The sequence below is a fragment of the Paenibacillus tundrae genome, assembly GCF_036884255.1.
In the GTDB taxonomy this organism is placed as follows: domain Bacteria; phylum Bacillota; class Bacilli; order Paenibacillales; family Paenibacillaceae; genus Paenibacillus.
Genome location: NZ_CP145605.1, coordinates 3,885,626 through 4,000,968 on the forward strand (window position 1 = coordinate 3,885,626; position 115,343 = coordinate 4,000,968).

The following is a 115,343-nucleotide window of genomic DNA, read 5'->3' on the forward strand; positions in this document are numbered from 1 at the left end:
CGCATCACGCCGATTGACCGCATCCAAAAACCCGGTTGTATAAGGAAGAATAGAAATTGAACCCTTGTATCGAAAACGTCTGCGGATGTTGCTTATTGATGCTTTAGCGTTTGGATCATATTTGTTCAACACCAGATGTATCTTCTGATCACTCAAGTGCTTCGGCAAAATATGTTCAAAAAACACTTCTAGCTCTCTCATATTCTGAGATAGGTTCACCACGATATAGTCGGATTGCTCCAGCAATAAGGATTCATTCACGGCTGAGCTACCCGCATCTAGGAGTACCAAATCATAATACTCGTTTGCAACCTGGAGTAAAGTCTTTAACGTTTCCTTGTGTTCCTTAGGAGATCTTTCGATCTGATTAATTCTGCCAGTCAACAGATCCAAACGCTCTTTAAGCAAAGGCTTCGTATAATCACGTAGATTATGCTTACTTAGACTTCCGCTGATGTACAATCGTTCAATTGCATCCCATCCCCCTTCCTCAAACCTAAACAGGGAATCGGCATCCTCAATCTCAGTTGGTGGAAGTGCAGCCTCAATACTGCTCCCCGTCGAACCTGTGTTAACCAACAATATTCTGGTTCTATAGTGGAGCGCCATAGCGTACGCACTTACTAATGCATTTGAAGTCGTGCCAGTCCCCGCAAAAGGGCTCCAAAATGAAATAATACTCATGCCCTCATCCTCTCCGCTTCCTTCATGGTCCGACGGCTATGGACACTTTCCCAACCCGTCAGCTGCTCTACCAGTCGGCATAATGATTTCTTATAGTTTCTAGACAAGGGAGCAAGTAACACGCGGCGATGATGTTCGTTCTCCAATTTCACTGCTGCCGTCAATTCGTCCCACGGAAGAAGCAGCGCATCCCCTGTCCACACAAATGGACTTCCGTCCAGATACGCCCATAAGTAACGTTCTTCAAGCTTACAGTCAACCGCATTGATTAAAATACGTTGAAATGAAAGCTCTACCGGCAAAGACTGCTCTTCTAGAAGCTGCTTCAACCACAACTTGCCCCGTTCCAGATTGTAACGTTCGTAATTGCTTACCCATACACGAATATCAGCAGCTAACCACAGATCTCTGGATGCAAAATGAGAGGTTTCAATATCATAAATAGTATAATCATACGATTCGACCTTCTCTCCATTCGCTTCAAGATGAGTCTCCACCACATTAGATGTCACAAAATGACTGGCGATATCGAACCCTTCAAACTCGGTAATTCGTAATGAATGCTGTACTTCGCCTGTCCAGTATCCATACTTTTGCTGCAATGTTCCGTCCACAAGCAGGACACGTTTACCTGAAGCAGCCAAAATTTTAGATAAATATAATAACAAGTCGTTTTTCTCACATAATCCAGCAAAAATCCATGTTTGCAAATGAACTCACGACCCCTTTCATCACTCTATAATTCGTTGTTAAGAGAAACTAATATTTGATATGGCTTTTGATTTCTACTTTTGATTTCAGATTCCACTACTTATTCTCCGCCTGTCAGAAGGCTCTTCTGCTCATCGTACTCTGTTACACCAGAAGTATAATTATTGTTTGTGGACGAGTTCGACGAATTGTCATTCCCTACACTACCTGATCCATCATTCCAGATGACATCATTAGCCGTACTGTTGGTTCCCGGTCTACTGTTATAAGAGACTGATGACTGAGCAACATCCTGCTCCACGCCTTGTGAAGGTGCTGTCATCGAAGCTGCTAGAGAGCTCTCTAGCGAATTCCTAACCTGTCTTGATAACTCCTGTTCGGCTCGACGAACAATATTCGGATCACTTTCTAATAACTTCAACACCTCACTATTGGCGGGATATGTTGGGATCGCTGCTGTCTGGAATTGAGGTTCAACATACGTCAGGGCGTATATTGAGGCTTTATGTAAATAGGCATCCACGATCGCACTGGACAAGGTCAATATCTCCTCTTCCGTCATCGTGATCCATAACGTTGCTGCATTCAGACGCTCTACTTTCTTCTTGGATAATAAGATATAGTCCTGGCCTGTCGGAAACTGAATCCGAATATCAATATTATCTCCTTTAGCAAGTGATGAAGGTAACAGAACAACTTGCAGTTCACGGTTTCTTAGATCGGGAGGTGCTGGCGTATCTTCATACACCATTTCCGTCGTAATGGCTGTTCCTTTCTTAAGCTCTATTTTGGCAATCTGACCATCCATCTGCTTCGTGCTAGACCATAGATTACGTGGAGCCTGTGCATCGGGAACGGCAACGAGCTTAATATCCTCAGACATAATCTTCTCGCCTGCCTCGACATCTCGGATTGTCACCCATCCCTGTGCTCCTGAATTCCATTGCTGTAATAATTCGGCTTCCTTTTGTTCATACGCGGATAAATAGTGGGACTCCATCTGAGTCCTCGTTTCACTCATCGTCTTTATGTTGTAGATCACGTATCCACCGAACAACAAACCTACCACACCGGCTCCAGTAAGACTGGCATAGATGAGTTGACGACTTTGCTTTCTTAATTTAGACAAAAAAGGGCTCTCCTCTCAAAATCTCCTCAAAATATCTAACTTCATATATCCTTCATATATCTATTCTCAGACCCCTGTTCTTCTTCGTGCAAAAAATGAACGCTTCTTCGGCAACTGCCCAATCATATGGGTGAACATGTGAGCAAATATTTTATCCATATGTGGTTCTCGGTCAAATGGATCAATGTTCAACGGCAAACTATACACACTGGACGTATCTAGTGATTTTCGAATACGCTGGACAGCATCCGACGATGCTAGTGGCAGACAGTATATCCATTTGTCTCTTGGAAAACGATGATTCGAACGAACAAACGCATGAATCTCCGCTTGTCTCCACTCGGCTCCTGAACCAATCACAACGGGTAGATCAGCTCTAAGAAATTCCTCAAGTCGATTCTGATCCTGTCCACTTCCGAGATCCATAATGATGAATTGATAACTTCCACCCAGTAACGACAAAATATCACCTCGTCCGGATTGTTTCCAATAGTGCACACCATCAACCTCAAACTGTCTTCCCGATGATAACGGCTTACCTGATTGTATAATCTGTTGAATCCGTGAAAATGATTGAGAGCGTGGAGACATCTCGATTACAGCAACTTTGAAATTTTGCCTTTCTAAGTAGTGACTAATCGCGATAGCTGTATGGGTAACTCCAACACCGGATGAAGCTCCGGTCAGAGCGATTACCCTTGTTCCTCCACTCATCGTCAGCGTTGTTTCTCCCCCCGAAGTTGCTATTCCGGGTCTACGAAGTAACTCTTTACGCACTTCCTCCGCAGATTGAAATCGCTCATCCGGGCTCAGCCTAAGCAACCGCCTCACGACAGGGATATACGTACGAGGAACATCGCTACGAATCGCGCCTTCAACGCCTTGAATCCACTCCGTATATGCACCAGAAGTCATTAAATATAGCATCAATGCTCCTAAGCCATACAAGTCTGAGCGCGCATCCGTCTGTCCAGAACCATATTGTTCAGGGGCAGCAAAACCAGCCGTCCCCAGCTTGACGGTGTCCTCAACGTGGTTAGACTTATAGCTCCGTGCAATGCCAAAGTCAATCAGCTTCACTTCATCATCCGAGATGATCATAATGTTTGACGGCTTCAGATCCCGATAAATCACAGCCGGATTCAGCCCGTGAAGATAACTCAACACATCCAGAAGCTGCAATATGAATTCAGTCAATTGTTCCATCGGGATCTTGCCTTTGCACTTCTTAAAGTACTCACTAAGTGTCTCGCCATCAATGTATTCCATGACCAAATAAGTATATCCCTCTTCATCCGGAACGAAAAAATCAACAATCTGTGGAAGCCGAGGATGTCTCAGTGACGTTAACAACGCCGCTTCAGCCTCCATACTTCCTTCATAAGAGACGGTTGTTATGCTCTCTTTGATCGCCCAGAACTTACCTGGCAACTTCAAGTCTTCAGCCTTATATACATGACTCATCCCGCCTATACCCAAAACAGATACGATTCGGTATCTTCCGCCCAGCAGGCTGCCATGCTCCAGTCTGGCCGGATGTCTCATATGCCACACTCCTCTCTGACACAACAAAAAAGGGAAAGCTTCACCGAAGCTATGAACCAAAATCATTGGTTCATTCACTCCGGGATGCTTTCCCTTCAATTCGTTATGGTTAATATTGGTATCATTATAGTACATGCAATAATAGATTGTAAAGCAATAAATTTCAATTCACTCTATAACGTTCGCGTTAATACTTAATCATGTAAAGTGTAATCTCTTCCCGATTGTGGAACAACTGTTTAGAGCGTTGAATCTGCATACGTGAGCGCTCAAACGTATCAATAACTTCCTTAATCAGAGCAAGTGGCTTCTTATGCAGCAACTTCACTGTAACAACAGCGGTTCCGCCTGATTGTAGACTATATAGAAGGTCGGATACAAGGCGGCTCATCAACTTAGGACTCCAACTCATATCACATACAAGCAGGTCAAATTCTCCGTCATGAAAACGAACATCCCCTGCATTCTTCTTCAAAAATGTCAATCGAGGTGACTGCAGCAGGGTTGCATCCATTTTGGCAGGGTCAACAGCTGTTACTTCTAACCCACGTTCCAGCAAGAAAGACGTCCAACCACCGGGTGCAGCTCCAATATCTAACGCTTTGCGGAACGATGTAAAGTCGATTCCAAACGTCTGCTCTGCTTCAAGTAGCTTGAACTTCGCACGAGAAATCTGTCCCTCTTCCTTCTGGAAGCGGATCGCTCCGCCACTCCAATCAGAGAGGTTCTGTTCAGGCTTCGAAATCCCAGCATATAACGTATCATTTGAGACAAATACCGAAATAACAAAATCAGCATCGCGGATAACCCATTCACAATTGAGTTCGTGCAACTTATCCGTTAACATTTGCTTCAACGAAGCAGCATTTTCCTCCCAGAAAGCTGACTCTGTTTTGCGAACCTGCAATACAACACGCTCTCCCGTCAATTCAGATCGATTCAGAACAAAAGCAACAAACTTATCCAACGCTTCCTCTGTATTCTCTGTACTTTCTTGGAATTGAACAGGTTGAATATGCCGCAAAAACGTAGGAGACTCATCTAAGAGCTTCTTCGATACTTCTTCTTCAGCGACAGGTAGACCCGCAAGCAAAATTTCACCTGGTACGACGACTGTGCTCTTAACTGCACCAAAAGCACGGCGCAGCTCCTCCTGAGCATATGGAGCAAATCCATGATTGGCAGTGCATATAAATCGGGAAAAGTTTCCTTCTCCCCAAGACGACTGTGTACTCAAATTGTGTTACCCTCCAGAACGTACGCGTATCCAAGGACGTCCATCATCCCACTGGATCTCGACCGGAATATCGTACGTAAGCTTAATTGTTTCTTCAGTTAATACATCGTGTTTAGGTCCTGCTGCAGCAACACGACCATCACGAATCAACGCCACATGTGTAAACAAGGGTACGATTTCTTCGACATGATGGGTTACATACACGACCGTTATATTACGCTTGCGTAGACGATCAATCTCAGCCAGCATTTTTTCTCGTTCGTAGAGATCCAAGCCTGCACAAGGCTCGTCCATAATTAGTAATTTGGGATCTGCCATTAAGGATCGCGCTAGCATGACTTTTTTCCGTTCTCCCTGTGAGAGTGTTCCAAGTGCATGATTGGCTAGTTTGGCAAATCCCATCTCATCAAGAAGTTTCAACGCTTTCTCTTTAACTTCGTCTGGAATGGTCTGATAAAAGCGTAAGAATGCATACGCACCTGTAGCCACGACTTCCCATACTGGATCTCGCGGCGTGAGCTTTTCAATCAAGGTTTGACTGATATAACCTATTTCCTTACGCACTTCTCTAACATCACATTGTCCGTATAAATTACCAAGCACTTCTATTCGTCCATGGCTAGGGAACATATATCCATTCATCATTTCAAGTAGTGTTGTCTTTCCAGAGCCGTTTCGCCCTAGAATGACCCAATGCTCACCTTCATGGATGTCTAGATCTACGTTATCAAGAATCTGAAGATCTTCACGTTTAAGTGAGACCTGCTCCATCTTAATTATACTCATTTTAGCACCGCCTTCCGAATCTCATTCAGCAAATGCTCTACTGAACTCATTCGATAGACCATCTTGGGCACATCCTGCTCTCCATCGAATATCATTACCGCAGGAACACTCGAAATCTGAAATTGTTGTACAAGTTCAGGAATGTCATGAATGTTCATTTCAAACAGAATATTAGCCGGTAGCAGATGCTCAGCAATCTCCAGCATACGACGCGCAGCAGCGCAGGTACCGCATAGAGGCGTATATATGAATACAGCCTGCGGCACACCTTCCCATACACTGCGCATTAACATTTTGGATGTAATTGGCTTCATACGACATTGTCCTCAGCAGCCACTCGAAGCATAACTTCTCCTGTCATTGGACCATTATGAATAGTTACAGCGTCCGGCTTATTGCTATACAACATTTCATACATCTGTCGTTTGCCATACATGCTCGATGTATGCAAATAGATCTCACGTGGATACAGCCCTTCTCTCACAATAGAAGCCGCCACTTCACCGCCGTTCGGCGAATCTGGCCCCAGCTCATAATCGAGAGATAGTATATCCACATCGCCCTCACGAAGAAGCATCAGACACTCTTCAGCATTTGTAGCTAATACAAACCCTTTCGGACAGGCTCTGTAATCATCCAAAAATACATGCATACAATCGCTCCTCTCCCCTGATTATAACCAGGAACGCATGAGCGAAAGATCATCACGGTGCGTTCCATCTTCGCCTGATTCCGTCTCGAGCACGACTACGGTTTGTTGAAATTCAGACGAGCTGAGCAGCTCCTGCATCCCTTGTCGACCTATATATCCTTGCCCTATTCTGGCATGTCTATCTTTACAAGATGCAGACGCATACTTCGAATCATTAAAATGTACTGCCGCAAGCCATTCCCAGTATCCGAGCTGTCTGCCTTTCTCCAGCATCGCACCTTCGTTTCCTCGATCCCACATGCCTGAAGCAAAAGCATGGCAGGTGTCAAAGCAAAAAGCAATATGTTCAGGAAACTGGCTAAGCTTACGAATTTGCACTAATTCCTCCATCGTGGTTCCCATGGGGCCATGATCGCCCGCTTGATTCTCAAGCAGTATTTTAGCCTGTCCCGTCCAACTTTGCAGAACTGTATCCAGGCATTGAATGAGATTTTGATAACCCTCAAGTGGGTTATTACTCTTCATGTGACCAAAATGAACGACCGTTCCAACTGATCCGCAAGCCTCGGCAATTTCCAAATCATTGCGGATCGATGAAACTATAGCATGAAACGCCGCCTCTCCACGGGTCATGCCTATTGCTGGATTCGTAGGATAAGGTGAATGCCCTATGGATGCTATCCCATGCTGCTCACACCATTCCCTGCACTGTTTCGCATCACTCTGGTCGAAATCCTTCAGTACAAGACTTCGAGGGTTTTTCGGAAAATATTGAAAAGCTGTCGCTCCAATTCCATGCGCCCTCTTGGCTGCTTGAAGAAAACCTCCCCGCGTGCTCACATGTGCACCGATTCCTTGTTTAGGCCTCATTCTGGCAATTCGGACAGAAAAATGCCTTCTTGCCCGTAATCTCTACTCGCTCAATTGTTCCCCCACAGCGCGGACAAGCTTCCCCTTCACGATCATATACCCGGCACTGTTCGTCATAACTACCTGTCTTCGTATCTCCGTTCATTAAGGGCATTTCCATATAACCACCCTCCGAAGCAGCTTCTCTTAGCACGGATTGCATCGCGCGATACAAACGCTCCATTAGTTCAGGCGAAGAAGCAATATTTTGCGTTTTGGAGCTTGGTCTGAGCCCAGCTGCAAATGCAATTTCATCAGAGTAACAATTACCGATGCCTGCGATAATATGCTGATTAACGAGGGTAGTTTTGAGTGTACCCCTTCTTCCTTTCAGCAAATTCGCAAAACGCTCTACGTTCATACGACGATCCAGTGGCTCTGGGCCAAGATCCGACATCGCTTCTTCTGTTTCTTTCGAAGTAAGCAGGTGCAGATAACCCAAACGAAGGCCGATAAAGAACAATGTATATTCTCCGAATTGAATCTCGACTTGTGTGGAGCGATCTGGACGCTCTGCTTCCGTGCCCCAGTAAATCATTCCGCCTAACATGAGATGAAGAACAAGCCGTTTCCCATTAGCTAAATGGAAAATAAGATGCTTCGCTCTACGCTCGACAAAAATAACTCGATTTCCTACAAGCTCTTGTGAGAAAGCCTGAACTTCTTTATTAATGGATTTATCCCGATTAACAATCACACCTGTGATCGGTAAATCCAATATTTTTTCAGATAGTAATACTCTGTAATTTTCCATTTCCGGCAGTTCTGGCATGATAACATCTACCCCTTCTTGGATGCTTGGCCTGTCGTCTGCGACAGCCACTCAATCAGTTTATGCAAATCTTCAAACACATGATCAGGACGCGCCTTCGCCGCTTGAATATGTCCATCCATATTATCACGTGTTGTAACACCAGTGAGTACCAGCAACGTTTCACACCCCGCTGCCACCCCTGCTGCAATATCGGTTCGCATGTTGTCTCCAATTACAGCAACATCTTCCGCTCTTAGATTGAGGCGGTGAATAGCAGATCTCATAATAATGCTGGATGGTTTTCCGATCACCGTTGGCTGAACTCCGGTTGCTGCTTCAATGGCAGCTCCAATTGTTCCCGCGCCTGGCGTTAATCCATCGTCAGAAGGAAGTTGAAGATCTGGGTTGGTCATAATAAATTGAGCCCCAGCGTTAATCCACCGTAAGGCTTTAGTTAATTTAGCATAGGTAAACTCACGATCAATTCCCTGAATGACGTATTGTGGATCAATTTCAGTAAGCTCAAGTCCTGCCCCATCAATAGCTTTCAACAATCCGTCTTCGCCAATACAGGCTACCTTAGCACCTGGAGATTCTTGAGCAACATACTCAGCTGCAGCTACTGCAGATGTACACACCTGAGAAGCTTTGGCAGGAATACCCATACCATTCAGATGCTCCGCTACTCCTTCGGGTGTACGTGAAGAGTTATTCGTCACATATAAATAAGGAATCCCCTGCTCGTCTAATGTTCGAATGAGCTTGTCAGCTCCTTCGATACGGTGCTTACCATGATAGAGTGTGCCGTCTAGGTCAATTAAATAGGCCTTAACCACACATAACACGCCCTTTCTTTAATTCCATTAACATTTCATGTCCTTAACTATAGAACCTAAAATCCAACGTGAAGCTATGTATGAAGTCTTAAACAGAGTGTTTTCCCACTAAGTCACAACACGTCGAACTGAATCGAACACGGACATATGACATTGCGCGCCTTCTGTACAAGCTTGTCAATTCCTGCGCTTTCCCGGAAAATAATTTGATTTATTTCCCTGCTTATACTGCACATCCTACACGCTTTCTCGACAGATTGCAAAAGGGACCTTGGGAGTAACTTTCCCGCAGTCCCGGCTCTTCATGAATTCCTCATTCACGCTTGATCAGATGGATCAATCTGCTACAGGATTATATTCCTTCCTTCCAAGATGCCAGGGGAATCAATTGATGCTCAATGGCAAGTAACGTATTCGGAAATAATTCCTGTGCCTCTTCCAAAAGTGGCCGTAGTTGCTCTTCATCTTTATAGCGAGAGCTAAAATGAGTCAAGATCAACTGCCCTACGTTTGATGCTCTTGCCGCTTCAGCTGCTTCTTGGGCTGTGCTGTGATAGTACTCGTGTGCAGTATCGGCCAAATCATGCATAAATGTAGCTTCATGAACAAGCACATCCGCATCTTGGGCAAGTGTACGCACATGATCACACGGACGTGTATCTCCCAGAATCGTAATGATTTTCCCACGTTTAGGTGCGCCAAGAACATCCTCAGGACGGACTAAGGTACCATCTTCCAACTTAATCGTTTCACCACGTTTAAGCCTTCCGAAGAGCGGACCTGGTTTCAATCCGTATTCCGCAAGCTTCGCAGAATCCAAGCTGCCAGGACGGTCTTTTTCTGTAATACGGTACCCGTAGCTATCAATTCGGTGCTCCAATAACTCGGATTCAACAATGAAGCTGTCATCTTCAAAAATTTTACCACCCGTATGCTCCACAATCGTAAGCTCATAGTTGATACGAGATTGGCTTAATTCCATAGCGGTCGATACCATACGCTCTGTTCCCGGTGGTCCGTATAACGTCAAAGGTGTTGTCCCACCCTGATATGCTCTGCTTGACAGTAAACCCGGAAGACCAAATACATGATCTCCATGCAGATGGGTAATAAAAATTTTCTCCAATTTGCTCAGTTTAAGCGGAGAGCTTAAGATCTGGTGTTGTGTTCCTTCCCCGCAGTCAAACAACCATAACGCTCTTCGTTCGTCTAACATTCGAAGTCCTATGGAAGTTACATTCCGCTGCAGCGTAGGTACACCAGCGTTAGTTCCCAGGAAATATAGTTCCACTCTGGATCGCACCTCTTTCTGCTGCCAGCAAAAAGCCTCCGACAATGCGGAGGGCTTTGCCCGACCATTTTATTATACTATGCCTTTTCTACATTAAAATACTTCGCTTGTGGATGACTGAAAACCATGGCTGATACGGATGCTTCTGGTTCCATCATGAATCCTTCTGTCAGCTCCACACCAATATCCTCAGGCTGCATTAGCTTAAACAGTGGCCCTTGATCTTCCAAGTCTGGGCACGCCGGATATCCGAACGAAACCCGAATGCCTTGATAGCGAGCACCGTGACGTTGTTTCATGGTCATGGTCGCCGGATCTGGGAAGCCCCAAATATCTCGCATCATATGGTGAACCCGCTCAGCTAAACCTTCAGCGACTTCGAGCGCTACAGATTGCAGAGCATGTGAACGGAGATATTCTCCTTCTTCCTTCCACTTCGTTGACAATTCACGCACGCCGTGTCCAGCAGTCACTACCAAGAAACCTACGTAATCCATTTGCCCAGAATCAACGGGCTTCAAGAAGTCTGCGAGACATAAGTAAGGTTCTACTTTTTGACGCGGGAACGTAAATGTATGCAAGATGTTACTTGTATCCTCAGGATCATAGATGATGACGCTGTTTCCACTGGATTGAGCAGGGAAGAATCGATACATCGCATGCGCCTGAATAATGCCGTCACGAACAGCTTCTTGCATAATTTCATCGACGACAGATTTCAGATCTGTTGCCTTCTGATCACCTGACGCAAGTAGCTGCTCTACCGAACCACGAAGGCCTAGATGGTGACCTAACAGCATCTGCATATTCACATAAGGCAGAATATGAGATAACGGATAGTTACGAAGCGTATGTCTTTCCAGGTCTGGAGGTACTAACACTGGATGATCAACCGAGATATCAGAACGCTCTACTCGGGTAAGCTCTGGCAGTTGCTGAGTATTCTCTGAATTCGCAGCATCAGCTTCTTTTTCAGCATCCATCTCCAGCTGCATTACTTCACGCGTCTGAGGATTCATCAGCTTGTTCGCCAGATCCAGACCATCCATCGCGTCCTTCGCATATACAACCATTCCATTATACTCTGGACGGATACGGTTCTTCGTGAATTTACGAGTTAACGCAGCTCCACCCACCATGATTGGTACATCGATGCCTGCTGTACGTAAATCCTGAGCCGTGACGATCATCTGCTGTGCTGACTTAACTAGTAGACCAGACAATCCAATTGCATCGACTTTTTCCTCACGATACGCCTCGATTATACGTTCAGGTGGTACTTTTATACCCAAATTAATGATCCGGTAACCGTTGTTGGATAGAATGATCTCTACCAGGTTTTTACCGATATCGTGAACATCACCTTTAACGGTTGCCAAAATAATTTTACCTTTGACTGATGTCTCATTCTTCTCCATGAACTGCTCTAGATAAGCTACAGAAGCTTTCATCACCTCGGCACTTTGGAGTACTTCAGCGACAATAAGCTCATTGTTGTTAAACAGTCGTCCTACTTCCTCCATACCACGCATAAGTGGACCATTGATAACTTCAAGTGCTGAATATTTGCCTAGAGCCTGTTCCAAGTCAGGAATCAGCCCTTCCTTACTTCCTTCAACAACGTAAGAGGCTAGTCGTTCCTCAAGGGAGAGATTAGATATTTTCTCTTTTTTCTCTACCTTCTTATTACGGAACGCTGCAACAAAAGCTGCCAACGTGTCATCATTCGTATTATATAGAAGCTCTTCGGAAAGTTTACGCTCATGCTCTGGAATCGACGCATACCGTTCGAGCTTCTCTGTATTTACAATCGCGTAATCAAGACCCGCCTTCGTACATTCATACAGGAATACGGAGTTCAATACTTCACGGCCAGCCTCCGGAAGTCCAAAGGAGATGTTACTAATCCCCAGAATCGTGTGAACCTCAGGCATGGCTTGCTTAATTACGCGAATCCCTTCAATTGTTTCCTTAGCCGACCCAATGTACTGCTCATCCCCCGTACCAACAGGGAACACCAGTGTATCGAAAATCAAGTCTTCTGGATTAAGACCATATTTGTTCACCAAAAGATCGTAGGAACGCTTGGCTACGTCAAGTTTATCTTCTCTGCTAATCGCTTGGCCGCGCTCATCTATGGTGCCGACAACAACTGCTCCGCCATACTTGTGAATGAGGGGGGTAACCAGTTCGAATTTTTCTTCGCCATCCTCAAGGTTAATGGAGTTAATTATCGCTTTACCCTGAGAGTACTGAAGCGCAAGATCAATGACTTGAGCATCCGTTGTATCAATCATCAGTGGAACTTTAACCTTCTTCACGACCAGCTCAAGGAATTTCTCCATATCTTCCGCTTCTTCGCGATCCGGATCTTGAACGCAGACATCGACAATGTGAGCGCCACTTTTCACTTGAGCACGGGCAATCTCGGAAGCTTCTTCATATTTCCCTTCAACGATCAGTCGCTTGAATTTCCGTGATCCAAGCACGTTTGTTCGTTCACCCACCATGTAAGGACGATTGTCTTGTTCAACATAGACAGGATCAATGCCTGAAAGTGCAGGCGGATGAGTTCCGTTCATTTGTCTTGGAGGATATTGGTCAAGCGTGTCACGCATTGCTCGAATATGGGCAGGGGTTGTCCCGCAACACCCACCAGCAATGTTCAACCAACCTTGTTCGGCAAAAGCACCGATTTTTTGCGCAAGCGATTCAGGTGATTCATGATAGTTACCATTCTCATCTGGAAGGCCAGCATTAGGATAACAACTCACAGCCACAGATGCCATACCAGATAGTGAACGAATGTGGTCACGCATGAATTCCGGCCCTGTTGCACAGTTTAGTCCAACCGAAATTGGGTTAAGGTGTTCTAAGGATATATAAAAGGCTTCAATGTTCTGACCAGCAAGAGTGGTTCCCATAGGCTCAATCGTTCCCGAGATCATAAGAGGCAGTTTCACACCGCTCTGGTCAAAAGCCAATTGAATCCCAATGCTGCCTGCTTTTACATTTAAGGTATCCTGGGAAGTTTCAAGCAGTAGCGCATCAACGCCTCCCTCAATTAAAGCGAGAGCTTGCTCGAAATAGCTATCGATAAGTTCCTGGAACGTAGTGCCGCCAGTAACAGATAGTGTTTTGGTTGTTGGTCCCATTGCTCCCACAACATACCGTGGAGACTCAGGCGTTGAGAATTTGTCCACTGCAGCTTTAGCAATTCTTGCCGCTTCCAAATTAATCTCGCGGGCACGATCCTGAATATCGTATTCAGCCAATACGACAGAGGTAGCTCCAAACGTATTGGTCTCGATCAAATCGGCTCCCGCCTCCAGATATTCTTCATGAATACGCTGGATAATGTCAGGTCTTGTAAGTACGAGCATCTCGTTACACCCGTCCAGATCTTCACCGCCAAAATCTGCGCCGGTAAGATCAACCTGTTGAATCATGGTCCCCATTGCACCGTCGAGGATTAATATTCGTTGTTTTATTGCATCGTGTAGACTAAGCTTATCCAATATCTTCACCCCCGCAAAACGTTAAATCTTAGTTTAACAGAAACTAACTTATTGTGAAAGATCGGTTTTAACCGTGCTCAAGCGGTTTTTAGGCACACTGTGACAAAATGTGAATCGACAAAATTCGTTGCAGCCGATATAATATCAATTAAACCAAGTGGAAAAGAGGGAAAGAACATGGCTGAAATTGTAATCCGAAATACGAACGAACGTATCACTGGAGACGAGAATGTTCGAAATTTCTTAGACAAATATGAAGTACTCTACGAAAAATGGGACGCGTCTAAATTAGACTCCGAGCTGCAAAACAACTTTGCACTTACGGATGATCAAAAAAGCGCCGTTCTCGAAACCTTCGACCATGAGATTAAAGACTTAGCTGCACGTCGCGGGTATCAGATTTGGGATGTAATCACTTTATCTGAACAAACCCCTGACATTGAGGAGAAACTCGCTAAGTTTGAAGAAATTCATACCCATGCGGAGGATGAGATCCGTGCAATCGTAGCGGGTAAAGGTATTTTTGTTATTAAAGCCACTGATGATGTAGGTTATTTTAATGTTGAGTTGTCTCCTGGAGACGTTATTTCTGTACCAGAAAGCACACCGCACTTCTTCACATTAATGGAGAACAAACAAATTATCGCTGTTCGACTCTTTATCGAGAAAAATGGCTGGATTGCTGATCCATATCCAGATCCTACATTCATTAAACAAGCTCAAAATTAATCACATACAGGATTGTGTGTGCTCAACAAACCCCCTGTTCCGCGGAACAGGGGGTTTTGTGTATGAAGTCATTATACACCAATTGTATTTTTATATGAAATAATGTGGATATTTACTTTTAATCGTTTCCTGCTCCACCACAACAAGACGAAGATGCTGCTCCATTACTTCAACTGCTTGATCTGTCTTGCGTTCCGTAATAAGTTGATAAATTTCCTTGTGTTGAGAAATGATATTGCTGGCGTTGGAAACCTCAGAGAGCCGCAATATCCGTAATCGATTAAAGGGAATATTAAGCTGTTGAAGCATTTTCCAAGTTCTCATTTTTCCTGTAGCTAGAAATAGAATCTGATGAAATTCCTCGTCCAATTCAAACAATCTGTAAAAATTGTTTTTATCCGCGCTCACTTCTTGCATCGCGATATTGGTTTCCATTTTGAACTTGTATTCATCATCAAACGAGGAACAAGCGAGCGTAACGATTTCTTTCTCAATCTTCTCTCTCATGAAGCGTCCTTCTTCAACATGCTCCAGATTAATCTTGGAAACAATGGTTCCGCTCTGAGGAATGATATCCAGCAGCTCCTCTTCGGCAAGCTTCATAAATGCTTCACGTACTGGGGTTCTACTAACCTGCAATTCATCAGCAATTTCTTTCTCCGAAATCTTGGTTCCAGGTTCAAGCTCTAGATGAAATATGCGTTCCTTGATGAGGTTGTATGAATAAGCTCGGGTCGAGCCTCTAATCTTCTGGTGAAGTGACATCGCTTAACCTCTTTCTATCAGCCGTATCCACCCATACTACCACAAATTGCCGTCCCACTAAAACTAGGTCAGTGAAACGGCAATAGGTACTAGGGTACATTACAGATTAGATACCATTACTGATTATTTTCTTTGTATTTCTTGTACGTATCATTTGAGATTTCAATATATTGTGACAAGCCTTGTTTTTCTAACTCTTCTACAAAAGCATCAAACTCCGAAATATCACGATCTCCTAAGATGAATTTAAGTGTATTCTGATCCGTGTAGTCCTTCAAGGGAGTGCTTAACAATGTAACCTGTTCACGATCAATGTCGGAGTATGGGATAGGCGGTTCAGCCGGAATGACTTCCTTGGTATCCTTCATAGCCTGTTGGAACTTTAACTCTTCCTCGCTAAACATCGAGTGAAGCAGATCTGTCGTTCCGCCATAGGCAAATACACCACCTGAAAAGCCATAATCAATACGTAAATCCTTCGTTCCTTTTGGATTCAATCCGTTGTAATTCACGTCATCCGCTAATTTGCGCACACCATCTTGTTTGGTATACGTCTCTCCTTCAACACCCCATTTGGCAAATTCCTGACCTTCGTCACTGTAATATAACCAGTCAATAAATTGCAGCGTTGCTTGGAAGTAATCGTTATCTTTAATTTTGCCTGAAATCATGACCCCGTTCTCAAGTCTAGAGCCAGACATCAGTTGACCTTTCGGTCCACCAGGTACAGTGATTTTGGCAATGGAGAAGTTCCCTTCACCTAATGTTTTGTTCATATCATTCCGGTGTAGTACAAGGGTTTGCGAGTTACCGTTAATCATAAAGGATTTACCAGAGACAAATTTTTGAGTAGCCTGATCATCATCTTGTGTAAAGCTTTCTTTGTCCAGAAGTCCCTCAGACACCAACTTGTTAAAGTACGTCAGCATCTCCTTGTACTCTGGTGTCGTTGCAGTATATACGAACTCATCCTGATCTTTCTTGTAAGTCAAACCGTTACCAAAACCCCACCCACCTTTTGTTCCAAAACCAGTGGCAGCAATGTTCAACGTGCTGTTGAATTCAAAGCGATCGGAGAACGGAATGGAATCCGGATAAATTTCTTTAAGCTTTTTAGCTGCATCATATAACTCTTCCCATGTCGTAGGGATCGCAATATTATTTTTCTCAAACAGATCCGTTCTGACAATCAGTGTGTAATCTGGCCAGACTTCTTCATGAAGACCTGGGAGCACATAATATTTTCCATCCTCTTGTCGCAGTCCTTCTAGCTCATCTTCCAGTCCCCACTTCTCCACCTTATCCTTGAAGTTAGGCATCATATCAACATAATCACTTACTGGCAGAATCGCACCTGAAGATACAAAGGCTGACTCTTCACCAGGGTATGTTTTTGGAATTACCAAAGGCGCGTCACCAGAACTGATCAAAAGGGATCTTTTCTGAGGATAATCACTCATGGGAACAATCGTTGGATCCAATGTTACGCCCGTTAGCTCCGTTATTTTCTTGATTAATAGCCAATCCTTATTGTAAGGATACGATGGATGATCACTATACAGAATTGGAAGTTTGAATGGTTCCGTGGCTTTAAACGTATCGCCGACATTATACGATTCCATTGCCCCTAACGTCTCAGCTTCTACTTTCCCTTCACTGCCACCTCCGCTACTACAGGCTGCCAGTACAACACTCATCATTGTTGCCAAAACCATCTTGCCTACAAGTTTACGTGGTCTGCGTTTCATTTCGTTACCCCCTGCATGTGGTTTAAGTTTGGCCTTAAAATTCAAATGAGAACTATATCGAATTGGGACTATTGTTTAACTGACCCCAACATGATACCGGTTACAAAGTATCTCTGAACAAATGGATAAATCGTGAGAATAGGTAAAATGGTAAGTACCATTGTAACGGATTTAATATTTGCGGCAATTTGAGTTAAGTTATCGGCCGAAGCACCTGCTGAAGCTCCACCGGTCGCGCCAGCGATCATATTACGCAAGTAAATCGTAACGGGAAAAAGTTCCTTTTTGTCGAGGTACAGGAATGCGGGAAACCAGGAATTCCAATGACCTACTGCATAAAATAGAACCATTGTTGCCATGACAGCTTTACTTAGTGGCAGTATAATTCTCAGCAAGATTCCATACGTATTCAGTCCATCAATAGCTGCGGCTTCCTCTAACTCCTCAGGCATATTTTCAAAGAATGATTTCATAATTAACATGTTATAGATACTAATTGCACCAGGAACTACAATTGCCCACATCGTATTGTTGAAACCAAGATAATTAATCAACACATAGTTTGGAATCAAACCTCCACTAAAGAACATCGTGAATACCGCAAACATGGTTAGAAATTTTCGTCCCATGAGTCTTTTCTTGGAGAGAGCATACGCAAAGATCGTTGTCATGAACATCGAAATCAACGTACCAACAACACTGTAGATAATTGTATTCTTATAATTGGTCCAGAACATGCTGTCCGCGGAGATCGTTTTGTACGTTTCTACATTAAAACCTCTTGGGAACAAGCTTACCTGACCTGAGTTAATGTAGGACTCGCTGCTGAATGATTGGGCTACAACATTAAGGAACGGATAAAGCGTAATGAATACAACAAGGATCAGAAAGATGGCGTTAAATACTTTGAACACTTTATAGGACTTAGATTCAATCATGCTGCCCCTCCTCTACCACAAGCTTCGCTGTGTCAGTCTGCGTGAGATTGCGTTAACCGAGAATACCAGAATCAATCCAATCACAGATTCAAATAACCCAATCGCGGTTGCATAACTAAAGTTACCTGTTCCCATACCGACGCGGTATAGATAGGTTGAAATCACGTCAGAAGTTTCATATATAAGCGGGTTGTATAAGAGCAAAATTTTCTCAAAACCAACAGCTAAGAAATTACCCATGTTCAATATAAGCAAGGTGACAATCGTTGGTAAAATACCTGGGATCGTAACATGAATTGTTTGTTTCCATCGGTTTGCTCCATCGATACGGGCTGCTTCATATAAGGAGTCATCGATCGTTGTCAGTGCCGCAAGATACAAAATGGCTCCCCATCCCATTCCCTGCCAAATTTCAGAGGTAATATAGATGGTTCTAAACCACTCTGCTCTTTGCATGAACGGAATGCTCTCACCCGTAAAAAAGGAGACTAGACTATTAATAGAACCATTTACTGAGGTCAATTGTAGAATCATGCCTGCTACGATTACGATAGACAGAAAATGTGGAAGGTACGAAGCAGTTTGCACGAATTTTTTGAAACGTTTGCTTTTCACTTCATTTAGCAAAAGGGCAAAAATGATTGGAACTGGAAAAGTAAATAGCAATGCGAGTCCACCTAACATTAACGTATTGCTAAACACTTTCCAGAAAGTTGGATCTTGGATGAACATTTGAAAGTATCTTAGTCCAACCCAGGTTTCTCCAAAGATGCTTCCCCCTGGTACAAAACGTCTAAATGCAATAATATTACCGATCATTGGTCCATATTTGAAAATAATAAGGTAAATAATGGGTAGAATTAACAATGAGTACAACTGCCAATCCTTGCGGAACATTGCTCCCATTGTTCTAAGCTTGCTCTCTTTACGTAAAGATGTCATCGTTAGTGTGGCTTTAGCTGTTTCAGACTCCATGTGTCACTCACTCCGATCCCTATCTTGATAATGTAACTGAGAAACAAAACTCCAATTACGACTCCACCTCTTCTTTGTGATGAAGACTATACCAACAGACCAATCTCACCCCCACTACGGAATAAACAAGCTGTAAATGTAAGCGATATCATTTTATTGGGTGATGTTGCATTCTCTAAGCGTTTTCCTCAGAGCAGCGTTGAATCTTTATCTTCTGTATTCCATTTAACTGAATCAAAGTTATGTAAAGCGCTTACAAAATAATTAAAAATAAATGTGGTATACTCAAACATCTCAATAAAACCAATATTTGAATTAACCACCCATCTCTTTTCCATATACTAGTCATACTAGTATGTTAGTTATATTCTAATCCAGGTAATACATTATTTCAATAACTTTTACAAAAAAATAATCGTTGGCTATGCTCTTAACAGTTGCTGATTTTTTTAAAAACAAAAAAACATCAATAACCGCGCTGGATGAACTTTCATCTCAAGACGAGTCATTGATGTTTGGTAATTAATCAACATCGTAAATCTCTTTAGAATGTAGAAATAATACGTTCCAATTCCGAAAGATGCTTAATCTCATGATCAGGTGTATACGTTTCGGCGTTCTCTTTGTTCTCGCGATTAATCCATACTGACTTAATCCCAGTTGATAAAGCACCGCGAATATCCGTCGTGAGCTTGTCTCCAACCATCATACTCTCTTCAGGTTGAACACCTAATTTGTCTAAAGCATACTGGAAGATAGATGGATCAGGTTTACCTTTACCAAAAGAACCAGAGATAATGATTTCATCAAAGAAAGGTACGATCTCAGGAACACCATCTAACTTCTCTTGTTGAAGAGCTGGACAACCATTCGTTAAAAGCAAAAGTTTGAACTTTCCTTGAAGATGACGTAACGTATCCATCGTTTCCTCATAGATATGAGGTCTCGATCTACGCTCTGCCCCAAACTGGGATGCCAATCTGTCCGCAAGATCTTTACGATCCACACCCAATTTCAAGAGACCACGATACCATGAATCCCTACGATACACTGGAGCAAGCTGCTCTAACTGGCGAAACTCCGGTTGATCACCACCTGTGAAGTTGGCCCACAGACCTTCAAATGGGTTGATTCCAATCATCTTGGTGAACGCAAATGTCTCGTAGGATTCATACAGATTCCGTGCTTCATTACGAACAGCTTCTTCAAGTTCCGCCGGATCAACGCCTGTCTCTTGCGCAGCTATAAGACAAGTTTCATGGAATGCTTCTCTAACACTGCGCTCATCCCATAACAATGTATCGTCTAGATCGAACAAAATCGCTTTTAACGTCATTACGGTCATCTTCCCCTTTATGCAGTAATTACTTTTGCTCGTAAGTTTCCACAGTAATCTGATGCGACTTAGCAAATCTCAAAAGACGCTCAGTAATCGCATCCGTATCGTAACGATTCAACAATTTGGTGAATACCCATCTCTTGCCACGACCGTTGTGTTCAATGACAACTGAGCCAGGCTCAATTCGGAACTTCACGATATCGTCAACGCCGATCGACCGTTCACGGTTACCTTTAATTGTCGCAATCGTACTGTTTCCAATCTTAAGGTAAGGACGACGAAGGAGAAAAATTACTGCCAAAAATACGTACAGCAGCATAGTAACCCAATCCCAGGTTGTCATTGGAGCTTTCACAAGAAATGTACTCATAAACAGATACAGAAATGCAAGTCCTATCAAGAATATAGGGAACAACAGGCTGCGACCTTTAAAAATATCGACTCCTGGTGTACCTGAAACTTGCTGACCACTCTTTTTGCGTTGTTGATTCAACTGCTTAGAATTTTTCCGAACCGTTCTCTCGAACGAACGAGCCATGAGAATCCCCCTTATTGTCTTTGTATCGGCTTACATGACTGTAAACCAAAAGTTCCCTCTTATAAGAAAAACGTCTATCGACGTACTTTCAAAGAAGACAGACCGCGCTTAACTGAAGTTTTTCTTGCGATAATCGAATTGTTCAGCTTCGCCTGAAAACTTATAAATTCAATTATCTAAAAAAAACAGCAATCTCAAATAACAGTAAGAAACCTAAATATCGTAATGATATCATTAGGTTTCTCTAGTGTTTGAGTTTGCCTTGGCGGCCTTGATCTTTCTCATCATCCACAATTTCAATGGAATCTAACTGTTGTCTGAAATTGCTACGGATGTTGTTCAAATAAATCTCTCTAAGTTTAGCACGCTCAGCAAGCTCTTCCTCGGATAAACCAGTAGATTTCTGTTTGCGAGCCAATTCGTTAATACGTGCTACTAGGCTATCTATATCCAATCTTGTCCCCTCCAAAATTACAAAGTCATATTAACTTTGACATGATCAGGACGGGTTGTCAAGGTCAGCGGCGGTTAGCTGGTTAGAATCTACTCTTTATTGGGAAATCTGGGGCAAAACCAGTACTTGTCCAGCTCGAATTGTAGTCGATTGAAGTTGGTTCACTTGCTTAATTGCTTCTATATATACACGCGTGTCCATGCTCTCCGGTTTGTAATCTACAGAAATACTCCATAAAGTATCACCTTCAGAAACTGCAATTTTTCCTCCGGGCAACAAATCGTTCTCATTCCCGGCAAATACAGTGAGCACTGTACTGCATCCAACGATTATAATGAAAGCCGCCAAAGACAGTTTCAAAATCCAGGTTGGCATCTTTAACTGTGCAAATGATTTTTGGAAATTACCTATGTTAGTCTTAACCGCTTCGGAATTTACTGGTTCATAAATACTTTGATAAGTTGAATATCTCATTAAAAATCGACCTCCAAACATTTGTTCCTATCTGTTGAAATCAATATAACACGAACATTTGTTTTGTTCAACAACTTTTTTAGAACAATTGTTCGCTTATTTTTCGCTTCATTTCCGACTTAATTCTTCCTCAAGTTGTTCCTTTAGTCGCAAGTTGTATTTTCAATGCTTAAAATTCCATCTTTTTGTAGCAATTTTCTTGATTTTATCCCATTTTATTTAGAACTTATGTTTGTACGAACGGAGGTTCTATGTTATAATTTTCCCAAACGTTACTAAATGGGGTTGATACGGTATGTCGAAGATATCCAGCAGGCAACAGGCTATTCTGGAGTTTATACGCAATGAAGTCCGGTTGAAGGGGTATCCTCCTTCCGTACGGGAAATTGGAGAAGCTGTTGGACTAGCTTCCAGCTCTACGGTTCACGGACATTTGGATCGTTTGGAGAAGAAAGGTCTTATTAGAAGAGACCCAACGAAACCAAGAGCTATCGAATTGTTAAGCCAAGAAGAATCAGAGCACTCCCACCAGTTCGCTCACAGCGTTGCTCGCATTCCTGTTGTGGGTAAAGTTACTGCCGGTGTTCCTATCACAGCAACCGAGAACATTGAGGACTACTTCCCTCTTCCTACTCATTATGTAGGCGAACAAAAGGTATTTATGCTTTCTGTCGTAGGAGATAGTATGATTGAAGCAGGTATTGTAAATGGAGACTATGTGATTGTACGTCAACAACAAACTGCTGATAACGGTGATATCGTTGTTGCCATGACTGAGGATGACGAAGCTACAGTGAAAACCTTCTATAAAGAAAAGGATCATATTCGTCTTCAGCCGGAGAATGCCACATTTGAACCGCTGCGCTTGAAGCATGTTAGCATCTTAGGTAAAGTTATTGGTCTTTTCCGCGATATTCATTAATAAGGTTTGATTTTCAGTCTTCAATTTCTACACATGAAGTGAAATACACAAAAGAGGCTGTCCTATTGTTTAGGACAACCTCTTTTTTTCGTTACTTTTAACTAATGAAATAGTTGACGATTATTCGCTACGTTTCATAATACTTTTGTGATGGGAGAACACATCAAAGCTTTGCTGTCCATGATACGAACCCATACCACTTTCCCCCACGCCCCCAAATGGCAGGTAATGCGAAGTCATATGAGATAGCGTATCATTAATACAGCCTCCACCAAAGGATACTTGATTCAGAACTTGCTCCTGTAATTGCTCATCTTGTGTGAATAGATATAACGCCAATGGTTTTGGACGACGAACAATCTCATCTAACACGGGGTTAAGATCTTGATAGGTCATGACCGGAAGAATCGGGCCAAAAATCTCTTCCTGCATTATTGCTGAACTCCAGTCAACATCCCCTAATACTGTCGGTTCAATAAGCAGTTGATCACGTTCAGAACGACCACCAATCAGCGCTTTACCATCTTCCAGGAATCTCGACACTCGATCAAAGTTACGGGCATTAACAATGTGTGGGAAATCAGAGTTCTTCATTACGTCATTTCCGAATTTGTCCTGAATCTCTTCTTGAATTAACGCAATCAATGCATCATGTACCTGTTCATGTACAAATAAATAATCTGGTGCTACGCAGGTTTGTCCAGCATTGAGGTATTTACCCCGTACAACACGCTGAGCCGTAAGCTTCAGATCCGCATCCTTGTGAACAATGACCGGGCTTTTGCCTCCCAGTTCCAACGTAACCGGAGTCAGATGTTCAGCAGCGGCTTTCATAACGACGCGTCCAACACCCGTGCTCCCTGTAAAGAAAATATAATCAAAATGTTCGTTTAATAGCTCCGTGCTTGTCTCAACTTCACCTTCCATAACTGCAATGTACTCTCTAGGAAATACATCCTGAATCAGATCGTTGATCAGATGAGAAACTGTCGGTGTTAATTCGGATGGCTTAATAACGGCACAGTTCCCCGCTGCAATTGCTCCAATGAGTGGCCCAAAAGCTAGTTGGAATGGATAGTTCCAAGGTGCAATAATTAGTGCAACTCCGTACGGTTCAGCGTATATGGTACTTACTCCATCAGGTATAGCTGCAGCTGTAGGTACAGATTTAGGCGTAGCCCATTCCTCTAAATGCTCCAATGCAAAATCTAATTCTCCCAGTACGATTCGAATCTCTGAGCCGTATCCCTCAGCCTCTGACTTATTCAGATCAGCACGTAATGCATCTAATATGCGTTGCTGATATTTCTCAATTCCTACTCGTAGTTGCTGAAGAGCATGGATACGGTATTCAACGTTTTTAGTTTGACCTGTATAGAAAAATGTCCGTTGTTCGGAAACAAGTTGCTTCGCTTGATTCATATTAACATCTCCAATTAATGAGTTTTTTAATTTTACAAAATTTAATTGTTAAAAATATAATTTATTATAACGCATCCATATGAAACTTTCAACATATTAATAACAATGAACTATTTTACACTAATCATTGCTAATCATCCAAGGCCACACCTTTAAACACAGGAGCGTAACTTAACATATATAAGGCTACTAACACACACAACTATGTATACAGGTAAAACTGAGCGATAAATAACGTTACTCCTTCCCCATACTTTATGATGCAATATTGACTGCTAATTTGAACATCTAATTGTGATATTTACACTCATATAAGCGAATGCTCACCAGCAGTACATACTATTTACCGTTCTTTGATATTTCACCATAAATATACGTAACCAATCTATTGAGTATTTATTATCTTATCCGCATTTACTTAATAAAAAAGAACCTATACGCCATTAGGACTATAGGTTGAGTTATTCTACACTGTGGCATATGTAGTTATTTCGATAGATCCACGTCAACAGCACCTGTCATCTTTTTCCGCAAATGAAACATTCAAATAACATTCCACTTCACTAGTAAACTATGGATCTACCTTGTACTGGAACCACGCCAGACATTGCTGCATTACCCACGATTGACCCTTGGTTTATTGTAAACGCGATCGGCTTAGAGCCTGACAGGCATGTTAATTAACACATAGTATAAACAATAACCCGCAAACCATTTAGGTTAGCGGGTTAACTCTTTTACCCCAGATCTTGTACAACAGTTCCTGAATAGTAGGCTCTCACATGTGATGGGCTAACTTGAACAATATTAGTTCTTCTTAGCATACCGTAATAACCATCTGCATCAGAATAAAATTTAGTCGCAGGAATGTCAGCAGACGAAGGAAAATCTTGATATATCGTCACATTCTTTTGTTTATTCATAATGGTAATATCAGAGGCTTGACTTGCCATTACTGGTACAGAGATTGCCAAGAGGGAAAGAGACAAAACAGAAGCAGTTAATATTTTTTTCAAAGCCACAAGATCATCTCCTAGTATTTTTTATGCATCACAAATACAATAATACTATTTTTTTACAATTATTTATGTGACATTTGATACACTAATTCTCTGAAATACATAATCACTGTACTTGATCTCTGTATTAAATCTAAGTTCTAACTTATCTCTAATCTATCGATTTTTAGTAGTCTATTGGAATTATTTTCACGGTTTGAATCACTATGATCCGCTCTAAGATCAGAAGTTGTGGGCATTCGAGGGGATATTCGGGGGGACAATTGCTTACACCGCACTAAAAAACCATTTGCCCACAAAAAGAAAAACCCCTCACGCCATGTGGCGCAAGGGATTCGGGGATTAGTACAGTGTGATATATTGATCGCGTTCCCATTGGTGGACTTGCGTACGGTACATATCCCACTCAATTTCTTTCAGCTCGTAGAAGTGAGCCAGGGCGTGGTCGCCAAGAGCATCACAGATGACTTCGCTACGGATCAATTCGTTCAATGCTTCTTTCAGGTCAGCTGGCAAGCTAGGAATGCCTTCTTCCACACGCTCTTCTTCTGACATGATGTAAATGTTACGGTCAATCGGAGCTGGTAAGGAAAGCTCACGTTTGATGCCGTCCAGACCTGCTTTCAATAAAACAGCCAAAGCTAGGTAAGGGTTAGCTGCCGGATCCGGGTTACGCACCTCAACACGTGTACTCAGACCACGTGAAGCTGGAATACGGATCATTGGACTACGGTTACTTGCAGACCATGCTACGTAACATGGTGCTTCGTAACCTGGTACAAGACGTTTGTAGGAGTTCACAGTCGGGTTAGTGATTGCTGCAAACGCACGAGCATGCTTCAGAGTTCCAGCCATGAAGTGACGTGCAGTTTTGCTCAAGCCCAGTTCGTCCGACTCGTCAACAAATGCGTTTTCATTGCCACGGAACAAGGATTGGTTACAGTGCATACCGGAACCGTTCATACCGAACAATGGTTTTGGCATAAATGTAGCATGCAATCCATGCTGACGCGCAATCGTTTTAACAACGAGTTTGAACGTTTGGATCTGGTCTGCCGCTTTCAATGCATCCGCATATTTGAAGTCGATCTCGTGTTGACCTGGAGCTACCTCGTGGTGAGATGCTTCGATCTCAAAGCCCATTTCTTCAAGTGTAATTACGATGTCGCGACGACAGTTTTCACCAAGATCTGTTGGCGCAAGGTCGAAATACCCACCTTGGTCATTCAGTTCGTTCGTTGGGTTTCCTTTTTCATCCGTTTTGAACAAGAAGAATTCTGGTTCAGGACCAACGTTGAAGGAAGTGAATCCCATTTCTTCGGCTTCCTTCAGGTTTCGTTTCAAGATGCCACGTGGGTCGCCTGGGAATGGGTTGCCATCTGGCAAGTATACGTCACAGATTAAACGCGCAACGCGATTGTCGGATACCCATGGGAAAATAAGCCAAGAGTCAAGATCCGGATAGAGGTACATGTCGGATTCTTCGATACGAACATAACCTTCGATGGAAGAACCATCAAACATCATTTTGTTATCCAAAGCCTTCGTCAACTGGCTTACAGGAATCTCAACGTTTTTGATCGCCCCCAGCAAGTCGGTGAATTGCAATCGAACGAATCGTACGTTTTCTTCTTTGGAGATGCGGAGAATGTCTTCTTTTGTATAACTCATGATTCCTCTCCCTTTCTTATCTGCGTATTTGGCTTGCTTGTTATATTTGTACATTAGAAAGTTCCACGGGTCAAGGCGTCATGCTTGCCAATTGAATGATTTACTCTCACCCTCCCGGTTATACAAGCTTACTATTTATTAAAAAAGCGGGAAAGCTCTCCCTGAATGAGAGATACTTGTCCAGGTCTCTTACCTGACACCAATTGTTGTTTTAACAAACGATGTAGTTGTGTATCCGATAACTCTCTGCGCTTCACTTCCGTATCGGCTGTAATCACAGTCGCTTCTTCGGATTCTTTAGATACTGGATTCATCACTTGCTTGATACCTGCAATGTTAACGCCTTTTTCAATCAGAGCCTTAATTTCGAGCAAACGCTCAACGTCATTGAATGAGAATAAACGCTGATTACCTGATGTTCTCGCAGGAACAATCAAGCTGTGTTGCTCATAATAACGAATCTGCCGTGCGGACAGATCCGTTAGTTTCATTACGATACCTATCGGGAATAAGGCCATATTTCTGCGAATTTCGTCACCCATGTTCATCAACCTTCCAGTCATCTATTCTTGACCTTATTGTACATTTAGATGTTACCAAGTGTCAATGACGTGTTAGATAAACTCACAATAATTTGCGATCTTTCATTGCTTGTAATGCCATCAAAACGCCATATTTGACGTGGGAGTATGTTAATCCACCTTGCATATAGCCAATAAAAGGCTCACGAATCGGTGCATCCGCCGATAATTCCAAGCTTCCGCCTTGAATAAATGTACCTGCCGCCATAATGACAGGATGTTCATATCCTGGCATATCCCATGGTTCCGGTACCACATGACTATCTACTGCTGCAGCGCGCTGAATCCCTTGTACAAAAGCAATTAAATGCTCTGCAGAGCTGAATTGTACTGCCTGAATCAGATCCGTACGTGGTTCATTCCATGCCGGCTTAGTCACGAAACCAGATGCTGCAAACATTGCTGCTGCAAAGGTACTTCCTTTAATGGCTTGTCCAACAATCGTAGGCGCCATGTAAAGTCCCTGATAGATTGCCCGAGTTGTTCCCAACATGGCACCGACTTCACCACCAATGCCAGGTGCGGTCAGACGATATGCAGCAAGCCTAACATATTCTTCTTTTCCACATATGTATCCACCGGTCTCAGCAATTCCTCCGCCAGGGTTTTTGATCAACGATCCTGCCATTAGGTCTGCACCCACTTGGGTTGGTTCAAGCTGCTCCGTGAATTCACCGTAACAGTTATCGACAAATACAATAACATCTGCCTTGATCGCTTTCACTCTTGATACCATCTCTGCGATCTCGTCAATGCAGAAGGAAGAGCGCCAGTCATAGCCACGCGAACGTTGGATGCCGATCACTTTTGTCGCTGGTGTAATGCACTTCTCTACTGCTTCCCAATCGACACGACCATCGTCAAGCAATGCCGTCTCTTGATAGCCAATTCCAAAATCTCGAAGAGAACCGGTGCCATCACCTGGCTTACCAATAACTTTATGCAATGTATCATAAGGCTTACCTGTAATGTACAACAGTTCGTCCCCTGGACGCAGTACTCCAAATAGAGCTGTCGCAATGGTGTGTGTACCTGACGCAAAATGAGGACGTACCAGCGCAGCTTCTGCGCCGAATACGTCCGCATATACCTCGTCCAACACTTCACGACCACGATCATTATAGGCATAGCCTGTAGAACCTGCGAAGTGAAAATCACTTACTTGTCTACGCTGAAAAGCATCAATCACTTTCCATTGATTGTGATCCGTAATTTGATCTATCTTTTTCAATTGTTGCTCAATCTGAATTTCTACTTGCTGTTGAAGTTCAACAATTGTTGAATCAAAACTTGCCATCGTACTTCATTCCCCTTCATTGCTCGAATCTGACTCTTAATCGCATATATTGTGTCAACTTATCACATGAATGTGTCACGAATATTACGATTCGATGAAATCTTCAAGTAAATATCCGTATTTCTCATACTCACCAGTCTGCAACTCCACCTGATAAATAACATCATTCTCTTCAAATGTAGTTTCTACTACATCTCCGACTTTATATAACACCGAGGTAAGATCCCCACGTTCCGCAGGAATACGGAATCTTTTGGTTTCGCCCGTTAATTCTTCTTGGATACGTTCACGTATTTTCAGAAGATCAGCTTCGTCCAGCGCACTCACTTTGATGTGATCCTTATCCAGAGGTAACATTTCGAGTTGCTCAGGTGTACATGCATCTTTTTTATTGTAGAGAACCAATTGAGGCTTGTCCCCTGAACCAAGCTGTTGTAAGATATCAGCTACTGTTCTCATCTGATCATCACGCATTGCCGAGGAAGCATCTACAACGTGAAGAATGAGATCTGCTTCATTCACCTCTTCCAACGTTGCACGGAATGCTGCAATCAGATCATGCGGAAGGTTTTGAATAAATCCAACAGTATCGGTAAGTACAATCTCTTTGCCGCTCGGCAGTTCCATTGTGCGAGATGTTGGATCTAGGGTAGCAAACAATTGATCTTGAATATATACATCAGCTGAAGTTAGTTGTTTAAGCAACGTAGATTTCCCCGCATTGGTATAGCCAACAAGAGCAACCTGCACGATACCTGTCTTCTTACGGCGCTCACGGTGCAATTTACGGTGCCTTGTTACTTCCTCCAGATGACGTTTGAGATCATCTATACGACCACGAATATGACGGCGATCCGTCTCGAGCTTGCTCTCCCCTGGTCCCCGTGTCCCGATTCCACCGCCAAGCCGTGATAAGTTTTTACCGTGACCCGATAAGCGAGGTAACAGATAACTTAACTGAGCCAATTCAACTTGAATGATACCTTCCCGTGTATTAGCACGTTGAGCGAATATGTCTAGAATCAATTGTGTACGGTCAATAATTTTGAGATCCAACGCTTCTTCCAGATTACGAACCTGAGCCCCAGACAACTCCTGGTCAAAAATTGCCGTGGTAGCTCCCAGCTCCTCTGCTGCTGCACGAAGCTCTTCAACTTTCCCTTTACCGATGAACCACTTTGTATCCCGCGTCTCCCGATTTTGAGAGAGCACACTTAATACTTCTACTCCAGCTGTCTCAGCGAGCTTTACAAGCTCTTCCAAGGAATACTCTGGATTAATTCCAGATCGTTTAACTTCATCCGTAATCAAACTAACCAATATAGCGCGGTCTTTTTTAACTTGATCTGTATCATGTGTTCCACTTGTCATTAGTCAACTCACTCCTTATATCCACATCAACTCGTCCCATTTTCACAGAACGTTTTGGTATCGCATACTTTAAGCCGAACCGGTTAAACCGGCCGGCTGATCCAAAATTATATTATCGCTTACTTTAGCAGAAACTTCAAATATTCCAGTCAGCATTATTGGAAAATAATATGATTGTTCAGGCTCGTTTCCATCGTTTTGGAGGAGATATCTCTCGCTAATAGATCCATCAGATTTTGTTTGGAAATGTTACCTGGCCTGCCCATGAGTCTGACCGCTTGATGCCTAATTGCCTTTTCAATCACATTCCTAACATATCTGGCATTGCTAAAATGATTACGAATGTCTTTTTCGTATTGAATCAGTTCTTTTAATTTGATCATGGCATCAGACGTAATATTGTAGTCCTTCTCCGTGGCCATCTTCATCGCAATCAGCATCAATTCATCTGTAGAATAATCATCAAAGCTAATTTGTATAGGGAATCTTGAAGGCAGACCTGTGTTAATCTCTAAAAAATCCCCCATTTCATTCGGATACCCCGCAAGAATAATAATTAGATCCTCACTTTTATCTTCCATCACCTTAACAAGACAATCAATGGCTTCTTTTCCAAAATCCTTCTCCCCACCACGGGCAAGACTGTATGCCTCATCTATAAATAAAATGCCACCCATCGCTTTTTTGACTAATTCTCTTGTTTTTAATGCAGTATGCCCAATATATTCACCGACTAAATCTGCTCGTTCCACCTCAACAAGATGCCCTTTACTTAAGACGCCCATCCGATTCAACATCTTAGAAATAATTCGCGCAACTGTAGTTTTACCCGTTCCTGGATTGCCTTTAAAAATCATATGATAAACCTGCTTGCTGCTTTTTAGTCCTTGCTCATCTCGAAATTTCTTCACCTGAATCAGCGCGTAGATTTCGTATATCAGATCTTTTACTTTTTCTAACCCAATCATTTCTCGCATATCACGAAATATATCTGCTGCCGATTCATAATGATTACTGATTAATGCCATGTCTTCCGCTTGCTCGGATGTGATCTCTAAGAGATCCTGGCTTTTGAAAACAATATTAATGCGAGAATCGTTTACAGTTATTTTTCTGGCGCTCTCGTCCACAGTAATCACCTCGTTAAGACAGTATATGCGATTACTCGATTACCTCATGCAACCAATTCCAAGTTATCTGACGGAAGATTGTACGCTTATTTTCATTTTTCAAAAGCATACGAAAGAGGCATGGCTTCATTAAAATGAAACCACGCCCTGATCTTTCATAGTATAAACTATTGTAAAACATTAAATCTGAACGTTCTTTTTGAACTCTCCACTTTCGAACAACGTTTGTCGGTGCTTCAATGACAATTGAAAATACGGAAATACATGCGCATCGATTGCGTGCAGCAGTTCCTTAGCTGTCTTGTTTGCCAAGTCGTAGTCTCCGGTTGTAATGTGCTTGCGAGACAATGCATCTTCAAGCTCATCCTCGTCCAGCAGAAACACCTCTCCATCTTTTAACACGACAACATCCAAGTAAAGATCATCAAACCATGGAACCCCTTGATCCGTTATGCCTTGACTGCGGCACGTGTCAATATACCATTCTACGATACGCTCCTGATCATCAAACATTGCTGTGACGACAAAATGCTCTCCTTTGGGATAATACTGTAACCAAGAGTAACCTTTGTCTGCGATACAGAATGTGCTTCCCCCATAGGTTTTCCATAGAGGTTCTTTCAGATCCTGTATCGTATACAATGTGATGTATCCAGTAAATATTTTGGATTGAACAAACCGGCATGTAAATTGTCGGTTCGTAATCCGGCGCCAGTTTGCGCGATCCCCGAATTTCCGTTTCATACGAACCCCTCTTTGCCGACCACAGGTCATGACCTGCTCTATTATTGGTGAACAATGCATACGCCCCTTTACCGAACTTCGAGCAACCAGCTCTTATTCGGCTTTGCGCAGGCGTATTACGAATAGTTACAGCTTACCATATTTGAGTTATACACTCAAAATTAAGCTTTCACCCATCTCAATCGTTACCTTTCATTTGAAAAAAATCCAAAAAAAAAGAACCTACCTCCCGAGTTGATCGGGAAGTAGGTTCTTATGCATCAAAGATTGGAATCAGCGTAACGAACTATCCATCAGTTCCTGATTGAGTACTAGCTGGCGCATCAGGCTGTTGGTTTGTACCGTCACTACCAGGATCAGGGCTCACTACTTCCCCTGGCGTCGTAACGGTTCCACCTGTAGAATCATCACCAGTGTTACCAGGGTCAGTTGTGCCTTGATCCGGAGGAGTACCTCCATCTCCTGGTTGACCGCCGCCTTGATCCGATCCACCATTTCCATTTCCATTGCCATTATTGCCGTTATTACCGTTGTTACCATTTCCATTGTTTCCATTGTTTCCGTTGTTACCATTCTGATTACCGTTACCATTGTTGTCCCCAGGATTGCCGTTACCATTTGATCCATCATCCGGATTATCTACTCCCGGTTGCTCTGTGCCTGGATCCAATCCTGGATCCGGATCTGGCTCAGTTTCATCTGGTATCGCTTCCTGCGCTTCAATCATGAGAGAAATGGTATTGGTAGGTGCAGTTTCAACACCAGTAGCCAAATCATATGCAGTCACATAGTACTCGTAGGTTAGTCCCGGAAGAGCACTTAGATCCTGCGTACTGGTTGCTCCAATAGAATCAATAAGATGTGTAAACTGTGCTTCAGATGTTTCCTTCCGGTAGATCCGGTACTGTGTATTCGAATCACCTGTTCCTGTCCAGTTGAGTGATACAATTTGCGATGTAGGATCATACGATCCGCTCAAACCACTCACCGACAGTTGCGGTTGTTCCGGTTCTGGCTCCGGAATAGGTGTCTGACCGCCTTCCGGCGCCTTGAACTCCTTCACCGGTACACCTTTTAACGCATCGCTCATAACTTTAGCGAAGAAAGCAGCTGAAAGTTTACTACTGTTCTTAAGCATGTGCGTCGCATCAGGGTTGTCATAACCCATCCACACGGCGGCTGTCCATTCTGGCGTATATCCAACAAACCATACGTCACGGTTCGCACTATTGCCGGCGATTCCACTTTGAACAGTCCCTGTTTTACCCGCCACCGGTCGATCTAAGCGTGCAGAACGTCCAGTACCATCATTAACTACATTTTGCAGCATTTGAGTTAATTGATACGCATTCTGTTCACTCATAACACGAGTTGTGTCTGATTTATCATGCTTATAGATCGGTTTATCCGTGCTGTCTACGACCTCTTTAATTGAATAAGCCTGTTGGTACTCACCCAGATTCGCAAAGGCGCTATATGCCTGAGCCATTTCCAGTGTATTCGTACCTTTGCTCAGACCACCTAGTGCGATCGCAAGGTTCTTATCCTCATCTGCCATTTGAATACCAACACTTTTGGCAAAGTTTATACCCGTGTTCACGCCGATTTTGTCCAATAACCATACAGCCGGAATATTCTCTGATTTAGTAATTGCATCAGTCATACTAATCGTCGATGAATATCCATGCAGGTTATTCGGACAGTAATTACCGAAACATTGCTTCGCATTACTTAGAGCAGAGTTAGCATTGTAATCGCCTGTCTCAAGCGCTGGTGCATATGAAACGATCGGTTTAAAAGCTGAACCCGGCTGCCTGCGGCTCTGTGTTACCCGGCTATACCCTTTAGTTTGATAGTCACGTCCACCCAGAAGTGCAACGAGACTGCCATTTTCATGGTTCATAATAACCATTGAGCCTTGAACCTTCTGATCGTCTTTACTTTCTTCAAACAAGCTATCATCTGCAAAGGCTGCTTCCATTGCGGTTTGAGCCTGAGCATCCATCGTTGTGTAAATTTTGTATCCACCAATATTGAGATCATCTTCTGTTTTGCCAGTTACTCGCTCTGCTTCACGAAGAACATAGTCGATGAATGGCTGATACTTCTTCTCTTTCTCTGGTGGTGTATAGTCGTAATCAACAGCCTTCGCTTTGTCCATCTCAGCTTTACTAATGTAACCTTGCTCATACATGAGTTGCAGAACAACAGCACGACGTGCTTTGGAATCATTAGGATTACTCAGTGGATTGTAAGCTGATGGCCCTTTAGGCATGGCAGCCAACGTTGCAATTTGCCACAATTCTAATTCATTCAAATCTTTTTTACCAAAATAAAATTCTGACGCTGCTTTGATGCCATAACGCTGATGACCGAAGAAAATTCGGTTCAGATACATCGTTAAAATTTCGTCTTTTGTATATTTGCGCTCTAGCGCCATTGCGATGGATACTTCCGTTGCTTTACGGAAGAATGTTTTGTCTCGCGACAAAAACATATTTTTGGCCAATTGTTGAGTTAATGTACTACCACCCTCAACCATTGAACGAGCCATGACGTCTTTTACCGCGGCACGTCCGATTGACCAGATATCTACACCCTGATGCTCATAGAAACGTTTATCCTCTGTCGCAACAAAGGCTTCTTTCAATAATTTCGGAATAGCATCACTATCCACCGGTTCTAATTTCTTGATGGACAATTCACCCATTAGTTGACCATTGCGGTCATACACCTTGGACGTTTCATTAATCGTAGTTTTGTCCATATTGGCGTCGAGCAGCTTCTGCCCACTCACCATAATAAACAAATACCCACCTAGTGCACAGAAAATGGCGATTGCCATTGTGAAAAACAGTGTCCATCCAACGCGTTTACCCGTAATTTTTTTCTTTTTAGAGGTCTTTGGTTTCGCTTTTTTGGTTGACTTATTATTGCTATTGCGATTATTAGACCTCGACAACGGATCGTTTGGCATGTTACCTCCTGACTCCCTTTCGGTTGCGTAATTTCTATTCGTCTGTTGGCTAAGCTTATATTAAACTTATTTTGCCCGGAATGAAAAGAACAACCCTTATTCAGGTTGCTCTGCTTCAATTCCTATACATGTAGACGAAATGGTTGATAAAAAGGTTTCGTAATTTTTTAAGCTTCGCCGTTGTTGTCTTGCTGCATCAGCGATACGCTGCGTTGCGGCGTGAACGTGGAGATGGCGTGCTTGTAGACCATTTGCTGGCGTCCGTCGCTGTCAATGACGATCGTAAAATTGTCAAATGCCTTGATCGTTCCGCGGATTTGGAAGCCGTTGGTCAGATAGACCGTAGCAGGAATGTTTTCTTTCCGCAGTTGGTTCAAGAACGTATCTTGGATGTTGATGGACTTGTTCATTAGCCGTACCCCCATTGGTTCATTTGAATTCGTGATTAAGTAATATTCAATATCGCTGAGTAGCTTTCGTGCTATTATATCATGAACAGTTTCATATAATCCACAAAAACCCCTTGTCTGCTATTTTGCACCTTGTTACAAGCAAATTAATAACTAGAAGACTTATCCATTATACACCGCTCACCAGTTTTGCAAAAGAGGGACAAATCCTCCGTTTGTTAACGCTTTTCTTCTCGATCCCTCTGTTCTTCTCTCGAATGGGTTGCATGCTGATTCTGCGAAAATAATAAACCTCCCTCTTTTTATTCAAAAGAGAGAGGTTCAAAAGTTGTAACACTGAGTATTCCGTTATAAATCAACTAAATCTCTGCTTAATTAATCCAGACACTTGCTCAAGATTACCTGCAAAATGTTCAGTATCTGTCACATCGACCCACTCGATATCTTTCATGTGACGGAACCAGGACAATTGACGTTTAGCGAATCGACGTGTGTCCCTTTTCAACCATTCCACCGCTGCTTCCCAGTTCACTTCCCCTTGCAGATATGCAGCAATTTCCTTATAACCAAGCCCTTGCATGGAAATATGCCCTCTGGCAACACCACGATCTAACAAGGATTTCACTTCATCGACTAAGCCCTGCTCGATCATCAGGTCGATTCGTTCCTCCACACGGCTGTACAGCTTCGCACGATCCATCGTGAGTCCAATGATGCTTAGGTCGTATGGAGACTCTTTCTTTTGAGCTGCAAGTTGATCTGACCATTTCTCACCCGTTAAATGATGGATTTCCAACGCCCGCACGATTCTTCGCTGGTCATTTATGTGCAAACGATCTGCACTCACAGGATCGACTGCTCTTAGTTTATCGTGAAGCGCCTGAGCTCCATGTTGCTCCGCATAACGAAATTGCTCTTCGCGAAACGCTTCGTCGGAGCCGCTATCCGAGAACTGAAAACCATAACATACCGATTCCACATATAGCCCGGTTCCGCCTACAATGAACGGAAGTTTACCACGTTCTTGAATTTCTCCAATTAAACGTGTAGCGCTCTCCTGAAACTCCGCCACGGAGTACGGATATTCCGGTTCATGTATATCAATCAAATGATGAGGGATACCCTCCATCTCATCTCGTGTAATTTTAGCCGTGCCAATATCCATTTCGCGATATACCTGCATGGAATCTCCCGAAATAATCTCACAATGAAACGCTTTGGCAAGCTCAATGCTCATTCTTGTTTTGCCTACTGCTGTTGGTCCAACCAATACAAGCAATTTCGGCTTAGTTTCCACTTTCAACATTAATCACTCCGTACAGTGTTTTTGCATTCGCTCGATCCAGCACCTCGAATCCAAGCCTCGTAAACTCCACGCTGCCGCGCTTTTCCTTCATAACGATCCGCTTACGTGCCACTCGCTTCGCTTCAACAATACTCTCTTCCGCTAAAGCATTTGCGTTTGCATACTCTCGAAGAGGCTGGATGGCACTGGAGTCCATCATTGGCTCACGAAACATCGGATCAAAGTAAATCGTATCACAGCTTCGGTCAGGCAGTGACCGCAGTAAATCCAGATGATTGGCATGATGGAGCTCAATACGTCTGAATGCTTCATCTACTGCAGGCTGGTTACTCTCATAATGAGACATCCCTTCCACTAACAATGCGTAAAGGGCTGGTGAGCTTTCGCATGCAATCACACGTCCACTTTTGCCAGCAGCAACAGAGAAAACCATCGCATCCGTACCTAAGCCTGCTGTGCAGTCTAGGATGGTATCTCCTTCACATACTAAACCAGCGTCTAGCATAGGATCAGGCTCTCCTCTAAGCACACGCTTCGCACGAACAAACCCCATACTTGGATGAAATTCCAGTTGGGGTGCGTCCTTGCGAAATAAACGCGCTCTACCTTTCAATACAACAAGAATCTCATTGACTCCGTACCGTTCTAGCATTCTTGTCAACGATGTTCTGTTGCGTGGCACGTAAGTTCCGCCTGTTGATTGTGCAAGCTTTCGTGCCCGTTCCACGAGAGAAGTGGCCTCCGTGTCACCGGTTGTAATATACATAACTTCCTCCTAAATGATTACATCACCCGTTTAAATAGCTTTTCCAGATCATAAGTTGAAAATGAAACTACAATCGGTCTACCATGTGGACAAGTGTAAGGTTGCCTGCACGAACCCAACCGCTGAATCAAGACTTCCGCTTCCTGATTGGTCAGCTTTTGATTCGCCTTAATGGAAGCCTTACACGAACACATAATTGAAGCAGCTTCTCTCATTTTCGCCACATCAATGCTTCGCTCACTAAGCACCCATTCAGACATTTCCTCAATGATGTCCTTCTCATCCCCTTTAGGAAACCAAAAAGGATGCGAGCGTACTCGAAAAGTCTGTCCGCCAAAGTGCTCTAAATAAACACCTGCCTGTTCAAACCAGGCTAATCTTGTTTTCAGCTTTTCCGTCTCCGATGGCGTAAACTCAAGTGTTATTGGTAACAACAACTCCTGTGAAGCTGTTGCTGGATTGCCAAATTTCTCATAATAATACTCGTAATTCACTCGTTCATGTGCAGCGTGTTGATCGATCAGATAGAGTCCATCTTCGTTCTGCGCAATGAGATACGTGCCATGATGCTGTCCAATCAGACTAAGATCGGGGAATGCAGGCATCGACGCATTGGATTGGATGGCAGACGCCAGTTTCGCCGTATCCGGCAGACTGGAGCCCTTCCAGCTCCGTTCTCCCTTTGCAGTGTTACTTGGACTGTAGGATGAACGTGATTCTCTAACAGAATAATCTGTAGAGCGATGTTGATTCACAGATGATTTATCATGTTGTAACGGTTGTGAATTAGCACGTTTCGGACTCAACGAAGCAAATGGATCATATGAAGCTTCATGTTCAGGTGGTGCCTCAGGCAATGGTGCCAACTGATTTACGAGTTCAGTAGCCTCGCCAGGTTGAACATCAGCAGGAGCATCTAGATCATCCTCCTCTGAAGGAAGGATTGACCCCGAGATATGCTTTGAACCGATCTCCGATCCTTTGCCTGATCCATGCTTCAATTCGTTTTCTGGTGCATCACCTGCGGTTGGTTGTCCTTTATGCCCTTCAGAATCTCCATATTCCTTAACCGGCCCTCTTGGAAAAAGGAACTGTTCCTGAATAAATGAGCTATCATCTCCACGTCTGATCTGTTGCTTCTTGACCTGGGGAATAAGAACTTCCTGTCGCAATATACCACGCACCGTCGCTTCCACAAATTCGTATAACTCAGCTTCTTTGCTGAAGCGTACCTCAAGCTTCGCTGGATGCACGTTCACATCCACTAGTGATGGATGCATCTCAAGTTGAATAACGACGAGTGGGAAACGATTAATGGGTAGTAAGGTATGGTAGGCCTTAAGAATCGCCTGATTGAGACCATAATTTCGAATAAAGCGACCATTCACTATCGTTGACATCCCACCACGATTAGCACGAGTCCACTCCGGCAGACTGATTAATCCACTCATGCGATAGTCTAGATTCTCACCTTCAATCGGTAACATCGCCTTGGCTGCACTCGTTCCATAGATGGCGGCAACGACCTGCAGCAGATCCCCATTACCTAACGTTTGCAACAACACGTTGGCATTATGCCGCAGTGTAAATGAGATATGAGGATGAGACATCGCCATACGATATAACACGTCTGAAATATGCCCCAATTCAGTCTGAATGGTTTTCATATATTTTAATCTCGCCGGTGTGTTATAAAATAACTCCTTCACAATAAACTCCGTGCCTTGTGGTGATGTCGCATCCTCATGTGAAGTAAGCTTACCACCCTCAATGATGATGCGCCGTCCTCGACCGTCATCCCCACTGGCTGTCAATACATCAACCTTAGAAACTGCCGCTATACTTGGTAAAGCCTCGCCGCGGAACCCTAGGCTGGTAATCTGAAATAGATCACGCCCATGGGTAATTTTGCTCGTAGCATGACGGTAAAAGGCAGTCTCTAGATCATCAGGTTCTATGCCTGACCCATTATCCTTGACGCGAATGCTAAGAAGTCCACCTTCCTCTACTGCAACCTCAATTTTGGTAGCTCCAGCATCCACCGCATTCTCTAGCAACTCTTTCACCACAGATGCAGGGCGCTCAACAACCTCACCTGCTGCTATCTGGTTGGCAATATGTTCGTCTAGTACATGTATTTTCGCCACAGGTTTCTCCCCTCCCGTATTCTCAGGATAACTGCTGCGCCTTTAATTTGAGTTCATTCAATACTTGCATTGCCTGAAGTGGTGTCATATTCATCACATCAATGTCTTTCATATGGTGAATGAATTCCTTCGTCGATTGATCCATCTCCTGGATAACTGGAGCCTGAGTTGCACTCGGTTCTTCGTCCCCGAAAATAGACAGTTGCACAACTTCAGGAGACTTATGACTAGATTGCCCCTTATTGCCTTTTCTGATCTCCTGCTCGGTTCGTTGATTAGACTGCTCGATAGGTTCGTTTGGCTCCAAAGATACGTTTTCCTCACGGATGATCGAAGAAGCATCGATCAGTGATGTGTCCTCCCTGGAGAAAACTTCACGCTCACTGAGCTTGACTACAGTCTCACTCCCTACGGCCACCTGGGCGGCAGCATGCTCGAACCCATGAAGCAATCCATTGGCTCGCTCGATAATGCTATCCGGCAATCCTGCCAAACGTGCGCAATAGATTCCGTAGCTGCTGCTTGCCGCACCAGCAATGAGCTTACGCAAGAAATTGACTTTGTCGCCACTTTCTTGAACAGCCATGGAGTAGTTCGCCAGCTTGCCTAAACTCTCCTCCAGATGAGCAAGTTCATGGAAGTGTGTTGACACAAGTGCCTTACATCCAATCACGTCATGTACATATTCAATAACGGATTGGGCAATGGCCATACCTTCGCTCGTGGATGTGCCTCGTCCCAACTCGTCAATAATAATCAAACTCCGTGGTGTAGCTTTTTCGGTCATAACCTGAATATCAGCCATTTCCACCATGAACGTACTCTGACCACCGATCAGATCATCGGCAGCACCAATTCGAGTGAAAATCCGATCCATAATCGGTACTTCTGCCTGTCCAGCAGGAACGAAGCAACCAATCTGCGCTAGAATCGATATGAGTGCCACCTGTCTCATATACGTACTCTTACCAGCCATATTAGGGCCAGTGATTAACAGAATCCGAGCTTCATCCTTCTTCATTGCAGTTTGATTGGCGATAAACGCCCCATCTCGCATAACAGCCTCAACCACAGGATGTCGCCCTTGCTCAACAACAAGATTGTATCCATCCGTGATTGTAGGCTTAACGAAACTACGTTCAGCACTGATCGCTGCAAACGATTGATACACATCAATCTCTGCGACCTGTTCAGCCAGCTTCTGCAATCTGGCAATTTCTAAGTTCAGCTTGTCTCGAAGTTCCGTAAATAGAGCATACTCAATATCAACCATTTTATCCTGTGCTTCAAGGATTAAGGTTTCTTTCTCTTTCAATTCTGGCGTGATATAACGCTCCGCATTAGCAAGAGTCTGTTTCCGCTCATAACGTCCCTCTGGAAGGGCAGCCAGATTCGATTTGGTAATTTCAATATAATAGCCAAATACCTTGTTATATCCGATTTTAAGTGAACGAATGCCGGTAGCCTCACGCTCTCTCGCTTCCAATTCCGCAATCCATTGCTTGCCATTCACAGAAGCTTCTCGTAGCTCGTCCAGCCGTTCATGATATCCTGCTCGAATTAATCCACCGTCTCGCACGGATACGGGTGGCTCATCCACAATTGCCTGCCCGATGATATCACGCAGATCCTCACAGTTGTCCATCACCTGCGCAATTTGTTGAAGGGTAGCAGACGATGAATCTGCACAGTGCTGGCGCAAGCGAGGTACTTTGTACAGCGATTGCTTCAGTGCATTCAGATCTCGTCCGTTGGCATTGCCAAATGCAATTCGCCCGACTAAACGCTCTAGATCATAGATATCCTTGAGCTCCGCACGAAGGTCTTCACGTAAAATAAACTGATTATATAGCGTATCAACCGCTTCAAGACGCTCATTAATTTTGCCTTTTTGCAGCAATGGCTTATCAACCCATCTACGTAACATACGTGCACCCATCGACGTTTCCGTTCGATCTAACAGCCACAGCAATGAACCTTTTTTGGATCGTTCCCGTACCGTTTCAACCAGCTCCAGATTACGTCTAGTGAACGGATCAAGGATCATGTAATGTTCTGGCTCATACGTCGAGATTTGAGTAAGCTGACCAAGAGAACGCTTCTGCGTTTCACTTAGATAAGAGAAGAGGCGTGCAATACATTCTTGGCGCTCTGGCTCCAGCCGAGCCCATACCGCTTCACCGAATTGCTGACGCACCAGATCTCCCTTGCTCTTCACCCATGGCGTATATACCACCGGTCGACCTATCGGTGACGATTGGGCTGCAACGACATCGAGCAAGGCAGCATCCCCCACAAATTCCGAGGGTTCGTAGATACCGATCTCGTCCTTAAGCCACTCTGCAGAATACGGAACGGATGTGACATACAACTCTCCTGTGGACAAGTCACACGCCGCCAAAGCCAGTGTATTGGCATTTCCCGTTAAACAAACCATATAGTTATTCGATTTGTCTCCGAGGGTTTTACCTTCCATAACTGTACCAGGAGTAATGACACGCACAATCTCACGGCGAACCATTCCTTTTGTTACCGTCGGATCTTCCATTTGTTCACAGATCGCTACTTTATATCCTTTTTCAATCAAACGCTGTATGTAATTGTCAGCCGAATGATAAGGTACGCCACACATCGGAATTTTATCTTCTGTACCGCCATTACGCGCGGTTAATGTTATTTCAAGCTCACGAGCTGCATTGATTGCATCATCGAAGAACATTTCATAGAAATCACCTAATCTAAAAAAAAGAAAAGCATCCTGTGCTTCAGCTTTAACTTGCAAGTATTGTTGAATCATTGGCGTATACTGAGCCATGAATATCCTCCATCCGTTTGCTTTTACTGTCAGGGTAGCATCAATCCTTACAGCGCGTTCTTTTGGCACATTTTTGAACGCCCCCTATAAGGAACAATAAGGCGGTAAAGCATCTAATCATGCCTCCGCCTCGTGTTATGGCTTGCGCCATTTCCCTGCAGGTTGCTTGCCTGCCTATCTTCCGTAGCTATATCCAAACCTGATCGAATCTTATTATAACAAAAAAGTATTCATTCTTCATGACTTGCTCGAATATTCCAGAGTTTGCGTATATCCCGACTCTCATCCCATGTGTTGCCCTCTCTCAACTGACGGATGAGAGGCGCTGCGTATCGTTCTACCTTGTCGTATCCGGATAGCCTTGTCAGGTCATCCAGAAGCGTAGGAATATACCTCTGCATCACATCCCGATCCCCCTCGTAAAAAGCCGTGTGAACAGGAGCTTGAGCCAAGGGGCGCTGACGTAGATACAAAAAGTTACCTGCGATGAGACGGGCTAGCGCAACGACCCCTTTGGCAACTAACGGAGACACCAAGAAGCTTGGAAGTGTGCGGTACTCGAATCCACCGTAGGACTTTACGCGAAAATCCCCAAGAACGCCGTAGCGCGGGCGTCTCCCATCTCCCCGAGGATCCTGTAGAAAGGCAAGCGGCAGCGCCAAGTAATTATCCAGAGCGCGTAACAAATGACCGCTTAGCGTAACCCCACTGAAGTGGATATGCCCGCCAAGTGGCAGACCTCGCTGTGGCATCCCTCCTGCCTGCCATATCAATGAGTGATCCGTTATGCTGCGTGAGGCTAGGTTAAAGGCTCGAAGCAAATGGGTGAGCAATTCACGTGGCTCGGCGCTTGGAGACGGACGCAACTCCGCGACAGGATAGATCCGTCGACCACCGATTGTCACCGAATCACACCCAGCAAGCCCTGAGCGCTCTAGAAACCGGGAGGCAGGAACGATTTTGGATTCAGGCATCTGTACAAGCAAGAATTCCGGATCCATCCCAAGCACCGGAATGACCTGATGACGACGTTCTTCATCCAGCGTTGTCTGAAGCTCGTTCCAACCTGCACGATACAGTGTTGTCAGATCCGTCATTCCTTTCCATGGCCGGGGATCAATTGAGATTACCGCACAGCCAGTCTTACCTGAGGCCTCGAGCCTTACAGAGCCATGATCTAATCCAAGCGTATACAATGTTTTGACCGCTAGTCTTTCAATCCGTTTGAACAGCGTTGATGCTGCGTCACGATCAAGCACACTTTCCTGCGAACTGTTCATACCACTTGTATCTCTTCGTTTGATTCTAATAGCCTGAAGACAGCATACCTCCACCTCATAACGAACGCGCAGTCCAGACTTAAGCCTCAGCTTTTCCTGTGATGAAGCCACTTCAATGCCTACTTGCTCCAGCCGCCTGATTCGTTCACCAGAGGGCATCCCTTGGTATCTCCTTACTGCCTCCTCCGCTTCCTCCATCACATTCATCCTTTCCCCTCCCTTCATCTGGTTTTACGAAAATTTTAATCGCATCAAATAGTACATTACATTCAACGTTTACCTCACATCGCCTAATCTCTTTCTGCCTTCCATAATAAAATAAAAAAAAGAGGGCTTACGCCCTCTTCGTTGCCGCTTCCGGCGCATATGATACCTTAAAGTTGAACAACAGGTACGATGAACTTACAGCTCATCGTCCAGCAGATCGGGATCGAGATCATCATAATCTCCATCGCTGCTGCCGTAGTCGTAGTCCTTATCCTCATAATCTCCACAACCATCCGTGCACACTTTCACACAAACCTTAGTTTCAGCTACCAGTTCAACAGCGAATTCCCGTTCCACCCGGATAATTACGCTGCCTCCACCTGCTGATACTGTGGCTTCCACACAACTTGGTTCCTGCGTTGATTCCGCAGATACCTCTACCGTGGAAGCCCGGTGCTTTGGATCCAGGTAAGACAGAGGCACATGTTCTACATACGACACCGTTTCTTTGGCTACATCCGTCTGCGAGTTTTTGTCATAGGAATACCAAATGTTGATATCGTAAGTACCAATAACTTCAATCCCATCTCCCGCTGATACGGCTTCATATTGGTGGTTGATAATCCAAGCCCCCAAAATACTGGTCGGACCATTTGGCGGAGTCACGGTATGTGTTACGGTAGAGAACTTACGACCTTTGCCGCAGATCGCCTTCGTGATGATCTCTCTACATTGATGTTTATGACTCAATGACATCTTTAAACCTCCTCCATACAATCATTCACTACAAGTGTATGCAGGGCATCCGTCTAGGGTGACAACTATTTTCTATTATTCATTTGTAGATTGAGAACGATCCGAAATCGGTGACGGCGCTTTGTCCTTCTTCGCGATCTTAAGATACAGCGCGAGTTCGCGGCATAGCTGGAGAATTGCAGAACGAATCTCGAATTCTTCCCTTGTATCTGGCAGCTCCATACGTCTGAATTCTTCTTGTACATCTGCAAGAAGTTTTTCGGTTCGTCCAGTGTATGACTCTGTCAGTACATCCTGACTAAGCTGATCGAACAGCTCTGAGACCATCTCGGCATGAGGCATCTTCTGATATATCTGAGATACAAGATGCATCATATGCTGAATCGAATCCAGCTGCGTTTTCCGCATGTAGAAATATACGCTCCATTCCTCATTAGGATGGATCACTTGATTTTCGAGTGAGCGCTTCGCTGCTTCAATACCACCGAGAACGGCTTTATCTGCTTCAATAAGCTCTTTACCTGCCCATACTTCATTCGGATTACGCAGTGTAGCTGCAAATTCTTTGAAAATGACTGAGAACAGTTCATCGATTCTTTTACGAATACGTAACATCTGCGGGTCTGCAGCAGGCATATAAGCCAGATTTACGATCATGGCAGAACCCAGACCAATTAATAGCAACGCGACTTGCACCAAGATAATGTGTACATCCATTTCTCCACCGCTGAATACACGGAACACCACGACAGACCCTGTCACAATGCCTTCTTTAAACCCGGCTCGAACAATGACCGGAAATGCAATTAATATGTATACCGCCAACACCCAATAATGAAAACCGAGAAAATGAAAAAGCACACTGGCAAACAGTAGCCCCACGACTGACGCGAAGAAACGCGCTGATATTGTACGGATACTTTTTTTTCTGGTTACATCCACACCTAGGATGGCAAGCAATCCTGCCGATGTCGGACCAGGTAGTCCGCACCAATCCGCAATCAGTACAGCCATTAGTGCTGCGATTGCGGTTTTTATTACCCTAAAGCCCATTTAACATTCCATCTCCTCTAAGCTGAAAAAAATTCATAGCCAGCTCGTCTCCCTCCGGAATTCAACGCTTTGCACGCTTGTCTGCTGGTACGCGTTCAATCCTCTGATACAACAGATCCCACCGATGGTATGCATAACGCTACAAACGATAATGCTAGTATTACACAACTTGCAGCAATCCATTGCTCTTCCATATCAAAAACAAGGAATGATGTATGGTAAGGTTATGATTGAAATGACAAACGACATCAACCGACATGCACAGGCATGCCGGTCATAACAATGCGCCCCCAAGAGGACGCTGGCTAATCCATGCGACGGAACCATCAGGCTCTCTATTTCAATCGTCATCTGTATTCCCGACTGCGCGGAATATCGTAATTGTATGGTACTTGATTTTGTCTGTTCGGGCAACGTGACACCTCTTGTGAAATTGTATACATATCATTTCATAGGCCAAAAATCCTTTTTTAGCGGCACTATAATGATCTGCGTCCTGCTATTAATTTACGTTCAACATATACCACCAGTTGGTACATGGCAGTGGCGACAACAGCAATAATTAATAAGCTGGAGAGTACCAACGTGAAATTAAACACCTGGAATCCATAGATAATTAGATAACCTAGACCCTGTTTTGCAACCAAAAATTCACCTACGATTACACCAACCCATGCCATACCAACATTTACTTTGAGCGTAGACACGATGGCAGGAAACGACGCAGGCAGAACAACTTTCTTGAAAACTTCAGTACGATCCCCACCAAATGTGCGAATTACTTTAATATAATTACGATCCACCTCATTAAAGCTGTTGTACACTACAAGCGTCGTAATAATGACTGTAATGGATAACGTCGTCATCACGATGGCTGTAAAGCCAGCACCAAACATCACAATAAAAATTGGACCCAGCGCTACCTTCGGCATACTGTTGAACACAACCATATACGGATCAAGCACCTTGCAGAGAAAAGGAGACCACCAGATCAGGACAGCAAGTAATGTTCCTACGAGTGTCCCCAGCAAAAAACCGACTGCCGTCTCCCCTACAGTAACCCCAACATGCACCCAGATTTCCCCACTCGCAACATCCTTGCCGATTTGACTGAATATTTTACTCGGATAACTAAACAGCAATACATCAATCCAACGCATCCTTCCAGCAAGTTCCCATAAAAGAAACATACCTACCAGCAGGGATAACTGTACCGCAAGCACCTGACGACGCCATCTCGCTACCTGCTGAATGTGGTTTTGATATAACTCTTTCATCCAGACCTCGCGGTTTTCCTGCTTTCGTTTTGCCTGATTCACTCGATATTCTCACCTCCTCCGGACTGTTCAAGCTCGCTCCATAAAGCTTGAAAAAGTTCGTTGAATCCTTCCTGCTCCCGAGCAAAAAAAGGCTGAGCCTCCCGTATCGCTGCTGGAACAACAAACTCCTTACGTATGCGACCCGGGTTACGATCAAGCACAATAATCCGATCACTTACAGCAATAGCTTCGGATAGATCATGGGTTACAAGCACTGCCGTTTTCCCTGACTCCTTCAAAATATCAGATACCAGATCTTCCAACTGCAGCTTGGTCTGGTAATCCAGCGCAGAGAACGGTTCATCCAACAGCAATAATCCTGGGTCAGTCGCAAGTGTGCGTATAAGAGCAACTCTCTGCCGCATGCCACCAGACAATTCGGATGGGTACTGATTCTCCGTTCCCGCAAGCCCCATATCTGCCAGTAGTTCACGTGTTCGAATTCGACTTCGGTCGTCCAGTCTGCCTGTAAGTTCAAGTCCAATCAGTGCATTGTCCAAAATAGTTCTCCAGGGGAATAGATAGTCCTGTTGCAGCATATAACCTACTTGGGAAGACGGGCCTTCAACCAGTCTTCCTTTGACGCTAACTTCACCTGCTGTCGGCGTAAGCAGCCCGGCGATGATCGACAATAAGGTCGTTTTGCCACATCCACTTGGGCCGACTAAGCTGACAAATTCTCCTTGATTCACACGAAGGCTTAGGTTCTCAATCACCAAGGAAGCTTCACGTTCACTGACATACACTTGCGAGATCCCTTCCAATCGGATTACCGTTTCGGATTCAGGCATTTACGATCACTTCCTTTCCTGAACACCTTCTTACTTCGACGCCGCGGCTTTTTCCGCAAACGCATTATCCACAATCACTTCTCCATCCACACGTTCCTTCAGTTCGCCTGCCGCACTCATCACATCCAGTAGATTGTTCCACTCATCCTCATCAATAATCGGATCCGTCGCATACGTACCTTGTTCCTTATACCGATTCACACTGCTGATCAGGATCGCTGGATCGATATCCTTGAAGAATGGAAGAATGACCTCAGCAATCTCTTCTGCGGTATGAGAATCCACCCATAGCTGCGCTTTGTGCAACCCATTGGTAAACTTCTGAACCACTTCTTGGTTATCGTTAATAAAGCTTTGTTTGGTCATGAACACGGTATAGGGCAGCTTCCCACTCTCCGTTCCGAATGATGCTACGACTTTCCCGCGTCCCTCTTGCTCAAAAATAGATGCCTGTGGTTCAAACAGCTGCACATAATCTCCCGTACCCGATGCAAAGGCGGACGCGATATTCGCAAAATCCACATTTTGAATCAGTTCGAGATCCTGATGTGCATTGATTCCATGTTTGCTTAATGCAAACTCTCCTGCCATTTGCGGCATACCGCCTTTTCGTTGTCCTAAGAACGTGCTCTCTCTTAATTGATCCCAGTCAAAGGTATCCTCTGTATTCCGGGCAAACAGAAACGTTCCGTCGGTCTGGGTAAGCTGTGCAAAGTTAATGACCCGATCCTCAGCACCCTGCTGGTACACATAGATGGACGTTTCTGCTCCCACCAAGGCGATGTCAACAGAGCCAGCAAGTAACGCCGCCATCGTTTTATCCCCGCCAGCCGTCGTTTGAATATCCACCTCAAGCCCTTGTTCTTCAAAAAAACCTTGAGCCACAGCAACATATTCTGGTGCATAGAAGACTGAGCGCGTAACCTCACCTATTGTAATTTTGGACTCATTTTTTTCTTGGTTACAGCTGGTGAGTGCAACGATGACAATGAGCAAAATAACGATCGCTCGGATGAACCAGGGCGTGTATTTCATCATATTCCCCTCCTTTTTGGGCTTCCATTGTTTCTCTACTAACAATATGCGGAAGCCCAGCAAAAGGTTAAGAAGTTGCACACAAAAGAAGAGCGAGGCTCGTTCGCCCCGCTCTTGCAAATTAAATATGGTTGTTGCCTGATTTACAGCTTATATATTTCAGCGTATTTCTCTTCCAAATAATCAGCCAAATAATCTGGATTCAATTCTTCTCCTGTTACTGCCATGATTAATTCAGAAGGTGTACGTGTTCTGCCATAACGATAAATTTTGTCCGTCAACCATTCCTTGATTGGAATGAGATTGCCTTCAGCGATATGGGCATCGAATTCGGGCATCTCTTTGCGCAACGTATGTAGAATCTGTGCCGCATACATGTTGCCGAGAGAATACGATGCAAAATAACCGAAATCTCCACCGGACCAGTGAACATCCTGAAGCACGCCTTCACCATCATTCGGCGGTGCAATACCAAGATACTCCTTGTACTTTTCATTCCACGTTTCCGGTAGATCCTTCACTTCAAGCCCTTCATTGAACAGCATTTTCTCAATCTCATACCGGATAATAATATGCAGGTTATACGTCAGCTCATCTGCATCAATCCGAATTAACGAACTCTCTACACGGTTAATTGCGCGGTAGAAATCCTCCAGCTCAACTTCGCTAAGCTGCGGGAAATGTTGCTGTAAATCCTTGTAATAGCGTGACCAGAACGGAAGACTGCGGCCAATCATATTCTCCCAAAGGCGGGACTGAGATTCGTGAATCCCCATCGACGTTCCTTCTGCAAGGAGTGTGCCTGCCAAGCTATCATCAATATTTTGTTCATACAAGGCATGTCCACCTTCATGCAATGAACTGAAGACCGCACTCGCCACATCATCCTGCAAATAGTTCGTAGTGATCCGCACATCACCTGGGTTAAGACCTGTAGCAAATGGATGAACACTCTCGTCCAAGCGACCCGCTTCAAAGTCATATCCCATTTGTTCCAAAATAAATAGACTGAACTTCTCTTGTTGTTCTGTATCAAACAACTGGTTCAAGAAGGATGTGTCAGGTTTGTGATCCGAAGCATTGATCTTCTCCTGTAAAGGAACTAAGCGGTCTTTAAGACGAGCGAATACCGCATCGACCTTCTCCACTGTAAGATCAGGCTCATACATATCCAGCAACGTATCATAACGCGTATCCTTGACACCCCAATAATCAATAAACTCCTGTTTGAGTTTAACAATGTCAGTGAGATACGGAGAAAATCCAGCAAAATCGCTGTTATGCTTGGCATCTTCCCATGCTGTTTCTGATTTAGCTGTCAGTACAGTGTAAGCTTGAACTTTCTCAGGAGGAACGGACTGACTACGATCGTATTCCTTTTTGCAATCTTCCACCTGGCGGCGATCAAGATCCTCAAGTTGTTGTAATACGTCAGGCTGAGTCAATGTATCGAGGTATGATTTCATTTCAGCAGAAGTTTGTAGCTTGAAAGCTTCGGTAGACAACATACCCAGAGTTTCGGATCGTGTGGGAACACCTTTCTTAGGCGCACCTGTGCGTAAATCCCAGTGAAGCAATCCAATGGCTTCATGATAACTTTTGATTTTGCGAACTAAAAGACGAAAAGATTCCAAATGTTCTAGTGTTTGTTGATCCATTGTTACGCTCACCTCTCCAAATTTAATAGTTTTCCCTATTGATGATACTTTTTGAAATGGCTATAATCAACTTTTAACAGAGGCAAATTGAATTAGGGTTCTAAAATGAAGCCATAATGATAGATGCTGACGGTAATGATTGAAGCAATACGGCTTACGCTAGGACAAGCTACACGTAATGTAATTGGCCGTGCTCATCGTATTTAATCACAGGAGGCAATGGATATGAACAACATTCAAGAGATTCTGGAACACAACAAAACATTTGTCGAGTCAAAAGAATACGAAAAGTATACGGCTGGTAAGTTCCCAACCAAAAAAATGGTTATCATCACATGTATGGATACCCGGTTGGTTGAATTGCTGCCCAAAGCCATGAACTTGAAAAATGGCGATGTAAAGATCATCAAAAATGCAGGCGCGATCATCTCCCAGCCTTTTGGTAGTGTTATGCGTAGTGTTCTTGTTGCTCTCTATGAGCTTGGAGCCGATGAAGTTGTTGTAGTTGGTCATAAGGAATGTGGTATGGCTTCCCTTCATGCGGAAACGATGATTGGTCATATGTTGGAGCGCGGCGTATCAGAGGAAGTACTGTCTACACTTGAAAACTCTGGCATCCGCCTGAACAAGTGGCTGCGCGGGTTTGACAGTGTTGAAGAAGGGGTAAAACATACTGTGGAAGTGATTAAGAAACATCCACTACTTCCACCTAACGCACCTGTCCACGGCTTGGTGATTGACCCACATACGGGTAAACTTGACCTTGTCGCTGATGGGTATAGCGTGTAGACATCTCTCTCATATGCTTTTGGGTGCGAACCTTCCGGGTTCGCACTCTTTTTTTGTCTAAATTAAGGCAGTTTAGCTGTCAGGTTGTCAAACCATACAGTTTCAGTGTACACTTTTATGAAAGCGGTCAAAGAATACAATTGTATTGTTTTCTCTGGCTCAGCCCTAATATTAAGGAGACATGTGCATGAACATACTTTCCTACGGATTGCTCGGGCTGCTTACCCGCGAGGAGTCGTCAGGTTATGATCTGATGCTGAAAATTCAGCCACACTGGCAGGCTAAGCATAGTCAGATCTATCCCCTCCTGTCCAAGATGGAAAACGATGAGTTATTATCTTCCCGCTGGGTGCAACAGTCTGACAAACCGGACAAGAAAATGTACGCAGTCACGGACAAAGGTATTGAAAAACTGCTTGGATGGATGATCACTCCGGTCACTGCGCCCGTTACACGCGATGAATTCAATCTTCGCATATTGTGTGTCGGTATTGCAGAGGACGGAAGCATGAGACGCATCCTCAATGAGCGTAAAAACTGGTTTAACGAGCGAATACGATATTTTGAAGATTTGAAATCTCGCATCCCGCAGGATAATTTACGTGTGGGAAGTCGAGAGTTCGGGAGCTATATTCTCGTGCAGAAGGGCTTAATGAACGCTCAAACCGGCCTCGAATGGTGTAATTGGGTCACCCAGTTATTAGATGGTCAAGCGGCGATTCAGGATCCAATCCCGGTCATTTCGGAAAATTAAACAAAATTTGAAACGTTTCCGCGAGTTAACCGTATTACTTAAGCAAGGCTGTATTTTATGGAGAAATCCAACAACATTAATCGGGGGGTTACGATCTTTACAATGAAGAAAAAATTCGGTATTAAACATCTTATGATGGTGTTCATGGCATTTACATTACTGTTCGCAACAGTTGGTGTGGTTAACCCAGATTCAGCCGATGCAAGACGTGGCGGCGGTTTCAAATCAGGTACGAAAAGTTATAGCAATACTCCTAAGAAATCGGATTCCAATAACAATGTAAGTCAATCGAACAGCAATAACAACTCAGGTACAGGCGCAGCTGCAACAAACCGTGGTGGATTCTTCGGCGGTGGCGGCGGATTCATGAAAGGTATGATGCTTGGTGGTTTGGCTGGATTGATGTTCGGTGGATTGTTCGGCGGCATGGGAGCTCTGGGTAACATCCTTGGATTGCTCGTAAACGTAGCTGCTATTATGTTGATTGTTATGCTTGCGATGACACTCTTCAGAAAGCTCACCAACCGTAAACCAGCGGCAGACGGACGTTATAATCGCCGTGATGATCGTGATGATGACCGTAACAGAAACGGACGGTACTAATTCCTATGGTTCTGAGCATGGATGAAATCGTGAATGCGATCTGCCTTCACATGGCAGAACGTAAAGGTGTACGACCAACTGATGTTAACGTTGAATTGAGCTGGGAGGAAGACACAGGATACTCCGCTGAAGTCTGGATTCAAGGCCGAAGTCAATTTTTGGTTGAATCCAACATGATTGAAGCGATTCTGCGTTATCTCCACAGTGAATATAATATTCGAGCTTATCGTGAAGATATACGACTGGATCTTGATGAAGAGATTACAGCGATTGTAAATCAACACTAATTAAGCTTGAAGCACTAGTAAAACCGCCCCCCTTTGATCTAATCAAAGGGGGGCGGTTTTGTATTGCTGTCTTTTTTACTTCAACTTCACCAGGCTGTAGTTCTTCTTCCCTTTACGGATAATGATGAACTTCCCACCGATGGCATGCTCTGCAGAAACGTTAAATTCCAGCTCTGTTACTTTCTCACCGTTCATGGAGATTGCACCTTTGGTAATATCCTCACGCGCTTGACGTTTTGATGGCTCTAAACCAAGATCCACCAACCAGTCAACGATATTTTTAGCTTCGCCTTCCGTTTCAAAGGTAGGCATTTCTTTGAAGCCCTGCTCGATCTCATCTGCCGTCAAGGAACGAATATCTCCACTGAACAAGGCTGCTGTAATCCGTTTAGCCTGCTCCAGCATGTCCTCACCATGCACGAATCTCGTCATTTCTTCAGCGAGTGCCTTTTGTGCTTCACGTTTATGCGGCTCTGTCTCCACCTTTTGTGCCAAGGCCTCGATCTCCTCTTTACTCAAGAACGTGAAGTATTTCAAGTATTTCACGACATCACGATCATCCGTGTTCGCCCAGAACTGGTAGAACTCAAATGGTGTCGTTTTGTTCGGATCCAGCCAGATTGAACCACCTGCTGATTTACCGAATTTAGTGCCATCTGCTTTGAGCATGAGCGGAATCGTCAGACCGTACGCTTTAGCCTCAGAGCCTTCTTTTTTACGAATGAGATCAAGACCACTCGTAATGTTTCCCCATTGATCAGAGCCGCCGATCTGCAATTGTACGTCTTCATTCTTGTACAGGTGCAGGTAATCAAGTGATTGGAGAATCTGGTAGGAGAATTCAGTGAACGAAATTCCGTCCTCAAGTCTGCTCGCCACGACGTCTTTAGCAAGCATCGTATTGAGGTTGAAGTTTTTGCCGTAGTCACGTAAAAATTCAATGACATTGATCTGGTGTGTCCAGTCATAGTTATTTACCATGCGTACCTGATTGTCGCCTTCGGTCACAAAAAGCTTTTTCAACTGAGCTGTCAATGCATTCACATTGTCTTGAACTTGCTCCAATGTCTGCAAAGAACGCTCAGACTGACGTCCACTTGGATCACCAATCGTACCTGTCGCTCCGCCAATCAAAATGACTGGACGATGTCCTGCCTGCTGGAAACGCTTGAGCATCATAAAAGGAATCAAATGCCCGATATGCATACTGTCTCCTGTAGGATCGACACCACAGTACAAGGAGACCGACTTCGACCCAATCAGCTCACGCAGTCCTTCCTCATCCGTCTGTTGGTTAATGGCTTCGCGCCATTCTAATTCATCAATAATATTCACGAATATACAACTCCTTCTCCAGTTTCATAATCCTCAGCTCATGAGATACGTGAGTCAGCAAGAAACACTTCTGGGCAGCTTTTTTTGGACACAAAAAAATCGCCTCCTTGTCATCTGTTGACATAGGGACGATTCATAACCGTGGTACCACCCAACTTGCACAGACATTGAAACCAACCTGTTGTCTGTACCGCTTTTGGCGAAATATCGTTCGCCATCCCGCTTGGCATTACCCAAGATACTCCAGAGTGTAATTCGCAGCCCTTGTATGTATCAGGTTCCATCAACCCCTGACTTTCTGTAACAGGGACAAAGCCGCTACTGCGCTCTATCATCGTAGTTCATGTATTAGATTATAGCCAGTATAGCGGAACCTTTGAGTCAATGCAAGACCAAGTAATCTCTACCTTATATGCTTTGCGAATCTATGGTTGGTCACCAATATTATTCTCAAGATACTTTTCAAAAAAAGATGCTTTGGAAACAGCGTTCGTCCATATTATACACCAACAGATAAAGACCTATGCTCTTCAGCTCTGTTCAAGTTCCCGCCTCTTGCCACTCTCGTGCCAATGTAGATATACTCCACCAATCTGTTGGAAAGCCTCCTTAACATCCGAGTTCAGTTCTGCATAGACAGCCTCCGTGTACTTCAAATGTGTATGTACATTGTCAACTCCATGCCGTTTCATAAGTTCAACATGCGCAATCGTAAAAATAATATCTTCCAGTAACCAGTATAGAACTTCGTCTGTTTGCTTCAATCGCTTCTTCAACATAGGCATTCCCCGCTCATAGATTGTAACTATATAGGCGGTTTTGCCCACTTCTACATAAGGCACACCCTCCCATTTAAACGCCTCAAATAAACGATTAATATTGCCCGCTAACTGATCCGGAGGTAAAGATGTATGCTTGAGTAGTTCAGCTAGTGCATCTGCAATTTCTTGTTTGTTCAGCAAATGTGACATATTCACACTCCTATAGCCTGCCGATTTAATACGGGATTTCCTCCCACTATTCAAGGCTTGTCCTCGACATTGATTCACTTTATATATCTTAACCTTCATCCTTACACTATTCCATTAAAAAAGCTGCCCTTAGGCAGCCTTAATTTATTTCATTTTACGAATAACACTAGATGTGGTGCGATAATTACATATTACCATGTTTTATTCTTAGGTTTAAGTACCGCAGAATGTTCGATAAGATGAGTCACATGTGGCAGGGACTTCGGTGTACTCTGAACGTTCAATCGAATGGTCGAATGGATTTGACAGCACCTCAACTAGTTTCTCTACCAAACTAAGATCCCCATGATTTTCCGCACGATCCAGCGCTTCCTCTACTCGATGATTCCGTGGAATGACCGCTGGATTATGATTGCTCATCAGTTGTCGTGCTTCTTCTCTGGATTGAGGCTGTCTCTCCAACCTTGTCTGCCAGTGTGTATGCCACTCCTTGAATGGATCAAGGTCAGCGAGATTAGAAGGATGAGTCTTATCGAAAGTTAGATCCAAGAAGGTATTGGTATAATCTGCTCCGGCCTTCTCCAGCGTTTCCAAGAGATCCTTCACCAATGTTTCGTCCTCAGGCTCCGCATTAAACAATCCAAGTTTGGCTCTCATGCCAGACAACCACGCTTGATGATACAAGTCAGAGTATTGGGAGATGGCATCCTGGGCAATTTGCACAGCTTGATCCTCATCCTCATGTAATAACGGCAATAGAGACTCTGCTAAGCGCGTTAGGTTCCATCCCGCAATGTAAGGCTGATTGCCATAAGCATACCGCCCCTGAGTATCTATTGAGCTGAACACAGTTCCTGGTTTGTATACATCCATAAAAGCACATGGCCCATAATCGATCGTCTCGCCGCTTAACGTCATATTATCCGTGTTCATGACCCCGTGTATAAAACCAACCAGTTGCCACTGAGCCACCAGCGATGCCTGGCGTTTGATTACTTCTTCAAGCAGAGAGCGGTAGCGGTGCTCATCCAGTTTGATGTCCGAATAGTGACGCTCCAGCGTGTAGTCCGCCAAAGCCCGCAATTCCTCTACCGTTCCCCACCTTGCTGCATACTGGAATGTACCTACACGCACATGACTGGAAGCCACACGGGTTAGTATAGCCCCTGGCCGCTCCGTTTCGCGAATGATGGCTTCTCCTGTTGAAACAACAGCGAGAATTCGCGTTGTAGGAATGCCTAAGGCGTGCATGGCTTCACTAATAATATATTCACGAACCATCGGCCCAACAGCCGCACGTCCATCCCCTCCGCGAGAATATGGCGTTCTCCCAGATCCTTTTAATTGAATATCTACGCGTTCCCCTTCTGGGGTAATCTGTTCACCTAGAAGTAATGCACGTCCATCCCCCAGCATATTGAAATTTCCAAATTGATGACCTGCATACGCTTGAGCCAAGGGCTCAGCCCCTTCGGGTGTGAGGTTGCCAGCAAAAATAGCCGCCCCTGCATCACTGTTCAGCTCTTCTGTATTTAAACCAAGTTCCCTTGCAACTGTATCATTAAAAATGATCAAGTGAGGGGACTGCACAGGCCCCGCTCCCTGCTTCGTATAAAACGTCTGTGGTAATTGTGCATAACTGTTATCAAAATTCCAGCCTGTCGCAAGCTTTGCTGTTGGCATGATATCACTACACTCCTTTTCCTTGAATACAAGGTTATTGTTGCCTACTCAAGCAATGCTCATTTATGTAGTCGCATGAAAAATTCATTGATAGCGAACATGACACTCATGTTCTTGTAGAAACTTTAGCATATTCAGCCCAAATTTGCATGCTTATTCCGTAAATACAGAGCTGTTAACTCTGATAAATAGTATAAAGATGAACCTGACTATCGTCCAATCACAATTATCAATCGGTGAACGATTCCAACTTTTCGAACGACAACACAAAAACAGCTAATCCATAGTCTAACCCATAAACTAGCTTTTGCTGTTGCTGATTCAATTCATTCTTCACTTTTACTTCTCGTCAATTATTTAAGGGGCAACGGATAGTCTGATACGATAACATTCTCAACCCATCCATTAAGAGAAGCTACGAATGCTTGATGAGCAGGATGTGGTCCGTAGGCGCGCAAAGCCTGCTGATCTTCAAAGGTTACTCTTAATCCAATCGTATAACCTTGAATTCGGTCTGTCTCTTCCGTTTGGTTAATACCTGCTGTCAATTCAAGAATGCCCGGAATCTTCTCCTTTAGTGCCAACAATTGATCTACAAACTCCTGCTGCTTAGCCAGTGTGGTCTGATCGTTAAACTTAAAAATAACTAAATGTTCGAACACGTTATTTTCCTCCTTTGTCTGCCTTGAAGCATAGCTTGTTAGTAGTTAATCGTTTACAATCTAAGATGCTCAAATTGTAATGCAAACCGCAATATCATTCAAGAAAATTCCTTCTTCTCCCTTTATACTATGTATAACTTACTAGAAAGAAGGTGCACCATATGACACGTGAAGTGCGAACCGTCGTTTATGATACAGATCTACAATTGGAAGCCTATCAATTCGAAGGTATTATGCAGAAATTCCCGAACCATTTTCATGACTATTACGTCATTGGTTTTATTGAGCAAGGTAAACGTTACCTCGCCTGCAATAACAAGGAATATATGCTGAACAGTGGTGATGTCATTATTTTCAATCCGCAGGATCCTCATGCCTGTGAAGGGATAGATGGTAGAACTTTGGACTATCGATGCATCAACATTCAACCTGAGGTGATGAGAAAATATGTGCAGGAAATTACCGGTCAAGACTACCTTCCCCGGTTTACAGAACCCGTGCTCTATCAGAGTGAACTCTGCACGTCATTACATGAATTACACTTGATGATCTTGGAAGGTCAATCCGATTTCCATAAGGAAGAAGCATTGTTAATGCTATTGGATCAATTGATCAGAGATCATGCGGATGCGCTGGCTCCAGTAGCATCACAGGATCTCACCACCGAAATCAGACGTGTCTGCGAGTACATAGAAGCCCATTATATGGAGCCGATTATGCTAGATCAGTTTGTCGAGATGACAGGTCTGAGCAAATATCACTTGCTACGCTTATTTACAACCCAAAAAGGCATTTCTCCCTATCGCTACCTGGAAACGATTCGCATTAGTCATGCCAAGAAGCTGCTTGAACAAGGTGCACTCCCTATTGAAGTTGCTACGCGGACAGGCTTCAGTGACCAGAGCCACTTTACGAATTTTTTCAAAAAACTGATCGGGCTCACCCCTCGGCAGTATAGACGCATTTTTAATCATGAAGCTAGCGCCAGCGCTGCGAAAGATAGCATATGATGACACATGAACGTCAGCTCTCAACTGGGCATATGCTTGCTCTATTTACAATACTCATCTGGGGAACAACATTTGTCTCTACCAAACTTCTGTTGATCGATTTCACACCTGTGGAGATATTGTTCTTTCGTTTCGTTATCGGATATGTTGTCTTGTTTCTGCTGTATTCCAAACGAATACCCCTGGTCTCATTTAGAGAAGAAATGCTCTTTGCAGCGGCAGGCTTGTGTGGGGTAACCCTTTATTTCCTCATTGAAAATATTGCTTTAACGTACACACTTGCATCGAATGTAGGGGTTATTGTCAGCATCGCGCCATTTTTCACTGCTGTACTTGCACACTTTTTCCTTCATGGAGAGCGTCTGAATCGCTCCTTTGTACTAGGATTCGCCTTTGCACTATCTGGCATCATACTTATTAGCTTGAACGGCAGTTTTTTATTGAAGCTGAACCCCATTGGAGATGTTCTCGCTTTTCTCGCACCTATGGTCTGGGCAGTCTACTCCGTTCTCATGCGCAAAATCGGCGCTTTAACCTATCATACGATCGGTGCAACACGTAAAGTATTCTTCTATGGCTTGGTTTTCATGCTGCCAACCTTGTTTATGTTTGAATTTGACCTTAGGCTGGTGCGGTTCGCCAACATGAACAATCTTGCCAATCTTCTGTTTCTGGGTATAGGAGCCTCTGCACTCTGCTTTGTCACTTGGAACCGAGCTGTACGGGTACTTGGTGCCGTGAAAACGAGCATCTATATTTATCTTGTACCTGTAATTACAGTCGTTGCATCTGCACTCATACTGGACGAAGCGATGACTTGGTTTACCATCCTGGGGGTTGCACTAACCTTGCTTGGATCTTACTTATCCGAAAAAAGAAGTACCGGTCATGTCGATACTTCAAGTAATGTAGCTGGAAAATCCACTAGTCGATCATTGTAATAGGGAAAGAAGCTTGTCCAATTCTATTGGCTCCAGATGTCTCCATTTGCCTCTTTCCAGATGATCCAGCGTAATATTCATAATACGTACCCGCTCCAGCTTCATCACTCTATATCCCAGTGCTTTGCACATGCGTCGGATCTGCAAGTTAAGCCCTTGTGTCAATATGATGCGAAAAACAAATTCACCCTCACGATACACCTCGCAAGGCTTGGTAACGACATTTAGAATCTCAACCCCCGCCGACATCGCATGGATAAACTCATCTGTTAGAGGTCTATCAACGGTTACGATATACTCCTTCTCGTGATTATGCTCAGAGCGCATCATTTTGTTAACGATATCTCCATCATTGGTTAATAAAATCAAGCCCTCTGAGGCTTTGTCGAGTCTACCAACCGCAAAAATTCGCGAGGGATAATTGACATATTCAATGATATTGCCCGCAACGCTCTCGGCAGCCGTACATACAATGCCAATAGGCTTATTCAGTGCTATGTATACACGTTCACGTTCTTCCCTAGGAATTTCTTGTCCATCGATAAGCACGATATCACCTGGCTCAACACCAGCCCCCCTTTCACACACTTCTCCATTGATCGTAATGCGCCCAGCAGCAATCAAGCGATCGGTTTCTCTGCGTGAGCAGTAACCCGTCTCACTGATGTATTTGTTAATTCTCATGTTCCACCATCCTTTATAATTGAAACGGACTTTTTGGGTAACCTCTTTTTTAGTACCTTGTACTGATTTCTATTCATGTCTTAGCCTTATATAATTTAGAGAAACAATACGATCTACCCTTATGTATAAAGAACGCTAACCTAATGTTCATTGAGAGGAGATTTTATGGACAAGAAGTTACTTAAGACTCTGAAGAAATTATATCATTACTCGAATGGCGTGTACGACCGCGAACGTCAAGTTACATTGTACCAGGTTGACACACTGACTGCTGCAGAACAAGAACTCTTGCAAGTTCACAATTGGAATGTGAATGACATCGTACAGATCGAACATGATGTAATCATAGACAAGCTGATTGCTCTACAACAAAATGAGAGCTTATCCTGGCGTACAATTACTGATGCTTTCATTGCAGGAGTAGGCGGCAGTTATCCGAGGGGCATTTCGACACTTGCAAGCTACCATATGATGATTCATACCACTCCGCATATATACGAACAAGCCGAGAGGTTTCTCATGTGCAAAATCTGCGGGTTTAGTCACAACGACAATGGCTGGGAGAATATTTCTTGGATTCGTTATGCCATCCACTTAGGGAATTATTATGGAGGCACTAGCCGTGGTGCTTATGTGGATCTGTATGAGATCGTACACCTGCTGGAGAAAACACCGATTACACCAACAGCAGACGATATCACTATTTTTAACCAACTGCTTATCAGTCTAGATGAGGCAACCGATGATGAATCTCCGGGCAAATATGAGAAGCGTCTCACCTCGAATAAGTTAATCAAAGGCACACCTGGAATCCGGCGTGGTATACTGCAATCTCTCGCCTTGGTTGGGGTTCTACCCAATCAGAAGCTGAGCCTCAGCCCAAATCATTGGACAAAAGTCGAGGATCTTCACCTTGCGGGGTTACAATTAAACAATACCAACGGCCGTTCAGATCTGGAGATGCCATGGGCAGGCTGGAGAGGGAATCATGGTGTCGATTGGACCCATGCGAAGCAGATTTTCGGATATGCCATCCAACATAAATCTTAAACCTACCGATATGTTCACTTTACGCTGGAAGCAGAACATTCGAAGTCAAAGCAATCACAACTAAGGAGCTTGATGATGAACCAAGTTACAAGAATGACATTTGAACCCAATCATGCCAATAAAGACTCAGGGATTTGGATCGGCGGTGACAAAGCATATGTACAAGAGTGGCCCCTTAATCCAGAGGGTGATCCTTTAATTCATCTCTTTTCAATCGATTGTAATCAACTTGCCAAGCATGTACCTTCTGCCTCTTTACCGGCAGATAGGTTCATCTCGGTATTCTCCACCTATTCGGCAGCAGATTATTTTCTGGATCAAGTAACATATACCGGGGATGAGCTGGAGTGGAATGAAAACATATTGGGAGGCTATACATATGTCTCAGTAACTCCTTCTTCTATAATGTCCGCCAGCCCTAGTTCATGCATACCGTTGTGTGGAATAACATTCTCGGAAGTTGAACTAAGGGAGCATGATTTTCCTGCATTCTCATTTCTCACCTCAAATTCACCTAATGGCATGCACGGAATCTCACATCTATTAGTTCATTACGATATCGTATGTCAGATTTATTCGGGTGATTTCCCGGCGCCATATCAAGATATATTAGGACTTTCCGATGCGAATGGATATTTAATGCTACGCAAAGATAACTCGTCAACTGAAGCGCCATTAGTAGGAATTTTCTTTGTGCAGACTGCTTGAATTTGGATTCTCAAATTACAGTTTAATCTTATTATGAACACGAAAAACAACCCAAACGGCCTCAATTCACACGAATTGGAGCTGTTTGGGCTTGCTTGCTGCGAGTTTGTTACATTGGAATACATCATACAGCGGAGTAACGTTTATACAGAGATATCCAATGTTCCTCCCAGATTGGGATGTGGAGCTGCCGACTTCAACATTTCAGTCATTTGTTGACCTTGCTGTTGCGCAAGATCTTTAGTCATAGACATGACTTGCAAGCCTGCGGATTGTTTAACCGATGCTTGACTCATGACTACAGACAATGCTGCGATATCCATAATCCACACTCCTTTCGTCTACAGGCTTTTGCACGTACATCATATATATCGGACAGTCGTGTCGAAATGATGAAGAAATGAATTGACTCTGTGCTTCTTTATTATGTTTTCTCTGTTCCTAGATCCGTTCTTCATGCTATAGTTTTAATAACTTAACTAAAATTCATCTCCAATGATCAAAATAAGTTAAATTCACAACAGGGAGAGATCTATATGAATGGCAAAAAATTCACGCTTATATTCACGGTAGTCAGTATTATCATTGTAGGAGCCATGGTTGGCGCATTGGTTGCAATCGTTCGGATGATGTCCAATTAATGAATTCACCCTAAATACTTCAATTCTCCATTCTCGCTTTTTACCCTTAGAACGACTTTGGCATTAACGTATTCTGGTGGCTGAATGAATTCCTGTCGGATCTCTGCCATCAGTTCCTTAATGACCTCTTCGACTTCCCCCAACGTGGTGTCTCTCGATACCAGTTTTGTGCGAACAATCTCATTTTGGCGATAGGCCTCGGAATACCCCTCGTGACCTTCTAATCCAAAGGCCTTAATTTCGAATTCCATTTTCATCAGATCCGACATTCATCAACCGTCCTTTCATCATATAAGAGTGCAGTTAGAATTCAATGGCCCATACTTCCTCCACACTCACCAAGCTGGAGTTACCCTTTAATTAAGCCATACTTCACAAAAGCATGGTATAATCCATCCTCTTGGACGGTACCCGTGACATCGTCTGCAATCGCTTTTAACCCAGGCTTCGCATTGCCCATCGCAACACCTACGTGACAGAATTCTAACATCTCCACATCATTCATCCCATCACCAATCGCAATGGTGTCTTCTCGGCTTATCCCTACATGTTCGATCAGATCGGCGATCGCTGAAGCCTTGTGCACACCCAATATCGTGAGTTCTCCGCTACCTTCACCAAAGATCGGCACGGTGCATTGAATGACTCCGAACTTTCCATTAAACTCCTGCTTAATGCGTTCAAACGGTACTATAGGATTCTCCAGAAAACAAACCTTATTGACGTCATGCTTGTACAGATCTGTTTCACCATAGGTGATCCCTGCAATAAATGGATGAGGCTGCTGTTCTTTTTTGGCTCGTGCTGATGGATCATTGTCTATATCGCCATATATGCGTCGCTCAAGGTGACCTTGCAGATTCCGGCTGCCATACAGTGCAGAGTTTGATTCCAGAAAGAAATCAATGTCATGTTCATTGAAAAAATCAACCATCTGGCGTACAGCTTCGACTGTAACCTTTTTGTGATATAACACCTGTTCGCCAAATTCCACATAGCCACCGCCTGCACCAATCAGGCCATCAAACCCCACTTCCCAGATCGCATCATAGACCTCAGCCTTGGAACGCCCCGTACAAAGATAGAGCAAATGCCCATTCTCGCGTGCTTGTTGACAAGCTTGTCGCGCTGATAACGGAAGGTTCCCTTCGTCATCTACCAACGTACCATCAATATCAATAAACACCATTTTAGGTTTCACTGTGTTCTGATTCGTTCTCTTCATCTCGTTATCCCTCATTGTGTAAGTCTATAGTCTGTTAATACGATAATGAGTTATCTTGGCGTGCGTTCGTCGATCAACCTCTCCAAAAATGCAGCAAAAGAATCAGCATATACTTCAGGTTCTCCATTTAAATAGTCAAGCCTAATTACCTTGTATTCCCCATTTTCATCTGCTGTTCGAATATCGAAATAATATATTTCATCCTCATCCGGGACAAAAAGCTCCACTTTCCCTTCCCGCTTCGCATCTTCATCAGCAAGACGATACATATACAAAATATCCGTATCCGCGTATTCTCGGTGTTCGGGAGGAGATATCGTAAGAATACCTGTCCCACTTAGGTGAGCTACACCATAATTCAGCAGCCACCAGCGATAGGAAGGTGGTAATGGAAAACCAAGCTCCTGTTCAATTTCAACAATCCAGCTCTCTTGAACCTGACGATTCGGAAACCAACGTAAGACTTGGGTATGCTCCAGTTTCTCAATTAGACTCGTATACATAAATAACTCCCCCAACTCGTGATATTAGGTAACAAAGAAATTACGTAAACGTTAAGGCCTTCAGATCTTGCCTGCTGGCTTATCCATATGTACAGTCTGCCAGTCATCGTTCTGTTCCGTAATAATGGTAAAACCTTGACGTTTCCAGAAATCTACAGCTCCAGGTAAAAAGTGATGTGTATGTAGGTACAGCGTTGTGTACCTCATGTCTCCCACCCTGTTTTCCAAGTCTTGCAACATCATCGATCCAATACCATATCTGCGATATGCAGGATCGACATAACATTTCACGATCTCGGCTGCGGACTCCTGTGGATATCGCCCTTGTATCACTTCAATTCGATCATCATATGGCAGAATTCCGATAGAACCAACGATCTGACCTTCACCCACCGTAGCTACCAAGAAAATTGCATCTTTGGACTCCATATAATGTGCACTGAATTGCTCAAAATCTAGAGGTAGTCTTGTGTGATCCAACATCGGAAACACTTCACGACGAACTCGCATGGCAAAATCAATGGCTTCCTGAATCTGGTGCACCTGAACGGGCGCTACTGTCGGTTTAATCAGAAATTGTGTCAAAACATTCCACGTTCCTTATCTCTGTATTTGGAGCTCATTGCTGGCACTTCTCAGAATGCTGTTCGTGCCGATCTGCTCTTCCATCCATCTTACCGAATTCCCGTCATCCTATCAATCTATCTGCACATCTAACCAAATTGGTAGAGCACCCACGCCATCTAATAGATTCTGCATACGATAAGTCGTATCATAATCCAAATTAGAGGGGGTATCTTCCATGTGGTTATGGATCAGCATCAGTGCAGTAACTGTCATGATGATAACCTGGTTCGTTTATCGTTATGTGGATTACGTGACGGAAAGTTCGTTTCATCCTCACGCTCCCAAGCAGCTTTTAGTCAAATTTAAAGAAGGGACAACCCCCGACGAGATGCACACGCTTCACCGGAAAGGTAGATGTAACGTTGCTGAGACGTATGAAGATATGGGCTGGTATCGTCTGGAATCTCGTAAAAACATGCATCGTATGCTCAAGCATTACAAGGATCATGAACTGATTGAGCATGCCGAACCCAATTATTACGTTAACACCTCTTTCACGCCTAACGACCCATTCTTCCCTTACCAGTACAATCTGCCAAAAATCAATGCTCCTGCTGCCTGGGATGTAAACCAGAGCAACAGCACGATCAAAATAGCCATCATCGATACAGGCGTGCAACTGAATCACCCCGAACTTGCCGCCAAGCTTCTCCCCGGTTACGACTATGTTGATTATGATAATATTCCCGAAGATGGGAACGGTCATGGTACCCATGTAGCCGGCATTGCTGCATCCATCACCAATAACGGTGTCGGGATTGCAGGTGTTGCACCACTAGCCTCCATCGTTCCAATTCGCGTACTGGATAACAACGGACAAGGAACGATGGGCAATGTCGGTAATGGGCTTGTCTTTGCAGCCAACAATGGTGTTCAAGTGATCAATCTAAGTTTGGGTGGTCCGATGGGCGAAGCATTCCTTCAAGCTGCCGTACAGTATGCTTGGGATCGAGGTGCCGTCATTATCGCTGCGGCAGGTAATGACAATACATCTTATCCAATCGTGCCTGCATCCTATCCCAACGTCATTGCGGTTGCTTCAACGAACCCTTCTGATCTAAAATCTAACTTCTCCAACTATGGCTCTTGGGTCGACATGGCTGCACCGGGCGACACCATCTTATCCACATATTTGGGTAGCTCTTATGCTTATCTTAGCGGAACATCAATGGCAGCTCCGCACGTAGCCGGAGTAGCTGCTTTGCTCGCTGCCAAAGGTAAAACAAACGCACAGATACGGGATGCCCTCTGCTTCGCTTCCGATCCAGTATCGGGTTCAGGCGTTTACTGGCAGTATGGACGGTTGAACGCCTACCAGAGCCTACAGGTACCTTAAACAGATCGAGTTTACTCAGGATCGCGTAAAGCATTCATATGTATCTTTGAGCGCCAACAAGTCAAAGTGTGACACCTAACTCATACATTCCATTCTACTATCAATCATAAAAAACCATAGGCCAACTGTTAAGATGTCTACCCTTTGGTTTGCTTATGCTCAATTCGATTTAAATTTTGGCCGCCTAAATCTCGATTCTATTTCAATCTCAGGTAGACCTAACTCCGGAAAAATCCATGTTGATTGACTACAAGTTGGCCTTAAAAATTAAATGGTAATTTCAAGTCATGCAAACAAAAAGCAATCCCGTTATAACGAGATTGCTCTTTGTTTTATTTAGTTATTGCTAGAAAAATGATTAGAAGTATTGTGCGCCATTATTAGCAATAACGTCTTTATACCAATGGAAGCTTTTCTTTCTCACTCTTCGCAGTGTACCTGTGCCGTCATTGTTCCGATCTACATAAATGTATCCGTAACGCTTCTTCATCTCACCAGTACCTGCGCTGACCAAGTCAATTGGCCCCCAGCTTGTGTAACCGAGAATCTCAACGCCATCCTGAATCGCTTCTGCCATCTCAGCGAAGTGGCTGTTCAGATATTCAATCCGGTAATCATCTTCTACGGTATCGTTGTCTAATAAGACATCCGTTGCACCAAGCCCATTCTCTACAATAAACAATGGCTTACCGTAACGGTCGTGTAGCTGATTACACGTAATGCGGAGCCCTTTGGGATCAATCGTCCATCCCCACTCTGAAGCTTGAAGATAAGGATTCTTCACGGAACCAAAGACGTTACCTTCGGTTGAATTCTTCAGCACTTCTGGATCAGCACTTGTACAACGGCTCGCGTAATAGCTGAACCCGATATAATCTACCGTGTTTTGTTGAAGAATATCTGCATCTTCCGGTTGCATATCAATATGAATGTTATGTTCTCTGAAGAATCGTTTCGTATACCCTGGGTATGCTCCCTTCGACTGCACATCGATGAAGAAGAAGGATTCTCGATCTAACTCCATCGCTTTCCATACATCATCCGGATTGGACGTGTAAGGATACACCATACCTGCCGCGAGCATACAGCCAATCTGTGCACCCGGAATAATCTCGTGACAAGCTTTAACTGCTAGTGCACTTGCCACCAATTCATGGTGTGCCGCTTGATATAATAGCTGTTCTTTGTCCTGCCCTTCCTTAAGTACAATTCCGGCACCGATATACGGCAGATGCAGCAACATATTGATTTCATTAAAAGTCATCCAGTACTTCACTTTACCCTTATACCGGTTGAATAACGTCTTCGCATATTTCTCAAAGAAACCGACCATTTTACGGTTTGTCCATCCACCATACGTTTCGACCAGATAAACCGGCACATCGAAATGGCAAATCGTCACTACCGGTTCGATGTTATATTTCAACAATTCATCAAAGACATTATCGTAGAATTGCAAACCTGCTTCGTTCGGCTCTGTCTCATCCCCATTCGGAAAAATTCGTGCCCAAGCGATGGAGAGTCTAAGACACTTGAATCCCATTTCGGCAAATAAGGCGATATCTTCCTTGTAACGATGATAAAAGTCAATCGCTTCATGTGAAGGATAAAACTCTCCCGCTTGAGGCACAAAAGAACTAAGATTACCGAGCGCAATGTTCATTCGATTGGCTCCCGTTGGAATCAAATCTACGGTCGTCAAGCCTTTGCCATCTGCTAGGTAAGCACCTTCCAATTGATTCGCTGCTGTTGCTCCTCCCCAGAGAAAATTCTCTGGGAAGGCTGTCAACTTCTCAAACATTGAGTAGCCCTCCCATATCATTGTGAATTCTGTTTATTTGATTGGACTTAATTTAGTACAGTGATCAATTTATCTTTTTCTTGAACAGATGCTTCTTTGGTTCCTACAACATCCAGATAGCTTGAAGTGTTTGTGATGATAATAGGTGTCACAATCTCATATCCTGCATCCTTAATCGCTTGCAGATCGAATTCCATAATCAGATCACCTACATTAACCCGGTCTCCATCTTTTACATGTGCGTTGAAATGCTGCCCTTTCAGTTGCACTGTATCCTGTCCGATATGGATGAGCATCTCTACACCATCATCAGTGACAAGACCAATCGCATGTTTAGTCCGATACACCGTTTGTACTGTGCCTGTAATTGGAGACACCACTCTGCCACTCGTTGGACGAATTGCAATCCCTTTACCCATGTGCTCTCCTGCAAACGTTACATCATTGATTTCTTTCAGTTGAACGATCTCACCAGCCATCGGGCTCATGATTTCATATCTGCTGTTTGGGTTTGGATCAAGTACTGGTGCTGGAGCAGGCGCTGCTTCTTCTTTGTCTTTGAAGCCAACTACATAAGTTAGAATGAAACCAAGGACAAAAGCAACCAGTGTTGCAACGATTACCATGTAGAATGAAGATTCAATTCCAACTTCTTTATTAATGAACGCTGGATATCCAAATACTCCGAGGCCACCAAACATATACAACTTGGAACCTGCAAATCCTAAAATACCACCACCGATACCACCAGCAATACAACTCATGATAAACGGTTTTTTCAGTGGAAGCGTAACGCCGTAAATCGCTGGCTCAGTTACGCCGAATATACCGGAAATAAATGCTGGAATACTGAGTGTTTTTAATTTTGTATTCTTAGTTTTGAGCAATACGGCAAGAACAGCACCAGTTTGAGCAAATGAAGCTGCGAATGACATCGCTACAATCGGATCGGCACCTGCTGTACTAAGGTTGAGCAACAGAACTGGAACGAGACCCCAGTGAAGTCCGAACAGTACAAACACTTGCCACAAACCACCGATAACCAAACCTGTAATAAGTGGACTCAAGTCATAAATATACGTAGCTCCCGCGCCGATGATTTGACCAGCCCATGTGGAGATTGGACCAATAACCAAGAATGTTGCAGGAACAATTACAAGCAAGGTGAAGAACGGAACAAGGAACGTGCTTACTACTTTTGGAATGACATTTTTGAAAAATCTTTCGATTTTTACAGCTATGAAAGTTGCAATGATGATTGGAATAACCGAAGAGGAATATTCCATCAGAATAACAGGCATACCTAGAAACGTAACGTGAATTGGTGATTCAAACAATGTACCTGTAAACAAGGTGTATAATGGATCCCCTGCTTTAAGACCAGCTAACGTCGGATACACGAGAGAGGCACCAATCGCCATCCCTAGGAACGGTGAACCACCAAATTTCTTGATTGCTGTATATCCCAGGAAGATAGGGAAGAAGTAGAACAAGCTGTCGCCCGTTGCTTTCAAGAGCTGATACGTTCCAGAATCCTGAGTGATCCATCCAAAGGCTACGAACATCTCATTGAAACCTTTGATCATCCCTGTCGCAGCAAGCAAACCGAGCAATGGTGTAAATACACCTGAGATCATATCGATAAAGCGACTGAACAAACCAACTTTCTTACCAGAGTTATCCTCTGCCTCTTCAAACTGTCCCTCGCTCGGGAAATTCCCCGCTTTGACTACAGCTTTATATACATCCGGCACTTCATTGCCGATGACCACTTGATATTGTCCACCACTCTGCATTACGGTAATAACACCTGGCAGATTTTTAAGTTCTTCCGTTTTGGCTACGCTTTCATTTTTCAGTTTAAACCGCAATCTTGTTACGCAATGGAATACGCTATTTACGTTCTCGCGACCCCCTACACGTGACAGAATATCCTTGGCCAATTGATCGTAGTTACTCATTGTATTTCCCCCTCTAAGTGTGTCTCATCCATGCCTTTGAAACAAAGAAAACCTGAACTACTGAACATACACAACGTACCGGATCATCCGGAAATAAGTCGTGTTATTCAGCAATTCAGGTTTTGCCCTTAACGGTTGCAACCCTGTAAGGCTGTACACATTGGTATTTAGTTATCTTAATAACTAAAGTAAGTTGCGATCAATCTTCACTGACCAAGGTTGGTCGGAATTGCCTGATTGAACAGTTACAATCCGATTGATGTATGCGCTTACTTCTTGAATTCATAATAGTACATCTGAACTACATTTGCAACAGTTATTTTTAAAGAATATAAATATATTATTTCCGGTATCTGGAATAGAAAAAAACAACTTCGAATAGTTCGAAGTTGTTTTTGAGTTAAATCCTATTTTCCAATAAATGATAGCACAATGAACTAGATTTAACCAATTACCGTGATCAATTTATCCTTTTCCTGCACGTTCTGAGCTGTCGTACCGACCACATCAAGATAATCCGCTGTGTTCGTTACAATAATAGGCGTGACAATCTCATAACCCGCTTCAACAATGGCTTGTAGATCGAACTCCACGATCAGATCACCCACACTCACACGGTCTCCATCCTTCACATGAGCTGTGAAATGCTGACCTTTGAGCTGTACCGTATCTTGCCCGATATGAATCAGAATCTCAACACCTTGATCATCTACAAGTCCGATTGCATGTTTAGTACGATAGATCGTCTGTACCACACCATTAATAGGTGATACTACTCTACCACTCGTTGGGCGAACTGCAATCCCTTTGCCCATATGCTCACCAGCAAAGGTAGCATCATTAATATCTTGCAACGGAACCACTTCACCCGTCATTGGGCTAGAAATTTCGTAACGATTGTTCGGATTAGGCTCAAGCGTAACCTTCTCTTCTTTTACTGGTTCTGGAGTCTGTTTAGCAGCTTCCGGATTAGCAGGATCATTGAATCCAATAGCATATACCAATACAAAGGCTAGTACAAAGGCAACTACAGTAGCGATCATAGCCATCCAGAATTCATAGTTAATTCCTTCTGTTGGGCTAATTAGAGCAGGAATACCGAAAATCCCTGAAGCGAATACAAATAATTTGGAGCCAGCGAAACCAACGATACCACCCGCTGCTGCTGAAGCAATACAGCTCATAATAAATGGTTTTTTCAGTGGTAACGTAAGACCATAAATTGCCGGCTCGGTCACACCGAAGATCCCTGATACAAAAGCAGGTACACCCAGTGATTTAAGTTTAGTATTTTTCGTTTTCAACATGACACCAAGAACTGCACCAATTTGTGCAAATGAAGCAGCAAACATCATAGCCAAAATAGGGTCTGCTTTTAATGTGGACAGATTAAGGAGCATGATCGGTACAATTCCCCAGTGAAGACCGAAGATAACCAACACTTGCCACAACCCACCAACAACAATACCTGTTACCAAAGGACTCAGGTCATAGATACCTGTTACACCTGCGCCGATTAACTGACTTGCCCAAGTAGCGATTGGACCAATCAATAGGAACGTTACGGGCACAACGATGAGAATCGTGAAGAATGGCGTAAGGAACGTTCTCACCACAGAAGGAATAATTTTCTTGAAGAACGCTTCTACTTTGGAACCAAAATAAGCAGCGATAATAACTGGAATAACGGATGTAGAATAGCTCATCAAAATAACCGGAATACCTAAGAACGTAATATGAATCGGTGATTCAAACAACGTGCCTGTAAACAACGTATACAATGGATCTCCAGTACTTAAACCGGATAACGTCGGATACACCAGTGATGCACCGAATGCCATACCAAGGAATGGTGACCCACCGAATTTTTTCATAGCTGTGTATCCCAAGAAGATTGGGAAGAAGTAGAACAGACAGTCACCTGCCGCGTTCAACAATTGATACGTACCGGAAGCAGGATCAATCCATTCAAGTGAAGTAAACATCGACAGGAAACCTTTGATCATCCCTGTTGCAGCAAGCAAACCTAGAATTGGCGTAAATACACCTGAGATCAAATCAATAAAACGACCAAGCAAGCTTTCCTTTTTGCCAGATGAGTCACCATTATCACTTGCACTCACGGGTTCATCAGCACTCATATTCCCAACTTGAAGCAGTGCTTTGTAGACATCAGATACTTCGTTACCTACGACGACCTGGTATTGTCCTCCGCTTTGCATAACAGTGATCACACCGTCGAGATTTTTGAGCTCGTCTGTTTGAGCATTGTTGTCATTTTTCAATTTGAATCTTAGTCTGGTCGCACAGTGTACAACACTATTAATGTTTTGTTTGCCACCAACGCCAGTTAGAATGTCTTTGGCTAGTTGCTCGTGTTTCATGTATTATGTTCTTCCTTTCTGATTAAACACGGATTCGAGGTATATTGGAGAGAATAAAAAAAACCTGAACATCTGAATGTCAAAACATTTCCCTTATAGGGGTAGTGTTCTGCATTCAATCGTTCAGGTTTTGCCCTTGTGGTTGCAACCCTGCAAGCTGATCTATGGGATTATTCAGAAGTTGCGTTCACAACTCTCTCAATATGAATTGTTAAGTACATCATTTCTTCGTCAGTCAGTTGATACGTGTAGTTGCTTTCAATGAATTTCTTAATCTTCTCGGAACACTTATGCGCTGCAGGATACTTTTTCTGAATCATCAGGAACAATTCATCATCATTGTTGCTCTTGTAATGTTTCCCCTTCACCAAACGTTGGGCGAAAAATTTCAAATGTGTCACAAAGCGATAAAATGTTAATGAGTTCTCATCAAAATCAATCTTGAAATGATACTTGATGATCGTCAAAATTTCTTGCATCACCTGCGTCATACTCTTGATATTCGGCATTTCTTCGTTCAACGCAGCATTTACAAAGTGCAGTGCCATAAAACCGGCTTCGTCCTCGGGCAGAATTACACCAAACTGATCACAGATCATATTGAGTGCTTCCAATCCAATTTCGTACTCTTCCTTGTACAACTGCTTTGTTTCCCAGATTAATCCGTTACGAATAGGCAGGTTCTTGCGATACCGCTCAATGGCAAAGTGGATATGATCTGTGAGATGAAGATAAATGCTCTCATTCAATTTCTTACCAAGTTTTAATTTGGCGTATGCGATGATCTCCTCCGACACTTTCATGTATTCCAGAGGAATGCTTGAGATTAATGCCTTAAAGTTTTCCTGAATATCTTCATTCTGTAAAGTAAATATCTTATCGATATGCTGCTCGGAAACAATATCACCCGCCCGCTTCTGGTAAGCAATCCCCCGGCCAATGATAATAACTTCCTGCTCGTCATTCATTGCAACTACAGCATTATTGTTCAGCACCTTCTCGATTTTCACTTTATCACTCCAATATACAGAAAAAGACAAACCAATCCCTTTTCTCAAGGTATACGGCTTTGCCTGATTCAACAGTTACAACCCGATATGTTGTACGCGCTTCCCTCATATTATTACAAAATTCTACATAGTGCAACAAAAAGTTAATATTCCTCTATTATCTCTTCTAGGGCTTACGCATCATTATTGTCATGATGGATGATCAGAACCCTCTCTTTAAATTAGAACGCATCGTGTCTGAGTGATCTTTAATCATAATATAGCCAGAACGAGCACGATCATGCTTACGGTGTTACATTTTTATTTTCACTGTTCGTATAGCTGCTTCATGTCCATCTTAAGCGCGATTTAGAACACCCTCTATAACAGCTAACGCTCATATGTTCTTTTTTCGATCCTGCTCCAGCTCTGCTTCAATCTCCTGATTGATACTTTTCATCTCATCAGGACTTAACTGACTTACATCTTTATTCTGACGTTCCATCTCATACTGTTCGGCTTCTTTTTTGTTCATCAGTCCCAGATGGTTCTTAATCGCCAGAATATCCTCTCGCATTTTCACCGTTTGACGGTAGTTCTCCGCCACTAATGCTACAGCTATGCCTATTAACAGAATTGGTCCAAACGGAACTAATACAGCAAGCACTGATGCTACAATAAGTACCAAAAGCATATACAAACTTCTCACTCCCTTTATTAATTTCCCTTAGCATAAGCCCTGAGTTCAACAAAATTTGCTCCGGAAGCAGATCTAGGTGGATCTGATTGAGCAACCTCTCACCAATTCCAAAATATTGAAATTACAATATTACCCCATCATACATGCTCCCAATGAAATAAAAAAGAGATTTCGAGCAATCCTCGTAAGAAAGGAAGCTTGAAACCTCTATCGTTCATCTATGCTTGCATGATATTTAATATCAAATATCTAGCGACCGATCAATATCCAGCCCCAGTTCACTTTGCGAATGCCAAGTGCAACCAACCATGATAGTCCTAGAGCTGCAAGGTATGACAATATAATGCCGATACTGAAATGTGAGACAAATATTGTAGTGAACTCACGTCTCCAGAATAACAATACCATTGGATGTATGAGAAACACACCAAAGGCGACAGTTCCCAGTGAATTCAAAACTGCTCTGACCTTGAGCGGGTTTGAATGTTTTATTTTACGAGTGCCTAATTGTTCACAGATCAGCATCAACACTAAGCATGCCGACAATGTAAACAGATTACGAAATACAAACAATAGTGCATATGTAACAAACGGCATGTCTTCAAGTATCATTTTCACATATGAACTGCCATAGATGGAAATAACGCCTCCGGCAATGAGTGCCGCCAGTACAACAAACCGAAACGAATGTAATATTCGAAGAGCTTTCTCGAAATTCAGACCGATCCAAGCTCCAAATCCAATGACGATGAAATAACTTGGCAACATACTGCCCAAACGTTCCAAATGAACTTGAAGATGAATCATATAAAATACCGCCTGTGCGGCAATGAAGAATAGTGGCATGTATTTGGTGAAGACAGCATGCTTCGTTAAGGACAACAATATAGGAAAGACCACATAAAATTGCAGAATAATTAGAAAAAAGTACAGATGTGTATGTGCCGTCCCCGTCAGCAATTGCTCGCCAAATCGCTCCAGATGATCGACAGGCTGTTTCCCTGCGATAACTTGCTTCACAACAAAGTAAATGAATGACCATACGAGATAAGGAACAAAAATATACAGCAAACGTTTCTTGTAAAAAGCTGGAACCCAGCGACGATCATTCGCCTTAGAATGATAATTGTAGAACAGAACAAGTGATGACAGAAATAGAAATGCCGGTACTGCAAATTGGAAAAATTGATTCCAAAAATAATAAAACTCTTGCTGGAACGTATTCTTCGCATAATGCGTAACTGCTGTAGAAGTAGCATGAATCGCAACTACTGCAATAATAGCAATAGCACGATAGAAATCCAGATAGCCAATATGCTTGGGCCGATTAACAGATTGATTCATACATCAAAAACCTCGCTTATGCCTGATATAAAAGAAGATAGGTTCCGGCCGCAATCCAGATTCCATGCTTCATTCTAATCAGCGAGCGAGGCTAATACAATGGTTATACATATCATTTTTCGACGATTTAAAACAATATAAAACAACTTTCGACATTTAATCTATGATGCTTGATCGTTATGCTTCCGTTAACTGCATTTTGTATTGAAATAGATAACTTCCTGATCCCAACATCACTTGGAGCTGACCTGCTTCTAATTGAATGTCATTTACGTCTGAAGCCTGATCCAGCGCTACGTCATCAAGCAGGACTGTATCAGATACCGCATTGGGAAGCACGACTGTTGCTGTCGTATTCGCTGGCACAACTACACGGAGCTGCATCTCACCTTGTTCTTGTCGTGTCCAGCCGGAAAGCACTTTTCCATACATCGTCTCTATACTAGCCTCCACCCAATCTAGTCCAGGCCCTGGTTGCGGTTCAATATGAATGGCTTGGAAACCGGGACGTTCTACGTCTGCACGTATGCCTGCCACATAACGATACAACCACTCGCCAATTGAACCATACGCATAATGATTGAACGAATTCATGTCAGCACTCCACATCCGGCCATCTTCCTTGATACCATCCCAATGCTCCCAGATCGTAGTGGCACCTTGAGTGACCTGATATAACCAGGATGGATAATCCTCATGAAATAGTAGGGTGTAAGCTAGCTCATGTTGCCCCGTCTCGCTAAGCACAGGGTTCAAATAAGGGGTGCCTACAAATCCTGTTGTCAGATGATTATTCGCTTCAGCAATCAGTTTGCTGAGTTGATCAATCGCTCGTTTCCGTCCAGACTCCTCTAATAGATCAAAGTGCAATGCCAGCACCACAGCTGTCTGAGTTGGTACCGCAATTCGACCCGATGGTGTCACGAACTCCTCTCGAAATGCTTTAACAATATGATCATGCAGTTCACCATAATGCGCTGCTTCTTCGTTTTTCTCCAATGCTAAGGCAGCTTTTCTCATTAAAGATACAGAATAGGCATAAAAGGCCGTTGCTACATAATCCGGATCGGTCGCTCCGATGTAGCTATCTGGTTTGGAATCCAGAGCCAGCCAATCTCCAAAGTGGAAACCCGTATTCCATAGATATGGCTTATCGCCTTGATGATAAATATAGTCAACCCAGCGTTTCATACTTCCATATTGCTCAGCTAGCAATCGTATGTCACCGTACATTTCATACAGTGTCCATGGACAGATCACCGCCGCGTCTCCCCAAGCTGCAGACGAGTGCCCTGTATCTTGCATCTCGTTGGAGAAGATTTCACTACTTGGGTTAGGCACGAAAAAGGGTATGCCGCCATCTGCACGCTGGTCTGCTCCTAGATCACGAAGCCACTTTGTGAAGAATGGTGCCGTGTTCATGAGGTAGGACGCTGTTCGGATAAACATCTGCGCATCTCCCGTCCATCCAAGACGTTCGTCACGCTGTGGACAATCTGTCGGTACATCGAGGAAATTCCCCTTTTGCCCCCACAAAATGTTGTGATGTAGTTGATTAACAAGTGGGCTAGAACACTTGAATTCACCCGTCTGCTCCATATTGGAATGAAGGACAGCCCCTGCAAAATCTTGCAGATTAATGTGCTCTGGAAAACCAATCAACTTCACATAACGGAATCCCTGAAATGTAAAGTGGGGCTCATACGTCTCGGCCTCGCCTCCCTTGAGGGTATATTGAATTCGCTGCTTGGCAGCTCTCAGATTATCCGTGTAGAAATTACCGTCATGATCCAATATTTCGGCATGTAACAGCTCAACCTCATGACCTGACTCACCTTGAATCGTGAATTTCATCCATCCCACCATGTTCTGACCCATATCAAGCACACGGTCACCCTGCGGTGTGGTAAGTATAGCTATAGGTTGAAGATACTCCACTTGCGTAACGGGTACATTCTCTTGAGCAACGATGATGTCTTTCGGATGATCCAGTATTTCTACCGGCGACCATGATGACGAATCAATATCTGTCCATGCTGTTTCCAGGCGGGCATCATATGTCTCACCCATATAAATATCAGACATGCGAATCGCACTTGAAGACGACTGCCAGTGTTCATTTGTCACGATATACTCCTCTGAGCCGTCTGAATACTCTATGTGAAGTTCAAGTAATAAGGCTGTCCGTTTGCCATAAAATTGTTGTTCATTCTTCCATCCCAAATATCCTTTATACCACCCATCACCTAAGTAGGCGCCGAGTGTATTCTCACCAATCTCTAAAGAGTCCGTAATATCGTACGTCTGATATTGTAAACGCTTACTATAACTCGTCCATCCAGGTGTGAAATACGCCTCTCCCACACGTTTATCATTCAAATGAAGCTCATATAACCCAAGAGCTGTGACATAAACTCTTGCTTTGGTTACAGCCTTATTTAGTTGAAATGATGTGCGGAGACGCGGGCATGATTCATCCTTCTCCTCTTCTGCTGATAATGGTGCCGAGATCCATTCTGCTCGCCAAGCATCCGCACTGTCCATTAGCCCCATTTCGAAGAACGCGGTAACCGACCAGTCTGATTCGTTCTCGTGGTTATCCCATACTTTAATCCGGTAATCATACCTTGTTCTTGCCGACGGGAGCCAGCCATCTAATTCAACATGTATGGATTGGTTGGAGATCACCTTACCGGAATCCCACACCATCTGCTCATGCGAATCTTGTAGAACTAATTGAATCTGGTAGGCGGTCTGAACACAGTTTCGCTGGTCTGACTGTAGATGCCAGCTTAATCTTGGCGACCTCACATCCAGACCGATTGGATTTATTTTATACTCACAGCGAAGATGATGAACCGTCAACATAAGAGAAACATCCCTTTCCATCGTGGTTTCATATTCTGTCTTACGCTATAATTATATCGATCCTATGGGAGATCATACCCGGTGATTCGGACGAATTCACCCGGTAATTCGGTCATGAATTGAGGTTGTTAAACATGCAATCAGCGATTGAGCTATTTAAAAGTGAAACCTTTTTAAACAACAATCTTAAATTATTTGTGAATCGATGCTCGGAAAATTTCGATGCCCCGTTCCATGCACATGACTTCGTAGAGTATTGTTATGTCGCGGAAGGAAAGGGCTTTCATCACATTGGAGAAGATGTCATTCCAGTGCACAAGGGTATGCTGTTTGTTATCCCAATTGGTATTCCTCATGTCTTTCGGCCTTCCACTCCAAACCTATCCGTGACACCACTTATTATTTATAACTGCCTGTTTAATGCTGAACTGACCTCAACGCTCAGTACAATCATTCAGGAGCAAGCGATATGCGATCACCTCAAGCAACTAGAACTCAATCAGATGCCTTATGTACATGTCGTTGATCATACTCAGCAGATCGAAGAAATTATGATTAGATTATATAAAGAATCGTCTCTACTAGACACCGGCTCTTCCACGATGTTATATACCTTGGTTAGCCAACTAGTTGTGACGACTTATCGACAATACCAACAGGATTATAAGCAAACGCATTCCAATACAGATGATTTTGAACACGTCCTCAGGTACCTGAATCACCATATTCATGAACGAATCCGTCTACGTGATCTCGTCCGTATATCCAGTTGGAGTGAGAAGCACCTTGGACGTATGTTTCTGAAGCATACAGGCCAGACTTTTGGTTCTTACCTTCAACATCTGCGTATACAAAAAAGTTGCGAACTCCTAAAGAGTTCACAACATAATGTCAGCCTGGTCGCCGAACTGGTCGGCTACCGGGATGTAGATACTTTTTACGCCGTCTTTAAAAGAATCACGGGTACAACACCTCATATGTATCGCAAAAGCTATACATCAGATTAACCGGCAGCTAGGACGCTCAGAAAGAGTTCATAATTCATGCGATCGTTGTTGCATATCCAAAAGATGAGATGCCGCCAAACATTCACCGCAATCAAAAGTGAACTTATTGAACAGCTTTTTATAGAACGGTTTATCAGGCGTTTACCGTTTCAAGTATTCTATCAATGTATTCTTTCGCTCCATGCCATGTAGACATCAACGGAAACCCATACCGCTCCCGTTCTTTCACATTCCATGGATGAGGAATACAGAGTACTTTTCTCCCTAAGTCATGTGCAGCTATTAAGTTATGAGCACCATCATCGATTAACAGATCGAAGCCAAGTAGGTATTTTCTTTTGCATGTAATAAATTGGTCTGCCGTAATAAAAGGCATATGCTTCTGAAGCCAGTTCCACTTCTCTACCACTGTTCTTGGTTCTGCCGCAGTCACGATAATTAGATCATACGCTTGGTTCAACTTCTCCATCTCTTCGACCACATATTCGTCATATAGTTCCAACTCTTCGAACAGACCCGGGCGACCATAGAAAACATCATGGGTACTCTCTGGGTGGCGCAAGTGAGAGGTGTCCCAATGAAGCATATCCTCATATCGCAGCGGATGTGTTGGGAAATTAATGTTGTTATGATATATGGCGCGTTTCACGAGCTGACATATGGTGTCGTCCATGTCGACTGCAATAATTGGTTTATTCATCTAGATCTCCCCCCGATACGAACACAGTATATCACCATACATGTTAGGAGGCTATTGTTTTTCAGCTCTAATTAAAAGGCGGCTCTTGCGCCGCAACATCGACATGCAAGAACTGCCCAGTATATTACGCTAAATCTTCACCATTTGAAGCAATCACTTTCTGATACCATGCAAAGCTTTTTTTCTTCAAACGATTCAGTGTACCCTTTCCATGATCATCCTGATCCACATAGATTACGCCATATCGTTTGGACATTTCTGACGTGGAAGCACTGATGATGTCAATGGCGCCCCAGTTGGTGTACCCCATAAGGTCTACCCCATCCATTACGGCCTCTTTCATCTGAGTAATATGTCTTCTCAGGTAATCGATCCGATAATCATCGTTAATGGAACCATCAGCTTCAAGCGTATCCTTAGCTCCGAGACCATTTTCAACAACGAATAACGGCAATTGGTAGCGATCATACAGTTCTTTCAATGCAATACGTAGTCCGATGGGATCAAGCTGCCAGCCCCACTCTGTACGTTCCAGATTCGGATTCTTGATCGTGCTATACAGATTGCCTCCAGTCACCCCATAATCTTCGGGATTCACTGCCGACACTAGCGATGTATAGTAGCTAAACGAGATAAAGTCAACGGTATGCGCACGTAGAATTTCCTTGTCTCCTGGTTCCATTACAACAGAAATTCCGTTCTCTGCCCAATAACGATCCATATACGCGGGATAACTACCACGAACCTGAACATCTGTATGAAGTAAATTCAACTGATTGTCCACCTGAGCTTGCAGAACATCTTCCGGCTTCGAGGTAGCTGGGTAGTGAATCATACGAGCTAGCATACAGCCAATTTGGAAATTCGAATTAATCTGACGTGCTTTCTCCGTAACCAGACTGCTGGCAACAAACTGATGATGGAGCGCTTGATATGAAGCCTGCATGGTGTTCTCCACACGATCCTCGATAATACCACCGCCAGTGAACGGCTCAATAATGGTTGTATTAATCTCATTAAACGTTAACCAGTATTTTACCTTGTCTTGATACCGTGTCATGACTGTCTCTGCATATCTCACAAAATGTTCGATCACCTCGCGGCCTGCCCAACCGTTGTACTTCAATACAAGCCCCATCGGCATCTCATAATGCGAGAGCGTCACGAGTGGTTCGATATCATATTTGCGCAGCTCATCAAAGACTTCATCATAGAAACGTAATCCCGCTTCATTCGGCTCAGTTTCATCACCATTAGGGAAGATACGCGGCCAGTTGATGGACAACCGGAATGTCTTGAAGCCAAGTTCAGCGAATAACGCGATATCCTCTCTAAAACGGTGGTAAAAATCGATTCCGTAACGCTTCGGATACCCTTCTGCGCTGTGGTAAGCCATGGCCTTTTCAACCGTTGCACTGGTTACATGCATAAGCTCTCTTAGGTTCGTATAATCTTTTTTTTCAAAATAAGGAACCATATCTGCCGTAGAGAACCCTTTGCCTCCTGCGTCGAATCCTCCTTCTGCTTGGTTAGCTGCTATAGCGCCACCCCACAAAAAACCTTCTGGAAAACCTTGTCGATTGCTCATCGTTATCCTCCTCTTCTCTTTTACAGTTCTGCTTTTAATACATCCTGACCGATCTGAATGTCGCCTAATTGCACAGGTTGAACTGTACGATAATCGGCTGTATTAGTAACTACCATTGCTGTAGTAATGTCATATTCCTTCGCAATTTCATCAAGTTCAAACGTAAGCATAAGATCTCCCGCTTGCACGCGTGTGCCTGATGTAACATGGGATTCAAAATACTGTCCACGTAGTTTCACGGTGTTGATTCCGACATGAATCAGTAGTTCCATACCATCATCACTGCGTACAACAATGGCATGTTTTGTTTTGAACACATTCATTACCGTTCCTGTGACTGGAGATACGAGTTCACCGATCGAAGGCACGAAAGCAACACCTTTGCCCATCAATTCGTCTCCAAAGGTAGGATCATTGACCTCTTGCAGGGGGATTGCTTTTCCTGTCATCGGTGCAACTGCTGTTGCATTACCTGTAGGAGCTGGAGCACCCATGTCGTCCACGTCTACAGATGCGTTATTGGCAGGTGTAGCTTTGGGTGACGCTGTAGCGCCTGGAGAGAATTGAGCCAACGCTTCAGCATCGCCTTCTTCCTCCTTAATTCCGAATACGACAGACATGATCGTTCCTACAATAAACGCTAGCGCCATACCACCTAGTGAATACCAGAAGGTTTGTCCGATCAACGAAGGAAGTCCTGGGAGACCGCCGTTACCTGCAAGGACATATGCTTTAGCACCAAATGCGAGGGCGAATCCACCACCCACTGCGCTACCAATCATAGCTGCAGCAAAAGGTTTTTTGTACTTCATGTTTACGCCGTACATTGCAGGCTCAGTTACACCCATGAGTGCCGTGAAACTTGTAGACAAGGCAACGGTTTTAAGTTTTTTGTCCTTCGCACGGAAGAATACACCTAATGTTGCACCTGCCTGACCCATGTTAGAGATGAACGTCAGTGGCAAGAACTTATCGAAGCCCAGTGTTGCAATGTTACTCAAGATGATTGGCACTAACGCGTAGTGCATTCCCGTCATGATGATCAACGCCATCGCGCCGCCTAGCACAATACCCGCGATCAGACCACCTTCATTCAGCAACCAGTTAATGCCGCCCGACAAACCGTTACCTACAAATGTTCCCAGAGGACCAATAGCAATTAACGTTACTGGAACCATCACAAGCAAGGTAATCAGAGGTACAAGCAACAATTTCAATGCTGCTGGAATGATGCGGTCAACCCACTTCTCTACAAAGGACATGAGCCATACTGCAAGTAAGATCGGAATAACCGATGAAGCATAACTTACAGCAGTTACTGGAATACCGAGAAACGCAACGGATTGACTTCCATCAAGCAATTTGCTCATGTCTGGATACATTAGTGCCGTACCCAGCGCTATCGCTACAAACGGGTTACTGCCGAATTTTCGAGCAGCACTTACTGCGATGAGTAGCGGTAAGTAGTGGAATACCCCATCACCAATAGCTGAGAGAATCCGATATACATCTGTTCCCGCTGTCATCCAGCCCACAGATACAAATAAGGCAAGCAATCCTTTGAGCATACCCGCCGCTGTAATGGCTGGCAGCATTGGTGCAAATACACCCGCAATGGTCTCGAAAATGTTAAGAATGATGTTTTTGTTTTTATCTGGCTTAGGTTGTTTCGTCTCTGTACTTTGCCCAATGGCTGGATGATCCTTGACCATTGCATCAAATACTTTAGATACATCGTTACCGATGATTACCTGGAACTGATCGCCAGAGATATTCGTGCCCATGACTTTATCTAGTTGCTTTAGGGAACCATTATCCACTTTGTCGTTATCTTTCAGATCAAAACGTAACCGTGTGACACAATGATATACCGAGTTAATATTGTCTGTACCCCCGACGGCTTTAATGATTCCCTGTGCCGTTTCCTGATGTTTCATATGGAGCTCCTCCTCATTTTTCCAATAAAAAATACCCGAACGAATACAACGCAGACTTCTGACGTCATTTCATTCGGGTATTGCCTGATTGAACAGTAACAAGCCCAGTCATATTCAATTGTTGTTACTACAATTGGTGTTTGGTGCAATAGATGTGAGTTATTTACCTATCTCGCTTGGTCTTCATCAACCGCTCCAAGTGGAGCGTCAGATATAACTGCTCCGAATGTGTCATGTCATACTGATAGTTCTTATGGATAAAAGCTTCAATCTTACCAATACATTCGAAGGTTTCCGGATAGTTTTTCCGAACGACCTCGTATAAATACTCTTCCGCGTCATCATGTGATGAATGTGTAATGACCCGCTGACAAAAATATTTCAAATGTGTGATGAACCGGAAATAGTTAACACTATCTTCATCCAATTCTACATTAAAGTGATATTTGATAATATTCATGATCTCCTGAAGCAGCTGCATCAGGTGGGTGACATCATTCATTGAATCATTGACTTCTGCATTAATGAAATGCAAAGCGATATTGCAAATTTCATCCTTGGGGAACTCGATATCCAGTCGTTCCTTGAGCAAGGTTAACGCTTCTCTAGCCACATCGTACTCTGCCTTATAGAAATGCTGTACTTCCCACGAGAGCGGATTACGCGTAATCATGCCGTTTTCCATCCGCTGAACGGCAAAATGAATATGATCTGACAGGGAGACGTAAATTCCGTCACTGATCGTTTTATTCAGCTGCGTCCGCGCAAGCGTAACAATATCATCCGTTGCCTGCAGAATTTCAATGGGCACTTCCGCCACGATCGATTTGAATCTCTCATAAATCGATGTATCCTGAAGGCGAAACACCTTTTCAATTCGCTCTTCGTCAATCTCATCGCCAGCTTTAAACTTAAATCCGATACCCCGGCCGAGGATCAGCAATTCCTGATTTTTATCATCCACTGTGCTGACGATATTGTTATTAAATATCTGTTTGATAATCATAATGGACCCACCTGCTTTATTTTGAGACATAAAAAAGGGCAAAACCAAAACAGAAATAATAAAATCATTTCCATAGTGGTTTTGCCCGCTTTACCGGTAACAAGCCTCGGATATAATTTATCACAAGCTGAAAACGGTGTCAACAGAAATTCCTGCCACTGTCTGTCTTCTATGTTTTTCATATTGAACATTTACTTTTCCTTTCACATGGAAGAGGCATGTACTTTTATAATATTTACATTTTAATGAAGGAACAAACAGGGGGAAATTCAAGGAGTACTCTCGATATTATTCGAGCCACAGAGCTAGAGGTATGCCAAGGGGATTACGTACATGTAACATATACAAAAAAGCCCTTCTAGCGAAGGGCTTTGGTTTTATTGTTTAAACGTTACATTAATCTCTACAATCTCAGAGCGACTGCTTGTCCGAATTGGAGGTCCCCAGAAACCATATCCAGAGGTCACAATGGAATGCATATCACCCTTTTGCAGATAACCCCAATCATTCTCGTAAATCGCTGCTGTGATGAACTGTGCCGGCGCAATCTGTCCTCGATGCGTGTGACCGGATACGACCAAGTCAACCTTATTCTGTTCGGCAATATCCAGATCATAAGGCTGATGATCCAACATGATCACCGGTTTACTCAGATCTGTATCCTGCATCAATGTCGCTACTTCAGCACGATCCTTCTCTGTTCGATCTTTACGCCCAATAAGGGTGATCTTATCATCTAACATAATCTTATCATCGTATAATACTTGCATATCACTCTTCTCTAACGCTGCGATGAGATCTTCAATCGGCCCATCAAACTTATCATGGTTACCCAAGGAAGCGTAGACCCCATAAGGTGCTTTGATGTCACGAATAATATCTGCAATCCCACTATTGAGGTACATGTCCAGATTGTCATCAATAATATCACCTGGATATAACACGAGATCCGGCTGGAGTGCATTAATTTCCTCTACCATACGCTTCGCATGAGCTGGGCCTGATAGAAGTCCAAAGTGCATGTCTGCTGCCATCACGATCTTGACCTTGTCCATGCCCTCAACCTTTTTATCCACCTGGATATTATACTGTCTAACGACTGGACTATACGCATTAAATATCCCGTATCCTAGTGTAGACAGCAGCAGAATCAGCGTAACCACACCACCCCATTTGTGTGCGTGATGTCTTGGAATACGAGTTAAGCGGAGTAACCAAAGTACTAAATGGGCAACAGGCAAAATGATTAATAACAATGAGAAGATGGCGAGCCAGTATGAACCGATAATGCTCAAAAATGAAATGTTACCAAACATTCTCGCCAAAATAAACGACAGTGACAGGAACACCAGTACAACGATGTACAGCAAACGGAATCTGGCTGCCACAACAGGCTTCATCCAGCTCCAACCGCTCCATCCTATGTAGAACACTAAAAGACCATATACAAGCAAAAACAATATACCTATAAGTACAAACATGCCAAGCTTAACCCCCACGTCAAATTAAGTATAAGTTGTTATTTGAATCCAATAGACAAATTTCACCTCTATACATGAGTATAACGTAGTTAAAGGGGTCGACGCATCTATTTACCTCAAGTAGTTGCGTACATTTTATTACAATTTGATGATACTTAAATTCAAACATTCTTTAATCACGCTTTTAACCATAAAAAAACACCCATGTTCCTTCATAAGTCTACACTCATGAGGAACAAGGGTGTCATATTGCTGTATAAATGGCGCTAAATAATTTCAAGTTCCATCTATACCATATAATTACTCGTTAGTGTCCATCCATTGGAAGTGGAATGAACCTTCTTTGTCCACGCGTTGGAACGTGTGTGCACCGAAGTAGTCGCGTTGTGCTTGCAACAGGTTTGCAGGCAAACGTTCTGTACGGTAGCTATCGTAGTAGGACAGTGCGCTGGAGAAGCCAGGAACCGGAATTCCTTGTTGTACAGCAGCTGCCACGACTTCACGCCATGCGCCTTGGTAAGATTCAACGATGTTTTGGAAGTATGGATCTAAGAGCAGGTTTTTGAGCGCTGCATCTTTATCGTATGCTTCTTTGATGTTTTGCAAGAACTGTGAACGGATGATGCAGCCACCACGGAAGATCATAGCGATGCTACCGTATTTCAGATCCCAGCCGTACTCATCGGATGCAGCACGCATCTGAGCAAAGCCTTGAGCATAGGATACGATTTTACTTGCGAACAGTGCTTTACGCACATTCTCAATGAATGCTTTTTTGTCGCCAGAGAACGTTTCTGTCGCAGGGCCATTCAGAATTTTGCTTGCTGCTACGCGCTCGTCTTTCATCGCCGACAAGAAACGGGAGAATACGGATTCGGTAATCATGGACAGTGGAACGCCGAGATCAAGCGCACTTTGGCTTGTCCATTTACCTGTTCCTTTTTGTCCAGCTGCATCCAAGATTACGTCTACCATTGGTTTGCCGGTTTCTGGATCGTATTTGGAGAAGATGTCTGCTGTAATCTCAATCAAGTAGCTATCCAGCTCACCTTGATTCCATTCTGTGAAGATCTCGTGCAACTCTTCTACAGAGACATTCAATACGGATTTGAGCAGGTGGTATGCTTCACCAATCAACTGCATATCCCCGTATTCGATACCATTATGCACCATTTTGACATAGTGTCCTGCACCGTCTGGTCCGATATATGTGCTGCAAGCATCATCGCCAACTTTAGCCGAGATTGCTGTCAGGATAGGCTCAACTAAGGCATAAGCACTCTCTTGTCCACCAGGCATAATTGCTGGACCTTTCAATGCGCCTTCTTCACCACCGGATACACCTGCGCCAATAAAGCGGAATCCTTTTTCCTCCAGCTCTTTGCTGCGGCGTTGCGTATCAGGGAAGTACGCATTACCACCATCAATGATAATGTCTCCTTGGTCTAAGTAAGGAAGCAATTGTTCAATCGTTGCATCTGTTGCTTTACCTGCTTGAACCATGATCAAGATTTTGCGCGGAGATTCCAAAGAAGCTACAAACTCTTCAATTGAAAACGTACCGATTAGGTTTTTCCCCTCAGCTTCTTTCAAAAGGTCATGCGTTTTCTCAGGTGAACGGTTAAATACCGATACGGAAAACCCTTTGCTCTCAATATTAAAAGCCAAGTTTTTACCCATTACTGCCAATCCAATAACACCAATCTGTTGTTTACTCATTATGTCCTCCCAAAGTCCATGTTTTATATTTTTATCTTTTCGTCAGACCTTATTGAACTGTTTTTTTCCAGTCTGCTGCGAATTTCTCCATACCTTGATCTGTCAGTGGGTGTTTGGAAATCTGCTCAATGACAGAGAAAGGAACTGTAGCAATATGAGCACCAGCCATAGCTACACGCGTAACGTGATCCGGATGTCTTACGGATGCCGCAATGATCTGTGCATCCAAGTTATGTGTACGGAACAACTCAGCAACTTTGGCAACCAACTGTACTCCATCTTCTGAGATATCATCCAGGCGTCCCAAGAACGGGGATACATAAGTTGCACCGGCACGTGCCGCCAAAAGCGCTTGGTTAACTGTGAAAATCAGTGTAACGTTTGTTTTTACACCTTTCTCAGTCAGATAACGGCAAGCTTCCAGACCTGCGAGTGTCATCGGCAGTTTAATCGTTATGTTTTTGTCGTTATTGTTGATTTTGATCAATTCATTCGCTTGTGCAATCATCTCTTCTGCAGTAAGTGCATCTGGAGTAACCTCAGCAGATACGGACTCAACCGTTGGCACTTCACGCAAAATCTCTTCAATGCGATCCTCAAACTTAATGCCTTCTTTGGCAACCAAAGATGGGTTAGTTGTTACGCCTGAAAGTACACCAATTTTATACGCTTTTTTGATATCCTCTAAGTTTGCTGTATCGATGAAAAATTTCATGGTTAATTCCCTCCATAAGATGATTTTTAGTTTCCAACAGAGCCAGTTCAACCTATCCTATCGAAGTGGCTCGTTGGTTGAATACATGTGGTTAGGTATTACAGGTTGCCATTCACTGCCAAAGGAACATCTGTTACGGATGATACATCCTGATCAGCGGGCTCGTCAAACCACCAATGGTGGCCTTCAGCTGCAAGCATTGCATCCGATTCTGCTGGACCGTAGCTTCCTGCAGGATATAAGTGAAGAGGTAGCAAGTTCTCAGTAAATGCATCCAAGATTGGCTGCACCCAAGCCCATGACAACTCCACTTCATCCCAGTGTGCGAAGAATGTTGGGTCACCATGCAGTGCATCGTGAATCAAGTTCTCATACGCTTCAGCTAGATCTTCACGATCAGGCGAAAGATCAATATGCACTGGCTTAAAGTCTCCCTTATTTTGCGGATCACTTGCATTCAGTTGCAATGTCATACTTTGATCAGGACTCATCTCAATGAGAAGCAAATTAGGTTTGGAGCCGTTGCTCTTGACTCCATGAGCTTGACCAGATGGTTCTTTGAATTCAATGACGATGCGTGTGGATTTCTCTTTCATTCTTTTACCCGTACGGATGTAGAATGGAACACCACGCCAGAAGAAATCATCAATTTGTAACTTTGCAGCAATGAACGTATCGTTCATCGTATTCTCAGCTACACCTGGTTCAGCAGTGTAAGCATTAACTGGTTTGCCTTGGATACTTCCCTCTGCATATTGTCCACGGATTACGCTCGCTCCAACCGTTTGTTTTTGCAAAGGCAAGATGGATTCCATAATATGCTTTTTCTTCAACCCTACTTTTTCCGGTGTGCTGTTGTAAGGAAGCTGGATCGCCATCATCATCAGCAATTGCAGCATATGATTCTGGAACATGTCTCGCACTGCACCTACATGATCATAGTAGGATGCCCGTTCCTCTACACCCACTGTCTCGTTTGCCGTAATCTGCACATTCGAGATGTAGCGATTGTTCCACAATGCCTTCATGATTGGATTGCTTTGATGTAGCGTCTCCAGGCGTTGTACCATCGGTTTACCCAGATAATGGTCAATCCGATAAATTTCTTCTTCCGTGAAGGATTCACTCAAGTTGCGGTTAAGATCACGAGCAGACTGGAGATCATGTCCGAATGGCTTCTCAATAACAAGCCGTTTCCAGCCTTCTGTTGAGCCTAACCCACTTTCTTGAATATTCTGCGCAATAGGCTCGAAAAATTCCGGTCCAACGGAAAGGTAAAACAAACGGTTGGAAGGAATGCTCAGCTCAGCTTCTCTTTTCTGAACGAGATCTAACAACTTTATATAATCTTCCTTATGGCTTATATTCAATACACTGTAACGAAAAGCTTTTACGAATGACTTCACTCGTGCAGGATCAGCTTGGCGTCTGGAAAACTCATGAAGCGACTTTTCCACTTGTGCCTGAAAGAACTCATCAGACCATTCTCTACGACCTAAACCAATCAAGGAGAAAGATTCTGGAAGCTTCTGCTCAATGTATAAATTATATAGTGCAGGATATATTTTTCTTTTGGCTAAATCGCCAGTAGCACCAAACAAAATTAAAGACGTTGGTTCCATCTCACTATCTCCTTCCAAGTAACTCTGGTTTCTTTGCTGTAGTTACACTATAATACGTTTCATAGCCATACAAGTAATTAATATATTTCACAGGAGCTATAGACCATATCTATGACAACAAATTATGAACTATATAAGGTGTTTTATTGGGCTGCCAAGACGGGAAGTTTAACGCAAGCGGCAAAAGTGTTATACATTACGCAACCAAGCGTCAGTCATGCGATTAAGCAACTGGAAGAAAGCTTTGGTTTAACCTTGTTTTATCGTAATTCCAAAGGGGTTGCGCTGACACAAGAAGGTATGAGCCTATACTCTTACATCGAGCAGTCGCAAATTTTGATCTCTTTGGCAGAAGAAAAAATGGCTGCGTTGAAAAGTCTGGATAGTGGCGAGCTTAGAATTGGCGGTAGTGATTCCCTGTTTAAACATTACATGTTGTCTTATCTCGAAGAGTTTCACGTGCTGTATCCAAATATCAAGCTGCACTTAAGCCACGGAACCACACCAGAGGTTATCACGTTCCTGAAAGAGGGTAAAATCGACTTAGGCGTTGTCCGCATGCCAATTGTGGATCCTCAGTTGGAGGTAAGAGAAAGTATTCAACTCAAGGATTGTTTCGTCGCTGGGGAACGTTATGCTGAACTCAAAGACAAAGTGTTGTCTCTGGAGACGCTGCTTGAACATCAGTTAATTCTCTTCTCTCGAAATAGCCGCGTAAGGATGGCCATTACGGAATTGTTTAATTCCTATGGCTACACACTTAAACCTGAAATCGAAGTAGGTAGTGTTGATCTACTCATTGAACTAGCAAGGCGGGGGTTAGGGATCTCTTATGTAACTCGGGAGTTCATATCGAAGGAGTTAGAAGAAGGCTCTTTGTTTGAAATTCAGCTGGATGTGTCCTTGCCACCTTCCCACGTCGGAATTATGACAAAGCGTAATATGCCTACTTCTCTGGTAACGAACCGCTTCATGGATCTAATTTTCAAATCGTAACTTAGTCATAAACGGAACACATATAGCAACAAAAGAGTGCTCTATCGTCCTAAGCAGGATAATAAAGCACTCTTTTTTTTATTCTCATATGATATCCACTGATGTTACGATCTCGTTTAGATCGTTGTCTTGCTTAATGGCTCACTAAATACGATGCATCAAGGATGACAGCGACTCGTCCATTGCCCAGAATTGTCGCGCCAGACAGATGATTCATTGCTCCTAAGTACGATCCTAAACTTTTGATAACAACCTCTTGGTTACCCATGATTTCGTCCACAGCAAACGCTGCCGTTTTATCCACCGAACGAACGATAATGAGAGGAATCGTCTTGGACTCCCGGTTGGTAGGCGGATAATTCAGTTTATCCCGTAACCAATGGAACGGCACGATACGCCCATGATTCAAGATAGCTAGCTGGCCTTGTATCGTTTGAATATCTTCCGGATCTATGCGAACAATCTCTGCAATATTATACATTGGAATGATCAGTACACGACCCGAAACTTTAACAAGCAAGCCTTTGATAATGGCTAGTGTGAGAGGTAAACGAATGGTGAATGTTGTCCCCCTACCAGGCTCCGTGTCAATGTCAATAATGCCGTTCAATCGACCGATCTGGCTTCTCACAATGTCCATTCCCACTCCACGACCCGAGACCTCGCTCACAGAGGAAGCGGTAGAGAATCCTGGCTCGAAGATCAGATGCACTGCCTCCTGCTCCGTCAGATGTGAGGCTTGTTCTTCTGTAATTAGCCCTTTACTCAGGGCAGAAGCTTTAATTCGTTCACCGTCAATGCCTTTACCATCATCCGAATATCGGATAACGACATGGTTTTCTTCGTGAAACGAAGTGAGTGTGATACGTCCTTTGGTGGGTTTACCTTGTTGCTCCCGAATCTCTCGACTCTCAATGCCATGATCTGCACTGTTTCGAATCAAGTGAATCAATGGGTCACTCAATTCCTCGATAATCATCCGATCAAGCTCTGTCTCTCCACCTTGAATAATCAGTTCCAATTCTTTACCCAGCTTCTGAGATAGATCTCGAACCAGGCGTGGAAAACGACTGAATAGCTGATCAATAGGCAGCATACGAGTCTTCATTACACCTTCTTGCAGCTCCTTGATCACTCTTCCCATATGATCTGAGACACCGCCAATGCTCTGCATTAACGGGGAGGGGGCATTACGCGCCCCTTCACCACTGAGGTCAGCAAGCGAGGTCTGGTCAATCAGAAGTTCCCCGACCAGATTCATCAAATGATCCAGACGTTCAACATTTACTCTTACGGTTGGTTGCGTACCCTTGTTACGGTCGTCCGAGAGTGATTTTTCCGTAGATGGCTCAACACCGCCTGCTTCAGCCTTCTCCTGAACAGCAACCGGTTCGTTATGAACGACGGCCACATCTTTAACATACTCCTCTACAACCACAATCTGTACATCGGACTCATTGGACAGCTCCGCTTGAATTCCCTGTGGGTCGCCAGCAATGGCTGCTACGATAACAAAATTGGCGTACCGATCATCGTCTTCCCCACTAGCTACTTGATCTGCCAAAGATGCTGCAATGATCTTGCCACCCTGTTCTTCAATCCGCTGTCTCACAATAAAGTACCTTGCAGCCTTCATCATACATGTCGTTTCCAACGTAATTCGGATAGAGAAAAGCTGATGCCCTGCATCCACAGCCTCCTGTGCAACCAACCATTCCGACTTCTTAAGCTCGGGAGCCTTTACTGGCTCCATAACGACAGGCTTCTGAATAAGGGATTGGATCTCAGCAACCACACTCTTAAAATTCTGAAATGGCTGACCGCTAACATACTGATCCCGTAGCACCTTCATTGCATCCAGAGAACGGAACAACGTATCGATAAGCACCGAATTGATCTCAGGCTTCTTGTCGCGGACCCACTCCAGTGCAAATTCCACCTCATGGGTTAGATCACTAAGCTCCCTGAAGTCCATGGTTGATGCCGATCCTTTAATAGTGTGCGCTGCTCGGAAAAGCGTCTGAACAAGCCCCACCGATGGAGAACGTTCCAGTTCCAACAACGATTGATCCATACGCTCCAACTGATCATTTAATTCCTCTATGAAGATGTCGCGGTAGGCAGATAAATCCATCATGTCATGTTCCCCTCCCTATCCGCCCAATATCTCTTCTAATTTCAAAATGCCCACGAGTTGGTCTTCACGTTGCCCAACACCAAGAAAGACGGCTTCTCGGCTTCGGGCATGTCCACTCGTCGGAGGATGAATCTCATTATACGTAGTCACTTTGTTGACTTTGTCTACGATAAGTCCCACATATTCATCCTGATAACGGACAACAATAATTCGTGTTGATCTTGTATCCGGCTCATCAGGCATTCCTAACAGATTGCGTAAACTCACTACGCAGACAACCTTGCCTCTAAGATTGACAACTCCTTTTACCTCCGGACGGCTGTAAGGAATGTCGGTAATACTGAGCATTTTAATAATTTCATGAATCTCTTCGATTCGGATCGCGCAGGTTTCAGCCCCAACGGATAGTTCAATGTACTGCTCTTGCTGAAGTGAAGACATCTGGTCACCTCTGTTTGGTTTGATTATTGAGTCTTAAATGCAGATGCGGAATGAGCCAGCTCTTCAGCAAGGTGTGCTAGTGATTGACATGTTGCAGCCGTTTCTTCTGAAGCCGCAGCGGACTCTTCACTCGATGCCGAGATCGATTCAACAGAACTCATTACTTCTGCCGCCTGTGCCGCTTCCTCTTCGCATGCAGCTGCAATTTCGTTCACTTTGTGTGAAGAATTATTGACCATTTCAATAATCTGATCAAATGCCTGCCCTGTCATAGAGGACTGCTCTACGCTATCCGCTACAGCGCGTACACTCTGTCTCGTGTTTTCTTGCATCACTTTAATAATGTTCGTGATCTCTTTTGTTGCTTCTCCGCTTCGCTCTGCAAGTTTACGTACTTCATCGGCTACAACAGCAAACCCACGACCTTGCTCCCCTGCCCGTGCCGCTTCAATAGCTGCGTTCAGCGCAAGTAAATTCGTCTGCTCTGCAATATCGTCGATTACTTCAATGATGTCACCAATTTTGCGAGAATCTTCTTCTAACTGTGACATTTTAACATTTACAGCCTGCATGCCTTCCAGTGAAGTTTGCACGACATGTCCACCTTCACGGGCTGTTTTCACGGTATCATTAGACAATTCCGCTGCTTCTTCAGCACTTGCTGCAACAGAGTTAATAGCAAGGGAAAGTTCCTTGAACAGTTCGGAAATATTCGCTGCTTCGCTTGATTGACTTGTGCTTGTGCTTGCAATTTCTTGTGTACTTGCTGAGATTTGCTCGGATGATGCCGCAACACTTTGAGAGTTCATAACAATGCTGTCAATCAATGTTTTCAAGTTATCGACCATACGATTCAGAGCTTGGGCTAGTTGACCTACTTCATCACGGCTTGAAATATCTGACTTGAGGGTCAGATTACCGTTAGACACTTCCCTTGCCAATTCCACCATGGACAATAACGGTTTGGAAATGGAACGTGAAATAATGTATCCGATTAAAATACTAAACGTCACTGCGAGAACAACTAAAATGATTGTTACCATAAAGGAGGCGGAATAAGCCGCTTCTGATTTTGAATTTGCTTCTTCAGCTAGACTTATATTAATATTCATCAAGTCTTGCAGTACTTGTACTACGCCATCACCAGGAGGTTTTAAAGTTTCTCTAAGGAATTTTGTGAATTCAGCGTTGTTGTCACTTAAAGCTATGTTTATGCCTTGGTCGTACAAGGTTAAATAATTTGGATACTGTGTATCAAAGTTTCGAAGTAGATCGCTTTCTTGTGGAGTGGTTGCTAAAGCACGGTAATTATTGATGTGATCGTCCAGCGTTTGACGAATTGAGGCGATGTTATCCATAATTCTTGTTTGTTCAGCATCAATGGATTCAGTGTTGAGGTCACGCACACCCACACGCATACGCTGATAATCTACTTGTGCTGCTGATAGTTCTTTTACAGACATAAGATTGTTATTATACATTTCTTGCATCCGTTCGTTCGTACTTCTCAATGTAATCACTGAATAAATCCCGAGTGCTGCCAAAATCATGGACACAATTAAGAATGCTGAAATAATCTTTGTTGCTGTTTTCAAATTACCGAACCACTTCATTTAATCTCCTCCTAGGCATCTTCGTGTCCAGTTATGTATTTATTTGCGTCGGTAACCCCTTCCCCCGGGCAACGCTCTAGACAACTTACGATTTATTTCGACATTACTATCAAAAATGTGAATAGAAGATTTGCATTTATTAAACATTTCACTAATACGAAAAAAATAAAAGATTCTACAGTACCTTTCTTTTTGTAAAAGAAAATCTAAATATCCACATTATTAATCGCCAATCGTTCGCAATTACGAAAATCTAAACAACTATTAAATTTATTAACATTTTTAATATATCTGTAATTCATCTAATGTAAGGTATTTAGAATCACTTATACCAAGTACAAAGACCTATATACACTCAAAGCAAAGCCTGTGTTCAAATTAGTGGGTTTGCATTTCTGTGACTTTGGATTCAGGTCGCAATTTCAAATTTCATCCAATTGAGATTATATCTTCATAGATGACAAAAAAATCAAACTCTTCTAAAGAGTTTGATTCTCTGTTCTTATAATTTAATGGTATATATGAATTTAAACTTAACTATCCAACTAAGAAGAAAACGAAGATTGTTCAAATAAATGTTCCAGTTCTATTAATCGGCTCTCAATTCGCTGTGGAATCAGTGCAAACAGCCTGTCCCATGACATGAATGTTTCCAGCTTCAATGGATATTCTTCAAATACCATGGTGGGTATAAACGATTTACTTAATAGATAATTCCGCACACGGGCATCGATCTCTGCATTTGTTTCAAAATAGTCCTGGAATAACTCATTGACTAACAAACCATCACACCCAGCCTTCGCTCCTGCTGCACTATATAAGTCTGGCAACAGCTCAAATACGACCGGTAAAGGTGAAAATGCATGCTTGCCCGGCTGTGAGTACAGAATCACCTGATGGTTCACAACATTCATTCGATCCTTCAACATGCCTCGGAGTACTTTACCATGAAAACTGGCTTCACAATCCACGACTTCGCCATCGTAACCAACATAGATCCATACATGCTCCATTTCATACAAATGTCCAATCTCATAATCCCACCAGATGGCATATTCAATAACGTATTGCACAGCCTCCACGGGAAAATCAATTTCTCTTCTAAATGATGGAGATGCCCCGGGACGTTCCAACAGCGAGATCCCTACAAAGTCAGGATAAAAGGGTTCATTCATATCAAACATTAGAACTGGTGCATATTTCGCAGCGATTTCGAGCATTTCTGCCTCTTTCATTGCCATAGTTTAGCCCTCCACTTTCTATGTTGATGAAGTATATAGTTGGACAACAAATGATATATGCAAACTATTCTAACAGAGAATTATGTACGTGTTAATGGATTTACTTAAGACCATGTATACCGTTTCTGAACCAGCTACATGATAAAACACAAGAAAAAAGACCCGTATCTGGAAGACGCTCCAGTTCACGAGTCTATGTACTACGATACAAATATGTGAGAATTACACTTTCGATGATTTGTCTGATTTTAATGTTTTGGATGGTTGACCAGCCTGATCGTAAGCTGGCTCTACACAACCAATCGGTGGACCAAGAATTGCATCATTTTGAATGGAGGCAACAGCTTTGGCATAGGCTTCCTCGTCGATACAATACGCGCGATGCGCCACCTCAGGCGGTGTTGCTGCAAGGAAGTCCGCACCAAGCACAATGTCAGGTGTTGGCACATCGAAAATAGTGAGCAAATGCACATCATCTGTATCTGCCACAAACCAGTGAAACCACCCTTTGGGAAAAATCGCCACTTGCCCGGGTGTTAGATGGTAACTGATTCGTTTACGGGTAAATGGGTCAAATACGGAGGTTGTTATCTCTCCGCTAATTAACACAATCATCTCTGTTGTATTCGTGTGCCAGTGTGGCTGTACAATAATACCTTTGCTCATGTGTACGTTGAAGAAACCATTTTTGATGGTAGGTAGCTGTTCTCCAAACAACTGAGTTACATAATTTCGTGGATCCCGCTTGTAGTACAACAGGGCTGTAGAATCCCCTGCTAACTGTACGTTCGGGGCTTGTAATATCGGATCGATCATGCCGTTTCCTCCTTCTGCACATTCATCTCATTGTGTACTTTATGTTGCGTATAGCGATTTTAAGCCTAGAAAAATGGAAAACATCCGAGTTCTTAATATCCCACCATTTGTAAATAGAAAAAAGTCTGGTTAATAAACCAGACTTCGCTGAACTTCTTCTCTATATGGTTGGAGCACGAAACATATTCGAATCGATCAGAGCTGATTCATATAGTTCGCAATTGAAATTCCGGGATCAGCTAAAAATGCATCAAGCGCAGCAACATTCTCGTACTCTTGGTGTTCAATATCATAGAATCCAAGACACTTCTGGCTAGGATGCCATACCATCATTAAGTGCGAGTATTGATCCAATTCAGATGAGATCCGTAGCAGCTTCTGTCTACCCATTTTCATCTCAACCGTATCGACCAGATTAAATATTTCAACATATTGAACGTTGGACTCGTTCTCAGCAATTTCAATCCGCCGTGGTGCTTCGGATAGAAAAGTGATTAATTCCTTTGGCAACTTGTATGGCTTCAACGCCAACAACTTATTGCTGATGTCATGGAACTCCTTCGGTTCGAGAGATTTCAGATACTCGGCCATCTCTTCATTTTTTTGACTAAGCGCAATAGTATATGCCCGTTCACCATCCTTCTCCTGGATCGTAACATCCGCGCCCTGTTCTACCAAATATCGAACCATCTTCATGTTATTAGATCGTGCCGCTACCGTGAGCGGTGTTGCTTTGTACGGATAGACCATATCTGGCTCATTATAGTTAATATCTACCCCTTCATCTAGCAAATACTGGAGCGTCTTCATATCGTGATCAGCTACTGCTTTACGTAAAGTCTTCCCACCAAATTTGCGAATATCTAATCCGAGTTCATGAAGGAGGGGGATGTTCTTTTTGTTACCGTAATAGGCTTCATCATACGCGCTTGATTTCACACGGTTAAGTCCGTCTAATTTTGCACCATTCTCGTACAAATACCGAACCATCTCTTCCCCACAACATCTCACGGCCTTCAGCATCGCCGGATTATTTTTGGCATTGAGGTTAACACCGTGCGAGACCAACAACCTGACCACTGCAGGCTGATTCCAGATTAGAGCGAGATCGATGGGTGTCATAGCGGTATATTGACTAAGTACAATCTCAGTTTCCAGATCCATGCCTTGCTTAATGAACTCTTCTACTGCAGCGGTATCTCCTTGGTAAATGGCCAGAGCTTGATCCGGCAATGTTTTGAATGTTCCTTGATTTCCGATTTTGAACATTGGTGTAACCTCCTACAAGCGAAGTGAAAATTTCCATATTCTCTCTCACAAGTTTATCACGTTATCTCTAGTGATTGAATGGTTACAACTGAACCAATCCAGCAGCATGCCTTTTGAGCAAACAACTAATTAACTAATTCATCTACGATGTCTTCAATCCTGCATTAAACCTACTGGCTCTGCCGGTACCATCTCCATACCTTGCTCTAGAAGCTTAATCGGCTTCAAGCGAGAAGTGATAGCAGCCATAATGACCACAGACACTCCCCCAACAATAAATAACAAAGCAATGCCTCTGCCCGGACCGACGCCAATGATGGAACCTACGGTCGAAGAAAGAGCTCCCCCTTCAATAAGCAACGGGTTGAACACATGATCTGCCAGGAAACCCGCAAGACTATAAGAAATGATAAATCCGAGTTGCGATAGAATTCCGATAATGCCCCATACTCTGCCCTGCTTTTCATTCGCAATGTTATTACGCACCAGCACATCAGCACTCATATTCACAAAAGGAAGTGAACCTAGAAACAAGAATCCGGCAAAGATAATAAAGTAAAGATTCGTTGATACCCCTATAAGGGAAAATGAAATACCTGACATAACTAAGCCAATAACTAATACGCTGGCATATTTCCTCGTCATTGTAAAAATACCAATACACAGGCTGCTAATCAGCATACCGATTGCACTAATGGATTGGAATATTCCTAGCGTCTTTGTATCTGAGAATGATAATATCATTGGACCGATGAGTGTTTCCAAGAATCCGAGATAGAACGTTACAATGGAAATAATAATGACGAGCAGCAATATACCCTTGTTCGTGGTCACTTCGACCCAGCCTTCGACAAGATCTGTAAACCAAGGCTTCTTCTCTCTACCCAATCGCTCCACTCTAGCGCTTCCCCGAATGACAAGTACCGCCAGAATGGCTACAAGGAAGGTTAACATATTAATGATTAAAATAACTTCAATCGAAGTGATGGTAAGTAAAATGCCTGCAATAATCGGTGATAACAAAAATTTGGAGGATTCAGCAAGCTGTAACAAACCACTGCCTCTGGAGAATTGCTCTTTCGTCAACAGATCGGTAGCCGAAGCCTTATAAGCAGGACTTTGAATAGCGGAGAATACAGAACTGAATGCAACGCCAACATAAATATGCCACAGCTCAATACTTCCTATCAGAATCATAGTTAGAACAAAGAGTATCCCTATCGCAGACCCTAAGTCTCCAATCATCATCATCGTACGACGATCATATCGATCCGCAAGCACACCTCCGATTGGACGCAATACGATATTTGGTAAAAAGGTAAACAGTGTAATCAGAGCTACGGCAGTCGCTGTACTCGTTTGTTCAAAAGCGTACACACTAAGCGAAAATGCCGTTAGACCAATGCCAATTGTCGAGATCAGTTGTCCAAACCATACAATTAGAAATTTACCAAAGGATTGATGTTCGGTGGATTCCATAGGACTACCCCTCCGCTAATTTGATTCATTCGGGCAATATCTCTCGATGATATACGAGAAACTTCCTTTTTCCGCACCAAGTGTGCATTCCAGAATATACATAAACGCTTCGACTTTGCGTTGTAGTTCCTCCTCTGTCCACTGAAATATCCCTCGATCCAATAAAAACTGTGAAGAGACCAGCAAAAACTCAACCATTTCTCTTGGCGCCGGAGTATGAAACACCCCTTCCCGAATGCCTTGTTCAATCACTTCTGTCAAGATCGGACTGAGCTGCAGAATCGTTTCCATCAGACTTTTCTGATGCATCTCTACGTTGTAGACTTGGTGTAATTCTTCGATGAATTGTTCCTTGTTGCCTACATCCTGCCCTTGAGCTGTAATAATGTTAAAAATCTTCGTATGTGCATCCAAAGAATCGTCCTCGGCTATTCGCTTCGCTGCGGTTACACCAACGGCGATAAAGCGCATCACGACGGCATTCATAACCTCTTCTTTGGATTGAAAATAATGATAAAACGTACCTTTGGCGATGTTCACTGCCTGTAAAATATCAATGATCGTTGTTTGGGTATAGCCTTTTGAAATAAATAAAGCCTCGGCTGCGTCTAATATTTCATTCCGACGCTCCTCTGGTTTTTTAATGATCCTCACATGTCCAACCTCCAAATTCATTAGACCGACTGTCGGTCTATTGTAGTCATGTTTATGTGCATTTAGAACCCTTGTTCCGTGAGCCACTCAGACAACGCCATTTCTCTTGCTTTGATATCCTGCTGCTTATCATATTTTCCCATATTACGCTCAGCAACGAGTTTACCATCCAACATAAATAATACTCTCTCTGATCTGGCTGCTACCTTAACGTCATGAGTCACAATTAAGATCGTTGTTCCTGCAGCATTAATATCGTCCAAGATATCCATGATCTCAGAAGTTGTCCTTGAGTTCAGCGCTCCTGTTGGTTCATCCCCAAATAGAATATCCGGATTGTTAATTAACGCCCGACAGATCGAGATACGCTGCAGTTGACCTCCCGAAGCCTGTGTAATATTGTGGCTGGCCAACTCATCCACACCCATTTGTTTCATTAATCTGAGTGCTCGTGCACTGATAACCTCTTTGCTGCTGTTCTTAGCCAAATACGCCGATAACACAACATTGTCGAGCAAGTTCAAGTTTTTCAACAGATGACTATGCTGGAAAATGAAACCCATCTTATTCAACCGCAGCTTCGCTAATTTCTTCTCAGGTAACGCAGAAATCTTCTCTCCTGCAAAATAAACACTTCCTTCACTAACCTGATCCATACCGCTGATATTGTATAGTAGTGTAGATTTGCCAGAACCCGAAGGACCCATAATGGTGACAAACTCACCTTGTCTTACTTGCAGATTAATATCTTTTAGAATCTGGTGTTCCTCGTGTTGATGGACCGTATGCGACTTATTCACATGTCTGGCTTCCAATATCACTGTCATATTCATTCTCCTTATTCAACAATCATTTGGACAATGCTAGCTTCTCGGATGGATTGAATACTGTGCAGAGTAGCTATGGTGATGGCACTCGCCAACAATAACGGGCATAGGATGTACGCTTGCCATGGATTGATGACAAACTCAATATGGGAGGCTCCGAATGATGACATAATGGCACTGATGATCCATGGCCCAAGCGTATTGGCTAGAACCGTTCCAGCAAGTACGCCGATGCTTAATACGATGAGTGTAATCGTGACATATTTTAGTTTTATGTTAGAGAGAGCGAAGCCCAAGCTTCGTAAGATGGCAATATCTCCGTGATCCTTGGCCACAAGCATTCTGAGGAATAACGATGTAATGAGAATGGAGACCAACAGGGACACAATAAGTACAGCTATCGTCACTCGTTTCAACTGATCAATGGTGCCACCAAGTGTTTGATGTAAATACCCCTGTAAATCGGTGACCTTTGCGGGTGCAAATGCTTTCTCATACGAAGCAATCTTATCCGTAATCTGACTTGCATCCTTAAGATCTAAACTAACCACGTACCAGAGCACTCGATCCTTGTCATACGGCAGTAGCGCTTTTGCAGTCTTCCCGCCGTTCGTCACATCCTGGTATACTCCGCTGACAATCATGGTTTTCTCCCGACCTGCTACCATAAGCACAAGAGGATCGCCTACCTTTTTGTCCATCTCAAGACTGTTGGTATCAGATAACGCAATCTCATTATCAGTTTTGGGAGCCGAGCCACTCAGGTAAGACAAGGGGAAAATATTGAAGTCTCCTGTCTCGACGCTTAAATAGTCATAACCTCCTTCATTGTTACGTACGTTGAATTGGCTTGTTACAAGGGGTGAATATTGCAGCACATCGTTGTCCGTCCGCACGTACTTGAGTAATTCGGCGTATCGTTCCTCTACATCCTCGGAATAACGCAGATCAATACGAATGTCACTCTGACCGACACCCATATATGAAATAAAGCTAGGAGCCCGCAAGGTATTCAGGAAATTAACAGGGACAATAATGATGATTGTGCTAACTGTAAACAGCAGCAGTATCAATCGGAACATCCGTTTACGCTGAATCACATCTTGTAACGCCAGGAAAATGGGAACGGAATGTGACCACCGGCTAGTAGATAAATTTAGCTTCATTTTGGAAATATTCGTATCACCAAGGGTTCCTGACCGCAGCCCCTCGATTGCAGAGATCTGATTGAAACGACGGAGTACTATGCTGCAGCATCCTAGGACAATCGCAAAAATAGTAGTGACGGCGAATAAGGAAATTGCTTCATTTAACCATGTCGTGGGAGCTATTCCCATGTATAGCATGATATTGGACGTGAACAGCCTATTCACAAATATCGAGGATAGGTAACCCGCAATACATGCCAGACCCGCTATAACGACATATTTGCTTAAATATAACGTTCGAATATCAACTCCAGATATGCCGATCGCTTTCATCACACTGATCTCCCGATAATCTTCTTCAATCGTAGCCAGCATCGTGAAACGTATACAACAGACTGCGATCACAATCAGAATTAAACTGACCATGATAATTACCGCTGCAACAACCCCGTCTGTCAGTGCATTCAGCAATTGAAACAAACTATAGGTGACTAGTGGCCCTGAATTGGGTAGACCTGCATGTTGATAAGTTTGAATGAATTCGTTCGTTTTACTCGGATCTAGAAGTCGGAATTCAATGAGATACTCCGTCTCTCCTGTACTTTGTTGAAGTTTTTGAAAGTCATGAGTACTAATCACAAACCGTTTGGAATGAATAATCGACGGATTCATCTGTGCATCTCGAACAAAATCTATTATTCGGAAGGATCGGTTGAACGTACCGTCTTGAATAACGACATGGTCTCCAAGTTGTAGCTGTTTCTCCTGTAGGTAATACACCGGGACGGCAATCTCCCCGTCATTCACCTGAACCCTTTCATTGTTCATATTAAGTAAATAATCAAAGTCCTTATTTTGAACAACAAAGTCCATATCCATAATGCTGCCCTTCTCGGACTCCGCTCCAAAGTAAACATGGGAACCATCGACATTAATCATGTCTACAATCTGATATTGATCCACGAGTTCATTTTCTTGCGTCCACTCATTAACTTTGTACCTGTCCAATTCCCCTGAATGCATCTGCACCACATGCGGAGTTTTGGATTGCGTAAATAGATGTTCAATTGAATGGGTTAACTCGATGATCATTCGGGTGCCGGAAGCGACTAATATGGCCGCCAATAGAACAAAAATAAATAAAGTCAGCGTAATTCCTTTTTTTCGCCTAAATTCATTTTGCAGCATCCGTGCTAGCATGATTGTTCATTTCTCCTTTGCCTGATTTCACTTAGATACTCGTACGGAGCATGATATGTAACTACTACGTTTATTCGCTGAACCACCTCGTTCCATTTGTAGTTATTTTCCAGTGTAACAATAAGAAGGAGAATTGAAATCAGTCTCCAGTCCAGGTTGATGATCATGCCTGAGGATGGCGGAGCATTGATTCGTGGGGGATTAGCTGAAGTTTAATCTAGTGATGCTATGCGTTAAAAAGGCTCTCCTTATTGAGCTTCGCTTCAATCCTATGCTAAGATAATGGACATTCCTATTCGATATCATTGATTATGACTAAAACCAAGCGATAGAGAGGACACTATGAATCTTTCATCTATACATGACATGTTACATTCAATCATTCCCGCACTAGACCTGAGAAGCTGTCTCGTCAGTGTACAGGGAGAATTGATCTATCAGCATTATCGTGACGAAGAAGCCAAGACGCGTATAGCCAAAATTAATTCATGCACGAAGAGTGTGCTCTCCGCACTTGTCTGCATGGCGATGGATCAGGGTAAGATTCCGGATGCATCAACCCCGCTCTCGTTCTTCTTCCCAGAAGTTCAGACTGATGCAGATGCCAGAAAACCACAGATCACGCTTGAACAATTATTAACGATGACCGCTGGGTTCAACTGGGATGAGTTCGGAGGACAGAATTCGTTTCCACGTATGACACGAACGGATCATTGGGTTCATTTTGCATTGGAACAAACCTTAAGCCATACACCAGGCACACACATGGAATATAATTCTGGCGTATCCCAGATCTTATCAGCGATTCTGATGCAGCAAACCGGTATGAGCGTTAATACATTTGCAGAACGTTATTTATTTGACCCACTGGAGATTACTGACTATGAGTGGGAGAGTGACCCTCAAGGTGTGCACACCGGTGGATTCGGTCTTAAAATGCTTCCCGCGGATTTACTTAAGTTCGGTCAATTGTTCCTGCAGAAAGGTCAGTGGAAAGGAGAAGCATTAATTACGCAAGATCTCGTGGAACGATCCACTACCCCTGCAATCGCGGTGACTCCTCCTAATCACGGATATTATGCTTGGCATTGGTGGGTGGATACCTGTTTGGCAGAGTCTTCTCCTTTAATAGAGGATGAGCATCCTACAGGCATACAATCTACAACAACCACGGCTGCTTCAGACTTTGCGTTACCGTCGTTCAACTACTATTACGCTCGTGGATTTGGCGGTCAATTCGTATATATCGTGCCAGCGCTTGAACTGGTTGTAGTGCTGACCAACGATAAACGCAAAAAAGAGAAGCCTCCTTTGGATGTGTTCCCAAGGTTGATTGCTCCTCAATTGTTGCGTTATCTATAAGAGACTGTTTCAAGTCTTACTTATCATATAAATACAAAGAACCCTCAATCTCGTTAGGAATGACCTACTGGGTTGAGGGCTCTTCTGCTAAGGATGATATATATATACGTTTTAGAACGAAATGATTTCTACTCCTATTATGCTCTCCATCAAACTAAAAGTGATTCTTCAATAGCCAGCGTGACGGGGTATGGCCCCCACTCCTGATTTGATAATACAACGAGTTGAATGCCTTGTGCTGGGTACACAGAAGACATGAATGACACCCCGGGATCGAATCCCATGACATGATACTTGAAGATGTCCTCCCCTTTCTGGTCAATCCAGATTCCACGTCCGTAATATTCTTCATCCTCTTGATGCGAGTACGGAATGAGGAGTTTCCGCGTATTCTCTTCCGTTAATAACTTGTATCCTAACAACGCATGCCAGAAATGAATCATATCCTGCGCTGTAACATAAGCACCGCCGTCAGACCCACCTTGAACAGGGATTGAGAAGATATTTGTGTTCCACGTACCGTCTTCCTGATCAACATAACCAATGGCCGTGTTAGGAGGTAACTGATCTGTCCGAAAATAACCAGAATCCTTCATACCGCTTGGTTTGAAAATATGTGACTCCACATATTCAGTGAAGGATTGTCCAGATTGTTGTTCAACAATGAGTCCTAACACAATATAACCGGCATTATTATAGTGGAAGCGTTCGCCCGGTGCAGATTTCATCGCTAAGTTCTGGAACATTGGCAAAAAGTCACGTAATTGTTGCATCATATAGACCGGCCGTTCCTGCCATAGCTCCGCGAAATCCTCCATGACTTCTTCATCAAAATAATCAGGGATACCCGCAGTATGCGTTAATAACTGATGCACTGAGATGTCTTTGTCCCACAAAGGAAATTCAATGTTAAGCACATCTACTAGACGGCTCTCGTACGAGAATTTCCCCTGCTCGATCAATTGACATATACTTACCGCCGTGAAAACTTTACATCCCGAGGCAATTCCGAATCGGGTATCACTTATATTCGAGATCTGTTCGCTACGATTGGCATATCCGCGAGCCTTAGAGAAGATTGTTTTCCCGTTTTGCTGTAACAACACTACACCGGAAAAATCTTTTTCCTCCATGACTTCCTCTACCTTGCGTGCTACATCCGTTATATTAGTCACCTTATCATCCTCCTCCAATCATTCTTTTCTCTCTCCAACCTCATCTCATTCTTCAACTACTCACTCGTGTAGTTCTTGTGTTGATCAGATAATACAGTGTTGCATAGATGGTTAGAATAAACACGCCAAAGAACATACAGAAGGCTAGCGATGGACGGCTTACACTCTCTTGCATCAATGCGATGAGTGTGGAACGGTTCGTTAACGCATCCCAACTGTTTAATCTGTATACTCGTCCAAGGAGTACACCATAGCTTCCCAACGCACACCCCGCTAATACAAAGATCCAAGAAGCCATCCGCCCGACTCTCTTATAGATCACTTCCTGTAGCTGATACATGGAGAGGAATCCAAGCAACAGTCCAACCCAAACAAACATGAGCACCACAATTAAGTCGTACCAATACGTGAAATTCAGACCATTACCACCATAATATCGCGAGCTTCGTGCCGTCAGGTGAACGAGATCTGTTACGATATAGGATGAATTCGGGAAAAATAACAGCCATAATAGACCACTTACAATGGCAAGCCAGGTCGCACCTTTCCATTTCACATAGCTGAATACATATGCTACATAGGAGAAGATAAACGGAATCCAACCCAAAAATAGATTCCAGATTAAAAACCGAAAATATCTCTGATCAAGCCAAGCTGCAGTAGCGTAATGCAAACCTACCGTCACAACAGTAACTATACTTAGATAAATAAATATTTTGATGTAGTTCAGTTCTCTCAATGATCTTCCTCCACTTGACATTCAACTAAAATGTTAGAACTCTTCCAACAATGATTATAATTCCTCCTACAATACATAATTTGGCTGGAAATAAACATAATAGAATCATACCATTTCCCAAAGGAGAATTAAATTCACATGAATCAAAATCAAATCAATCCTACAAATCATGCTAACCCAGGGTTTATCCCTACATTGAACCATGGCGGACATGAATTGTTTGATGTGCATGAAGTGTTAACCTGTGCGATTAACGTTCTAGATCAATACATGATCTTCAGAACATTTGTATTGGATACCGAATTGCTCGATATATTGGATCGCCAATACAACTTTATGTTGTCACAGTACAACTTGACCGCAGAATGCTTCGCTACAGGACAGAAACCTTCCCAAGAGACCGCAACCTACATGATTCCTAATATGACTCCGCCTGTGTATGGACTTAAGCCATCTGCACCTAAGAAACCCAATCAGTCCCTAGCCGATGTGAAAGATGCTGGAATTAGCAGTCACATGTTAGGTCTTATTAAATCTCATGCTTCATTGCTGGCGATGTCTTCCTCTGAAATTACTAACCCAACGGTACGACGTGTAGTTGCATCACAGGTACAGCAATTTGTTGAAATGGCTTATGAGATTTTTATGTATCAGAACCAACGTGGTTACTATCAAGTGCCACAACTTAACGCAAACGATACACAGCAAATGCTTCAAGCTTATGTACCTGCAACTGGGGCTCCACAAATGCCTCGTAGTAACAACGCATCACTCCAATAAATAAATAAATAAATAAAGTACATCTAGTGAAAGAGCAGTCCATTCAACCCCTAAGGTTGTCCAAGGATTGCTCTTTTTTCTGTTCTCAGAACGACGAATGTAGATGTAAGATGAAGTACTTGATTGACTTACCAAAAACTGGTTTAATCAAAGAAAACCCTAACAACGTTCAAACTATTTGCTCTCGCCAAAGGTTCCAACCACCAAAACTTTGTAATTTAATTTGACACTTTTTCACCATGGGAGGTATTAGAGTGAAATTAAACGCTTCAATTAAACTGGGTATTCTTGCGCTAACTTTAGGATGTACCACGGTGGGTGCAGTACTGTCTACTCCACAAGCCGCATGGGCGGCACCCGTCCCAGATTCCAAAGCAGTATACCATCAGTTCCAGAAGTATTGGAAAAATGCTGTAAAGTCATCAGCCAGTCTAATTCAGGCACGTAAATATCTGCTGAATCATGTACATGAGGTGAATACAAGGCAGGCTACCTTGATGACGATGCAATTGGAATCAGTTCAGAACATTAAATTAGCCGAAATCGACGAAAAAATATATGCTGACCCTGTACAAACGATTATCTCAGAAGCACATGAAAATATAGGATATGATAAGAAACTAACTTACAGCAGCTTGCTCAAAGAGATCAAAGACCCAGCGACCCGTAAATTATTACAGGAAGCTTCTGATCTCGGTTACAAATTGGAAACTAGTGAGGGCATGTATTATCCGATTATTAATTATGAAGGTTACAAAAGACTCCAACCTTACTTGGCTCCCGACATCGCTGCGTATATTGATATCATGGCTACTGAATCGAATCAGGCTTCGACCTCAGATGCTGCCCTCATCATCCCTTGGGGCGAACTGATCCAGCGCACATTAGCCATGGAGACCTTTTTGAATGCATACCCACAATCCAGCCGCACGACAACGGTTGAGAATTTGTTATATTTGTATGTACATTTTTTATTTTATGGAAGTGATAATACACTGGCATACGACTGGTTCACGGAGGATGAGATCCGCACATTGATCCCTGAAGTGAAACAGGCATATGAGAAAGCATTAGCGAAAAGGGAACCTAACACAAAAAGCGAAATACTCGATAGTTTAGAGCGGGTGTTAGCCCTTCTGGAACAAACAAATGATAGGCTTACGCCTGACATCCATGCTACGATAGAATCCATCCTAGATCGATATTCTCCAGAGTAACTACACACGGTTTGATGTAAAAAAAAGCGGCATAGACTCCAACCCAATTCAAATGGGTGAGTTGCCGCTTTCTTCAAATTCACACACAAACTTTCCAAGGCAATATGCTATAATGCTATATTTCATGCCCCTTCACAACAATCGACCGCAGTTTATCCGGATTCACCATTAGGTAAACTCCTCTAATCCGTTCTCCAGACGAGTCAAGCTCCAGACACAGAACCTCTGTTATTTGTCCATCGTCCAGTAAAGCTAACTGTAGCTCTCCATTTATTCGTGTGGGAAACCATTGTCGTGACCGTAAACGAGTTAGCACTCTGCGCGAGGTGAGCAGTGCCAATACGCCTTTGTAAACTTTCATCGATCTCATGACTGTATGCACACGTCCACCGCCATCCGCAGTAAACACAGGCTCTTCAGCGAGCATTTCCATCATTGCTTGAACATCATAATTGAGAAAAGCGGCAGTAAAACGTGCAAGCATCTGCTCTTGAGCCTTGTTCGTCGTCTGTGCTCGTGCCAGAGAGGATCGATCCTGTGGTAAATTACGCTTCGCACGGCTGAAAATTTGACGGCAGTTGCTTTCACTTTTACCAAGCCAATCTGCAATGGTCTGATAGTCATATTGAAATGCCTCACGAAGTACAAAAACCGCACGCTCTATTGGCGAAAGACATTCTAACATGACGAGGTATGCGTATGAGATCATCTCTTTCTGCTCCACTGCCATTTCCAAGCCAGTTCCCAGATCCGAAAGTGGTTCGGGCAACCATTCTCCAATATAACTTTCGCGTTGATTGCGGGCAGAATTCAATACATTTAAGCTCCGGTTTACCACGAGTTTGGCAATATACGACTTCGGATTATGAATTACCGCGGAAGGCTGACTTTGAAGGCCAGTGAAACAATCCTGCACAATGTCTTCGGCCTCAACAACACTGCCAAGCATACGATACGCGACTGCGAATGCATAAGATTTGTAACGTGCATACAGTTCACCAACTTCCAGAGAAGACACTTCTGGTTCATTGGGGAGTGGACTGGAATTCATATGAACGGCCTCCTCTGGCAGATGGTTTCGGAACTAATCGAATATTGGTTTAATTAAAACATCCTGGGTACATTCCAGTTGTAATTGCAATTCGGTTCCAGCTATTGATTGTATTAATTGCCATGATCAGATCCACTAGTTCTGCTTCACTGAAGTGTTCTCGGACTTTATTAATCAGCTCTGTTGGCACACCTTGATGTGAAATCTCAGTCACCGTTTCAGCAAGCTCCAGCATAACACGTTCTTTTTCTGTAAACAAAGGCACTTCGCGCCATACACTTAACAGCAGAATATGATCTGCATAATCCCCCAATTTCAACAGATCTTTAGCGTGCATATCTAGGCAAAAGGAACAACCATTCATTTGAGATACCCGGATTTTCAGCAACTCGTATAAAACCTTGTCCTCTATTTGACCAGATACATACTGTTCAAGTGCCATCATCGCTTTATACGCACTTGGGTTCGCTTTTCTATAGTTCAATCTTAATTTCATGTCATTCGCCTCCGTAAATTGGTGTACAACCTGAAGACAAATGAAGAGCTAAATCTGTGACAAAATTCTCAGTTTTTTATCAAAACGATGTGATCAGTACCTCCAACCGTTACCGATCAACTGCCGTTGCATCGTATATGGCGTATAGTTCGAAGTCGGCAACATATAAGACGCATGGGGCAGATGTTCATACGCTGGGTTCACAGCATCTCCGTACGAATGCTCTCCCTGAGGAGAAGTCTGTAACTGGACATAAGGCTGGACATTTACGTGGGGCGGGTTGTTTGGTTGGTTGTTCGGTTGGTTGTTCGGCTGGCATACAGGGTTGGAAGGGGTAGAGACATCTGCTACGCAATCTGCGGGTGGGCCAATAAATACGGTCTTCTGGATTGGAGCCAAGGTTGCCTGGACTTGTGCCTCATCAAGACAATACGTATGAGCAAGTATACTCGGAGGTGTGAGGCGTAAAATATCTGAACCAAATATAGCTTCAGGCACAGGTGCATCAAAAATCGCCAGTAAGTGTGTATCATCTACAGTCGCAATTTCGTAGTGCCACCAGCCTTGCGGTACATTCGCCACTTGACCGGGAGTAATCGGAAAATTCAACAATTCGTTCGTAAATGGATTGATTAGGGAGACAACGGCTGCCCCGCGAATACAATAGACCAGTTCAGTTGCATTCTGATGAACATGAGGCTCTACCACGTTGCCCGTACTGAGAAAAATATCTAACAATGAGGTATTGCCGAGGGTATTTAACTGTTGAATGGAGAGGGAATTAATATAATTTTGTTCGTCTTTCTTAAATAGTAAATTTCGGTTCACATCATAGGTGAATTCAGTATTCGGTGACGTGTAATCCATATTCGAGGTTGCCAACATTTAACGCCTGCCCTTCATTCTACGGTTAGGTGAAAACCTATACGCCAGCTTATGTCATCAGCCTATATTCGTGAGCCCAATTCTGAACGTTGAATAGAAACGACAAAACCCTCTGAATAGAACACGTCTATCAGAGGGTAGTTATGTTACTCTATTTCTTCTTCAGTCAGCAGAGCTTCTTCACTCAGACCAAGAGAATGTCCACTCAAGCTCACATGTTCTAACCAGTGCATCCGAGACACGATGTCAGGGGTTCCTTCAATTAGACTATTGGTGATATTTAGCCACTTCAGCTTCTTGAGATTCTCAAGCTCTGGAGGCAGCTCCCGAATACCTGAATAACCTATGCTCAAACTCACTAACTCTCTCAGATTACCAATCTCAGCAGGTAAATGACTTAGCTCCATTTCATGCTTAGGCTTGGGCTTCCATCCAGGTTCGACATGAAATGCACTGCCACCATAAATGGTAAGCTCCTTGAGCTGAGTAAGCTTTCCAATTTCATGCGGGATGCCCTTCAGATCTGCCGTCATAATGGTTAATTTCTCTAGTGCGCTCAGTTCGAAGAAAGCCGGGGGCAGCTCACTCACATGTTGTTCAAAAACTTCGAGTTCCTTCAATTGCGTGAGTTCACGAATGCGATCTGGAATTTCGGATAACAGATAGCCGGTAATATTTAGACGATCCGTCTGGTGTTGAATGGCGTCATTTAGGAAGCAATCAAACTGCTCATGCCTTTGTAATTTGAAAAATAAGCCGGGAATGCGCTCCATTAACTCGCTCGCTTCTTCCTCCGTAATTCCCATGCCATACATTCCTTCATGTGCTACGGTATAAAAGTAATCGCTGCCATCTTCTTTAAGAAAACAGAGATCATCAGGTAATGACGGATACAACCAATCTCCAAATCGAGTAGCCTCTTGCTTAAGCACCTGCCCAGACTCTGGGGTGCATGAATATATGTAATAACTGCCGCTGGAGTACATCGCATGACTATCTATCTTATTATTGTGCATGAAACGCTCTCTTACCATGGCCTCATCCATTGTGAAAACTTCGATCAGATAGGGCTCCAATTGTTCTAAAACTTGAGCAACCCGTTTAGGAGGATCATCTATTGCGTACCCTCGATCTACGATCAAGAAGCGATCGGTCTTCTCTATTAATTCATCAATGATTTGATCATATGTAGTTTCTCTTGGATCGGTATATAGGGATACCGTTGTCATTCAATTCCTCCTCCATTTTTTTGCTCGTACTGAAATTCATTTAGTGTCATGAGCATGCATTCAGGCATAGGCTGATATCATCATTTGAGTATTGGGAGGCACAAAACATGGCATACGATCCACGCTCTGTTCAGTACCCTGCACCTACAGGCTATCCTTATCCTTATTATCCACCAACTCCGCCGCCACCTTATCCATATCCTTATCCGTACCCACCCTTCTTCCCCATTCCGCTCCCTTATCCAATCGGAGGCGGTCCATGGTGGCACGGTGGTTATCCAGGTGGCGGCTATCCGGGTGGTCCTCACGGTGGAGGACCAGGCGGCGGCTACCCAGGAGGCCCTCACGGTGGAGGACCAGGCGGTGGCTACCCAGGAGGCCCTCACGGTGGAGGACCAGGCGGTGGCTACCCAGGGGGTCCTCATGGTGGAGGATCGGGCGGAGGATTTCACGGTCACCGCTTCTTCCAGTGGTAAAATAACCGATCGCTCACAGACAGGGGCTGCTACACGATGCAGTTCCTGTCTTCGTTCCTCAATAATCAATTTCATCCTTCACATTGAGATTGCGATTGGAAGCTTCAAGCAGTTCTTCGAATGATTCGTGAAGATAATATACAAAATCCGGATCATGCACGTACATAATAATCTGCCCGTACTTGCCCTTCTCTGTGGGATCAAAATCCAGCATGATGTACAGTGAACCACCTGCCATCGTTGCAAAGGGTATCCATTGTTTATGGAATAAAAATGGTTTGATCTCAGGGTCGAGCTCGCGAATCTCTTCCTCAGAGTAAAATTCCTCCAACTTTTCATCCACTTCACAAAAGTATTGTTTGGTCTCACGAATTTCATCCAAGGACATTAGATAAAACGGAATACTCCGCTGTTCCTCTGCATCTCCAGGATACAACATATGAAATCCGTAACCACTGCCATTTTTACGTTCATAAAATGCACGAAAATCCGCAGGAAACTTAATATTAAAATCCGCTTCAAATGCCTCCAAACTCTGCTTGGAGGCACCATCGATCTGTTTATACTGTTGGTACAATTCTTTAATCTCTTCATCCACCACTTTAACATCTAACAATTGATGCAAAGCATCCATTAACCCGTCGATCCTAGATTGTACGTCTAATTTCAACAGAAGTCCTCCTTCTTCGTCCTACCAGCGCAGCGGCTCTTCTCCTCGCCATAACACATAACGCTCGAGTTCACGAATCGTGCCTGTGCCAATGCCGTAATCGTCCATTGCTTCTGAAGTTAAATCAAGGATATGCAGCATGCCACTGTATGTACCTACTGCAAGCTTGGATTGATCAGGCGATACCACGATGGACGAGATCGTACCACCTACAAAATGACGCCATACTTCCTGTCCCTGATTATCCACACAGCGCAGATAACCATATGCATCTCCAATCACAATGCCTTGGTGAGTCTCCGCAGAGGCATACACACGCGCATTTTCATCCACAATAGGCCAATCTTCTTTCTTCTCATTGACCTCCACCTCGTCTAGTTTAACCTGGATCGTAGCACCGTTATAAAAGTGACATGCATTAAACCAAACGTTACGGTTATCTTTAGTGAAGATAGCATGATGCGGGTAACTCATTTCCGGATATAACGAATACGTATGATTCTGTTGTCGATCCAGGAGCATGTGGTTACTTACCTGACTGCCAAAGGCAATCCAGCGACCATTCTCTGAAACTGCCGCATGACCCATGTCGATTTGAGTATCTTCCAATTCATATTCTTGAATCTCCGACGGATCAGGGTGCAGCAAGGATACTTGAGATTGTTCGATGAGGTGAACACCATATGTGGACAAAATAAGAAGAGATTGTCCTTCGTTGAATGGAATTAGCTCTATAAGTGAACGTTCAGGATATTCGCAATCTGCCAGCGACTCGATCTGAGGCAGCGTGTTATGAAGGCTAGACTGAATATCTTCCCAACGATACATAGCAAGCTCTCGGCCTTGTAGCTGACGATCAGGGCTTCGAATGATTCGAATAACAGCTTCATCTGCTAATGCATAATCCATGCCATTCGGGGAGCATCCCGCAAAATGATAATGAGGAGATGCAACTAGTCCTTGTGAATCCGCGGTGTATACGACGCCGTTCTGCGTATGAGCCCCAATATTAAATACAACGCCATCTTGCGCAATAAATCCAACAACTTGCACGGCCTGCATCACAGACTGAAATTGTTCACCCATCGGCCATGAAGCAGGAGGTAATTCAGATCGTAGACG

At 43.6% G+C, this 115,343-nt stretch carries 102 protein-coding genes and 1 other annotated feature (2 of these 103 running past the window's edge); of the genes, 17 read left to right on the forward strand and 85 right to left on the reverse strand.

From position 1 onward, the window contains the following. The 13 genes from V6W81_RS17370 to metH form a co-directional block, all read right to left on the reverse strand. Window positions 1-684 carry the 5' portion of a ParA family protein gene (locus V6W81_RS17370; protein WP_145047197.1) on the reverse strand. It extends 147 nt beyond the left edge of the window, so only the first 684 of its 831 coding nucleotides appear in the window; the start codon lies at window positions 682-684; the stop codon falls past the left edge of the window. Then, window positions 681-1,394, reverse strand: a complete 714-nt coding sequence (locus V6W81_RS17375) for a hypothetical protein (protein WP_338539895.1) — start codon at window positions 1,392-1,394, stop codon at window positions 681-683. The genes V6W81_RS17370 and V6W81_RS17375 overlap by 4 nt, the downstream gene beginning before the upstream one ends. Before the next feature lie 101 nt (window positions 1,395-1,495). Then, entirely contained in the window at window positions 1,496-2,524 is a 1,029-nt protein-coding gene (locus V6W81_RS17380; RefSeq protein WP_338539896.1) for an SAF domain-containing protein, read from the reverse strand. 66 nt (window positions 2,525-2,590) lie between these two features. Further along, window positions 2,591-4,069 (reverse strand): serine/threonine protein kinase, encoded by a 1,479-nt coding sequence (locus tag V6W81_RS17385; protein WP_338539897.1) that lies wholly within the window; start codon window positions 4,067-4,069, stop codon window positions 2,591-2,593. A gap of 187 nt (window positions 4,070-4,256) precedes the next feature. Beyond that, entirely contained in the window at window positions 4,257-5,306 is a 1,050-nt protein-coding gene (locus V6W81_RS17390; RefSeq protein ID WP_145047205.1) for an SAM-dependent methyltransferase, read from the reverse strand. Window positions 5,307-5,312: 6 nt separating this feature from the next. Then, entirely contained in the window at window positions 5,313-6,092 is a 780-nt protein-coding gene (locus V6W81_RS17395) for an ABC transporter ATP-binding protein (protein ID WP_397349970.1), read from the reverse strand. Continuing rightward, entirely contained in the window at window positions 6,089-6,406 is a 318-nt protein-coding gene (locus V6W81_RS17400; protein ID WP_145047207.1) for a thioredoxin family protein, read from the reverse strand. Before V6W81_RS17400 ends, V6W81_RS17395 begins: the two co-directional genes overlap by 4 nt. Next, window positions 6,403-6,744 (reverse strand): cyclic-phosphate processing receiver domain-containing protein, encoded by a 342-nt coding sequence (locus V6W81_RS17405; protein ID WP_338539898.1) that lies wholly within the window; start codon window positions 6,742-6,744, stop codon window positions 6,403-6,405. The genes V6W81_RS17400 and V6W81_RS17405 overlap by 4 nt, the downstream gene beginning before the upstream one ends. Before the next feature lie 21 nt (window positions 6,745-6,765). Continuing rightward, on the reverse strand, window positions 6,766-7,614 hold the full coding sequence (locus V6W81_RS17410; protein ID WP_145047211.1) for a deoxyribonuclease IV: 849 nt from the start codon (window positions 7,612-7,614) through the stop codon (window positions 6,766-6,768). Then, window positions 7,604-8,425 (reverse strand): Fpg/Nei family DNA glycosylase, encoded by an 822-nt coding sequence (locus V6W81_RS17415; RefSeq protein WP_145047213.1) that lies wholly within the window; start codon window positions 8,423-8,425, stop codon window positions 7,604-7,606. The genes V6W81_RS17410 and V6W81_RS17415 overlap by 11 nt, the downstream gene beginning before the upstream one ends. An 8-nt stretch (window positions 8,426-8,433) precedes the next feature. Then, complete coding sequence (locus V6W81_RS17420; RefSeq protein WP_145047215.1) at window positions 8,434-9,243, reverse strand: TIGR01457 family HAD-type hydrolase; 810 nt, start codon at window positions 9,241-9,243, stop codon at window positions 8,434-8,436. Between the two features lie 352 nt (window positions 9,244-9,595). Then, window positions 9,596-10,534: a ribonuclease Z gene (gene rnz / locus V6W81_RS17425; protein ID WP_145047217.1), complete on the reverse strand. Its 939-nt coding sequence runs from the start codon at window positions 10,532-10,534 to the stop codon at window positions 9,596-9,598. Between the two features lie 77 nt (window positions 10,535-10,611). After that, window positions 10,612-13,992, reverse strand: a complete 3,381-nt coding sequence (metH, locus tag V6W81_RS17430; RefSeq protein ID WP_397350058.1) for a methionine synthase — start codon at window positions 13,990-13,992, stop codon at window positions 10,612-10,614. A 237-nt stretch (window positions 13,993-14,229) separates the two neighbouring features. On the opposite strand from metH, the gene V6W81_RS17435 reads away from it, so the two are divergent. Continuing rightward, on the forward strand, window positions 14,230-14,781 hold the full coding sequence (locus V6W81_RS17435) for an acireductone dioxygenase (RefSeq protein ID WP_056689982.1): 552 nt from the start codon (window positions 14,230-14,232) through the stop codon (window positions 14,779-14,781). 90 nt (window positions 14,782-14,871) lie between these two features. On the opposite strand, the gene V6W81_RS17440 is transcribed toward V6W81_RS17435, so the two are convergent. From V6W81_RS17440 to yneA, 8 genes are all read right to left on the reverse strand, one after another. Then, window positions 14,872-15,546 carry a GntR family transcriptional regulator gene (locus V6W81_RS17440; protein ID WP_338539899.1) on the reverse strand — a complete coding sequence of 225 codons (675 nt, stop codon included), beginning with the start codon at window positions 15,544-15,546 and terminating at the stop codon, window positions 14,872-14,874. A gap of 116 nt (window positions 15,547-15,662) precedes the next feature. Beyond that, window positions 15,663-17,294: an extracellular solute-binding protein gene (locus tag V6W81_RS17445; protein ID WP_338539900.1), complete on the reverse strand. Its 1,632-nt coding sequence runs from the start codon at window positions 17,292-17,294 to the stop codon at window positions 15,663-15,665. Between the two features lie 68 nt (window positions 17,295-17,362). Then, window positions 17,363-18,232, reverse strand: a complete 870-nt coding sequence (locus tag V6W81_RS17450) for a carbohydrate ABC transporter permease (RefSeq protein WP_338539901.1) — start codon at window positions 18,230-18,232, stop codon at window positions 17,363-17,365. A gap of 12 nt (window positions 18,233-18,244) precedes the next feature. Next, entirely contained in the window at window positions 18,245-19,174 is a 930-nt protein-coding gene (locus V6W81_RS17455) for an ABC transporter permease (RefSeq protein WP_145047504.1), read from the reverse strand. 577 nt (window positions 19,175-19,751) lie between these two features. After that, window positions 19,752-20,543 carry an HAD family hydrolase gene (locus V6W81_RS17460; protein WP_338539902.1) on the reverse strand — a complete coding sequence of 264 codons (792 nt, stop codon included), beginning with the start codon at window positions 20,541-20,543 and terminating at the stop codon, window positions 19,752-19,754. Between the two features lie 28 nt (window positions 20,544-20,571). Beyond that, on the reverse strand, window positions 20,572-21,084 hold the full coding sequence (locus tag V6W81_RS17465; RefSeq protein WP_056689969.1) for a hypothetical protein: 513 nt from the start codon (window positions 21,082-21,084) through the stop codon (window positions 20,572-20,574). Between the two features lie 244 nt (window positions 21,085-21,328). Further along, complete coding sequence (locus V6W81_RS17470; RefSeq protein ID WP_056689967.1) at window positions 21,329-21,538, reverse strand: DUF896 domain-containing protein; 210 nt, start codon at window positions 21,536-21,538, stop codon at window positions 21,329-21,331. Window positions 21,539-21,634: 96 nt separating this feature from the next. Beyond that, on the reverse strand, window positions 21,635-22,012 hold the full coding sequence (gene yneA, locus V6W81_RS17475; RefSeq protein WP_239291370.1) for a cell division suppressor protein YneA: 378 nt from the start codon (window positions 22,010-22,012) through the stop codon (window positions 21,635-21,637). Between the two features lie 295 nt (window positions 22,013-22,307). On the opposite strand from yneA, the gene lexA reads away from it, so the two are divergent. Beyond that, window positions 22,308-22,934 carry a transcriptional repressor LexA gene (lexA, locus tag V6W81_RS17480; protein WP_056689962.1) on the forward strand — a complete coding sequence of 209 codons (627 nt, stop codon included), beginning with the start codon at window positions 22,308-22,310 and terminating at the stop codon, window positions 22,932-22,934. 120 nt (window positions 22,935-23,054) lie between these two features. Here lexA and V6W81_RS17485 read toward each other — a convergent pair whose 3' ends face one another. The 21 genes from V6W81_RS17485 to V6W81_RS17585 form a co-directional block, all read right to left on the reverse strand. Beyond that, the gene (locus tag V6W81_RS17485) at window positions 23,055-24,356 is read right to left on the reverse strand and encodes an aldehyde dehydrogenase (protein ID WP_338539903.1); all 1,302 of its coding nucleotides are present in this window, start codon (window positions 24,354-24,356) and stop codon (window positions 23,055-23,057) included. 737 nt (window positions 24,357-25,093) lie between these two features. After that, a complete protein-coding gene (locus tag V6W81_RS17490; RefSeq protein WP_338539904.1) occupies window positions 25,094-25,378 on the reverse strand; it encodes a hypothetical protein in 285 nt (94 codons plus the stop codon). Between the two features lie 339 nt (window positions 25,379-25,717). Then, complete coding sequence (glnA, locus tag V6W81_RS17495) at window positions 25,718-27,046, reverse strand: type I glutamate--ammonia ligase (RefSeq protein ID WP_090916813.1); 1,329 nt, start codon at window positions 27,044-27,046, stop codon at window positions 25,718-25,720. Window positions 27,047-27,177: 131 nt separating this feature from the next. Then, complete coding sequence (locus tag V6W81_RS17500) at window positions 27,178-27,588, reverse strand: MerR family transcriptional regulator (protein WP_145047238.1); 411 nt, start codon at window positions 27,586-27,588, stop codon at window positions 27,178-27,180. 82 nt (window positions 27,589-27,670) lie between these two features. Continuing rightward, the gene (locus V6W81_RS17505) at window positions 27,671-28,924 is read right to left on the reverse strand and encodes an aminotransferase class I/II-fold pyridoxal phosphate-dependent enzyme (RefSeq protein ID WP_338539905.1); all 1,254 of its coding nucleotides are present in this window, start codon (window positions 28,922-28,924) and stop codon (window positions 27,671-27,673) included. Between the two features lie 84 nt (window positions 28,925-29,008). Continuing rightward, window positions 29,009-30,295: a GTPase HflX gene (hflX, locus tag V6W81_RS17510; RefSeq protein ID WP_128101716.1), complete on the reverse strand. Its 1,287-nt coding sequence runs from the start codon at window positions 30,293-30,295 to the stop codon at window positions 29,009-29,011. Window positions 30,296-30,450: 155 nt separating this feature from the next. After that, the gene (locus V6W81_RS17515) at window positions 30,451-31,425 is read right to left on the reverse strand and encodes an AAA family ATPase (RefSeq protein ID WP_260985350.1); all 975 of its coding nucleotides are present in this window, start codon (window positions 31,423-31,425) and stop codon (window positions 30,451-30,453) included. Between the two features lie 180 nt (window positions 31,426-31,605). Further along, complete coding sequence (locus V6W81_RS17520; RefSeq protein ID WP_338539906.1) at window positions 31,606-32,169, reverse strand: DUF402 domain-containing protein; 564 nt, start codon at window positions 32,167-32,169, stop codon at window positions 31,606-31,608. 286 nt (window positions 32,170-32,455) lie between these two features. Continuing rightward, entirely contained in the window at window positions 32,456-35,146 is a 2,691-nt protein-coding gene (locus V6W81_RS17525; protein WP_338539907.1) for a PBP1A family penicillin-binding protein, read from the reverse strand. Window positions 35,147-35,313: 167 nt separating this feature from the next. After that, window positions 35,314-35,556, reverse strand: coding sequence for an RNA chaperone Hfq (gene hfq, locus V6W81_RS17530; RefSeq protein WP_056689929.1), 243 nt, complete (start codon window positions 35,554-35,556; stop codon window positions 35,314-35,316). Window positions 35,557-35,911: 355 nt separating this feature from the next. Further along, on the reverse strand, window positions 35,912-36,862 hold the full coding sequence (miaA, locus tag V6W81_RS17535) for a tRNA (adenosine(37)-N6)-dimethylallyltransferase MiaA (RefSeq protein WP_430700889.1): 951 nt from the start codon (window positions 36,860-36,862) through the stop codon (window positions 35,912-35,914). After that, window positions 36,843-37,628: a class I SAM-dependent methyltransferase gene (locus V6W81_RS17540; protein WP_145047246.1), complete on the reverse strand. Its 786-nt coding sequence runs from the start codon at window positions 37,626-37,628 to the stop codon at window positions 36,843-36,845. The genes miaA and V6W81_RS17540 overlap by 20 nt, the downstream gene beginning before the upstream one ends. 17 nt (window positions 37,629-37,645) lie before the next feature. Continuing rightward, on the reverse strand, window positions 37,646-39,775 hold the full coding sequence (gene mutL, locus V6W81_RS17545) for a DNA mismatch repair endonuclease MutL (protein ID WP_338539908.1): 2,130 nt from the start codon (window positions 39,773-39,775) through the stop codon (window positions 37,646-37,648). A gap of 22 nt (window positions 39,776-39,797) precedes the next feature. Further along, window positions 39,798-42,590: a DNA mismatch repair protein MutS gene (mutS, locus tag V6W81_RS17550; RefSeq protein WP_338544021.1), complete on the reverse strand. Its 2,793-nt coding sequence runs from the start codon at window positions 42,588-42,590 to the stop codon at window positions 39,798-39,800. A gap of 230 nt (window positions 42,591-42,820) precedes the next feature. Further along, window positions 42,821-44,077, reverse strand: coding sequence for a putative amidoligase domain-containing protein (locus V6W81_RS17555; RefSeq protein ID WP_338539909.1), 1,257 nt, complete (start codon window positions 44,075-44,077; stop codon window positions 42,821-42,823). A 195-nt stretch (window positions 44,078-44,272) separates the two neighbouring features. Next, window positions 44,273-44,833, reverse strand: coding sequence for an outer spore coat protein CotE (locus tag V6W81_RS17560; protein ID WP_145411226.1), 561 nt, complete (start codon window positions 44,831-44,833; stop codon window positions 44,273-44,275). Window positions 44,834-44,908: 75 nt separating this feature from the next. Then, complete coding sequence (locus V6W81_RS17565) at window positions 44,909-45,886, reverse strand: aromatic acid exporter family protein (protein WP_145047254.1); 978 nt, start codon at window positions 45,884-45,886, stop codon at window positions 44,909-44,911. 479 nt (window positions 45,887-46,365) lie between these two features. Continuing rightward, window positions 46,366-47,163, reverse strand: coding sequence for an ABC transporter permease (locus V6W81_RS17570; protein ID WP_145047507.1), 798 nt, complete (start codon window positions 47,161-47,163; stop codon window positions 46,366-46,368). 38 nt (window positions 47,164-47,201) lie between these two features. Continuing rightward, the gene (locus V6W81_RS17575; RefSeq protein WP_338539910.1) at window positions 47,202-47,996 is read right to left on the reverse strand and encodes an ABC transporter ATP-binding protein; all 795 of its coding nucleotides are present in this window, start codon (window positions 47,994-47,996) and stop codon (window positions 47,202-47,204) included. 30 nt (window positions 47,997-48,026) lie between these two features. Next, window positions 48,027-49,031: an ABC transporter substrate-binding protein gene (locus V6W81_RS17580; RefSeq protein WP_338544023.1), complete on the reverse strand. Its 1,005-nt coding sequence runs from the start codon at window positions 49,029-49,031 to the stop codon at window positions 48,027-48,029. 143 nt (window positions 49,032-49,174) lie between these two features. After that, a complete protein-coding gene (locus tag V6W81_RS17585; protein WP_338539911.1) occupies window positions 49,175-50,689 on the reverse strand; it encodes a carboxypeptidase M32 in 1,515 nt (504 codons plus the stop codon). Window positions 50,690-50,914: 225 nt separating this feature from the next. Here V6W81_RS17585 and V6W81_RS17590 point away from each other — a divergent pair, with 225 nt between their 5' ends. From V6W81_RS17590 to V6W81_RS17605, 4 genes are all read left to right on the forward strand, one after another. Beyond that, the gene (locus V6W81_RS17590) at window positions 50,915-51,478 is read left to right on the forward strand and encodes a beta-class carbonic anhydrase (RefSeq protein WP_128101709.1); all 564 of its coding nucleotides are present in this window, start codon (window positions 50,915-50,917) and stop codon (window positions 51,476-51,478) included. Between the two features lie 187 nt (window positions 51,479-51,665). Next, a complete protein-coding gene (locus V6W81_RS17595) occupies window positions 51,666-52,232 on the forward strand; it encodes a PadR family transcriptional regulator (RefSeq protein ID WP_056689898.1) in 567 nt (188 codons plus the stop codon). 102 nt (window positions 52,233-52,334) lie between these two features. Continuing rightward, a complete protein-coding gene (locus V6W81_RS17600; protein ID WP_145047260.1) occupies window positions 52,335-52,835 on the forward strand; it encodes a hypothetical protein in 501 nt (166 codons plus the stop codon). 5 nt (window positions 52,836-52,840) lie between these two features. Further along, window positions 52,841-53,122, forward strand: a complete 282-nt coding sequence (locus V6W81_RS17605) for a YxcD family protein (RefSeq protein ID WP_338539912.1) — start codon at window positions 52,841-52,843, stop codon at window positions 53,120-53,122. 75 nt (window positions 53,123-53,197) lie between these two features. Here the strand turns inward: V6W81_RS17605 and tyrS are convergent, their stop codons facing one another. From tyrS to V6W81_RS17625, 4 genes are all read right to left on the reverse strand, one after another. Further along, complete coding sequence (gene tyrS, locus V6W81_RS17610; RefSeq protein WP_145047264.1) at window positions 53,198-54,457, reverse strand: tyrosine--tRNA ligase; 1,260 nt, start codon at window positions 54,455-54,457, stop codon at window positions 53,198-53,200. 121 nt (window positions 54,458-54,578) lie between these two features. Then, window positions 54,579-54,801, reverse strand: a binding site (T-box leader). 186 nt (window positions 54,802-54,987) lie between these two features. Further along, entirely contained in the window at window positions 54,988-55,428 is a 441-nt protein-coding gene (locus V6W81_RS17615; RefSeq protein ID WP_338539913.1) for an Imm63 family immunity protein, read from the reverse strand. Window positions 55,429-55,641: 213 nt separating this feature from the next. Beyond that, entirely contained in the window at window positions 55,642-57,111 is a 1,470-nt protein-coding gene (locus tag V6W81_RS17620) for a protein adenylyltransferase SelO (RefSeq protein ID WP_338539914.1), read from the reverse strand. A 353-nt stretch (window positions 57,112-57,464) separates the two neighbouring features. Next, the gene (locus tag V6W81_RS17625) at window positions 57,465-57,773 is read right to left on the reverse strand and encodes a Dabb family protein (protein ID WP_338539915.1); all 309 of its coding nucleotides are present in this window, start codon (window positions 57,771-57,773) and stop codon (window positions 57,465-57,467) included. Window positions 57,774-57,934: 161 nt separating this feature from the next. Between V6W81_RS17625 and V6W81_RS17630 the strand changes: the two genes are divergently transcribed. Further along, complete coding sequence (locus V6W81_RS17630) at window positions 57,935-58,783, forward strand: AraC family transcriptional regulator (protein WP_338539916.1); 849 nt, start codon at window positions 57,935-57,937, stop codon at window positions 58,781-58,783. Beyond that, window positions 58,783-59,724, forward strand: a complete 942-nt coding sequence (locus tag V6W81_RS17635; protein ID WP_338544024.1) for a DMT family transporter — start codon at window positions 58,783-58,785, stop codon at window positions 59,722-59,724. The genes V6W81_RS17630 and V6W81_RS17635 overlap by 1 nt, the downstream gene beginning before the upstream one ends. On the opposite strand, the gene V6W81_RS17640 is transcribed toward V6W81_RS17635, so the two are convergent. Continuing rightward, the gene (locus V6W81_RS17640; RefSeq protein ID WP_338539917.1) at window positions 59,716-60,408 is read right to left on the reverse strand and encodes a pseudouridine synthase; all 693 of its coding nucleotides are present in this window, start codon (window positions 60,406-60,408) and stop codon (window positions 59,716-59,718) included. The genes V6W81_RS17635 and V6W81_RS17640 overlap by 9 nt on opposite strands. Before the next feature lie 165 nt (window positions 60,409-60,573). Here V6W81_RS17640 and V6W81_RS17645 point away from each other — a divergent pair, with 165 nt between their 5' ends. Further along, window positions 60,574-61,458 (forward strand): hypothetical protein, encoded by an 885-nt coding sequence (locus tag V6W81_RS17645; RefSeq protein WP_338539918.1) that lies wholly within the window; start codon window positions 60,574-60,576, stop codon window positions 61,456-61,458. Between the two features lie 75 nt (window positions 61,459-61,533). After that, the gene (locus V6W81_RS17650) at window positions 61,534-62,166 is read left to right on the forward strand and encodes a DUF1963 domain-containing protein (protein WP_338539919.1); all 633 of its coding nucleotides are present in this window, start codon (window positions 61,534-61,536) and stop codon (window positions 62,164-62,166) included. Between the two features lie 143 nt (window positions 62,167-62,309). Here V6W81_RS17650 and V6W81_RS17655 read toward each other — a convergent pair whose 3' ends face one another. The 5 genes from V6W81_RS17655 to V6W81_RS17675 all read right to left on the reverse strand — a co-directional run bounded on the left by V6W81_RS17655 (window position 62,310) and on the right by V6W81_RS17675 (window position 65,120). Then, window positions 62,310-62,489, reverse strand: a complete 180-nt coding sequence (locus V6W81_RS17655) for a YjfB family protein (RefSeq protein ID WP_145047280.1) — start codon at window positions 62,487-62,489, stop codon at window positions 62,310-62,312. A 323-nt stretch (window positions 62,490-62,812) separates the two neighbouring features. Further along, window positions 62,813-63,076 (reverse strand): hypothetical protein, encoded by a 264-nt coding sequence (locus tag V6W81_RS17660; protein ID WP_056689864.1) that lies wholly within the window; start codon window positions 63,074-63,076, stop codon window positions 62,813-62,815. 80 nt (window positions 63,077-63,156) lie between these two features. Beyond that, the gene (locus V6W81_RS17665) at window positions 63,157-64,032 is read right to left on the reverse strand and encodes a Cof-type HAD-IIB family hydrolase (RefSeq protein ID WP_338539920.1); all 876 of its coding nucleotides are present in this window, start codon (window positions 64,030-64,032) and stop codon (window positions 63,157-63,159) included. A 50-nt stretch (window positions 64,033-64,082) separates the two neighbouring features. Next, the gene (locus V6W81_RS17670; RefSeq protein ID WP_338539921.1) at window positions 64,083-64,535 is read right to left on the reverse strand and encodes an SMI1/KNR4 family protein; all 453 of its coding nucleotides are present in this window, start codon (window positions 64,533-64,535) and stop codon (window positions 64,083-64,085) included. 60 nt (window positions 64,536-64,595) lie between these two features. Continuing rightward, window positions 64,596-65,120 (reverse strand): GNAT family N-acetyltransferase, encoded by a 525-nt coding sequence (locus V6W81_RS17675; RefSeq protein ID WP_260985352.1) that lies wholly within the window; start codon window positions 65,118-65,120, stop codon window positions 64,596-64,598. 217 nt (window positions 65,121-65,337) lie between these two features. Between V6W81_RS17675 and V6W81_RS17680 the strand changes: the two genes are divergently transcribed. Continuing rightward, window positions 65,338-66,498, forward strand: coding sequence for a S8 family peptidase (locus V6W81_RS17680; protein ID WP_338539922.1), 1,161 nt, complete (start codon window positions 65,338-65,340; stop codon window positions 66,496-66,498). 358 nt (window positions 66,499-66,856) lie between these two features. On the opposite strand, the gene V6W81_RS17685 is transcribed toward V6W81_RS17680, so the two are convergent. The 7 genes from V6W81_RS17685 to V6W81_RS17715 all read right to left on the reverse strand — a co-directional run bounded on the left by V6W81_RS17685 (window position 66,857) and on the right by V6W81_RS17715 (window position 78,545). Beyond that, on the reverse strand, window positions 66,857-68,299 hold the full coding sequence (locus tag V6W81_RS17685) for a 6-phospho-beta-glucosidase (RefSeq protein ID WP_338539923.1): 1,443 nt from the start codon (window positions 68,297-68,299) through the stop codon (window positions 66,857-66,859). Between the two features lie 47 nt (window positions 68,300-68,346). After that, complete coding sequence (locus V6W81_RS17690; protein ID WP_338539924.1) at window positions 68,347-70,260, reverse strand: beta-glucoside-specific PTS transporter subunit IIABC; 1,914 nt, start codon at window positions 70,258-70,260, stop codon at window positions 68,347-68,349. Window positions 70,261-70,703: 443 nt separating this feature from the next. Then, a complete protein-coding gene (locus tag V6W81_RS17695) occupies window positions 70,704-72,644 on the reverse strand; it encodes a beta-glucoside-specific PTS transporter subunit IIABC (RefSeq protein ID WP_338539925.1) in 1,941 nt (646 codons plus the stop codon). Window positions 72,645-72,814: 170 nt separating this feature from the next. Next, window positions 72,815-73,654, reverse strand: coding sequence for a BglG family transcription antiterminator LicT (gene licT / locus V6W81_RS17700; protein ID WP_056689838.1), 840 nt, complete (start codon window positions 73,652-73,654; stop codon window positions 72,815-72,817). Between the two features lie 376 nt (window positions 73,655-74,030). Next, entirely contained in the window at window positions 74,031-74,333 is a 303-nt protein-coding gene (locus V6W81_RS17705) for a hypothetical protein (RefSeq protein ID WP_338539926.1), read from the reverse strand. Between the two features lie 249 nt (window positions 74,334-74,582). Further along, window positions 74,583-75,677, reverse strand: a complete 1,095-nt coding sequence (locus tag V6W81_RS17710) for an acyltransferase (RefSeq protein WP_338539927.1) — start codon at window positions 75,675-75,677, stop codon at window positions 74,583-74,585. A gap of 177 nt (window positions 75,678-75,854) precedes the next feature. After that, on the reverse strand, window positions 75,855-78,545 hold the full coding sequence (locus V6W81_RS17715; RefSeq protein WP_338539928.1) for a glycoside hydrolase family 78 protein: 2,691 nt from the start codon (window positions 78,543-78,545) through the stop codon (window positions 75,855-75,857). A 134-nt stretch (window positions 78,546-78,679) separates the two neighbouring features. On the opposite strand from V6W81_RS17715, the gene V6W81_RS17720 reads away from it, so the two are divergent. Continuing rightward, a complete protein-coding gene (locus tag V6W81_RS17720; RefSeq protein ID WP_338539929.1) occupies window positions 78,680-79,552 on the forward strand; it encodes an AraC family transcriptional regulator in 873 nt (290 codons plus the stop codon). 133 nt (window positions 79,553-79,685) lie between these two features. On the opposite strand, the gene V6W81_RS17725 is transcribed toward V6W81_RS17720, so the two are convergent. From V6W81_RS17725 to zwf, 8 genes are all read right to left on the reverse strand, one after another. Beyond that, window positions 79,686-80,252, reverse strand: a complete 567-nt coding sequence (locus V6W81_RS17725) for a 5' nucleotidase, NT5C type (RefSeq protein WP_338539930.1) — start codon at window positions 80,250-80,252, stop codon at window positions 79,686-79,688. Between the two features lie 124 nt (window positions 80,253-80,376). After that, window positions 80,377-81,840 carry a 6-phospho-beta-glucosidase gene (gene ascB / locus V6W81_RS17730; protein ID WP_338539931.1) on the reverse strand — a complete coding sequence of 488 codons (1,464 nt, stop codon included), beginning with the start codon at window positions 81,838-81,840 and terminating at the stop codon, window positions 80,377-80,379. Between the two features lie 20 nt (window positions 81,841-81,860). Continuing rightward, window positions 81,861-83,777, reverse strand: a complete 1,917-nt coding sequence (locus V6W81_RS17735; RefSeq protein WP_338539932.1) for a beta-glucoside-specific PTS transporter subunit IIABC — start codon at window positions 83,775-83,777, stop codon at window positions 81,861-81,863. A gap of 163 nt (window positions 83,778-83,940) precedes the next feature. After that, window positions 83,941-84,783 carry a BglG family transcription antiterminator LicT gene (gene licT, locus V6W81_RS17740; protein ID WP_338539933.1) on the reverse strand — a complete coding sequence of 281 codons (843 nt, stop codon included), beginning with the start codon at window positions 84,781-84,783 and terminating at the stop codon, window positions 83,941-83,943. Between the two features lie 377 nt (window positions 84,784-85,160). Next, entirely contained in the window at window positions 85,161-86,264 is a 1,104-nt protein-coding gene (locus V6W81_RS17745) for a metallophosphoesterase (protein WP_338539934.1), read from the reverse strand. A 300-nt stretch (window positions 86,265-86,564) separates the two neighbouring features. Beyond that, a complete protein-coding gene (gene gndA, locus V6W81_RS17750) occupies window positions 86,565-87,983 on the reverse strand; it encodes an NADP-dependent phosphogluconate dehydrogenase (RefSeq protein WP_338539935.1) in 1,419 nt (472 codons plus the stop codon). Window positions 87,984-88,032: 49 nt separating this feature from the next. Then, window positions 88,033-88,698: a fructose-6-phosphate aldolase gene (gene fsa, locus V6W81_RS17755; protein ID WP_056689807.1), complete on the reverse strand. Its 666-nt coding sequence runs from the start codon at window positions 88,696-88,698 to the stop codon at window positions 88,033-88,035. Between the two features lie 98 nt (window positions 88,699-88,796). Beyond that, window positions 88,797-90,320 (reverse strand): glucose-6-phosphate dehydrogenase, encoded by a 1,524-nt coding sequence (gene zwf / locus V6W81_RS17760; RefSeq protein ID WP_338539936.1) that lies wholly within the window; start codon window positions 90,318-90,320, stop codon window positions 88,797-88,799. 111 nt (window positions 90,321-90,431) lie between these two features. Between zwf and V6W81_RS17765 the strand changes: the two genes are divergently transcribed. Further along, window positions 90,432-91,316: a LysR family transcriptional regulator gene (locus V6W81_RS17765; RefSeq protein WP_145047314.1), complete on the forward strand. Its 885-nt coding sequence runs from the start codon at window positions 90,432-90,434 to the stop codon at window positions 91,314-91,316. Window positions 91,317-91,449: 133 nt separating this feature from the next. On the opposite strand, the gene V6W81_RS17770 is transcribed toward V6W81_RS17765, so the two are convergent. The 10 genes from V6W81_RS17770 to V6W81_RS17815 form a co-directional block, all read right to left on the reverse strand. After that, complete coding sequence (locus tag V6W81_RS17770) at window positions 91,450-93,453, reverse strand: chemotaxis protein CheA (protein WP_338539937.1); 2,004 nt, start codon at window positions 93,451-93,453, stop codon at window positions 91,450-91,452. Window positions 93,454-93,468: 15 nt separating this feature from the next. After that, entirely contained in the window at window positions 93,469-93,894 is a 426-nt protein-coding gene (locus V6W81_RS17775; protein WP_056689793.1) for a chemotaxis protein CheW, read from the reverse strand. A gap of 23 nt (window positions 93,895-93,917) precedes the next feature. After that, window positions 93,918-95,507 (reverse strand): methyl-accepting chemotaxis protein, encoded by a 1,590-nt coding sequence (locus tag V6W81_RS17780; protein ID WP_338539938.1) that lies wholly within the window; start codon window positions 95,505-95,507, stop codon window positions 93,918-93,920. A gap of 545 nt (window positions 95,508-96,052) precedes the next feature. Continuing rightward, a complete protein-coding gene (locus tag V6W81_RS17785) occupies window positions 96,053-96,748 on the reverse strand; it encodes a hypothetical protein (RefSeq protein ID WP_338539939.1) in 696 nt (231 codons plus the stop codon). Between the two features lie 222 nt (window positions 96,749-96,970). Beyond that, a complete protein-coding gene (locus V6W81_RS17790; protein WP_338539940.1) occupies window positions 96,971-97,564 on the reverse strand; it encodes a cupin domain-containing protein in 594 nt (197 codons plus the stop codon). A 195-nt stretch (window positions 97,565-97,759) separates the two neighbouring features. Continuing rightward, on the reverse strand, window positions 97,760-98,833 hold the full coding sequence (locus tag V6W81_RS17795) for an ankyrin repeat domain-containing protein (protein ID WP_338539941.1): 1,074 nt from the start codon (window positions 98,831-98,833) through the stop codon (window positions 97,760-97,762). A 153-nt stretch (window positions 98,834-98,986) separates the two neighbouring features. After that, on the reverse strand, window positions 98,987-100,312 hold the full coding sequence (locus tag V6W81_RS17800; protein ID WP_338539942.1) for an MFS transporter: 1,326 nt from the start codon (window positions 100,310-100,312) through the stop codon (window positions 98,987-98,989). A 15-nt stretch (window positions 100,313-100,327) separates the two neighbouring features. Next, a complete protein-coding gene (locus V6W81_RS17805) occupies window positions 100,328-100,966 on the reverse strand; it encodes a TetR/AcrR family transcriptional regulator (RefSeq protein WP_338539943.1) in 639 nt (212 codons plus the stop codon). Window positions 100,967-101,028: 62 nt separating this feature from the next. Next, window positions 101,029-101,793, reverse strand: coding sequence for an ABC transporter ATP-binding protein (locus V6W81_RS17810; RefSeq protein ID WP_338539944.1), 765 nt, complete (start codon window positions 101,791-101,793; stop codon window positions 101,029-101,031). An 11-nt stretch (window positions 101,794-101,804) separates the two neighbouring features. Beyond that, window positions 101,805-104,141: an ABC transporter permease gene (locus tag V6W81_RS17815; RefSeq protein ID WP_338539945.1), complete on the reverse strand. Its 2,337-nt coding sequence runs from the start codon at window positions 104,139-104,141 to the stop codon at window positions 101,805-101,807. A 342-nt stretch (window positions 104,142-104,483) separates the two neighbouring features. Here V6W81_RS17815 and V6W81_RS17820 point away from each other — a divergent pair, with 342 nt between their 5' ends. Beyond that, window positions 104,484-105,503, forward strand: coding sequence for a serine hydrolase domain-containing protein (locus V6W81_RS17820; RefSeq protein ID WP_338539946.1), 1,020 nt, complete (start codon window positions 104,484-104,486; stop codon window positions 105,501-105,503). Between the two features lie 149 nt (window positions 105,504-105,652). On the opposite strand, the gene V6W81_RS17825 is transcribed toward V6W81_RS17820, so the two are convergent. Both V6W81_RS17825 and V6W81_RS17830 read right to left on the reverse strand, forming a co-directional pair. Continuing rightward, a complete protein-coding gene (locus V6W81_RS17825; RefSeq protein ID WP_338539947.1) occupies window positions 105,653-106,678 on the reverse strand; it encodes a serine hydrolase domain-containing protein in 1,026 nt (341 codons plus the stop codon). Between the two features lie 52 nt (window positions 106,679-106,730). Beyond that, window positions 106,731-107,417, reverse strand: a complete 687-nt coding sequence (locus tag V6W81_RS17830; protein ID WP_338539948.1) for a DUF1361 domain-containing protein — start codon at window positions 107,415-107,417, stop codon at window positions 106,731-106,733. Window positions 107,418-107,555: 138 nt separating this feature from the next. Here V6W81_RS17830 and V6W81_RS17835 point away from each other — a divergent pair, with 138 nt between their 5' ends. Next, on the forward strand, window positions 107,556-108,197 hold the full coding sequence (locus V6W81_RS17835) for a spore coat protein (protein ID WP_338539949.1): 642 nt from the start codon (window positions 107,556-107,558) through the stop codon (window positions 108,195-108,197). A 254-nt stretch (window positions 108,198-108,451) separates the two neighbouring features. Continuing rightward, window positions 108,452-109,414 (forward strand): hypothetical protein, encoded by a 963-nt coding sequence (locus V6W81_RS17840; RefSeq protein ID WP_338539950.1) that lies wholly within the window; start codon window positions 108,452-108,454, stop codon window positions 109,412-109,414. A gap of 115 nt (window positions 109,415-109,529) precedes the next feature. On the opposite strand, the gene V6W81_RS17845 is transcribed toward V6W81_RS17840, so the two are convergent. The 4 genes from V6W81_RS17845 to V6W81_RS17860 all read right to left on the reverse strand — a co-directional run bounded on the left by V6W81_RS17845 (window position 109,530) and on the right by V6W81_RS17860 (window position 113,075). Continuing rightward, on the reverse strand, window positions 109,530-110,465 hold the full coding sequence (locus tag V6W81_RS17845; RefSeq protein WP_145047344.1) for a sigma-70 family RNA polymerase sigma factor: 936 nt from the start codon (window positions 110,463-110,465) through the stop codon (window positions 109,530-109,532). Between the two features lie 49 nt (window positions 110,466-110,514). Then, window positions 110,515-110,961 carry a carboxymuconolactone decarboxylase family protein gene (locus V6W81_RS17850; RefSeq protein WP_145047346.1) on the reverse strand — a complete coding sequence of 149 codons (447 nt, stop codon included), beginning with the start codon at window positions 110,959-110,961 and terminating at the stop codon, window positions 110,515-110,517. A 93-nt stretch (window positions 110,962-111,054) separates the two neighbouring features. Continuing rightward, window positions 111,055-111,843, reverse strand: a complete 789-nt coding sequence (locus V6W81_RS17855; RefSeq protein WP_338544025.1) for a cupin domain-containing protein — start codon at window positions 111,841-111,843, stop codon at window positions 111,055-111,057. A 149-nt stretch (window positions 111,844-111,992) separates the two neighbouring features. Next, window positions 111,993-113,075, reverse strand: coding sequence for a leucine-rich repeat domain-containing protein (locus V6W81_RS17860; protein WP_338539951.1), 1,083 nt, complete (start codon window positions 113,073-113,075; stop codon window positions 111,993-111,995). Window positions 113,076-113,182: 107 nt separating this feature from the next. Here V6W81_RS17860 and V6W81_RS17865 point away from each other — a divergent pair, with 107 nt between their 5' ends. Next, complete coding sequence (locus tag V6W81_RS17865) at window positions 113,183-113,551, forward strand: hypothetical protein (RefSeq protein WP_338539952.1); 369 nt, start codon at window positions 113,183-113,185, stop codon at window positions 113,549-113,551. A 58-nt stretch (window positions 113,552-113,609) separates the two neighbouring features. On the opposite strand, the gene V6W81_RS17870 is transcribed toward V6W81_RS17865, so the two are convergent. Together V6W81_RS17870 and V6W81_RS17875 are read right to left on the reverse strand one after the other, a co-directional pair. Continuing rightward, the gene (locus V6W81_RS17870; protein ID WP_338539953.1) at window positions 113,610-114,221 is read right to left on the reverse strand and encodes an SMI1/KNR4 family protein; all 612 of its coding nucleotides are present in this window, start codon (window positions 114,219-114,221) and stop codon (window positions 113,610-113,612) included. A 21-nt stretch (window positions 114,222-114,242) separates the two neighbouring features. Further along, window positions 114,243-115,343, reverse strand: partial view of a hypothetical protein gene (locus V6W81_RS17875; protein ID WP_145047350.1) — the 3' portion only. 201 nt of this gene lie beyond the right edge of the window; the window shows 1,101 of its 1,302 coding nt (coding positions 202-1,302); its start codon lies off the right edge, out of view; its stop codon occupies window positions 114,243-114,245.

Excerpts from the sequence above, each read along its gene's own strand:
- V6W81_RS17465 (WP_056689969.1), bottom strand. The coding sequence starts at position 21,084 with ATGGCTCGTTCGTTCGAGAGAACGGTTCGGAAAAATTCTAAGCAGTTG.
- ascB (WP_338539931.1), bottom strand. The coding sequence starts at position 81,840 with ATGAGCAATCGACAAGGTTTTCCAGAAGGTTTTTTGTGGGGTGGCGCT.
- V6W81_RS17745 (WP_338539934.1), bottom strand. The coding sequence starts at position 86,264 with ATGTTTGTACTTATAGGTATATTGTTTTTGCTTGTATATGGTCTTTTA.
- V6W81_RS17655 (WP_145047280.1), bottom strand. The coding sequence starts at position 62,489 with ATGGATATCGCAGCATTGTCTGTAGTCATGAGTCAAGCATCGGTTAAA.
- V6W81_RS17845 (WP_145047344.1), bottom strand. The coding sequence starts at position 110,465 with ATGAATTCCAGTCCACTCCCCAATGAACCAGAAGTGTCTTCTCTGGAA.
- V6W81_RS17575 (WP_338539910.1), bottom strand. The coding sequence starts at position 47,996 with ATGCCTGAATCCGAAACGGTAATCCGATTGGAAGGGATCTCGCAAGTG.
- V6W81_RS17665 (WP_338539920.1), bottom strand. The coding sequence starts at position 64,032 with ATGAAGAGAACGAATCAGAACACAGTGAAACCTAAAATGGTGTTTATT.
- V6W81_RS17410 (WP_145047211.1), bottom strand. The coding sequence starts at position 7,614 with ATGAGGCCTAAACAAGGAATCGGTGCACATGTGAGCACGCGGGGAGGT.
- V6W81_RS17405 (WP_338539898.1), bottom strand. The coding sequence starts at position 6,744 with ATGCATGTATTTTTGGATGATTACAGAGCCTGTCCGAAAGGGTTTGTA.
- V6W81_RS17790 (WP_338539940.1), bottom strand. The coding sequence starts at position 97,564 with ATGATCGATCCGATATTACAAGCCCCGAACGTACAGTTAGCAGGGGAT.
- hflX (WP_128101716.1), bottom strand. The coding sequence starts at position 30,295 with ATGACAAGTGGAACACATGATACAGATCAAGTTAAAAAAGACCGCGCT.
- V6W81_RS17605 (WP_338539912.1), top strand. The coding sequence starts at position 52,841 with ATGGTTCTGAGCATGGATGAAATCGTGAATGCGATCTGCCTTCACATG.
- V6W81_RS17785 (WP_338539939.1), bottom strand. The coding sequence starts at position 96,748 with ATGGCAATGAAAGAGGCAGAAATGCTCGAAATCGCTGCGAAATATGCA.
- V6W81_RS17595 (WP_056689898.1), top strand. The coding sequence starts at position 51,666 with ATGAACATACTTTCCTACGGATTGCTCGGGCTGCTTACCCGCGAGGAG.
- V6W81_RS17445 (WP_338539900.1), bottom strand. The coding sequence starts at position 17,294 with ATGAAACGCAGACCACGTAAACTTGTAGGCAAGATGGTTTTGGCAACA.
- V6W81_RS17555 (WP_338539909.1), bottom strand. The coding sequence starts at position 44,077 with ATGAATGTGATGGAGGAAGCGGAGGAGGCAGTAAGGAGATACCAAGGG.
- V6W81_RS17720 (WP_338539929.1), top strand. The coding sequence starts at position 78,680 with ATGCAATCAGCGATTGAGCTATTTAAAAGTGAAACCTTTTTAAACAAC.
- V6W81_RS17565 (WP_145047254.1), bottom strand. The coding sequence starts at position 45,886 with ATGGGCTTTAGGGTAATAAAAACCGCAATCGCAGCACTAATGGCTGTA.
- V6W81_RS17695 (WP_338539925.1), bottom strand. The coding sequence starts at position 72,644 with ATGAAACACGAGCAACTAGCCAAAGACATTCTAACTGGCGTTGGTGGC.
- V6W81_RS17525 (WP_338539907.1), bottom strand. The coding sequence starts at position 35,146 with ATGCCAAACGATCCGTTGTCGAGGTCTAATAATCGCAATAGCAATAAT.
- V6W81_RS17395 (WP_397349970.1), bottom strand. The coding sequence starts at position 6,092 with ATGAGTATAATTAAGATGGAGCAGGTCTCACTTAAACGTGAAGATCTT.
- V6W81_RS17620 (WP_338539914.1), bottom strand. The coding sequence starts at position 57,111 with ATGCCAACAGCAAAGCTTGCGACAGGCTGGAATTTTGATAACAGTTAT.
- V6W81_RS17505 (WP_338539905.1), bottom strand. The coding sequence starts at position 28,924 with ATGGCAAGTTTTGATTCAACAATTGTTGAACTTCAACAGCAAGTAGAA.
- V6W81_RS17810 (WP_338539944.1), bottom strand. The coding sequence starts at position 101,793 with ATGACAGTGATATTGGAAGCCAGACATGTGAATAAGTCGCATACGGTC.
- V6W81_RS17835 (WP_338539949.1), top strand. The coding sequence starts at position 107,556 with ATGAATCAAAATCAAATCAATCCTACAAATCATGCTAACCCAGGGTTT.
- V6W81_RS17650 (WP_338539919.1), top strand. The coding sequence starts at position 61,534 with ATGAACCAAGTTACAAGAATGACATTTGAACCCAATCATGCCAATAAA.
- V6W81_RS17800 (WP_338539942.1), bottom strand. The coding sequence starts at position 100,312 with ATGGAATCCACCGAACATCAATCCTTTGGTAAATTTCTAATTGTATGG.
- V6W81_RS17735 (WP_338539932.1), bottom strand. The coding sequence starts at position 83,777 with ATGAAACATCAGGAAACGGCACAGGGAATCATTAAAGCCGTCGGGGGT.
- V6W81_RS17630 (WP_338539916.1), top strand. The coding sequence starts at position 57,935 with ATGACACGTGAAGTGCGAACCGTCGTTTATGATACAGATCTACAATTG.
- V6W81_RS17635 (WP_338544024.1), top strand. The coding sequence starts at position 58,783 with ATGACACATGAACGTCAGCTCTCAACTGGGCATATGCTTGCTCTATTT.
- V6W81_RS17460 (WP_338539902.1), bottom strand. The coding sequence starts at position 20,543 with ATGACGTTAAAAGCGATTTTGTTCGATCTAGACGATACATTGTTATGG.
- V6W81_RS17520 (WP_338539906.1), bottom strand. The coding sequence starts at position 32,169 with ATGAAACGGAAATTCGGGGATCGCGCAAACTGGCGCCGGATTACGAAC.
- zwf (WP_338539936.1), bottom strand. The coding sequence starts at position 90,320 with ATGGAACCAACGTCTTTAATTTTGTTTGGTGCTACTGGCGATTTAGCC.
- V6W81_RS17450 (WP_338539901.1), bottom strand. The coding sequence starts at position 18,232 with ATGATTGAATCTAAGTCCTATAAAGTGTTCAAAGTATTTAACGCCATC.
- V6W81_RS17690 (WP_338539924.1), bottom strand. The coding sequence starts at position 70,260 with ATGAGTAACTACGATCAATTGGCCAAGGATATTCTGTCACGTGTAGGG.
- V6W81_RS17775 (WP_056689793.1), bottom strand. The coding sequence starts at position 93,894 with ATGTCTTCACTTCAGCAAGAGCAGTACATTGAACTATCCGTTGGGGCT.
- V6W81_RS17850 (WP_145047346.1), bottom strand. The coding sequence starts at position 110,961 with ATGAAATTAAGATTGAACTATAGAAAAGCGAACCCAAGTGCGTATAAA.
- V6W81_RS17640 (WP_338539917.1), bottom strand. The coding sequence starts at position 60,408 with ATGAGAATTAACAAATACATCAGTGAGACGGGTTACTGCTCACGCAGA.
- V6W81_RS17585 (WP_338539911.1), bottom strand. The coding sequence starts at position 50,689 with ATGGATCAACAAACACTAGAACATTTGGAATCTTTTCGTCTTTTAGTT.
- V6W81_RS17400 (WP_145047207.1), bottom strand. The coding sequence starts at position 6,406 with ATGAAGCCAATTACATCCAAAATGTTAATGCGCAGTGTATGGGAAGGT.
- mutS (WP_338544021.1), bottom strand. The coding sequence starts at position 42,590 with ATGGCTCAGTATACGCCAATGATTCAACAATACTTGCAAGTTAAAGCT.
- V6W81_RS17560 (WP_145411226.1), bottom strand. The coding sequence starts at position 44,833 with ATGTCATTGAGTCATAAACATCAATGTAGAGAGATCATCACGAAGGCG.
- V6W81_RS17415 (WP_145047213.1), bottom strand. The coding sequence starts at position 8,425 with ATGCCAGAACTGCCGGAAATGGAAAATTACAGAGTATTACTATCTGAA.
- V6W81_RS17710 (WP_338539927.1), bottom strand. The coding sequence starts at position 75,677 with ATGAATCAATCTGTTAATCGGCCCAAGCATATTGGCTATCTGGATTTC.
- lexA (WP_056689962.1), top strand. The coding sequence starts at position 22,308 with ATGTCGAAGATATCCAGCAGGCAACAGGCTATTCTGGAGTTTATACGC.
- V6W81_RS17540 (WP_145047246.1), bottom strand. The coding sequence starts at position 37,628 with ATGTATATTACAACCGGTGACACGGAGGCCACTTCTCTCGTGGAACGG.
- V6W81_RS17685 (WP_338539923.1), bottom strand. The coding sequence starts at position 68,299 with ATGTTTGAGAAGTTGACAGCCTTCCCAGAGAATTTTCTCTGGGGAGGA.
- V6W81_RS17385 (WP_338539897.1), bottom strand. The coding sequence starts at position 4,069 with ATGAGACATCCGGCCAGACTGGAGCATGGCAGCCTGCTGGGCGGAAGA.
- V6W81_RS17820 (WP_338539946.1), top strand. The coding sequence starts at position 104,484 with ATGAATCTTTCATCTATACATGACATGTTACATTCAATCATTCCCGCA.
- V6W81_RS17645 (WP_338539918.1), top strand. The coding sequence starts at position 60,574 with ATGGACAAGAAGTTACTTAAGACTCTGAAGAAATTATATCATTACTCG.
- V6W81_RS17485 (WP_338539903.1), bottom strand. The coding sequence starts at position 24,356 with ATGAATCAAGCGAAGCAACTTGTTTCCGAACAACGGACATTTTTCTAT.
- V6W81_RS17765 (WP_145047314.1), top strand. The coding sequence starts at position 90,432 with ATGACAACAAATTATGAACTATATAAGGTGTTTTATTGGGCTGCCAAG.
- V6W81_RS17590 (WP_128101709.1), top strand. The coding sequence starts at position 50,915 with ATGAACAACATTCAAGAGATTCTGGAACACAACAAAACATTTGTCGAG.
- V6W81_RS17435 (WP_056689982.1), top strand. The coding sequence starts at position 14,230 with ATGGCTGAAATTGTAATCCGAAATACGAACGAACGTATCACTGGAGAC.
- licT (WP_338539933.1), bottom strand. The coding sequence starts at position 84,783 with ATGATTATCAAACAGATATTTAATAACAATATCGTCAGCACAGTGGAT.
- fsa (WP_056689807.1), bottom strand. The coding sequence starts at position 88,698 with ATGAAATTTTTCATCGATACAGCAAACTTAGAGGATATCAAAAAAGCG.
- metH (WP_397350058.1), bottom strand. The coding sequence starts at position 13,992 with ATGGGGACCATGATTCAACAGGTTGATCTTACCGGCGCAGATTTTGGC.
- V6W81_RS17455 (WP_145047504.1), bottom strand. The coding sequence starts at position 19,174 with ATGACATCTTTACGTAAAGAGAGCAAGCTTAGAACAATGGGAGCAATG.
- V6W81_RS17660 (WP_056689864.1), bottom strand. The coding sequence starts at position 63,076 with ATGTCGGATCTGATGAAAATGGAATTCGAAATTAAGGCCTTTGGATTA.
- glnA (WP_090916813.1), bottom strand. The coding sequence starts at position 27,046 with ATGAGTTATACAAAAGAAGACATTCTCCGCATCTCCAAAGAAGAAAAC.
- V6W81_RS17500 (WP_145047238.1), bottom strand. The coding sequence starts at position 27,588 with ATGGGTGACGAAATTCGCAGAAATATGGCCTTATTCCCGATAGGTATC.
- V6W81_RS17680 (WP_338539922.1), top strand. The coding sequence starts at position 65,338 with ATGTGGTTATGGATCAGCATCAGTGCAGTAACTGTCATGATGATAACC.
- V6W81_RS17440 (WP_338539899.1), bottom strand. The coding sequence starts at position 15,546 with ATGTCACTTCACCAGAAGATTAGAGGCTCGACCCGAGCTTATTCATAC.
- V6W81_RS17600 (WP_145047260.1), top strand. The coding sequence starts at position 52,335 with ATGAAGAAAAAATTCGGTATTAAACATCTTATGATGGTGTTCATGGCA.
- V6W81_RS17670 (WP_338539921.1), bottom strand. The coding sequence starts at position 64,535 with ATGTATACGAGTCTAATTGAGAAACTGGAGCATACCCAAGTCTTACGT.
- V6W81_RS17615 (WP_338539913.1), bottom strand. The coding sequence starts at position 55,428 with ATGTCACATTTGCTGAACAAACAAGAAATTGCAGATGCACTAGCTGAA.
- V6W81_RS17815 (WP_338539945.1), bottom strand. The coding sequence starts at position 104,141 with ATGCTAGCACGGATGCTGCAAAATGAATTTAGGCGAAAAAAAGGAATT.
- V6W81_RS17865 (WP_338539952.1), top strand. The coding sequence starts at position 113,183 with ATGGCATACGATCCACGCTCTGTTCAGTACCCTGCACCTACAGGCTAT.
- V6W81_RS17780 (WP_338539938.1), bottom strand. The coding sequence starts at position 95,507 with ATGAAGTGGTTCGGTAATTTGAAAACAGCAACAAAGATTATTTCAGCA.
- V6W81_RS17770 (WP_338539937.1), bottom strand. The coding sequence starts at position 93,453 with ATGATGGATTTATCTGCCTACCGCGACATCTTCATAGAGGAATTAAAT.
- yneA (WP_239291370.1), bottom strand. The coding sequence starts at position 22,012 with ATGAGATATTCAACTTATCAAAGTATTTATGAACCAGTAAATTCCGAA.
- V6W81_RS17580 (WP_338544023.1), bottom strand. The coding sequence starts at position 49,031 with ATGAAATACACGCCCTGGTTCATCCGAGCGATCGTTATTTTGCTCATT.
- V6W81_RS17795 (WP_338539941.1), bottom strand. The coding sequence starts at position 98,833 with ATGTTCAAAATCGGAAATCAAGGAACATTCAAAACATTGCCGGATCAA.
- hfq (WP_056689929.1), bottom strand. The coding sequence starts at position 35,556 with ATGAACAAGTCCATCAACATCCAAGATACGTTCTTGAACCAACTGCGG.
- V6W81_RS17860 (WP_338539951.1), bottom strand. The coding sequence starts at position 113,075 with ATGACAACGGTATCCCTATATACCGATCCAAGAGAAACTACATATGAT.
- V6W81_RS17570 (WP_145047507.1), bottom strand. The coding sequence starts at position 47,163 with ATGAAAGAGTTATATCAAAACCACATTCAGCAGGTAGCGAGATGGCGT.
- V6W81_RS17715 (WP_338539928.1), bottom strand. The coding sequence starts at position 78,545 with ATGTTGACGGTTCATCATCTTCGCTGTGAGTATAAAATAAATCCAATC.
- gndA (WP_338539935.1), bottom strand. The coding sequence starts at position 87,983 with ATGAGTAAACAACAGATTGGTGTTATTGGATTGGCAGTAATGGGTAAA.
- miaA (WP_430700889.1), bottom strand. The coding sequence starts at position 36,862 with ATGTTGAAAGTGGAAACTAAGCCGAAATTGCTTGTATTGGTTGGACCA.
- V6W81_RS17725 (WP_338539930.1), bottom strand. The coding sequence starts at position 80,252 with ATGAATAAACCAATTATTGCAGTCGACATGGACGACACCATATGTCAG.